Below are 115,343 nucleotides of genomic sequence, written 5' to 3'. Positions count from 1 at the left end.
AAGGTGTCGTTGATCCGATCCTGCCAGCCCGGCCCATCTTCCTGGAAATGGTCCAGCACGGCCCTATCGATCCTAATCGAGACAAGCTCTCTGACATTTGGAGCAGCCGCCGTTTCGCGAACCGGCACCGCCGGCTTCTTGATCGGCTTGAAGGCGGCTTCGGCGGCTGCCATCGGATTTGTGGGTCGGCGTGGAGGATTTGCCATTTTATGATCCTGACTGGTCATAATGCTTGTCGAGCGGGACTGTGCGAATGCGCAACCATAACCCATGTGCCGCAGGCCACCGAACGATGGGACAAAAAAGAAAAAGGCCGGACGACAGGCCGGCAGGATAGGCAAAGGTGACTTTAGGGGCCGGTCAAAAGCCCGCAGTCCTTTGGGCCTATTCTCGGCCAACCATCTCAGAGAGGGAATCAAGCATGTCGGCAGCACCCTCCAACATTCCATCCATCTGGTCGGAAGCGCATGGTTCAATGCTTCGACTATCAGTCGCAGACTACACTCACAAGGAAACGGATATTCGACTCACTTGCGGATTACCCATTGATCACGCAGCGTCCAATATGTCCGACTCCGCCTCAAGAATTCCCACAGGTAGGGACAGCGATCTCGCGATCCGATCCCGATAGCCCTTATTGTACCTCAGACCCGACTCGATGTTTTGAATTTCCTCAGCGGCTAGCCCGCACGCCACCGCCAGGTCCTCGATCGAATATCCAAGGTGCTCACGATAAGCGCGGATGATGTGGGTCCCCTCTGACATAGCCGTTAAGACTGTCTCGGGAATGCGCGAATCCTTCATAGACACCTCCAAAAAGAACAGGATGCCCGCTACAATCGGGAGATTTCCTCCCGACCTGGCGCTCCCAGCAAATCAAATAAATGAGCGTCGATTCGGCCGGATCGGCCTCGTCATGGAATGGGCCACCTGAAATTGGCAGCCGGATCGGAATATGGCGGCTTGCCTGGTTCTGATCAAGTCCAAGATCCTGCCTGCCCAAATCACTCCCTGCGCGATCCTTCGCGGCTCATCATCGCCAATGGGTCCTTGAACAGGAACTCGAACTCGCCCATGCCGCCGCGACCAGTGGCTTTATGCGGCACAATCCACCGAGCCCGACCACTGCAGCGCTGTTAACCAAATTTTTTAACCCGCCAATGCTATTCGCGAGACTGAAGGGATGAGGTGACCGATGGGTGATTCAAACATAAGCGCGTTTCCGCTGCATCGGCGGCGGAAATTGGTCGAAGGGATCGCCCGGGTCCTGGAATCCAAGAACGGGGAGGACGCGAATGCCTTCTGGCGCAGCACCGCCAAGACAATTCTCGTTCAACTGTCCGAATCAGGAATCGCACCCGAGGTCGCCGAACAGGAAGTTGGAACGCTTCTTCATGTTGTCTTAGCCGACATAGCCACCCGCAGCGCTGCGAAACTTGCACGATAGCATCGGCTCACCAGGAAGGATCGCCGCGTGGAGACACCCTGGGACTCCGCAAGCGTGCCACCACTGCATCCCGTCAAATGCAAGGCTTCTACGCCGAAACAGCACAATGCGCCCAATTGCCGACGCTCAGCGCCAAGACAATGAACGACCTATTTGGGCCGACAGCGGACTAGCAGCTTCAGGCTGCGGTTCTTCAGGAGCGGACATTCAGGAGCGGACATTCAGGTCGGCTCGGGCATAGTCGTGACCTGACCCAATCCTGACCTTCCGGGACCCATTTTCCTTCCAGAAACCGGACATTGGGCCCAACCAGCGCTCGTGACCCGAAGGCGACCTTCATTTCCTAGAAGCGCGTATGACTGCTCTTAGACGGAAAGCCGGCATTTGATGGATGCTGTGCTTGGAGGCGGGTAATGAAGCGTCATAGCACTGTCGGCATGATAGGCGCCGTCGGCTTGCTTCTCGCCGCTGTGTTTGATTGCCTGTTGCCTTCCACTGATGAACGAGTCGACTAGGACCTTTTTTTTGCTGTGACGGCACCGAATTGGTCATTAGATAAGTTGTCATGTCCGACCCACGCATCGACAGGGGCGATGACGGGCGCAATTCCAAAGATGTGGAACTGGTCCGCCGCGCGTTGGCGCGCGACGCGGACGCATTACGAACCATCATGCAGATGCACAACCAGCGCCTCTACCGTATCGCGCGTGGATTGGCCGACGACGACAGCGAAGCCGAGGACATCGTTCAGGAAGCCTATGTCAACGCCTTCGCCCACTTTGCCGAGTTTCGAGGAGAATCGGCATTGTCGACATGGCTCTGCAGGATCGTCGTCAACGAGGCATTAGGACGCTTGCGAAGGAGTCGGCGCGCGACAGCTTTTGCAAAATCCGCGGCACGGGCCAATGCCGAAGTCATACAGTTTGCTCTCGACAAGCATTCCGGGGACGCAGAGCGAACGGTGGCGCAACGACAAATCCTGAGCTTGGTCGAACAGGCAACCGATAGGCTGCCCCCCGCCTACCGCGTTGTTCTTATTGCCCGAGCAATCGAAGGACTCTCTAATGACGAGACAGCGGAACTGCTCGGCGTGCGTCCCGAGACAGTGCGGACGCGGCTCCATCGCGCTCGCCGTCTCCTTCGCCAAGAGCTAGACGAGCAGATTGGCCCCGTGCTGCTCAATGCCTTCCCCTTCAAGGGCCGACGCTGCGAGCGACTAATCGACACCGTTATAGATCGCCTTCGTTTTCCAGCCTGACTGCGTGACGGAAGGTCTTTCTGCGCCTCTCTCTCCCATGCCGGCAGAAGGTCCATGCTCTATCGATCGATCGGTTTTCGCGCCGGACGCGGGAACGTTTTGACGGTTCGGTCATCCAATATTGTCAGCCAGATTCGGTAGCCACGCAATCGGGACGTCGCCGAACGGGTAGACCAACTGGAAAACAATATTCGGGAGGACAAGGCAGTGTCAGCACGGTTCAATCGTATTGGTGTCTCCTTGGTCATTCTGGTCTCCGCGGCTTTGATTCCGGCCGCTGCCCAGACGGGCGCAAAAGGATCGGTCAGCGGAAAGGATTTTGACGCCGCCGCGGCCGAGCAGGCCAAGCGATATCTCAAGGAAGGTCGCGAGACTTTCCGTTTCGATACCTTTGGTAGCGAGGAGTTTTGGGGCGGCAAGCTCAAGCTCCATGAGGCGATCGCCGGGGAGAAACTGGGCGGGGTCGGACCTGGCCTCAGTCCGGAAATGGCTCTCGAACTTGGCCTCAAGGTCGATGTCAATGCAATTCCGAAGGATGTGGCTGCAGCTCTCGACAAAGGTGAGGTCGACCTTACCGATCCTGCAAGCACGCTTCTCCTGCTCAAAGCCAATGCCGTTGTCGGGGTGACCGGGTTCTTCGCCGAGGACGGAAAGACGCTGACTTCGGTCGGCATACAATGTGCCGTGTGCCATTCGACCGTTGACGACGCATATGCGCCAGGCATCGGGCATAGGCTGGACGGCTGGCCGAACCGCGACCTCAATATAGGCGCTGTCGTTGCATTGGCGCCTGACCTCACGGCGTTCACCGAAATGCTGCAGATATCCGAAGCGGAGGTGAAGAAGGCGGTGGAAGCATGGGGCCCTGGCAAATTCGATGCTGAACTGAACCTCGACGGCAAGGCATTCCGGCCGGACGGCAAGACGGCCGCCACGCTCAATCCACCCGCCTTCGGATTGGCCGGCGTGAACAACCATACATGGACCGGAGCCTGGGGCACGGTGAGCTACTGGAACGCCTATGTCGGCAATCTCGAAATGCACGGCAAAGGCGTTTTCTACGATCCGCGCCTGGACGATGCAGAGAAGTATCCGGTCGCAGCGAGAACGAAACAGGGCCACAAGCAGGACGAGGAAGACCGGATCACGGCGAAGCTGCCGGCGCTTCACTTCTATCAGCTTTCGCTGCCGACCCCGAAGCCGCCCGAGGGCGCCTTCGACAGTGCGGCGGCGGAGAAAGGCGAGGCACTTTTCAACGACAAGGCCAAATGCGGCACTTGCCACGTGCCGCCACTATTCACCGAGCCGGGATGGAACCTGCATACGGCCGATGAGATCGGGATCGACGATTTCCAGGCAATGCGATCCCCGGACGAGCGTTACAGGACGGCATCGTTGCGTGCACTTTGGAACACGGAAAAAATCCACAAGGGCGGTTTCTACCACGACGGGCGGTTCGCCACCCTCAATGAAGTCATCAAGCATTATGACGACCATCTGGGCCTTGATCTGACCGATCAGGAAAAGAGTGATCTGATCGAGTACCTCAAGTCGATTTGACCCAGCACTTGACGGCGTCGGCGTTGCGCTCGGCGTATTTGTATTTGCTCTTGAAGGACTCTTCCCTATCGCCATCACCGAGGCCAAGACGGTTACAGAGGGCAGGCACATCATTCGCGCTGAAATCGGCAGTGGCCGATGCGGCCTCATGACGGAGCTGCTTGATCAGCGCCGACCAATACTGCGGCTTGCTCTCTCGACTCACTCCCTGCCCCCTCGAGAGGATAGTACCCTCTAGCGCTCGTCGCATCCGACGATCTAAATTATTGCTAACCTTAGATCGTCCGCAGTGATTAATGCGAGCGCTTCTTCGAAGACAGTGGTCAATGTTCCAACACGGTTAAACACCCCGACACCGTGTTGCTTTCGCTCGACGAGGCCTTCGCGTTGGGAAAGCTCGTTAACGAGCATCTCTCGGAGCGGAACTGGCCCGCAAGCAGACAGGAGGGCAGTGATTCCAAACGATATGACAACTGTGGACGAACTGTGGGACGTGGGGTTTTCGACAGCGACTGTCGATTGCCATACGGCGTCAGTGTCTGGCAGGAGCCTGCGGCTGCTCAACGGCCGGCATCGTACCTAATCATAATCTTCGAGTATGGTGGATCAGCCGATGCGGGAGGCGAGCACGGGAGGTCGAGTCATGGGTGTCACCTTCAAGGGCGAGAGCGCCGACTATCGCGCCGCGCGCGACAGGCTCTTGCAATCCGAAATCGCGCTGCGCCGGCAGATGGAGGCAGTAGCCGCCGAGCGACGTGCTCAGCCGCCTGGGCCGTTGGTCGAGATGGATTATCAGTTCGAGCGAATCGGCGCGGACGGCAAGCCGCAGAAGGTGAGGCTGTCGGACCTGTTTGCACCAGGCACGACATCGCTGTTGATTTACAACATGATGTTCCCACGCCACGCGCTGGACGATCGGCCGCAGCCCTCGACCGGCCTTTTTGCCGACCTGCCTCGTGAGGAAACGCCATGCCCTTCCTGCACGGGTTTGCTCGACCAGTTGAACGGCGCGGCGCACCATTTCTGTGCCGCCGGCTTCAATTTTGCGGTGGTCACGCAAGCGCCCGTGGAGCGCGCACAGGCTTTTGCAAACCAGCGCGGCTGGAGGAACCTCGACATGCTTTCGGCTGTCGGCACAACGTTCAAGCAGGATTTCAACGCACTGTTTGAGGACGGGCAACTCGCCCCGATGACCCATGTCTTCCAGAAGACGCCAGATGGTATCCGCCATTTCTGGTCGTCCGAAATGATGTACGCCGAGTCCGATCCTGGCCAGGATCCGCGCCAGCAGGGCACGATCGAGCCGCTGTGGAACATGATGGACCTGATGCCCGAGGGCCGGCCGGACTTCGATGAACAGGTGGAATATGCGGGACAGGATGTTGCGAATGAGAGCTGACCCCTCTGCGACTTGCTGATCCGGGACATTTCGTCGGCTCTGTCGCAAACCCGGTGGTAGGGTCATGAACAGCCATGTTCCCGCCGGACACATGGTTCGTCTCCATGCCGCCCTCCGCAGCCGTAGCGCTCGACGCGAGCCTGCGAATTGTAGCGTCTCACCAGAAAGCGCTACTAAGGATTCGGTTTGAGAATTGCTGGTTGGCGGTGCCCGATGAAGTGCACCTTGGCAAAGGGCACACTGGGCGCCATTTCCCGACATTGCATTGATGCTTCGGCTGCAACCAATTCATGAAGCCTCTCCCTACGAGGCGAAGGCGGCCGGGGCAGGACCGCCTGCAAGGGGCTTCTCCGCTGACTTGCAGGATTGGCAGCATAGGTTCGCCTCATTGCGATTCCTTGGCCGCGAAATGCCTGCGCAGCTCTTCGACGAGGACGCGGGCATTCTCCGAATAGTCGATCGGGACGTCCACCAGATGGACGCCGCCTCCCTTGAAGGCTTCCTCCAGCGTTGGAACCAGCTCCTCCGCTGCGCCGACGCGGGAACCGCTGGCCCCGTACGACTCGGCGTAGCGGACGAAGTCGGGATTGCCGAATGTGAGCCCGAAGTCCGGAAATCCGTCGACCGCCTGCTTCCAGCGGATCATGCCGTAGGCGGAATCGTTGAGGATCATCACGACAAGGTTAAGCCTCAAGCGAACGGCTGTCTCGAGTTCCTGGGAGTTCATCATGAAGCCGCCGTCACCGCATACCGCCATCACGCGGCGCTCGGGATAGAGGAGCGACGCCATGATCGCCGACGGCAATCCCGCCCCCATGGTCGCGAGCGCGTTGTCGAGCAGCAGCGTGTTCGCATGATGGGTGCGGTAGTTGCGGGCGAACCAGATCTTGTACATGCCGTTGTCCAGGCAAACGATGCCGTCCTCGGGCATGACCGTTCTGACGTCGTGTACGATGCGCTGCGGCTTGATCGGGAAACGATCCTCCAGGCTGCGCTCGTTGATCCGCGACAGAATCGTCTGACGAAGCTCGATGATCTTCGTGTCGGGGCTGAGCCGACCCTCGAGCCGATCGGCGAGCACGGCCGCGGTCGTGCCGATGTCGCCAACCACTTCGGCGTCGGGGTGGAACACCTGTTCGACTGTCGCGGACGTAAACCCGATATGGATAACTTTCGGGCCGCCCTCGTCGCGCATCAGAAATGGCGGCTTTTCAACCGTGTCGTGTCCGATGGCGATGATCAGGTCCGAAATTTCGATCGCATCATGGACATAATCGCGCTCGGAAAGTGCTGCCGTTCCGACATAGAGGTTTGAACCGCCGTCGACCGCCCCCTTGCCCATCTGCGTATTGAAGAACGGGATGCGCATCCGCCGCACGAAGTCCGACAGCGAACCAACCAGCCGGGGGCGATTTCCGGCCGCGCCGATCATGATCAGCGGACGCTTGGCCGCCAGTATCATCTGCGCCGCACGATCAATCGCGTCGGGATGAGCGATGGGACGTTCAAGCGGATGCACCGGAATGAGTGAAACCAACGGGATCTGCTCGGCCGCGACATCCTCGGGGAGCTCCAGGTGAACTGGCCCTGGACGCTCTTGCGCAGCAACCCTGAAAGCATCGCGCACCACGGTCGGAATGCTGTGCGGGCTGACAATTTGCCGCGTCATCTTGGTCAGCGGCCGCATTGATCCGATCACGTCGACGATCTGAAAACGGGCCTGCTTGGCTGTAAGTATTGGCTTCTGCCCGGTGATCATGATCATCGGCATCGCGCCCAGATGGGCATAGGCCGCGGCGGTCGAGAAATTGAGCGCGCCGGGTCCAAGCGTCGAAATGCAAACGCCGGGCCGCCCGGTCAGCCGTCCATGCGTGGCCGCCATGAAGCCGGCCGCCTGCTCATGCCGCGTTGTGATCAATTCGATCCGCGAGGTGCGCAACGACTCCAGGACGTCGAGATTTTCCTCGCCGGGGACACCGAAGATCCGATCCACTCCCTCATTCTCGAGGGCGGCAACGAGGAGGTCAGAGCCCTTTTTCAAATTTCGGCATCCTTGTGGTTGAAGCGGGACCCAAATGAACGGATCGATCCTAAGCGAAACTGACAATGCTTTGGACCTACTCTATCTCAACGGGGCGGGTATTGTGACCGGAGCGAAGGGGCACTCGCGGATTGTTGTTCAACTTTGTCGAAGGTAGGTTAGCCCGATGAACGACCGCATCCATGATCGGTGGCCGGACATACCGTATGGTCCTTGGCGCGGTACCTGCTCCGCGCTGCATCTTTGTTCCCAGATCATAGGGAAATATCGGCTTGCGCGCACGCCCTGGGTGAACCATTCGTGGCACGCGACCCTCTATCCTAATGCTCGCGGCTTCACGACCGGGCTCGTGCCTGATGGAGCTGGCGGGATCGAGCTCAGCCTCGACCTGGTTGACCATCAGGTGGTCGGAGCGGCCACCGACGGACGCACTGCCCGATTTCCGCTCGAGCCGATGTCGGTCGCTTCCTTCCATGCTCACGCATTAGACCTCGTTCGCAGCCTCGGCGGGACGGCGGAGCTGAACGGCATGCCGAATGAAATCCCGAACGCGATTCCGTTCGCAGAGGACCGGGCCGAGCGGCCCTACGATGCCGATGCCGTCGCGCGCTTTTTCAAGGCAAGCATAGCGGTGACAGCCGTACTCCAGACCTTCCGCACCGCTTATCTCGGCAAGGTCAGCCCGGTGCACCTGTTCTGGGGGAGCTTCGATCTCGCAGTGACGCGCTTTTCCGGGCGGCGAGCGCCCCTGCACCCGGGTGGCATTCCCGCCCTGCCCGACGAGGTCACCCGCGAAGCCTACAGTCATGAGGTTTCGTCGGCTGGCTTTTGGCCGGGCGGTGGAGCGGTCGACTTTCCCGCCTTCTATTCCTATGCCTATCCGGCACCGGCTGGCTTCGCCGCGGCAAAGATCCTTCCCGACGCCGCATACTACGAAGCGAGCCTTGGAGAATTCCTGCTGCCTTATGACGCGGTGCGCGGAGCAGCCGATCCGGAAGCGATCCTCATGGGTTTTCTCGAGAGCACCTATCGCGCCGCTGCCGACCTCGCGGAATGGGATGCCGCCGCTCTCGAATGCGCAATCGGACAACCTCGCCGACCACGGCGCCTGTAAGTGCCTTCTCGCCCAACGTTCGTAACGGATTGACCTCGAAAGCGACACTGGCTGAGAGCTGTACGTGCACTTACAGCCGCAGAACTAAACAGCTGGCGATCGTCAAACGAGCGAATTGCGCGGATATCGTTGAAGAAGTCGGCTCGTAGTCGCGATTCACATCAATGCGTTCGAAGGTTTGGCGCGCCAGAGAAGATGAGGAAACTGGATAGTCAGGGTCCGAGCTATGAAGTGGGAAGCCTGTTCCCGCTGCCAAGACGAAGCGACTCGCAATCGCACGGTGGTGGCGGTCGCACGCCGGCGTGCCAGGCGACTTTCCGCGCGCACGCGAGCTGTCAGAGGATCCCCCACGCCCGGTAACGTCCCCTGCCCGTGATCTCGCGCAGGCCGAGTTCGGCGACGAGATTAAGCGCGCCGCGTGTACTTAACTTCAGCTCCTTTTCGATCATCGCCGTGGAGACGAGCGGCCGGGCGAGCACCAGCTCGACCAGTTGCGGCAGCTTCGAATGCCCCCGCCGGCCGCGCAGGCGCCGAGCCATCTGCTCCCGGGCGAGCACCAGCCGGTCGTGTTCCTTCAGCCCGGCGACGGCCGCTTCAGTGACGCCCTCCAGAAACCCGATCAGCCGCGCCGTCCTGTCGCGGGCGCGCCGCCTTTCGCGCGGAATGGCGCGCAGCCCGGTGTTGAGACAGACGAGGTGTGCGCTCGTTTTTCGGACCTGCCTGAGCATGGCGCCGACGAGCAGGTGTCCGAGCCAGGGCAGATGCTGCAGCGGTTCTTTTGTTTCCCACGCATCCCATAGCAGGGCGGCGCTCAGCACGGGCGGCTGGCCAGTGGTCCGGTTCAACATAGCCCGCCAGTCCGACAGCCGTTCCTCCTCGTCCCAGTCGGGATCGTAGACGAGCGGATTTTTTTCGTCCGTCGGGACCTGTTGCGGTCGCGAAACCGGCGCGGCGGCGAGCCCGTCGAGCACGTTGCGCGTGCGATCGAGCAGCGCATCGATGGCAGCAAATTCGGCGCCGAGGCCATCGTTCAGATCGTCGTTGGCCGACTCGCCCGCCTCTTCATCACCGGCGCCCTCCGCTGCCGTCGCATGACGCTCCGGTGGCAAAGCGTTCTGGGCGCTAGCGCCACGCCCGCGCAATTGGCTTAGGCCGTTCGGGCTCAGCGCCCAGTCCGGCCTGTTGGCAACAATCAGCCGCCGTGCCCGCAGCACCGCATGGGCACGGGTGAGCTCGTGGGTCGGCGTGCGGATGTCCATGTGGGTGTCGTGTAGGACCAGATCCTCGACATGGACAAGCTCGCCCTCGAGCCACAGCGCGGCGGCGGCGTCGTAGAAATGCGTGCGCGCGACAAAACCTTCGCGCACCGGACTTCTGGCCAGCCGCTCATCGAGGCGCGCCAAAGAATCCTCTGCGGTGACGAGCGGTCCCGCGAGGTCGCGCCACGGGATTGCATTGGTACGGTCAAGGTCAAAAAGAGTCATCGGGCGTCGTTCCGGCCTTCGCTCTGGCGCTGCCAATTGAAATTCTTAGGCAAAAATCGGCGCACCCGCTTGCGGCCCGTCTCCAGCCTCTCTTGATGCAAACTGGTGACGTCGTAAGCCATTGATATCGCTTTAGCCGATTCGACTTGCTGAAGCTATCTTGCACTTTGCTTCATTCACACCGGGTCTTCCTTGGGACAACCCTCACTATCGATAATTACCTCTTATCGATACTTAGATAATACCATCCGCAAATTCTAATACTATTGGGTTTTGTTCCTGCTGAGCCCATCAAAAACAAGAGTGCGTTTTCGATCATCGCCTCAGAGGCGCTTTTTTTGCGGGATACGCCCAAATGGAGTCCAGTTGGGTCCTCACCCGCCGCAACGAAGTAGGTAGCGCGGACGTGGGGAAAGGCGGTAGCGTTCTACTGACTCGAGCCCGACCGTTTCTTAGGTCGCGCCTACCGTTTTGCACGCCCTCCCCTGCACGGCCGTGACGGAAGGTTGAACCCGTCGGGCGGCTTGCTAGGTTCCAGACTTAGGTGGTAACCCGGCATGAACACGGCACTGCTTTTGATGGCTCAGTATGGTGGTCAGGCCATCATCCCGATCGATGACGTCTGCCGAGACTATTTCTCCCACCTGACGCCGCAGAAATTGATTCAGCATTGGCATCCTCGGCTATGGCCATATCGGCAAGATGCTTGCCCTTCGCGCCAGAGCTTTTGGCGCATTGCGCCTGTTGAATACCCATCCTTGTCAAGCCGGATTGGGTTCCATAAGCGCGTCAGTCGAACCCCAAGGCTGCCCCAACAGCGGGCTGGATTGGCCGATCCGCGGGGCGGTGAAACGCAGTGCAGGGCGCCGTGATTTTCCCGATCCGTCATTGCTGCGACGAACTTTGCGCCTAGAGTAGTGGCACATGCCGCAGCATGGAGAGTTCTCATGCGCCGCCTCTTCCGCTTTATCGCACTCGCCGCCAGCCTTGCCGCCTTCCCGGCCGACGCGCAGGAACGTCAGGTCTACAGTCTCCCGCAGGGCGCGCATCCCCATGACGTCGCGCCCGCGCCCGACGGAGACATCTGGTACACGGCCCAGCAACAGGGGGCACTGGGTATTCTCGATCCCGAGACCGGCAAGGTTCGCCAAGTACCGCTTGGCGAAGGATCCAGCCCTCACGGTGTCATCCAGGGTCCGGACGGTGACGCGTGGATAACCGATGGCGGGCTCAACGCGATCGTGCGCTTCGACTCGACAACCGAGGAAATCAAGGTGTGGGCGCTTCCGCAGGACGTCGGCTACGCCAATCTCAATACTGCCGCGTTCGACGGCGACGGCCTCCTCTGGTTCACCGGGCAGAGCGGAATCTACGGAAGGCTCGACCCTGCGACGGGCGACATGAAAATTTTCCACGCTCCAGAGGGCCGCGGCCCCTACGGGATTACTGCGACCCCCAACGGAGACGTCTACTTCGTGTCGCTCGCCGGCAGCTATCTGGCAAGCATCGACCGCAAGAGCGGTGAAGCTCGAGTGATCGAGCCTCCGACCCCGGACCAGGGGGCGCGCCGCGTGTGGTCGGACAGCCGGGGACGGCTTTGGATTTCGGAATGGAACGCGGGACAGGTATCGGTCTACGACCCCCATGACGGCGGCTGGAACGCTTGGCGTTTGCCCGGCGACCTTCCTCGCACCTATGCGGTCTATGTGGACGAGCGCGACATTGTCTGGCTCTCCGATTTCGGAGGGAATGCCGTGCACGCGTTCGATCCGCAGACAGACAAGTTTACGACGTACCCCAAGTCCACGGAAAACGCTGATGTCCGCCAGATCAATGGCCGCCGCGGAGAGGTTTGGCTGCCAGAATCTGGGGCCGACCGGCTGGTCGTGATCCGCACCGCCTCCGCCAAGTGAGGCGGTCCCAGCCGCGGCTTCATTAGCGCCAGCATGGCGAAGTTCGGTCTCCCCGTCCTTCCTCCGCGCTGCTAGCGCCGCGCTCCGTGCAGGATCGACGCGGATCCGCATCCGCGGATCGGCGCCGCCCCTTTTGCGGCGGCTCATTCCGTCAACGCTGTGCGCTTCATTGCTATGACCGTAAAGGCGCTTTCGAGCACGCAGAGCGGCTTGGATAGGCTCTTGAGGTGAAAATGGCGAAATGGTTCGAGTCGACCGGCGACAGCTATTTCTCGCATATCAACCGCCAGAGCATCGAGGCCGTCATTCGGGAGGCGAAGGGTGATCAGGCCGCGCTTGCCGTCAAGGCGGCGGGCAAGAAGTTCGACGATCATTTGCATCGAGTTGTGGCTCATCTGGGGATCACGACCTGCACGGCCCCCACTCCGGTAACAACAGGCTGCAAAATTGGAACAGTCGTTTGGCCCTCTCCATAGCCCTTCAGATGCGTCTTTGATCATTGCCTGAGGAACGCGCCCGTGTAGGTCTGGCCAGCAAGCCTAACGGTTCCGGCGAGGGCTCCGTCGGACAGCATAACAAAACTGACCTCCGCGCCATTCGGTAGGCGCTCAAGCTTCAACGTAGTCCCCACAATTCTTCCAGCGCCGGCGGCCTCCCCCGGATAGTTGTCGCCCAGATTTCCCCACGCATAGGTGACCGTCACCTTCCCATCGGAAGAAATCGTCTGAACAGCAAGTTTGGCGTCATACATCCCATCCAGTCGTCCGGCCCATAGACCCGAAAAAGCAGCGTACTTTGTTGGAACGCCCTTGCCAGGGGGAGTGACCGCCACGGTTTGATGCATGATTGCTGAGCCGGAAGGAACCAAGGCAGGTTGGGGAGGAATGGCACTAGGTTCTAACGCAGGTTCGAGAGTGGCCGGTTGCGACGTTTCAGGAGCCGATTGGCACGCGGCTAGGGCAAGTGCCGCGAAGCCAAGCATTGCGTTGCACATTCGGTGTGCCATCTTCTGGTGCCCCGGCCATCTTTGAATCTAGCGCAGGCCGACCTTATCGCGCGTTTTCACAAGCTGTGTCTACGCAAGGTAAGTCATACGACAGCGGGTCGTCGAAGAACCCGCAGCGGTCGTGAGTGAATGCCTCTATTCGTCGCCCAAGTAGCGGCCTGGAGCGCCATTCGCCCGGCATCCGCTGGTTCATTAGGAGTTGAGCGGGAGGATCAGCAGTTGACCTTCCAGATCACATAGTGAGGCCGTTGCGACTGTATTCCTGAACCTTCGACAAACGAGTACACGCCGGTCGAACGGACTCACCAAGCTGCTGAATGAACGCTCTAGATGCATTCGACAGGCGTTTGACCGACGAAAGCTTAAGCCCCCCAAGATGCCGCGGCCTATTTCAAGTGCTGCGAGGCGAGTATGATCGACGCGTTGGTGCCAGGCTTCTGAATGATAATCACGACGATGGTAGTCATTCTCGACGATACAAGAGTTGCTGCCACTTATTCGGACAGGAGCTACCGGTTCGATTGAACCGGTAGCGGTGAACGGAAGGGGCACAACACCCTTCGGCCGCGATTTCGCCAATAGCAATACCGCAGAAACGTGCCACCTTGGCGGAGGATCTGCGCCCTCCGAAGGCAGAAGTTACAGGTTCAAATCCTGTCGGGTGCAGCATTGCACAGTTCGCTTGCCGACAACTATTCCTGCTGGAATTGACAGGGCCAATCTTCAGGCCTCGTCAAGCCAGAAGGCAACTCGGTCCGGGCGTCTCCGCAAGCCATGTTGAGCTGCCACTGGGACAGACCCGCCGAATTGGAAAGATCGACGCCCTCGATACGGGTCAGAAAGAAAAAGGCGCGGTCAAAGTCTATCGGCGCGGTGAACGTCGCTCCTCGGAAGTCCGCCCGTGCGAGATTGGCAAACGAGAAGCGGCTGCCGCTGATATCGGCGTCATGGAACTGCGCACGCCCCAATTCTGCCTTTGTGAAATCAACATTGGTCAGATTGGCGCCCTGGAAATTCGAGCGCTGTATTTCCGCGCTCGCAAACACAGCGCCCTGCGCGTCCATACGGCTGAAGTCGGTCCTGTAGGCCTCGATTCTGTCGAACCGGGCGCCTTTGGCGGTCGAGTCGGCCAGGGAAGCACGCACAAGCGTTGCCTTCTCAAGATTTGCCGCAAGGAGATTGCTGTTCCTGAGGTCGGTCGAAGTGAAATCAACACCGAACAGGTTCGCCCCGCTCAGGTCCTGTCCTTCTAGGATGAGAAGCTTCTTGTCACACTCGTGCCAATTGACGCCAGGCGTCGCGGCTGCGTGGCAATTGTGAGCAGCAGTGGCGTTCTGCCAAGCAAACACAGTGCAAACCGCTAGAACCAAGCCGGATGCGCCGTAAGCTCTGGTTCGCCTCAAAGTCATTGTTGCTGGACCTCTGCTACTCGCCGACACTCAACCTTACCACATCTGCTGACACTCGAGCCACGGTGACCACCGCCGTCACAGTTAGCGCATTTCTCATATTCAAGCTTTGATGTTGATCAACCGATCAACCCGCGCGTAGGGCGCGATTTGCGAGCGCCTCCCCATATCATCGGCGGTCCAGCAGAGATTCATTTGTCACCGGCCAGGCGCATCATTCCGTAGGTATGCTTGACTAAGCCGAGGAGAGCGGTCGTTCAGGCTGGCGAAGTCGCGTGCCAAGATTGGCCTCCGCTCTGGACGTTTGTCTCGCTAATTGGGAGCCTGCTCGGGTGCTGACCGCCACCGCCGGCGTCCGCTGCCGACAAGCGTGAATCCGCTTGGTTCCGCACCGATCGGTACTTCCCGACGGCGAGGTTGACCCGGCACGGGGTGCTCGTCGCATATCCTGATTCCGCTGTCGCATGAACCCCACGACTTCGCTTAGCGAAGCCGAAGTTGATCTCTGCCATCTACAAGGTCGAAGCATCAACCCCGCATATTTGTGTCGTAAGCTGACGTGCCGCGAATACGCCTTTTTCGGTTGGCGGGCTTTATGGCGGACGCGCAACCTATTCTTGTATTTTTATCAACGTAAACAATGTCGTATGGCGGAGAGGGAGGGATTCGAACTCCGCGCTTGGAAAAGCGTCCCTCGGCGGTATCCCTCTACCGACTCGAACCGCGACCGTTTCTTAGGTCGCGCCTACCGTTTTGCACGCCCTCCCCTGCCCGGCCGTGGCGGAAGGTTGAACCAGTTGGGCGACTGCTAGGTTCCAGACTGGAGGTAAGGTCGGCTCGCTAAAAGCACGGCAGGTGGCATGCGGCACATGCGCGACAACGGCGGCGGAGGGTTTGAGAGGGCCGGAGCCCCGAAAGCTTTCGGCAGTTCGAACGATATAGTCGAACGGCCGAAATCGGGGCGCAAAGCTGCCATTCGGCACAAAGATAACAAATAGCATCGGCGATCGGCTGAAGCCGCTCCTTGTCAGTCTGCTGGCGAACCGCGTAACCGGGACAGATTTCCGGGCGAAGGGGTTTGCAGGCGAGCGCGTTCGTGATTCACCCTATGCGTGACGCTACCACCGACTGATTCGTTTGAAGGCTGTCGCTCGCGGAACTCCGCGGGTTGGTTACTGCGCTGATCGGCGAAGTGCGCGGTCCAAACATGGTTCGAAGTGGTCGATCGCAGGGCCGCGTCGCACGGTGCAGAAGGCCATGCATCGTTGATTATGCGCAAACTGCTATCGCGCGCCTAGTCGGAACTCGCGCATCGAACAGTACATCACGTCTTCCGTCCCCAGCGCACCGGCGGCCTCCCCGCTCGCAATCCAAATAGACGTCTTTCAGCTGTTTGATTGGCATGTCAGCGTGAGCGAACGCGAGGTCCTGAGCGTCAGAAGCCGACAATGAAGCCGGACTGATTGCGATCAGCACGGTGCCGAGCGTCACAGGCGCGAGGGACTTAACAACTGACATGATCATTTTGAGATCCTCCCCAGCTCCCGTCGGTCAACATTCAGTCCTTGGGGTCGCAGGTGTAGTGCCGTTCGAAGGTCCCGTCCGCGCGCCGCTGCTTGTCGAAGCCGCGATGTAAGGCTCGATCGCGCGCTCGTGGACCAGCCAAAGGGGATCTCGGCCGAGGCGTAGCCACTGCCGGCGGCCAACCGTTTCGGGATCGAGGCCGAAGCGATCCTGGTGCGCTCGATCGTCGTGCCGGCCGCGCCTGCCTCCGCATGACGGATGGCGCGGCTTCGCAAATCGCACATGATTTCGTCACGTGAGATGCCGATGTCGCCAAGAACGTCATCGGGTAAACGGCTCAACTGGTCCGTTGCCGACAAGAGAGCTTTTCGCTCGGCGCGGAGGCGTAACCACCTGCGAAATGGACCAATGGCGGCAGCATGAATTATAACCATGATCAGATCGTCCCTTCATTGATCTGAATTGACCGGTACGGAACGGCGCGAACGGCACTCCGGGCGAGAGCGTCAGCCGTCCGCGAGGCAAATTAGGCGTAGTGGTCGATGGATTGGTTTTGCCGCGGCGTGCCCATACGGCGGGCGGTGGCTGGCCCCGGGCCACGCATGTAATAAAGCTCCGGGCGGTAGCGCGGCGCGACGAATTTGCGAAACCCCGCAGCAAGTTTTGTGACGGGAGCCAAGAATTTCATGACTGTTCCCTTTCCCTTCGCCGGCTTGCACACGAGCCGGCGGGCCTGACGTGCAACAAGGATATGACAGTCGAACCAGGCTCGGCTGTGGGAATTCCCACACCGGGGAAAACATTGGCGAAATCCGCTCCCAGTTTGCATCCCGGAAAGCGGGGCCTGCGGCCATCAAATTTCCTTGGATAGGGAGTAAGGTGAAGTACACTTGATTGAACAAGAGACCGTTGTGACAGGCTCTCTGGCCTTCATCTCAAGACTTTGCGATGCCGACCTCGCCGCGCTGACCAAACGGTGGCACGAGCGCAGCTATCGACACAACGAGCTAATCATTTCCCACGGCGACACTGGTCGCGATGTCTTCTTCCTGCTGGAAGGACGGGCTCGCGTGACACTGGTTTCAGCGGACGGCAGGGAGATAGCGTATCGCGATGTCGAACCGGGTGACATTTTCGGGGAGCTCGGAGGCATTGACGGGATTGCACGCTCTGCCAGCGTAGTCGCGCTGGAGGCAACCCGCGCTGCACGGCTGTCCGGCACAGCATTCCGGGATATCGTGATGACCCACCCGACTTTTGCCTGGATGCTGCTTGAGCATCTGTCTGCCCAGCTCCGGCGCATGACCGAGCGGGTATTCGAATACAGCACTCTGGTCGTGCGAAAACGGCTGATCGTCGAGCTCCTGCATCGGGCGGAGAAAGCCGCACTCGTGGACGGCGAGGTGTCCATAAGCCCGGCACCGACGCATTCCGAGCTGGCGGCAACGATGAGCACGCACAGGGAAGCGGTCTCGCGCGAAATGAGCGACCTCGCCAAGAGAGGCCTGATCGAAAAGCGCGGCAGCAGGTTATTGCTGCATGACGTCTCGGCACTACGGGCGCTGGTCGACAAGAAGGAATAGCGAAGGCTGTCGCTGCGGCGGGGGGCACCGCACGTTTCATACTCCTCGGCCGCAAGTGATTATTCCTTCCGGCAAACCGGGCAACCTAGCGTGCCAGCGCGCGGATCGGACTTTGATCGCTTCACCCCTTGCAAGAATCATGACTCGGCTTCTTGATGCGGGCACGGAACGTTATCCCCAGCCTGCTTGCAGACTTACAAGGGCGGATCGAAGGGTGAAGCCGCATGACGTTAAATACCAAATCTTCGTCAGCTCGACCTACGCCGATTTGGTGGACGAAAGACGGTCGGTCATCGAGTCCGTCTTAACCTCGGGCATATTCCTGTGGGGATGGAGGCATTCCAAGCCAGCGACGACACTCAATGGGATTACATTAAGCGGCGCATCGATGACAGCGACTACTACGTACTCATCGTAGCAGAGTGGTACGGCTCAGAGTTGAAGGGTAAGAGCTACACCCAGATGGAGTACGAGTACGCCGTCGCCCAAGGCGTGTCTACCGTGGCGTTTTTGCTCGAAGGCGGTGCTCGCAAGACGTGGGCCGCGGAAAAGGTCGAGTTCGAGAAAAAGGCCAAACTCGAGAGATTCCGAAAGCTGTATGAAAAGAAGCTCGTCAAATATTGGCGCAACAAGGACGATTTGGCGGGTAAGGTTGCGATGGCTATTAGACGTTATGACCGTGGTCTGAGCGGCGGCCCGCCCTTAGTCTTTGCAGCTGTTAAGCAAACGGGGGTTGCTCGGGAGTGCCGAGCCGAGCCCCAAGCGAAGAAAGGACGAGCCATGGAGCAAGATAACGTTTTTTACGTCGGTGTCGATGTGTCGAAAGCCAAGCATGCTGTTGCGATTGCCGAGGGCGGACGCGGTGGAGAGGTCCGGTATTTCGGCGAGGCGTTCCCCGCGCGTCGTCACCGGAACGTCGTAGCCGTGAAGCCGAACCGTGACGGTCCCGTCATCATGAACAAGCGTCACCTCGCCAGTCATCGTGATCGTGTCGCCTTCGGACAGTTTCGCCATCGGCATCGCCCTCGCAAAGGCCGCCGCTGAACTGGACGTGGAAAGCGCCATCATCGACGGTGAGATCGTCGTATTGAACGAGACTGGCCTGTCTGACTTCGGAGCCTTGCGGAAAGCCATCACCCGACGCCAGCACGACCTCTATTCGTCGCCTTCGATCTTCTGCATCTCAATGGTCACGACCTGCGCGACATGGCGCTGGAGGACCGCCGCGAGATCCTTGCCGAGATGATCCCGGACGGTGGCCGTATCCAATTCAGCCAGGCGCTTCCCGGCGAGGCTAAGGCGATCTTCCCACCTGATAGACCAGGCGGGGCTCGAAGGCATGGTGTCGAGGCGCAAGCACAGCAAATACCGGAGCGGCAATTGCGACTGGCTGATGGATTGACCCACGACCTCACCACCGATTTGGCAAGCTTTCCGGGGCTCGTTCTCGAAACGATTGCCATGATCCACCCTGAGCTTTCCAAGCTCAGAGCTCCGGGGGTTCGAGTCCATGTTATGAGCGCTTTACAAAAAATCTAATAGAATCAATTGCTTAAATTCATGTTTTGGTGGGCCCGGAGGATACATGGAAAGAACTAGAAATCAGATACTTAGATAGCAGTGGGACTATTGAACTTCCAAATCTTTTCTAATGTCTCTCGATGTTTTTGTCCCACCTACTAATGCCACTGGGCGCTGTTCGCCCGAACGTCTTACCCCAAGGACAATGTTGCACAAAACTAACGATGGACGGGTCGGCCTCGAAGGGCTGGTTTTTCCCGTCCGCCATGGATCCATCGAAGCCGGTGAGCGCTGGAACTCTCTACAGCTTTATGTGGCGGCAGCGCGATCGCGGTGTGATCCTTGTCGTGACCAACCGGGACCTTCGCCGGACCTGGAAGACGCTGGCCGGCCAGACTGGCATCTCCAAAGAGATTCGTGACCGCATCCAGAACCATACACTCCAGGATGTCAGCTCCAAGAACTATGACCGCTGGAACTATATGCCGGAAAAACGCGCAGCCATGAAGAAATGGAACGCCTTCGTCGTGAAGCTGCTGAACAAAAAGACCATCAAACACGCGGCCTGAGGCTTGTTGGCTAGCAGCATCATATCACGGACATGCAACTACCGACATTCGCTGGTGGTGGATTTGACAACGTCGGCCGCATAGTAGTGGCCAATGTGGCGGGCGCGAACGGAGTTGTCTTTCACCAATATCAGCTAATTAGCGGTTGGTTTGCCCAGTCATATGCTTCGTATGTTCTCGCATTGGTGGCGAACCTGGTAAGAGCTCCGAACCCCCTCTGATTCCTAATCTGTAGGTCACCTGTCGGGATCACCACGTTTTCAAAGGCTTAGCGAGAAATCCGCCGTACTTTCTTGAGACATTTTGAAAAAGTTAGTACGGCGAATTTCGTAGACCTTCAAACTTTTGACGCGCATACCTGAGGAACAAACGGCTGAGTTCACCGCGAAGCGGAGCGCTACGATGCCCGATTGAAAGTGGTCATCGGGTGTTCCCAGCCACCCTCGCCTGTTTTTCGACGAACTGGCGATCCAACGGTCTTTTTGGAGAACACCAGTCCTGCAACCCTGCCGTCCATGGCAGCTATCGCGCTGATCGCCCGCCCGCTTCGCTGATCGCCTCGAGCTAGCACAACGGAATTGCGATCTCGTTGCTACTCTGCTCACTCTTGCGCGATCATGGGGCGGCTGTACCGCCGCGGATCATTGCTGACTATGCGTTCTTGCAGGGCTATCCGCACACGACCCCGTCTTGCTCTGACCCACTTTCGATCATGTGGCCGTCCGGATCGCGAATTACTCCCACGCTTTTCCGACCTCCGGCTTGCTCGAGAGGCGTCGCTGTCCGGCACCGACGCTGATGAGCGTGTGAAGCAAGCGGACTCATTACTAATCGCTGCACACAGGCTGGTTCATAATTGACTTGAAATCGCGGCGGGTAGGCTCAGGTGAAAGGTTGCGCCGTTCCCGTGGGAACCGATCGCCCACATGCGCCCACCATGCGACTCGATGATTGAACGGGCGACGCGAAGGCCCATGCCCGTTCCGTCTGGTTTCGTTGTAAAGAACGGGTCGAATATCTGTTCCGCGAGTTCCTGCGGGAACCCTGGGCCGGTATCGCTGACAGAAATAAGAATATCGTTTTCGACTCGCTGCGACTTGACGACGACCTCTCGTATTCCTTCGACGTTCTTCATCGCTTCGATGCTGTTGACGATCAGGTTCACCGCGACCTGCTGCAATTGCACGCGATCTCCAGCGATCTGAGGAAGATCGGTCGCCAGCTCCGTTCGTACCGATACGTTGTATCGCGCTGCCTGGTCGCGCAAGAGGGCCACGGTTCCTCGATTGATCTCATTTACATCGAGAACCTCCCGATCCAGGTTGCCCCTTTCGAACTGTGAGCGTATCCGTCTCAGAATGTCGGCGGCACGTTGTGCATCTCTTACGATTCTGGTGACAGCCGTGCGCAGTTGGTCGAGATCGGGTTGGTCGTGATCGAGTCCTCGCAGGCAGACGTTGGCATTGGTGAGGGCACCGGTGATCGGTTGACTGACTTCATGCGCAAGGGATGCTGCCATCTCTCCCATGGTTGTCACCCGATTAATGCGAGCAAAATCGCTCTGCGCTTGGCGCAAGGCTTCTTCGGCCCGCTTCAGGTCGTCGATGTCGGTTGTCGTACCGACGAATCTGAGGAGTTTCCCCTCGGAATCGCGCAAGACCACGGCTTGTTGGAGATGCCAACGATATGTCCCGTCCCGAGCGCGGAGAGACCGGGTTTCCATTGCGAAATCCTGCCCCGAATGTACCCCATCCCAAAAGCTCTTGACCGCCATCTCCCGATCATCGGGGTGGATCGCAGTCATCCAGGCCTCGGGATGCGACCGGACGAAGTCAAGGGTCTGACCCGCAAATTCGAGCCAGACTTGGTTCACGAAATCCGGCGTCCCATCGGGCTTGAGCGTCCAAGCGGATACCGGAAGCCGCTGGAGCAATCCAACCTGGAGCTGCAGGTCGTCATACGCTTGTTGCAGCCCTGTCCACATCTGGTTGAATGCCCCGACGAGAACGTCAAGCTCGTCGCTTGGCCGAGGCGGACGCCGCTCGAGTCGAAGCGGTGCCCGCGAACCGCGAAGATCGTACCCCCTGAGCGACGTTCCTATCGCTGTGAGGTGACGTGTGATCAGCCGGTGGACAGTAAGGAGGATGAAAAAGGAAACCATGAACGTCTTTATCGCCTGACTGACCATGATTGTCGCCGCGGTGTTGAGAAGCTGGCGATAGATCTCGTCGTACGTGGCTTCGATCACGAGAATGCCAAGCAACTGCTTGGCGTCGCGTTTGGAATAATAAATTCTGAGTTCGTGCCGCTCGGGTGGATTGGCCTGGTGGGAGCCGGCGGTTATGACGAGGGGGGCAGCTTGATCGGTGGCCTCACGCAGTTCGACGTAGCGGATATTAGGCAAGCGAAGAATCCCCTCGACCTGCAATTGAAGCTGGCGCCCGTCCATCTCCCAGAGCCCTTCGCTAAGACTTTGCCGATAGCTGCTGTCAATCTCGGACATCTTTTGATCTATTGCTTGGACGTCGCTGCGATAGTCGAGGTAAAGCTGCGCCAATGTCAGAAGCAGCGTGATCACCGAGCTGAAGAAGAAGACGCGGACAAGCAGGCGCCCCCCTATGCCGCGGAGAAGGTCTGGCAACAAGCGCCAGGCAGACGCGCTGCGCCTCAGCTTCGGCGATTCGCGATCGGATTTGCCGCCCTCCGTGCTCGCGAATGTCGATTCAGATTGCAAAACTCATCCTTGCGGCGACAAGCTCGCACAATTCATGTTAGTAGGACTGCTAGGCTCGGCTCGCGCGAGATGGAAACCTGTACCATCGCATAGATCGCGTTCCTACACTATCGTGCGAATGTGGAATGCAAGGGATGCCCGCAAATGGCGACATCGGCCGGCTTCAGGCGCTTGCTATGCGGGACTATCGTTGTTGCCTGGGCGCTCAGCGGACGACCGTTGTTGGCGGACCCGCTGCGGCTCGTCAACGATGATTATTTGACTCTTTACGAGAATGACAAGATGTCGGGATTAGGGGTCGAAGTCCTCAGGCAGGTCTTTGCCGGCCTGGGACGGGAAGTCTCCTTCGAGCGCTTCCCCACGAAGCGTGCTTGGATGATGGTGGTCCGCGGCGAGCGCGACGGAATGGTCGCCACATTTCGAACCATCGAGGGAAAGCGGTTCTGCTCCTACTCTGACGAGCCGTTAATCCAAGATAGGTGGGTGTTGTTCGTGCGCACGGCCGACATCGGGAAGCTGAAGTTCTCGTCTTTCGACGATCTGATTGGACACGACGTCGCTATCCGGGAAGCAGTCCCTGAGGTATCGGAACAAGTGTCGCCCGAGTTGTGGAGCTTCTTGGGCCAGCATCACAACATGGTCGCAACCAACGGCACCCCCGTCGGCCTCCGCATGCTGGCAGCCGGCCGCGTCGATTATGCGGTCGCGAGCCTCACCTACGGGATGAGTGAGATCACGAAGATGGGATTATCCGGAAAGATCGAGCCGCTATTGTCCCGCAGCGTGAAAGAAGAAGGTGTTTATGTCTGCTTCACCAAGGCGCGCGTTTCGCCCGCTTTGGTCGACGCCTTTTCGCGCGCCTTGAAGCAATTCAAGCAGACCGAGGCGTTTCAGGCGATCTACCGAAAATATTTCCCGTAACGTCCTCCCGCCCGATTTTCCGCGATAAGCGACTCAGCATCTTAGCCGAGGCCGAGGCCTGGCTCGAGGAGAAGGCCTGCCGGCTCTATCCCGAAAGCGCCTTCGCGTAGGAAGAGCCGACTCGTGGGCTTTATTGTGCTCTAGGTTGACGTGGCAATCCATGTGCGCCAATTCGCGGGTTCCCGAGGATCTCAAGGCTCCGCGGAAGAAAGTCGCCAGTCGACCCCTCAACCGTGGCTGCGCTCGGAGCCACTGCCCGAAACGCGCTCCGCCGCCTCTTTGATCTCGGGCTTGATCGCCCTCCCCCTCTTTTACAGTGAAAAGCGGATCGTTGCGGACCGTGCGTCCTTCTAGGGCTAACCGTAAACGACAGCCGGCTTACTCTGACCCACTTCGATGATGTAGCCGTCTGGATCGCGAATGTAGCAGCGAGTCTCGCCGTACTTTTCCATCGGCTCCGTGATGAATTCAGCGCCACGGGCTTGCCAGCGTTCATAGCAGCCGTGGATGTCAGCAACGCGGATATTCATGAAGCTGCTGAGTGAATCGGGATCGGGGGGAACACCGAGCGTCACCGACGGTTTGTCAGGTGTGGGACCACCCCCGATGTTGACGATGAGCCACGTGTTGGCGATCTGGACGTATCCCGGCGCGCCACTGCTATCGCCCAGGCTCAGGATGCGGCCTCCGAAGACCGTCTCATAGAATCGTGCCGAGCGTTCGATGTCGGCGACTGTCAGAAAATGCGCGATGGTAAAGCCATGCTGCGGGGGCATTGCATAGATTTCATCCTCAACTCGTACTTGGGGCATCCGCGACTCCTATTGAGAGAGTTGTCGAAGTCTTCGCGGGCCGCCATGGCGCGCGCCGACAGGTTTTAATGTGGCTTCGCTGACACGGGTTTTAAGTTGGCCTTTGGTATCGATCCGTCTCTGAGCCGGCGCGGGCGACGCCTATGCAGCCCGCTCACCTGACATTCAAGACGAACAGTGGCCGGGTCCTTATGGCCGTCATAGTGGCCGGGAACTGCTCGAACGCGGTCATGTCATGCTCCCTGTTCGAACTGACGATCGAGAAAGTCGCGGACCAATGTCGCGATTTCGTCGAGTTTTTCATCGAGCGCAAAGTGTCCGGCGTCGAGAATGTGGATCTCGGCGTCTGGCACGTCGCGGGCATAGGCATACGCGCCAGCGACGGTGAAGGACGGATCGTAGCGTCCCCAGGCCACCAGCATCGGCGGCCGATGCACGCGCAGCCACGCCTGCCAGACTGGATAGGCAGCGACATTGCTTTGATAGTCGTAGAACAGGTCGGACTGGATGCGGCCCTGTCCCGGACGCGAGAGCATCGCGGCCTCGTCGGTCCAGCTGTCCGGATTGTATCGTTCAGGCCTGGGGCTGCAGCCGAGATGGCGCTGCCGCGCGCTCTCGATTGAGGTAAAAGTGGTCATCACTTTTTCCTCGTGCGCGGCCCGGTCCAGCCAGAAGGCCTTGCGCGCATCCCACAATGATCCGAGGCCTTCTTCATGCGACACGGCATTCTGGATGATAATCGCCCGCACGCGTTCGGGATGGCGGATCGCCAGCCGCATCCCGATGGGGCCGCCATAATCCTGCTGGAGGAGGACGTAGCGCTGAAGGCCCAGCGCCTCAACAAATCCCTCGATTACCTCGGCGAGATGGTCGAAGGTGTAAGCGAAACTGTCCGGCGAGGGCGCATCGCTATGGCCGAAACCAGGATAGTCGGGCGCAACCAGATGATAGCGGTCGGCCAGCAGCGGCAGCAGCGTATCGTACATGCGCGATGACGACGGGAACCCGTGGAGCAGCAGCAGGGTCGGCGCATCGCGCGGGCCTGCTTCACGGTAAAATAATCCCAACCCATCCACCTCGACTGTGCGATACGTCAAGGTCGCCGACGTCGAAGACGAAACCATGTGAGCTGAAGCTCCAGTATGCTTTTCGGGGAGACGCAATGGGGCTCAAACCCCCTTTGCAGCCAGCAGCTTGCGGTATTCGGCGACGGGCATCCCGCCCCAACCCCAATTCTCCATCTCCACTTCCTCAAACACCACCCAGGTCCAGTCCAGCGGCTTCCCAAGGACGTCGAGCAGCACCTCGCTCACGCCCTTGTAAATGGCTGCTTTCTGCTCCGCTGTAACATGGTCCACACCGGGCTCGGTGCCCTCGCGCGTGAGCTGGACGGTAACAATAGGCATGAAGGTCTCTCCCTTGAACGGTGAATCAGTGGCCAGCGCTCTGGCCGCCGTCGACATGAAGCGTTTCCCCCGTCACGAAAGAGGCATCCTCCAGGTAGAGGACCGCGCCGACGATGTCGGAAATCTCGCCCAGGCGGCCCAGCGGATGCAAGGCCGCCAGCGCCTCGTACGTCTCCGGCGCATGCATCGGTGTCCTGATGACGCCCGGCGACACGGCGTTCACCCGGATTCCGCTGCGGGCATATTCGATCGCCAGACTACGGGTCGCGGCGTCAACCCCGCCCTTTGTCAGCGAAGCGAGCACCGATGGCACCTTCGAACTGGCCTGCTTCACCAAGCTGGTGGTGACGTTGACGACATGGCCGCTGCCCTGACGTTCCATTGCGGCGATCACGGCCTGGGTGGCGAAGAAGAAACCGGTCAGGTTGGTCGCGACCGCGCGGGCGTAATCCTCTGCCGAATATTGCGTGAAACCGCTAGCAAGGAAGACGCCGGCGTTGTTTATCAGCGTGTCGACCCGTCCGAAACGCTGCAATGTTTCCTCGACTACGCTCGGCCCTGTGGCGGGGTTGCCGATATCGCCTGCGATCGCGAGCAAGTCCGATCTGTCGGAAGGTTTGATAGAGCGAGAGGTGACGACGACGCGGTAATTCCGGCCGAGATAGGCCTCAACCAGCGCTGCGCCAATGCCTTGCGACCCGCCGGTGATGACAGCCACTTTTTGTTCAGTTTCCATGACAGACCTCGATGATTTTGGGCGCCACCGACCCAGCCGCGCCGCGCCTATTCCGGATTTGAAGATGTGGACAATCAAGGCTCGCAACCATCGTCCAATGGTGTCGCATATACTTTGGTATCGGCGGTTATAACGTGCCCTATCCCCACATTGTTGGTAATCGAGTGGCGCCTCCACAGTGCCGACCAATATGTGACGGAGATTGTTGATCATTCATCCGCACGGGCTTTGCCCGCCAATACTCAGGGCGCCAATCCACACGGCGTATCTCCGTCTTAAGTATTGCCGACACCTTGGCGCAATAGAATGTTTCGGCGGGGTCTGCTGTGGTCTTTGCAGAACATCGCGAACGGCGCTCTCGTGGCGGGGCGGCGTTACCGGAGGATCTGGCCATGCTAACAGGATGTGCGAATCCATCAACCGCATCGTGCCAGCCGCTGGCATCGCATCTAGTCGAAGAGATCAGCCACCGGGTGATCAACGAATATAGCGAAGCGATAGCGATCCTGTCGCTGGCCGCGTCCCGGGGAGAGGTGAAGGCTGCGCCGGCGTTGAGGCGCGCAGCGGACCGTCTGCAGGCGATGGCGGAGGCGCATCGATCCCTTCTCGTACCGATCGCTGAGGAAGACATCGACCTGGGTCATCATGTCGGGAAGTTGTGTTCCAGCCTGTCGCGCGCGTCCCTCGGCGAGCGGGGCATTCAGCTGACCGTTGCGACGGATGAGATCCAGCTCGACGCCGCGCGATGCTGGCGTGTCGGTCTGATCGTCTCCGAACTGGTCCGGAACGCGTCACGCCATGGCCTGAAGGATCACCAGGGTTCCATCCGTGTCACACTGAGCAAGGGTGGCAGCAGCGTCTCGTGCGTCGTCCGCGACGACGGGTGCGCGGGCTCTGATCTGCCCGAGGGATCTGGAGGGCGGTTGATACGTGCGCTGACCGCAGAACTTGGCGGCACGGTGGAATGGAGATTTACCCAGCGCGGATCGGTTGCGGGTGTGTGTTTCCCGCTGATCACGCCTTAGCTTCAGCACGCGAAAGCTTCTGCACCCAAAACTGCCAGCAACGCGGTCTGCGCTCCTATCAGAACGCGCGCGGTACCAATGAGGTTGAGCCAACTTCGGGCAGGAAAGCCGATGCGAATCAATGCCACCCGACCAGCGGTCAGCATCCTGCCCCCGTGCGACCGACTTGCACCCCAACTGGAGGACGTCGCATCAGAACCGAATGCGCGATCCTTACCGGCGGTTGTTCCGGGCGTGCAGAATCTCGTCCGCCGCCTTGCCCGCTTTTTCGCTCAGGCGCGGCAAATCTCGTAGAGAAACCAGCTGCGCCGTTCGCTTTCGTCGATCCATCCTTCGATCAGGCTCGCGGTGGCAAAATCCGAATAGCTATCGCACAGCTCATGGACGCGACGCAGCTCGGCCACCAACTGCTTGTTGTCGCCGTGAAGCTCGGCGAGCATGTCCTGCGGATCAACATAGTCGGCATTGTTGTCGAGGATGCGCTGGCGTCCCGCGATATCGGAGATCGAACGGATCGTGGTGCCGCCGATCTTGCGCGCGCGCTCGGCGATCACGTCGGTCATCGCGAAGATTTGGTCGCCATGCTCGTCGAGCAAGAGGTGATAGTCCCGGAAATTCGGACCACTCATGTGCCAGTGAAAATTCTTGGTCTTAAGATACAAGGTGAAGACGTCAGCGAGCAGGCCGGCGAGGCCGGCAGCGATGTCGCGGGTCGCGTCGGAACCAAGATCTGTCGGAGTGCGCAGGAAGCGATCCGAACCGGCTGTCTTGCTTAACTGTTGCGTCATGATCCCAGGTCCCTCTACAGGCGGCGCACCGGCGTCTTTTCGATACGTCAGAATACGAAATGCCGTGTTCTGATCCAATCAGACGAAGGTATAGGCGCGCTCGCAGGGACGCGATTGCATCTTAGTGAGGCCTTCACGAGCGAATTGACGCAAGCCGGATTTGACCGCAATCACCGTCAAACCATGCGCCTGAAAACTTACCGCATTGGGATGGCGGCGCTCAACCTGCCACCGACACCAAGGTGCTATGGACCGTGTCGGGCAGTACGGGCATCGTGTATCGATGGCTGAACCGACATCCAAGTGACCGAAGTCCCTGTCGCCGACGGCGCTCGGCCGCCGGGTCGAGGCCGGAGGCGCGGCAGCATCGTCTCGCCAGGTGAAACCTTCGTGATCAAGCTGGAAACTTGCCTTGCCCGGAATTTACCCGACGTGTCTGTCCTTCTGGGCTGGCGGACTGGTTGGGGAGCGGCGGCCGTCGGCTCTCTTCATTTGGTACAGCATCGCACATGAACGCAAGGATCTCGGTAAGACTGATCAAATGGACAATCAGGCCACCGTTCAGCCGATTACCGTGGCCATCGAGGCCAGCAGTCTGCATGACCATGTGGCGACGATAAAACGAGCGCTGGTGGGATCGCCGGTCCGCAAATGGTTGGTCTGGACCTCGGTCGGTATCATGGCCGTCATCATCGCGACCTCGATCGGCCAGGTTCTGCTCAACCGCTGGAATCAGCCTTTCTACGATGCGCTCGCGCGCCGCGACATGGCGGCCTTCCTGCACCAGCTTCTTGTCTTTGCGGCCATTGCTGGCGGGCTGCTGGTGCTCAATGTCGGCCAGACCTGGCTCAACCAGATGGTCCGGCTGAAGCTGCGCGAAGCGCTGACGCTCGACCTGATCGACCAGTGGATGCGCCCCGCGCGCGCCTTTCGGCTGGCCAATGCCGGCGCCATCGGCGTCAATCCCGACCAGCGCATGCAGCAGGACGCCGCGCATCTGTCCGATCTGTCGACCGACCTCGGCGTCGGGCTGCTGCAATCCTTCATCCTGCTGGTGTCCTTCGTCGGCGTGCTGTGGCAACTCTCGTCGGGCTTCGTGTTCCACATCAATGGCTGGTCGCTAGCGATACCGGGCTACATGGTGTGGGCGGCGTTCATCTATGCCGGCATCGCCTCCTGGCTGAGCTGGCTGGTCGGGCGACCGCTGATCCGCCTCAACAGCGATCGCTACACGCGTGAAGCCGAGCTGCGCTCCTCGATGGTGCGCGTCAACGAGAATGTCGATGCCATGGCGGTCTACCATGGTGAAGCCGATGCCAAACGGCGGCTCGAACTCGACCTTGGCACGGTGCTGGGCGCGATGCGGCGCATCTATACCGCCCAGATCAGCCTGTCCTGGGTCACGGATACCTATGGCTGGATCACCGTCGTGGCGCCCATACTGGTTGCTTCGCCGGTCTATTTCTCAGGCGATATCAGCTTTGGCGGACTGATGATGGCGGTGGGCGCCTTCAACCAGGTTCACTCGTCCTTGCGCTGGTTCATCAACAACATCGGCAGCATCGCCGATTGGCGCGCCACGCTTATGCGCGTCGCCGACTTCCGGATCGCGCTCGATGAAACCGATGTGCTGCATGGCACGGAAAGGCGCATCGCCTTCGGCGAAAACGTCAATGGCAGCCTGACTTTCGAGAAGCTCGAAGTGGCCTCCCCGGAGGGCTGCACCAGGCTCGCCGACCAGCATGTCGAAATCCATCCCGGCGAGCGCGTCATGATCACTGGCGAGCCGGGTGCCGGCAAGACGCTGTTCTTCCGCGCCATTGCCGGGCTTTGGCCTTGGGGCAGCGGAAAGATCGGCCTGCCGGCTGGAGAAACACTCATCTTCGTGCCGCGCGTCCCGTATTTGCCGGCCGGCACATTGCGCGAGGTGCTCAATCACGCGAACGGGCATGCGCCCGCAAGTGATACCGATATTGCGGCGGTGCTGGCCGAGGTCGGGCTTGAACGGCTGTCGTCGTCACTCGACCGCGTCGGGCGCTGGGACCATGAATTGGGCGATGACGAACAGCGCTTGCTGGGCGTGGCCAGGCTTGCCTTGCGGCAGCCGAAATGGGTGATCATCGACGAAGCGATGGATGCGTTCGATGGCTCGTCGCTCAAGGGGGTGCTGTCGCTGCTGGAAAAGCATCTGAAGGGTGCCACGATCATCAACATCGGGCGCGGCCAGCACAACAATCAGTTCTTTCCGCGCGCGTTGACGATCGTCAAGGATTCCGGCGCACCGGCGCTGAAACCTGCTCGCGTCAGGGCCGGCGCCATCGATCCGCCGCCGGCTGCTGTCCGCCGCAAGCAATAGACCGATATTCAGAATCGCGCCGGGCGTCGCCATCGTCTGTTCGGTTCGTCACCGCCCCTTACATCCCTATGTTGCGCGACGACCACGCAGTTCGCCTGAGGCAGCGCTTATCCCGGGGGAGGGTCTGTTAGACCAGAAGTTTGCGCGCGATTGGGGGCGGCACGGCCTCTGTTTAGACGGGTCGGCAGCCCGTTTGATCACCGAGCGGTCGGCCCTGCCCTGCCAGACCGACACCATGGTCTTGGCGATACGTTCGTCCAATCGCGGGCCAGAAGCCAATGCCTCATCTTCGAGGCATCGAGCATATAAACATCGAAGGAGCTTCCAGTGGACGCCAAGACAACTACCTCGCAGATTCGCCTGACACGCCGGACGCCCACCTATTGGCGAGTCACGTTCGACAATGCCCCGCTCAATGTTATGGGTCCACAGATGGTGCAAGAATTCACACATCTGATTGACGCCATTGAGGCTGACGAAGACGTTCGGGTCGTGGTGTTCGACAGTAGCGTCGACGGATACTTCCTCAACCATTCAGACTTCAAGGCGCGGATCGAGGATATGCTCGCGCTGCCACCCGGGCCGACGGGCCTGCCGCCCTGGCCGGATTTTCTTGTGCGGCTGACGCGCGCGCCGGTGGCCTCGATCGCCCTCATCCGAGGTCGCGCTACGGGTAACGGGAGCGAGATCACCCTTGCCTGCGATATGGCTTTCGTTAGCAAGGAAAAGGCCATCATTTCCCAGTGGGAGGTTGGCGTGGGTATGGTCGCCGGCGGCGGACCGATGGCCCGCCTGCCTCACCTGATCGGTCGCAATCGCGCCATGGAGGTCCTGCTGACCTCCGAGGACATCCGTGGAGAACAGGCCGAGGCGTATGGCTACGTGAACAAGGCCCTGCCCGACGTAGATCTCGACGCGTACGTTGATGCGCTCGCCACTCGGATTTCCAGGTTCGACAAGTGGGCGATCGCGCAGACCAAGCGCCTGGTCAATACCAGCCTTACGCCGGATGTCGAGCTAGGCGCCGGCTGGGAAGCCTGCATAGCTTCGCTGAGCCGACCCGCCGCCCAGGAGGGAATCAAAGCGCTGACCGCCAAGGGCTTCCAGGCACCGGGAGATGTCGAGAATCGACTGGCTTTCCATTTGGGCGAATTGCCACCGCGGTAGACCGCTGTCGATGTAGATGGCACCCCCTCAAAGAAGGAACAATCCCATGGATCTGCTCACGAAAGCGAAGACACTGGCCGAACGTGTGGAGGCAGAGGCGACAAAGGCCGACGTCCCTGTCGCAGTATGCATCATCGACGTTCACGGCAATCTGGTGCTCCAACACCGGATGAACGGCGCGCCTGTCTTTGCGCTCGAGATTTCCGAGCGCAAGGCGTATACCTCGGCCCTCGTGCGCCTGCGCACGGCTGACATCCTGCCGCTCGTACAGCCGGGGCAATCGCTGTATGCGTTGCCCACGGTCGGCGGCGGGCGCTTTTGCCCCATGGGTGGAGGTATTCCTCTGGTCGACGAAGACGGCAAGGTGTATGCGGGTGTCGGCGTCAGCGGCGGCACCGCAGAAGAGGATGTTGCCATCGTCGAGGCTGCTGTCCGCTAACCACGCTTCGGGCAAATTCGCCAGAGCCTCGGCCAAGGGCGACCGGATCATCTTCGAGCCCGACGGAATATCGGTTTTGCGAAAGACAGCAGCCCCGAAGCTTTCCACGACGGCGGCACCGCGCTGCTGGTGTATGAAGGCGCCCTGTCATCCAACGAAATCCGCGTCGGTGCCGTCTGATGGCCAACGTCACGATCGACGAGATCCGCAAGGCACATGGTCCGCTCAAGGTGCTTCATGGCGTCTCGGTCGACATTCACGGCGGCGAGTTCGTGGTGCTCGTCAGCTCGTCCGGCTGCGGAAAATCGACGCTGCTGCGGATGATCTCTGGGTTTGAAAACATCACCGGCGGGACGATCGGCATCGGTGGGCGGGTCGTCAACGACCTGCCGCCCAAGCAGCGCGACATCTCCATGGTGTTCCAGAACTATGCGCTCTATCCGCATATGACGGTGGCCGAGAACATGGCGTTCTCACTGACGCTGGTCGGTGCCCCGAAAGACGAGAAGCAGAAGCGGGTTGCCGAAGCCGCTGAGATACTTGGGCTGGCGCCGCTTCTCTATCGCTATCCGCGCCAGCCTTCAGGCGGCCAGCGCCAGCGCGTGGCCATTGGTCGATCGATCGTGCGCAAACTGCAGGTCTTCCTGTTCGACGAACCGCTCTCCAATCTCGACGCAAAGCTGCGCGTGGCCATGCGCGCCGAAATCAAGACCCTGCACCGCAGGCTGGCCACGGCCATTGTCTACGTGACCCACGACCAGGTCGAAGCCGTGACCATGGCCGATCGGATTGTGGTTATGAACGGCGGCCGTATCGAACAGAGGTCGGCCGGCCGCTCGACCTCTATGACGACCCACAGAGCATGTTCGTTGCCGAATTCATCGGCTCGCCGTCGATGCACCTGCTGAAAGGCCGCTTCGACGGCGCGACCGGCCGGTCTGTCTTCAAGACCAATGACGGCATCGTGCTGCCGCTACCCGGCAGCGTTTCCAGGTCTTCCGGCACGGAAGGGTTCTAGGGGATCAGGCCGGAATATTTCACCATCTCTCCGGCAGGTTCCGGTATCCCGGCCCGGATCGTGGTCGTCGAGCCGCTCGGTCCCGAAACGCAGGTAACCGTGACCGTAGGCACACGGACTGTGGTGACGATGTTTCACGACCGGATCAGCGTACAGCCTGACTAGACCATCTGGCTGCAGCCACAGGCCGACCGCGTCTGCCTGTTCGACACCGCCGGACGACATTTAGCGTAGAGCCCGTCGATACCGTCAAGAAATTTGGGCCCTGTCCAGCGAACCTCTGTATGCATCCAAGAGGGTGGCTCCACCGCATCGATGTGCAGCCGGCTACTGCCTCTCTTTCCCGTCTAGAGGAGCCGGCAATAACGAGCCGGTCGTGGCCAGAATGATGGTTCTCGCGGCTAGCCACATGATGAGCAGGTTTGCGGCCGCAAAAATTGGGAGAGCCAAGACGCCAGCCAAGCCCGTGTCGCCTCGGACGGCCAGTTTTTCAATCGTTGTCGCCAATGCCGTGGCGCCGAAGCTGACGCTCCATAGACCGGCGGAAAAACGGCGAACGATCCGTGGAAGCACGCCGCCAAGGACAACTGCCTGCAGGATTGCGTAACCGATGAGACAGTGAACAAAAACGTCTCCGGAGGTGCCCGACGGGTTAACATAGGCTAGCGAGCAAACCGCCGGAGGAGCGAGCTGGACCCCAAGGGTCGGCCGGATCTGGTCTCTGAGCGGCTCACCAAAATAGAGCCGATAGAACAAGACGGAATCGATTGTAAGCCACGAGAAGAGCCCGGCACCCAAAGCCAGTTGGGCCCACTCAGAATGCCCGAATGTCGACAGCCCAATGCTAAGGACGAACGACGCCGCGGCGACAGGCAGGTACAAGGCCGGCGTCGCGTCCGATAGAGCGATTGTCGCTTTCCAGATCATTTGCGAGTGCCAAAGCCCAAATCCAACCGCGAGCACCCCACCGATGCATAGGAGGATGGTGGCCGCTGTCGCGCTGAACGGCAGCACGCTCACCGCGGTTAGCATAATCCCGACACCCGCCAGACCAGGAAAGCAATTCTGAACGGGATCCGCGAGTTCGGCTCGCACGGCCAATGGTGCTAACCACAACTTCAAAGCGTAAAGGGTCAAAAGAGCTGCCCATATGCACATGGCCAATATCACGACCGCTACAGCAATTCCTTGCGGAGCTGCCCACAGTTGATGCGCAACCTGCCACATGACGGCAAAAGAACTTGTCCCGAGGCCGATGGCAAAGAACGAGGCCGGAAACCGGGCTATTAGAGATCGCTCTGTCGGCAGATGGATCACGGGCTGACGCTCTAATGCCACCATTCCTCCGGGACGCAGTCCACTCACTTGCGCGACGCCGTCAGATTCGGACCACTCTTTCATAATTGCACCTCACGAATCTGCCCGAAATCGCAGAGCCTTCCAACCAACGTCTAACGGATATGGGCGACTGATCGCACGCCCTATGCCCATCGAGCCCCTAACGCATCGCGGGCAATTTCAACGTCACGACTGTGCCTGACCCAAGGATGCTTTCAAGATCGATGCTCCCTCCCGATTCTTCAACGAAGCGTTTCACCATCGGCAATCCAACGCCGCCTAGGCCGTCGCCTTTCGTCGTGAAGAAGAGATCAAATGCCCGGACCATCGTCTCGCTGGTCATTCCAATTCCATGGTCTTCAACACGAAGATCCACCTGGTTGGAATTTTCCGATACAGAGGCGTGAACTGAGATCAAACCGCCGTCAGGCATGGCATCGCGCGCATTAAACAGAAGGTTGAGGACTGCATTTTGCAAGCCAACCCGATCGCACCTCACCAAAGGAAGGTCGGAGCCGACGCAAACCTCGAGATGGATGTTCTCATTCCAGGCGCTTCGAACCAGAGAATGGACGTCGGCCAAGCAAATGGCCACGTTTGCGTGCGCAATCACGCCTTCGATCTCTCTAGCTGTCCTGATGGTTTGCCTGACAAGGCAACCAGCTCTTTCCAGAGCGGTTTTGGCACCAGCAATTACGGTCCCGCTCCCGGAGCCGTTGCGATATTCGGGTCTCGACCCAGGTGGTTCAACGCGGACGAGGCGACCTGAATGAGATTCCCCAGGTCATGAACGATGCCGGCGGTCGACATCTGCAAGGCCAGACGATCCTGGGGAAAATTCCTCCCGGCGGCAAATACACTTTCATCTATTTCTGTACCCGACATTCCATTCCTCCGTTTGCTCGGTCGACAGTTCTCGCGTTACGAAGTACACACACCGTCGCGCCCGTCGTGGTTGAGGGCAGTCTAACTGGATGCCAGAAGCACTCTTCTCAAGGTCGGGTTCAAAGAACTCCCGCGCACAGTCCGGCGCCGATAGCCACGCAGATCGCGCCAGCAATGCGATTGACCGGACCTGGCGCCACGCGTTGCAAAGTGAGCCCCAAACCGATGCCGACCGCATGCAAGATGGCCGTTGCGAGCAAAAACCCCGCGACGTATTCCAGCCCATTCACGTTATGGACGACCTCGGCTCCGTGAGCATGTCCATGCAGCAGCGCAAAAACACCAACGATCGCGGCGCCGACCCATACCGGCGGATTGACCACCAATGCCAGCATAAGCCCCAGCATGACGACTGAGGCCAGAATGCCGGCCTCAACAAAGGGTAAGGCAATCTGCGCCAGGCCAAGCGAGCCGCCGACCAACATGATTGCGACGAAGGTCAATGGCCACACCCAGAGAGCGCGACCCCCTTTGACAGCTGCCCATAGGCCGACTGCCGTCATGGCGGCGATATGATCGAGCCCGCTTAACGGGTGTGCGACGCCGGCTGCAAAGGAGACGGCCAAACCGATGCTCGGATGCGCCGAGGCCGGCACCACGAAGGCTAAGGTTAGAACTATCCAAGTCGAGATCAATCTCATCGTAGTCTCCTTCGGTTCAACAGATATAAAGTCGTAACGCGTCTGCTTGCAGAAAGGGGCACGTCGGCATCACAAGGAATAGCTGCCCTTAATCGTGAGCATCGTGGGGGGGGCCTAAATAAGGGAACTCAGCAAGCAGGTCGCCATGCGCCCCAACCCCGTCCCCCGCCAACTTGCCGTTCGTAAGGATGGCCATAAAAGCATCCGCGGCGTCGTCTGTAAGTGTCCTGCCATTTTCCGGAAAGGACGCAGGCCGTCTCGGGTCATAGGGCATGATATCTGGCAGCAATGTCCTTGCCACCCGCTCGGCTTCATCCGGCCGATATCCACCCGTGTGCTCAAGCGCGTGTGCGAATGTTGCGACAAACCGGGCGTCATCTGCAGGTTCCCCGGCGAGATAAGCCTCTTGCTCCTCACCGGGCAGGAATACGGCCTGCTGAGGGCGCGCACCCCGTTCGACCTGCACCCAGCCCTCACTTTGCTTGTGCAGTGTGCGTGCCCACAGGCCAACCGGTTTGGTCCCCAACGCGGAGTTGGGCACTTCCAGAACGATGCTGCAGACGTCTTTGTCAGAAAAGAAATCAGTACCGGTGAAATGCAGATCATTCACGGCACCCAAGGTGTCAAAGAAAAATGCTTCGCTTCGCCACCCTGCAAAAAAACGGTAGTCGCCGGCCTCGGTCACCTGCGCACCCCGGCCTGTCGACACTGGAGCCTCCAGAAAGACAAGCTCTCCACCGTCGTCTGTCCCAGCGGCCAGTGCACCCTCAACCCGGCGTACCGTGGCGATCTGCATCGCTCCTGGTAACGACGAAACGCGTACACGGTACGCAATGTCTGCGACCGCATCACCATTTGTGTCGATCTTGATCTCGTAGAGGCCGTCAGTCGAGAACGGTTCGTTAGTGGTGGGCTCCGGATCGATTACAGTAGAGGACGGATGCACATTCATGATCAGGATCGACTTTTCCACGTCCCCCGGCTTCGGAAAGGCATAGAGATCGGTGAGATCCAAACGCGCATCTGCCTGCGGGAACCCGAAGTTAGGACCTGAATAATGATGTGACATCGTCATATGCTCCTCAGCGGAAAATTGATTGACCCGGTCCAAACCCGGCGTGATGGGCGCTTGCATCGTCCAAAATCAGACGCACCGATGCCGATCAACAGCGTCCAACTAATTAAGTACTGACAGCGGTCAGAGCCGGAATATATTAAACGATGGTATTCCCGATACTTTGGTGTCGATCGCATCGATGCCTCGACGTGCTAGTTTCCACCGGTAAGCGCTGACGCTGAGCATCCCTCGGTGACGGCTCGCTGAGTGGAACTGGCTGGCAGTGGCTGGCCGAAAGGACGCAGTGATGGCTCGCTTGCTGTCGGTCAATGTGGGCTTGCCGCGTGGCATTCCATGGCAAGGGAAGACCGTCGACACCGCGGTCTGGAAAGCGCCAGTTCAAGGCCCACGCCAGGTCCGCCGGCTCAACGTCGATGGCGACAGGCAGGGAGACGTGGCGGGGCACGGCGGCGAGCAACGGGCGGTTTTGGTCTATCAGATGGATTCCTATCGCTTTTGGCGAAGCGAGCTAGACCGCAACGACTTTACCTACGGACAGTTTGGGGAAAATTTCACGGTCGATGGGCTGCCGGATCATGAGGTCTGTATCGGCGATCGTTACCGGATCGGGAGCGCCCTGTTCGAAGTGACGCAACCGCGCGTCACTTGCTACCGGGTCGGTATTCGCATGAACGAGCCGCAAATGGCAGCGCTGCTGGTTGCGCGTGGGAGGCCCGGCTTCTATCTGCGCGTCCTGGAAGAAGGCCAGGTCGAGGCTGGAGATGAGATAGTCCAGGTTGGGATGGGCCCCGAGCACATGACAGTGTCAGAGGTCAATGCACTGCTATACTTGCCCGGTCACCCTCGCAGCCAGCTGGAACGGGCGCTGCGAATCCCGGCTCTGAGCCCTGGCTGGCGGGGATCGTTCCAAGCGCTACTTTTGCAGAACGAAAGTGGCGGTGCGACAACCGGAAATGCCGGGCTTGATCCCGCGTCCGGGCCGCCTCCTGCGTGGACAGGATTTCGCCCGCAGCGTGTGGTGCACAAGATCCGCGAGAGCAGCAGCGTAATGTCATTGGTGCTAGAGCCCACGGATGACTCTCGCCTCGCCCCAGCTCTTCCAGGCCAGTTTGTCGTGCTGCGCCTGCGGCTAGCGCCCGATGCGCCGGCGCTGATGCGCAGTTATTCTTTGTCGAGTGAACCTGGTGACCGCTACTACCGAATAAGCGTAAAGCGGGAACCACATGGTGTGGCGAGTGCCTACATTGACGACCGGGTCAAGATCGGCGACGTGTTGGACGTTAGCGCACCACGCGGTAGCTTCGTTCTTCGGCCCAACGATGCGCCAGTCGTCCTCCTGAGTGCTGGGGTGGGCGCAACTCCCGTCATTGCAATGCTCCACGCACTGGCGGCCAACGGCTCGACACGGGAAGTCTGGTGGCTTCACGGAGCCCGATGTGGCCGTGATCATCCTTTTGCCCAAGAGGCTCGGAACCTGCTCAAAGCCCTGGCCCACAGTCACAGCCATATAAGCTACAGTTCGCCTGATCACGAGGATAGGCTAGGTATCGATTTCGATACTGATGGACATTTGGACATCGGGGTGCTTCGAGAACTGGATGTGCCGCGCCACGCTGACTTCTATATCTGCGGGCCATCGGGGTTTATGGGCGACCTGAGCGCAGGGCTTGCAGCCTGGGGTGTCGCCGCAGACCGAATCCACACAGAACTGTTCGGTCCAGGTCCCTCTAATACCCCCGGCATTGCCACCACTCCAAGCCGCCCGCCGCATCTACCCGCCGAACCTTCGAGTACGGGACCTCTCGTTTCGTTCGCGAGAAGTGGCTTAACCGTCCATTGGGGCTCTGCGTTCCAGAGCCTGCTTGAACTTGCTGAAGCGTGCGACGTCCCGACGCGATGGTCGTGCCGCACGGGTGTCTGTCACACTTGCGAGACCGGGCTTGTGGCTGGAACGGTCGCCTACCGGCCCGATCCAATCGATCCGCCCGCGACCGGCAACACATTGATCTGCTGCTCCCAGCCTAGGGGTGACGTCGTTCTTGATCTCTGATGTGGCGAAATATGACGTCTCACTCGATTTCAGCGCGGCAATTACGTGGCCGCGGCGACCTCCATCACTGCGTCGGCGAAAGCCTGCGGCGCTTCCTGAGGTAGGTTGTGCCCTATGCCGCCGGTGATCAGACGATGGGAGTATCTCCCCGAGAACATCTTCGCATAGGCGCTGGCTTCCGGATGGGGAGCACCATTGGCATCACCCTCCAGCGTGATCGTGGGGACGGTGATGACCGGCGCCTGCGCAAGCCGCTTCTCCAGGTCCTCATACCCAGGCTCGCCTTCGGCCAGACCGAGACGCCAGCGGTAATTGTGGATCACGATCGCGACATGATCAGGATTGTCAAAGGCGGCCGCGCTACGCTCGAAAGTAGCATCGTCGAAATTCCAGCGCGGCGAAGCGAGACGCCAGATTAACTTCGCGAAGTCACGCGTGTATTTCTCATAGCCGGCGCGACCACGATCGGTCGCAAAATAGTACTGGTACCACCATTGCAATTCCGCGCTTGGCGGCAACGGCTGCCGGCCTGCCTGCTGATTGCCAATTAGGTAACCGCTCACTGAAACCATGGCCTTGCAACGCTGTGGCCAGAGTGCAGCGACTATGTTGGCTGTTCGGGCGCCCCAGTCGCAGCCAGCGATTGTCGCCTGTTCGATCTTCAGAGCATCCATCAGTGCAATAACGTCCGCGGCGACCGCCGACTGCTGCCCGTTGCGCATCGACTTGTCGGCAAGAAGGCGAGTCGTGCCGTAGCCGCGCAGATACGGCACGATCACGCGGTAGCCCTTCGAGGCCAGGAGGGGCGCAACGTCGGCATAAGTGTGTATGTCGTAGGGCCAGCCATGCAGCAGGATGACGGCCTCGCCAGTGGCAGGGCCGGTCTCGGCGTATCCGATAGTGAGCAATCCGGCGTCAATCTGCTTCAACGAATCGAATGACTGGCGACCCGCTTTGCCCACAAGGTTTCTTCCCTGAGTGTTCACAGACGGACCCGCCTGCGCCAGCTTGTCCGTTCCCAACTCAAAGGCGGAGATAGCCACCAGCGCGGTGCCGAGTAAGCGGCGGCGATCGTGATCAATCTGTTGTGACGCACAGGCCATTTTTCGTCTCCTCGACTGTGATCCGTTGGTTCTTTGCTAGATTTCAAAGGTGCCGCGCGGAAACCCAAATGCGCGGCCGGGTGGAGGGGCGACCCGGCCGCGCTACTGGGCGGAGGCGATGGGGGAGAATCGCCTCACTCGCCTCAGATTGAACGGCGCAACGGCCTGAACGCTTCTCTGAGCTCGGCACAAAAGATTTGAGGCTCCTCCCACGCCGCGAAATGGCCACCCCTATCCACTTCATTCCAGTGAATGAGATTCCCGAAGCTTTTCTCGCCCCAACTCCGCGGTGCGCGGTAAATCTCAGCCGGGTACACTGTGACCGCTACGGGAACTTTCGGGATGTCGAAGGCATCGAAGGGCCCACCGCCAGCTTGCGCACCCTCCCAATACGACCGCGACGATGATGTCCCCGTATTGGTGAACCAGTAGAAAGAGATGGCATCGAGCATCTCGTCATACGTAAAAACTGTCTCGGGCTGTCCGTCGCTATCGGTCCATTCCGCGAACTTGTCGTAGAAATACGCGGCCATGGCGACCGGTGAATCGGAGAGCGCATAACCGATCGTTTGCGGGCTCTGATTCATCATCGCCGCATAACCAAAACCGTCGCGGTAGAAGTGCAGTAGCCGATCGTATGCAGCCTTCTCGCTGTCCGAAAGTTCCACGGGCGCCGGGTCGAAATTGCGGAGGTGCCGGAGAATGCTGGGAGGTACAGTCCCGGGCATATTGATATGAATTCCAAGAAGGCCTTTCGGAGCCTGAACCGCCAGCAGCTCCGAGATGATCGCGCCCCAGTCGCCTCCCTGACAGACGTAATGCGTATATTCCAGCCTGATCATCAACTCATGGAACGCGTTAGCCATCCGTGCCGGGCCCCATCCGGTCGTCGCCGGCCTCCCCGAGAACCCGTAGCCGGGCATTGTTGGAAGGACGAGGTGGAAGGCATCTTCCGCCCGCCCCCCATGCGCCGTCGGATTAGTCAGCGGGTCGATCACCTTCAAAAGCTCAATGAGTGAACCCGGCCAACCATGCGTCATGAGCAACGGCATCGCCCCGTCATGCCGCGAGCGAATATGCGCGAATTGAATATCCAACCCGTCGACGCTGGTGATGAACTGCGGCAGCTTGTTTAGTTTCGTCTCGACCTTGCGCCAGTTGTACCGGGTACCCCAGTACTCAACGAGCGGCTGGAGCTTGGCGAGTTGAACACCTTGGGAGCGATCGTTGACGGTCTCCCTATCCGGCCATCGTACGGCTTTGATGCGCGTGCGGAGATCTGCAAGCGCCCATGTCGGAACATGGATATGGAAAGGACGGATAGATTCATCTCCGGCCCCGGCGCGCAGCGCCTCAGGCCCCAAACTGACGACCCCAACGGAGGCCGCCGCAACAATGGCATGGCGCCGTATTGGCGATAGCGATATTGCTGACATTGCTTCCTCCTCGATCAACCTCATCTATCCGGATACGATTTTGAGGATCTACATCCGAACCGCATAAATCTATTACACGAAGGTATCGGCAATACTTTCTGGTTGGCGAGTAGAAGGCGGTCGGGGCTGGTCATGAACATTTCCACTGCGGACTGCACCACCCCCGTACGCACCCGATAGCGATACCGCCGCTCAGGTCGGCAACGGCTTGCCGGCCTGCTCGGCTACCATGTACTCGGCGTACCAGTCGGGCCAGTTCTCATCGCGTTGTCCGCCTGTCCACTTCTCGTGCTCGCCATGCGCGGCCGCGGCGCGCCGGAGTGCAGCTGCAAGCTCGCTCAACGAGGTGAATGTCGTGTCGCCGGCCTCCAGGCGTCCCGGCAGCCGCGCAGTGATTTCCTGCAACAACCACCCGTTGCCGTCCGGGTCCTTGAACGAGGCGAACGAGGAGTAACTGCGCCCCTCTGGATCCTTGCCGCTGATTGCCGGCTGTCCAGGACCAGCACGGTGGAACACTTCGCTGGCGTCGGCCCCGCGCGCCACAAGCTGGGCGCGCGCTGCTTCGATATCGGACACAATGAGATAAAGTCCCTGTGCCGAGCCGGGCGCAGCTGACGTCAGGCCGGTGCCGAAGTGGATCGAGCTCGGTGACCCAGGAGGCGTGAATTGTACGACCCGAAACGTGTCGCCGACGGGGAAGTCGGCGTCGAGCCGCCAACCCAGGCCGCCGTAGAAACGCTTGGCGCGATCGACGTCCGAAACGGGGATAACCACGGCCTCGAGCTTCAGGTCGATCATCGGCGTTCTCGCAGTTTCGCTACGCACTACATCATCTCTCATGTCGAGCTCCTTAGTTTGACGGCAGGGCATGCCCAGGTACATGTGCGTGAGCAGTGCCACGCGACCGCGTCAATTACTCGATGCTATCGTCGGATGACTTTCCATTGATCACTGCGACGGCTTCGGCTTTTATCGACATGCGGGGCGCCACCTCTGTGGAGCCGTCCCGACGCCATGCTTCAACCGTGCCCGGAAGCGCGCCGATGATCCCGACAATCGCCGTCGCGGCGAGCAACTCACGTTGTGTGGCCGTTAGTGATCTTGCTGGCATCACGCTGCGCGCTCCATTCGTACGAACGGACCATCCAGTTTCGGTGGAGATTAGTCTATTGCACGTTGGTATCGGCAGGGTTGGCAGTGTTCCCTGCGCATCGCCGACCAGCGATTGGAAAGCTGAGTCAGATCGGTCGATCGGACCGAATTACTCCTCGGCATTCGGCAACCGCAATACTTCGGATCGGCATTTCCCACCGAGGGGCCGCACCCGCCGATTTTGTCTCACTGATCGATGCCAGTGGCGTGGCTTTTGCCGGCGCACTGGACGCGATGGAAAAAACATTCGGCCCTTCTACACCGATGCCAGCATGAAAACGCTTAAACCGATGTCTGAATTCAAGGTAGCGTTCATGGCAATGCCGCAGACCAAGCGCGAGATGATGATGCGAGAATGTCAGGACGCTACCATGAGCAAACCCTACGCCGAGTTCTGCGCTGACACCTCCCAGTGGCTCTCCGCTAGCGTGCCTCCGGAGAGGGATCAGGCCGCGTGGTCATCACAAAATCGCACCCGCGGCGGCGAACGCAATCCACAACCCAAATAGCGGCACCAGGATCCACCGTGCTTGGCTCACACTGTTCTCTGTCGCGCACTCTGTTGGTTCCGATTTTGCTGTGGCGTCGCGCAAGATCTTCTGCCATTGGCTCAAACTTGGCAGAATCGTAGGAAAACTGTCCCGCCCGGTATCTGTGTGTCCCGAATATTTTGCCATTATGCCGCGCAAATCCTCCGACCCTGCAATGTCGGTGACATGACTTCCTCCCAAGTGCCCGCAATGGGCGGTTCGCGGCCCGGTCAGGCTCGCGGTGGGGAGAATTTCCCGCCGGTCGGTCAAGAAATCGGTGGCATCCAATCGCCTGCTCCTTGTCGATCTTGCCCTATCAGGTAGAGCCCAGATCGACCCGCAGTAGCGGCAAATCTATTGTACGATAGTCTCGGCAATACTTTGGGCCACTCGACGACGAGGCAGGTCGGCAGATCAGAACGATCATTGAAACGCTGGCGGCTTTGGGGCCCAAGGTTAACCCGCCGGTGAAGAGGCCAAGCCATCTGACGTCAAGCCAGAGCACATTTTGGGCCATACGAAAGACACCCATAAGGAGGCGACAGAGGTGAGATTTCTCGCGCCGCACCCGCCCCGACACACTCAAGACCATACCAGGGCGATTGCTCGAAGGCGTGGCTGGTGGCGAGGGCCGCAGGGTAATTCTAATACCATGGTATCCGCGACACTTAAGGATAATAACCAATCTTCGAATTATCGACAAATGTCCCTGCAGACACCAGTCAAACCAGGAGGTTTGTTATGTTTCTCTTCCGCTCGAATCTTTTGGCGGCAGCGGCGAAGGTCGGTTCTGTCGCGATCACCATCGGACTCGGGTCGGCGCCTAACCAGAGCGCCCGCGCCGAGACCTTGCCAGGACAGCCTGGCGCCCCTTACCAGAGTATGCCATCGCTGGCGCCGATAGGTACGCGCGTTGACCACTATCTTCCGATTCCCAAGGAAGACGTAACCCCGGCCATCGACCCGAAGAAGGGATACCGGAGCCAACAGTTGGGCCGTGGCCTCTACATGGTCACCGACAACGGCTACCAGTCGATGTTCCTGGTGTACGAAACCGGTGTCGTCGTGGTCGACGCACCTCCGGGATACTCGGCCCACATACGCCAGGCTATCGCCGAGGTCACCGACAGACCGATCACACATGTCGTCTACAGCCATGCGCACGTAGATCATATTGGCGGCGTAATCGACCTCGGCGGTCATCCAATCATCATCGCCCAAGAAGAGACCCTACGGCTGCTCGAACGGGCCAAGGATCCGAGGCGCCCTGTGCCTACGGTCACGTTCAAGGATCACTACACCCTGAAGGTCGGCAGTCAGGTTCTCGACCTGAGCTATCCCGGCAGCAGCCCCCATGAGCCAGGAAACATCTTCATCTATGCTCCCGAGCAGAAGGTCCTGATGGTGGTCGACGTGATCTTCCCTGGCTGGATGCCCTGGCGTCGCTTTGCGCTTGCCAAGGACATCCCCGGTTACTTCGACCAGGTGGCGTACATCGACACATTGCCGTTCGAAACGCTCGTCGGAGGCCATGTCAATCGCGTGGGCACTCATTCCGATGTACGTACGCAGCTCGAATTCATGAATGACCTGAAGACAGCTGCCGCTGCTGCCCTCAAATCAACGCCCCCAGGCGAGGAAATGGAAGCCGAGGACAAGCCCAACCTCTGGGCCGTCTACGACAACTACATCGACCGCGTCGTTGTGAAATGCGTCAATGCCGTCACGCCCAAGTGGCAGTCCCGACTGGCCGGTTATGACGTGTTCATCTGGGACCAGTGCTACGCGATGGAGCAGAGCCTTCGTATCGACTGAAAGCCTGGTAACCCGAGAGTTCAGACGGGATCGTCGTTATGCGACGGTCCCGCTCAGAGGCGGCGCGAAGTGTGGTCCAAAGGGTCTTCTGGGAGCAGTCGACCAACCCTGCGCCTAGCCGGCAACCCTCAGACATGGCCAAACAATTCGCAAGATTGACTACCCCCGCATGTTGGAGATTGGATCGTTGAGATGCTCCGAGTTGAAGGCTTTGAAGGACCCACGCAATCGGCGTTGAGGAGCGAGGAGGAATTGCAACCGGCGGCGTCTCCCGTGTTCGGCCTGGTGGCTTCGCCAAAATCAACGGAAGCACCAATAAGCTGGGGTCGAAAGACCGCTATTCTAGTGGTGGCGACTGTAACGATGTCGCTGTCGGCAGCCTGGGCCTGGGAATGGTATTTCCACGGTCGTTCCGAAGAGACTACCGACAACGCTTATGTCCGCGGCGATATAACGAGTATCGCGCCCAAGCTCTCCGGCTATGTGGTGGAAGTTGCAGTTGGCGACAACGCCGACGTTAGCAAAGGGAGCTTTCTGTTTCGCATCGACGACAGTGATTACCGGGCGAAACTCGACGAAGCCATTGCCACTCTGTCCACCCGACAGGCCGAGATCGCAAACATTGAAGCAACGCAGAAACTGCAAGATGCCTTGATCGAACAAGCGGTGGCACAGCAGCGCTCGGTCTCAGCGGATTTGCTGTTGGCGAGAGCCAATCTTGACCGCTACACCGCTCTCCGAAAGAGTGGGACGGCCAGCGAACAGAAACTCCAGGATGCGCAGACCGCGTTCGCAAGAGCCGAGGCGGGGGACAAAGCCGAGGCGGCCAATACTCTGGCGCAGAGGCTGAAGCTTGGGGTGTTAGACGCCCAACTCGCCGGTGCCCAAGCAGCGATGGCTCTGGCGAAAGCATCTGTCAGCCTGGCCAGGATGGATCTCGCCAATACCGTCATCCAGTCGCCGATCGACGGCGTCATCGGAAACCGGCAAGTTCGCGTCGGACGCTACGTCACGCCTGGCACCCCGGCGATGGACGTTGTTCCGGTCAAGGATATATGGGTCGTCGCCAATTTCAAGGAGACCCAGCTTGGTCGAATGGAGGTTGGACAGCCTGTTCAGGTGGTCATCGACGAGTACCCTGACGTTCATATCGATGGTGTCGTCGACAGCTTCGCCCCGGGTAGCGGGGCTGCCTTCAGCGTGCTGCCACCGGACAATGCGACGGGTAACTTCATCCGCGTCGTCCAGCGCGTTCCAGTCAAGATAAGACTTACACACAATCCGTTGCCTGGTCGGCTGGTTCCTGGACTTTCAGCCCGCATTGCCGTCCGGGTGGGCAGGGAAACCGATCCCGCGACCACCACTTCGAACCCGGTCGGCGACCTTGCGGAAAATCGGCCCGGTACGGCACAATGAGCCGTCAGATCGAACTGCGACCGTTACTGACGAAGCCCGAGGTACTCGGCGCCGCATTGGTCTTGACCGGAGTTGTACTGACCGCCGTCATGGATTCGATCGCCAGCACGGCGCTCTCTATTGGGCGCCTGGATATGCTGGGCGACATACATGCCACGACTGACGAATTTGCGACTTTCGACATCGCATTTCTCGCGGCCAAGCTGACCGGCTTTTTGGTCGCGCCGCTGCTTGTTGCAGCGCTAAAGCCTACGTCCTGTTTGCGCGCCGGCACGGTCGCGCTTCTGTTGGCGTCTGCCGCAATGATCTCTTCCGTCGATATTGCCTGGATTGACGTCTGCCGCATCGTTCAGGGTTTTGCCGGCGCGACCGTGCTCGTGGCAGGCCAGACGCTGCTGTTCCTTCGTTTCCCGAGCCGTCAGCAACCGATTGTGCAAGCTCTCTTGGCCCTCGGCTCCGTCATGGCCCCAACGACAGTGACACCAGCGCTCCAAGGTTGGCTTGTCGACCACTTGTCGTGGGACTGGATATTCCTGAGCAACGTGCCGGTGGGCATCGTCGCCCTCGTCATGCTCGCGGCGGACCGCGGACAAACGGTCCGCCACAGAATCCGCATCCCCTACATCCAGATCGCGCTGGCTGGAATCGCCGCAGCCTCTTTGACCTACGTGTCGCAGCAAGGCAGCAGGTTCAATTGGTTCGACGGGCACATCATCCTTCTCACCCTGACCGGCCTGCTGGCGGTCATCCTCCTGCTGCTATGGGAGTTCCGATTTGCATCGGATCGTCTGATACTTCCCGCGTCGCCTTTGGGTAATCCCGACTATTGCTTCGCTCTTGTTGCCAGCCTGGTAGCCGGATTTGCCCTGTCCGGCAGCGCCTTTCTTATCCCGGCCTTCGCCCTGAACGTCCTAAACTTCACCGCGACGGATGCTGGAACTCTTCTTCTGCCGAGTGGAGCGATGTTGGGGTGTTCGCTGCTGATTGCGGGAATCGGCATAAAAAAAAGCGGAATAAATCCGTTTGCTCTGGCTCCTGTCGGTATCGTGTTTTTCGCCTCGTCAATGTGGCTCATGTCGGGTTCGACAAGCGACAGCGGAGCTGTGGATTTGGAGTTTCCACTGCTCTTGCGCGGCTTTGGGCTGGGTTTCCTGTTCGTGAGCTTGACGCTGGTTGCGTTCATGCGACTTCCTGCCAAAGCGCTGCCCTTCGGCATCGGTCTTTTCGATCTTGGCAAGCAGGTTGGTGGTCTGGCTGGCACGGCTCTCCTGCAGACTTATCTCGATCGACAACTTGCCTATAATCGGACGGTACTGGCATCGCACCTGGATGTTGGCGATGTTGTCCTCGAAGAGCGCCTGAAGGCAGTGGCGGGCCAACTTGGAACTAGGGGGCTCGACAGTGTTGCTGCTGGTAAAGGCGCACTGTTGGTTCTGCGGCAGGCCGTGGACAGGCAGGCCGTCACCATTTCCTTCAACGAGGCCTTCTTGGCGATTGTGCTGTTGTTCTTGTTCGCGGCGCCTTGCCTTATCCTCTCCAGGAGGTTGCTTGGCCTTCGATCCTCAGTCCGGGTAGGTGTATCGAGGGTCTGATGCATGTCGCGCAAAAGCGCGCAGCGGTTTTGTAATGACGACATGTATAAAAACATGAACCTAAAGCGCGTCGCCTGAATCCGTTCAAGCGCGACGGCTTAGGCCGCTATCGCTGCCAAGCGTCGGGTCAATAGCTCCTACGCCTCGAGGAGGTTTCGCACTTAGAAGTGGCCTGTGAGACCGCCTTGGTGCCGTTCACGGCACGCTCCAGGCTGCCGGCCGATCGGCCAAATCCACGAAAGCGAATTCAATGTCCGGTTTCGTGGTCGGAGTAATCCCGATTGCGGTCCACCGGCGACGACGAACGGCAGGGCGCCTCGAGGCCAGAAAAGGTCCGTTTTTGCCGAGTTATGCTCCCGCTCGAGAACGCGCTCCGCGACCAACATCACCCAGTCCGCAAAGGAGCTATTCATCTTAGCGAAGACGTCAAGGGATCCAGATCTGCTCAAAGACCCCTACGGGTTATGACATCCTATCGTCGACGGGTGGCGAAGGTTAAATCCACCGAGTGCTCAAGCCTCACCCCGCGGCGTTCCCATTGCTGCTTGGGCCTCCTGAGCCTTGGCCGGCCCGCGGAGCACGTTGGCAACCAGAACGGCAACAATCGTGCCGGTCACCGGTCCCAAAACATAGACCCACCAAGTGGACAGATCGCCCCGGGCCAGGTCGGGCCCGAAGGCGCGGGCGGGATTCATCGCGCCTCCTTCGTAGGGGCCGCCCAACGTCCCGAGCGACATCACGTAGGCACCCACCGCAATGGGGATGAACTGGCCATTAAGCTTTGGGCCATTTGCCATCGAAAGCACCATCAAAACCATGCCGAATGTAAGGATGGCCTCGAAGAAAACCGCCTGCATGGCCTGCCCAGCTTGCGGGACGGTGGCTGCCAGGTTGCCTTCGATGCCAAAGAACGAGCGGGCAAGAAATGACCCGGCTGCGGCGGCGAGTAACTGCACAACGACATAGGCCGCGCACATCGGCCAACCCATGTCGCCGCGCAATGCAAAGGCAAATGTCATGACAGGATTGAAGTGCGAACTGATATCGCCGAGGAAATAGATGGCCACGACCAGCCAAAGCGCGGAAATCGCCGATAGGATGAATGCAGCGATGATGGGCTCAACCTTTATTCCGCCGTACAGTACGAGGATGGCCGCGCCGGCCGACAATACAAAGGTCAATCCTGCCGTACCGATGAACTCGGACAGCAGGCGCCGAAATCGATGCTCGGGACTTTTCCAGTTGGCGTTGAATCGAGGCTGGCCAATCTGCAACGCGAGTGCCGCCTCGCCGAACACGACAGGGGGGATGCTCATGGGTCCTCCTAGAAATCCTGGGTTGAAGTGATGACCGCCTCTGCCGAGGCCGGCAGCGGATCCAAATCCCCGCGTCGGACGAACTGACGCGCTCCTAGGCGCAGGTTGCGACGAAAGGTTTGACCATTTTCTCCGGGTCAACCACGCGGTCGAACACCGCATCGGAAACAATGCCGAGCTTCAGCGCGGCCGCCTTGAGCGTGACATCGTTGTCCATCGCATAGTGCGCGATCTTCGAAGCCTTGTCATAGCCGACAACAGGCGAGAGGGCGGTCACGAGCATCAGGGACTCGCTCACATATTGGGCGATCTTCTCCTTGTTGGGCTGCGTGCCCTCGACCAGGAACTTGCGGAAATTCGTGCAGCTGTCCGTCATGATCGTGATCGAATGGATGATGTTGTGGATGATCAGGGGCTTATAGACGTTCATCTCGAGATAGCCGCTCGCCCCGCCAAATCCGACCGCGACGTCATTGGCCATCACTTGCACAGCCACCATGGTTAGCGCTTCGGCCTGGGTGGGATTCACCTTGCCGGGCATGATGGACGAGCCCGGCTCGTTCGCCGGTATTATGAGTTCGGCGAAGCCGGCCCGTGGCCCGCACGACATGAGGCGGACGTCGTTACCGATCTTGTACAGGGAAATTGCCAGCGTGCGCATCGTGCCAGAAAACTGCACAAGCGCATCGTGCGCGCCCTGAACGGCGAACTTGTTCGGCGCCGTTACAAAGGGAAGCTCGGTCAGCCTGGCGATTTCGGCCGCGGCGGCTTCTGCGAAACCTGGCGCCGAATTGATCCCGGTGCCCACCGCCGTACCGCCAAGGGCGAGGCGATAGACGCCATCCAGCGAAGCCTCGAGGCGATCCAGATCGTCGGCGAGCATTTCGGCATATCCCGACCATTCCTGGCCCAAGGTCAGCGGCGTCGCATCCTGCATGTGGGTGCGGCCGATCTTGACGATGTCCTTCCATTCCTCCGATTTGGAAAGAAGAGCTTCGTAGAGCTGCTTGACCGCCGGCATCAGTCGCTGTTTGGCATTGATCGACGTAGCGATGTACATCGCGGAAGGGAATGAATCGTTCGACGACTGCGCCATGTTGACATGGTCGTTCGGATGTACCGGTGTCTTACTGCCAAGGACCGTCCCGACCAACTGGCAGCACCGGTTGGAAATCACTTCATTGACATTCATATTGAACTGGGTGCCGCTGCCCGTCATCCAGACATGCAGGGGAAACATGTCTTGATGTCGCCCGGCAAGGATCTCGTCACATGTCTGGACGATCAGTCGATGGACCTGATCGTCGAGTCGCCCACCTGTGTGGTTTGCATTGGCAGCGCCTTTCTTCAGGACGGCATAAGCCGCGATCATCTCGCGTGGGATCAAATCCTTCCCTATGGAAAAATGATCAAGAGACCTTTGCGTCTGGGCTCCCCAGAGCCTATCGACTGGGACATCTACCTCGCCCAGACTATCGGTCTCCTTGCGCATTTGCATCATGATCAGTCCTTCCACAACGCCTCAAGTCGCTCCATCGAATTCCACGCTTCGCAAACTACTCCTGATACTTGGCGGTATATTGCTCCAGGTTCTTCTCGACGTCCCCAGGCTGCTGCAGCCCTTCATCGACAAGGACCTTCACACGTGCCTGAGCCGCAGGTCGTTGTACAGAAGTGATGAATGCGTCCCAGCCCGGCTGCATTTCGGAGTCCGGGGGCAAACTAGCCTGGTTGATCAGGTTCTTGGTGTCGGCAATCGCCTGCCCATCGAACGAAGCAATGCGCGTCGCTAAGGCGTCGACAAAACCGTCCAATTCTGAATCGGGCAGCGCCCGGTTCACATAACCGTAGCGCTCGGCAAGTTCGCCATCAAAGCCCTCGGCACCGATCAACATCTCCATAGCGCGGCCGCGGCCGACCAGCCGAGGCAGTCGCGCCATAGGGCCGCCCCCGGGGACGAAGCCGGCGCCAACTTCAAACTGCGACACGACCGCCTTCTCCCGACTTGCAAAGCGCATGTCTGCCGCTAGCGCAAGCTCGCTGCCGATGCCACTCGCCCGTCCACGAATTGAACCAATCGTCACTGCCCTCAGGCGGCTGAGGCGCACCATGATGTCGGGCACGGGATGCATGCCCGTTGGCCCCGGCTTCATACCGCTGGAGTCCTTAAGGGGACTCAAAAGGTCGTAATGAGCGATGAAATAGTCTGGCACCGCGCTGTCAAACACTACAACCTTGACCCTCGGATCGGCTTCGATCTGGCCAACAATTTTTGCAAGCTCGCGCACTTCGGACGGGCCAACTATATTGAGCGGCGGATTGTTGAAAGTGACTTCCCAGTAGGCCTCACTCTTACGTGTCAGGCGGATCTTCGCCGTCTTCGTACTCGGTGTCGCTGCAAGCGGCGTGCTAGCATCACTGGATTGCTTTGAATTCTGCCCGAACACACTAGAGCAGTAGAGCGCCGCAACAATGGAAAACAGCATCACTGATTTTTTAAGTCTAGAATTGTCCATAACTATTTTTACCTCATTGATCGCCAAGGCCTACAGCTTTGCAAGAGATTAAGCTTCAACACCGATACATAATTAGTAATCGCCCGGTTATTACCGCGGAGATTTCGCTTTGATGCGAGCGATGAGTTCTTGGCCATCGACGAAGGCTTCGAGGAAGTCATTCCATTCGTCAGCGGTGCGGCGCGCATGGGCAAGCATTTGCTCCAGCTCTTCCATTCCGTCGCGGGTAAGCGAAGTTATTGCCTCGTCCTGTCCGGTGTAGACGCTGATGATGCTGCCGTAGCTCAGGTTGTCATCGTTGCTGACGATCGCCTGAAGGAGTTCGGCATCTTCATCGAGCAATTTGGCGACGTAGTCGATGCTGAACACATGGGTCACCGTTGCCATCAGGCAGCCTCGGCGGAGATGGCGGTGATAGGTGACCAATTCCAGGGAAGCAGCTCGTCGAGGCGATTGATCTTGTGATCGTGAATGCGGTCGAGCACGTCTGCGAGATATGCCTGCGGATCGATGCCGTTCATCTTGGCCGTCTCGATGATTGTCATGGCGCGAGCCAAGGTCTCCGCGCCGGTGTCGGCGCCAGCAAATAGCCAGTTTTTTCTTCCGATTCCAATCGGGCGCAGGGCTCGCTCGGCGGCATTGTTGTCCATGGCGACGCGGCCGTCTTCGAGGAACAGGCAGAATGATGGCCAGCGGCTCAGGCCATAACGGAAGGCTTTTGCCAAATCGCTCTTGCCTGGAATGCGGGTCAGTTGCGTTTCGATCCAGACACGGAATGCTCCGATCTTTGGTTTGCTATGCTTCTGACGTGCGGCAAGGCGGGCATCGGCAGGCTGACCCGCAATGCCGTGCTCGATGTCATAAAGCGCACCGATACGGTCGAGAGCCTCGCGTGCGATCTCGGATTTGTTCGAGGTCCAGATATCATGGAAGTCGCGTCGCCAATGCGCCCAGCATGCCGCTTCTCGGAAGCGGGATGTTCCATCGGCTCCAGGCTCATAAAGCTTGCCATAGCCTTTGTAGCCGTCAGCTTGGAGAATGCCGCTTGTCTGCCTGAGGTGGCGGAGGACGTGGTCTTCCTTCCAGTCCGGAGCAAAGTAGTAGACCGCGCCAGGCGGAGCGCCGCCCGCCCACGGGCGTTGATCGCGGACATATGTCCAGATCCTGCCTTTCTTTACGCCTTTCCCCAGCCCTTTGTCCTGCATGGAGCGATCCAGCACCCGGATCGGGGTATCGTCAGCATGGAGAAGGTCGCTGGCCATGATCACGGTTCCGATCCGCTCGATCAGGGGCTGAAGCACCTGCATTGCGCGACCGCACCAATCGACCAGCGTACTGTCGGGGATGTCGGCACCCATGCGGGCGAAGATTTCGTTCAGGCGATACAATGGCAGGTGATCGTCGAACTTCGAGACCAGGATGTAAGCCAGAAGGCCGGCGCCAGCCATGCTGCCTGGTATCGGGCGGCTGGGCGCGGGCAACTGCACCATCTTTTCGCAGCAGCGACAGGATTTCTTGAACCGGGCGATCTCGATGACCTTCATCTGGGCGGCGATCAGGTCGAGGATTTCGCTTGTGTCTTCGCCCACAAGACGCAGTTCACCGCCACAGGCGGGGCAGCAGGCGCCGGGATCGAGCTCCCTGCGCTCGCGAACTGCCTTGTGCGATACGCGCGGACGACGGCGCGTGATCCTTTCGGGCGCGTTCGTCATGGGCGCGACAGACGCTGCCTCGTCGGCCTCATTGATTGGCCCGGCATTGCTCTCCGCCGCGGCGATCAAAAGATCCTCCAGGGCCAGTTCCAGCTGCTGGATTTCCCGCTCGATCTTTTCCGAAGACTTGCCGAAGACCTGTTTCTTCAGCCGGGCAATGCGCAGCCGCAAGGCCTGGATCAACTGGTCATGCGCCTGCAACGTCGCCGACATCTTCGCATTTTCCGCCTGCAAGGCGGCGATCATCGCCTTCAGAAAGGCAGGATCGTCTGGAAGATTTTCGGCAACATTCGACATGCACCTGACTACCATAAGTCAGGGCGAGTAGCCATAAAAACCATTAGATTCAGAGAGATAAATCATCCGACACGCGCCGGCGGCGCACCCCAGTTGGGGCGTCGCCAGTCAATTCCTTCCCATAACATCGCCATTTGCGCTGACGTCAGCCTGGCCGTCCCGCCGGCCGCCGACGGCCACGGAAAGCGACCCTTCTGCAAGACCTTGTAATAAAGACAGAACCCCTGGCCATCAAAATAAAGAAGCTTCAAACGGTCGCCACGCCTTCCCCGAAAGGCGAAGACCGCGCCTCCCGTCGGCTTCTGGCGCAACACATCCTGCGTCAGTGCAGCCAAACCCTCGATCCCTTTGCGCATGTCCGTGAACCCACAGGCAAGGTACACCCGAACCCCAGTTCCCGGTCCGATCATGCTGCCTCAACCGCATGGATAAGCCGGGTCAGAGTGGCAAGATCGATCTCTCTGTCAAAGCGCAGGTTCCGCCCACAGCATAGTTGCAACTCAACCAGCGACGCTGACAATCTGTCAGTGCCTTTGCCCATACGGGGTTCGCTCTGCCCCACGGGCATGTCCACGGGAAGGAACATGGGACCCCCCGACGGCAACAGGAGCCCCTTCCTCCTCAGCTCTCGCCGCCAGGTGTAAATCTGCTGCCGCGTCACATCATGCCGCTCGGCAACCTCAGTCACCGTCGCCCCCTCAATTCCAACCGACATGACGATGTCGAGTTTCTTCTTATCACCCCAGCGACGACGTCGTTCAGCACCAAGAATCTCGACACGCATCGCAAACCTCGCACAAGACACGTCGCAAACGACGTCGTTAAACACGTGTCATAGGCCATCACGACGATGTCAGGCAGGCGGTGACAATCGGGCGGTTACCATAATTAACAGTGCCAAACGCCATCTCTCTCGAAAATGTTCACAAGCACAGCACCTTCTCGCCAGCACTCCTGCCAAGAATTCCACGTTCACTTCGAAACTATGGTTATAGGTGCAGGAACATCGTCGCTAAGGCGATAGGACGATGGTGTCGCCAATACCTTCGGATTGATGAGGCTTCTCACCGCGCGACGGCGATTGAACGATAGTTCGGGCGCGCAGAGAAGCCTCTACTCGGCGATGCCGAGTCGGGACGCCATGTTCACAAGCTCGGGCAGCGAGCGGGCCTGCATCTTCCGCATAGCCTGGCCACGATGTGCCTTGACTGTGATTTCGCTGATGCCAAGCTCAAAGCCGACCTGCTTGTTCAAGAGACCAGAGACGACCAGTGTCATAACCTCTTGCTCGCGTCGGCTGAGCGATACATAACGATCCCTAAGGGCGTGCAACTCAGAGTCCAGAGCAAGTGCGGTCTTACTTCTTTCGAGTGCCAGCTTAATCGCACCCAAAAGTTCCTCGTCGTTGAATGGTTTGGTGAGAAACTCGACAGCCCCAGCCTTCATCGCTTTAACCGTCATCGGTACGTCGCCATAGCCGGTTATGAAGATGATGGGCATGTCGGTACGGTCGACAGATATGAGCTTCTGCAGGTCGAGCCCACTCAGATCAGGAAGATTCACGTCGAGGATCAGACAGTTCGCAACCAGCGAACGTGACCGCTCGAGGAATGCCTTTGCTGAGGCGAACGTCTCTGGTCGCCAGCCCACAGAGCAGATGAGTAGTTCCAACGATTCGCGTACTGAAACGTCGTCGTCGACAATGAATACGACAGGTGTTTCGTCCGACATGGATGACGATCTCGCCGCACCGTCTCGTTGAACCGATAGATAAGAGTACATCGCAAATTATCCTCCTGAGATGGCATTAACAATCCACCAGGTTCAAGGATCACGGAGCGCCGAACTAAGCGCGTCCTGAAGAACCTGATCGCTGAACGGCTTGAACAGACACTCCACTGCACCCTGTTCGATGAGACGCTGGCGGATCGTGCTATCCCTTTGCGCGGTGATATAGATGATCGGAATCATCTTTCTGCGACGTGCCAGCTCCACTTGCAGCTCGGGTCCCGTCATGCCAGGCATGGCAACATCGAGAATGAGGCACTTGGTCTTATCGACGGCATCAGACGCGAGGAACTCCTTCCCTGAAGAGAATGCCTTCACGCTAAAGCCGAACTCCTGCAGCAAATCTGGTAGGGACTCACGTACGGATTGATCGTCATCGACCACCGACACGAGTGCATGCGTAAGCTTCATCTAACCCCCACTGATCTTTGAGCGTCGCCGACCTCGGACACCCGCGCTTAGAGCCACGTCCCCTGCCGACGACTGGCACTTGGAATACTCGGGTACGGAAAACGTAAACGTAGCCCCCGGGCCATCATTCGCTGCCGCCCACAGGCGCCCGCAATGGTTATCGATAATGGAGCGGCTGACGGACAAACCTATCCCCATGCCTTCATTCTTGGTTGTGTAGAAAGCCTCGAAGACCCGCTCCGGACCATCGGCGCCGAACCCCGTACCTGCATCTTCTACCGAGAGACGCACAGAATCCCCTCCGTCGGGTTCAGTTCTAATCACCAACCGCTTGGGCCGATCTTCGATGCCGCTCATCGCATCCGCAGCATTTCGCAGCAGATTCAGAATCACTTGCTGAAGTTGGACTCGGTCGCCGGCGACGAGCGGAAGCCCCTCAGGGAATTGGGGGGTTAGAACCACGCGACTTCTCTGAAGGTCACCCGCCGACAATGCTATTACCTCGCGTGCAGCCTCGTTCAAATCTACCGGCTCGATCATAGGGGCTTGCTTGCTGAAGAGCGCACGCAATCGCGCGATCACATCGGCGGCAAGGTTGCCGTCGCGTATCGTGCGATGTGCGGTCTCGCGTGCCCCATCAACATTTGGCGGATCGGCCGCCAACATCCGAAGGCAGGTACTGGCGTTGGTAATAATGCCCGACAGCGGCTGATTGACTTCATGTGCTATCGAGGCGGTCAACGCTGCGAGGCTCGTAACCCTGCTGACATGTGCGAGTTCAGACCGAGCCTTGCCAAGGGCTTCCTCCGCTTGCCGGCGCTCTGTGACGTCCTGAACTGCCGTAAGACATTCCATCCGGCCATCCTGATGACGGATGACCCTGCCGAAAGTGCGTAGATACTTGACCCTGTTGTCCGACATCCGTAGCCGGATCTCGTAACCCAGATAGCTCTGACCGCTGCGAACCCGAGCCATTTGCGCAGTCAGTGATGGAATGTCGTCCGCGTGGATTCGCCCACTGATCTGCTCGAGCGTCACAGGGGCATTCGGGTCAAATTCAAAGATACGATAAAGTTCCTCGGAAAATGCGATCTCGTCTGTGTCCACGCGCCACGAGAAGGCACCAGTTGAACTCAGACGTTGAGCTTCCGAGAGCAAAGTTTCGGTCCGCTTAAGCGCTGCTTCGATCAGGGAACGCTCGATAGCGATGCTGGCGATCTGCGTGGCGTGCGCAATGAGATTCTGGTGGTGCGGCGATGGGGTCGCTGGCTTTCGTTGAACGATGCAGAAAGTGGCCAACACCCGCCCTTCCCTGGAACAAACCGGCGTGCTCCAGACCGATCTGTATCCGTGCTGCAGAACATGGGACCGAACAGGCGAGGTATACCAGCGCGGATCGGATTCGATGTCCACCGCTACCACCTGTATCTTTTGAAAAGCCGCTATGCCACATGGCAAAAGCTCGCCACTGACGGGCATCCCCGCAATCGGGTCGCTGTAGGCAGAAGGTAGAGAAGGAGCCACAGCATATTCAAATGTCGAGCTGCTCCAATTGATCAGATGAACATCACATAAGCAATCAGGCGCGGCCCCTTCAATAAATTCGCACAACGCGCTTAGAACATCGCGAAGCAAACTACCCGACGCGATCATCTCCAGCAGTTGCTTTTCGCCCGCGAGGAAAGCTTCCGCCTGCTTCCGACCCTCAATATCATGGCTCATGCCGTACCAGCGGATCACTCTACCGGCTTCGTCGTGGAGCGGCACGCGACGGGCGATGTGCCAGCGATACGTACCATCGACCGCTCGCACTCGGTACTCATGTTCGAACGGTTCTCCTGTCGTGACACATGCGCGCCATATGCTCTCTTCAAGTTCGATGTCATCTGGGTGGATTGCGCCCCTCCAACTACCATTCGTCACATCCTCAGCAGAGAGGCCCGTGAACTCGCGCCCCCGCTTGTTGATAGAAATTCGCGAGCCATCCGCGCCATAGGTCGCAACCAGCGCCGGTATGCCGTCGACAGTCCGTTGTAGCTCGCCCTCAGCTTCGACCGCCTTGTCCTCAGCCCGCTTCCGCTCATCGATGTCAGTGTTCGCCCCATACCATTTGACGATGTTGCCCGATTCATCCCGCAACGGGTTAGCGCGGATAAGAAACCACCGATAACTTCCATCAAATCGGCGCAATCTCGCATCGGTCTCCCCGGCTTTACCCGAGGCTATGATTGTCTGCCATATGGTGATCAGCCCATCCAGGTCGTCAGCATGGACCGCAGCCGTCCAGCCCCAGCCCCTCGCCTGCTCAATGGAGAGCCCGGTGTACTCTAGGTAGGGCTGGCTTAGAAACTCAATGGGCCCGTCTGGCCGAGCTGACCACGCCATCGCAGGAATGGTATCGATGATGAGTTTGAAATTGTGCTGGCTTGTCACGAGGGTTTCTTCGCTTTTGCACAGTGCTTCTTCTGATCTGCGGCGCTCACGTCAAAGGCCTCACCGTCGCCGTTGAAGAAAACACAGGCATGACCCACTTAGCCGAGTTAACATCCAGCGAAGGAAGCGGATGCGCCGGTTTTCTTCATGGCCGTTGTCGCCTAACAGAACGGGTCCACGTTCTGGCAGACCATGCCCCCGGACAACACGAACGTCTATTATGCCTTGGTGTTGATTTTGGTGACGGAGATCGAAATGCGCGATGGGAAAAAGCCAACTCAAACGCTTCAAGGCAATGACAGGCAATGTCTGCGACCCGCGATGGCATTCACCATCAAGGGAGCAAACCCTGAACAAGCCGGCGGCCGACGCCGAATGCCTTTGCCTTGGCAAGCGGCGGATTCTGCTAGGGCTCAGCAACCTCGGCCTTAGCCTAGCGACCGATATTCGATGCTGGAGTAACCATTATTCCATGGTATCGGCGACACCATCGCATAATGGATTTTGATACCTCTCCCGGCTTTTTATGGTCCGTCCGGCCAAAATGGTTCTCAACCTCCGGGACACTCAGTGAGGCTTTCAGATGCGCTCCGACATCATTCCAGGATCGATTTTTCCGGATTATGAGCTACCGGATCATGGCGCCGTGCGGCGAAGGCTTTCCGAATTGCAGGGAGAAGACCCCATGGTCCTGGTTCTGGGCAGAGGTGGGTATTGTCCTAGGGACCGACGGCAGGCTGAAGGGCTTGTTCAGCTCTATCACGAAATGGAAGTGGGTTATTGCCGGCTCGTCACCATCACCACGGATAATCTCCTAGAGACAAACGAGTATCGATTGAGCGCTGGCGCTCATTGGCCTTTTCTTTCCGACCCGCGACGCGTGATCCAGAAGGACCTCGACATCGCCGAGTACACGGATCCCGCGCACAACCCCATGATCCCTCACGTTATCGTCATGGAACCCGGCCTTATCGTTTCCAAGGTCTACAATGGGTATTGGTTTTTCGGGCGACCCACCGTGGAGGAACTGCGGCAGGATATGCGAGCGGTGACCATGAAATGCCGACCGGATTGGGACATCACCAGGCCGGAACTCAAGGCTGCGTGGCAGACGGGTCGTAAGGAGCTTTTCTATCCTTATGGAAAGACGCGCGCTCAAACACTTCGCGAAAAGGAATGAATTCAAGATTGTCGGTGCGCGAGAGAGGGGTGGCAAGGTGACGAGCTTTAGTCGCTGTGCGAGGTTTGGGCCTTAGGGGGTTAAGAAGATTTGATATGGAAGACCGGGAGATACGAGCGGCCCTGGATCGCCACTGGGCCGCCTCCGATGCGAACGATCTCGAGGCGGAACATCAGATTTATCGGGAGGACGCGGTGCTCGACTATCCGCAATCGGGCGAGCGCATTCGCGGACGGCGAAGCATTCAGTCGTCCCGCGCCGCGCAGCCGAACAAGAAACGCTTCACGGTGCGGCGCATCATCGGCACGGGCGACCTCTGGGTCACGGAATTTGTCCTGACCTATGACGGGCGGCCGTCCTACACCGTGAGCATCATGGAGTTCCTCGATGGCAAGGTGGCCCGCGAGACCCAGTATTTCGGCGATCCGTTCGAGCCAGGGCCTTCGCGTGCGGAATGGGTCGAGCGGATTCCTTGAACCCTGGCCGCCATAAGGATGGTCATCCGCCGCCCACTCGCCCGCCCGGAGCTGCCGAACGATACTGCCGCCCTCGCCGGCTATCTCATTGGCAAGTTGGTGGTTCGCGAGTTGCCGGAAGGCGTCGCCAGCGGTCGCATCGTCGAGACCGAGGCCTATGTCGTCGGCGACGCCGCCGGGCACGGCTATCGCGGGATGACGCCGCGCACCCGCTCGCTGTTCCTCAAGCGTGGGCACGCCTATGTCTATCTCGCCTACGGCATCTCCTACATGCTCAACGTCTCCAGCGAGACGACGGGCACCGGCACCGGCGTCCTGATCAGGGCGCTCGAGCCGCTCGAAAGCATCGAGATCATGCGGGCAAATCGAGGCATCGAGCGCTTGCGCGACCTGGCGCGAGGACCGGGAAGGCTCGCCTCGCTCGACGGGCTCGATCTTTGCCGGAAAGGCCCTGTGGCTCGGACATGGTGAGGACGACGAGCCCGGCGAAATCGGGCAGAGCACCAGGATCGGCATTTCGCCGGATGCGGACCGACTCCTACGGTTCTATGTCAGGCAGAGTCCGTTCGTCAGCGGTCCGGGATCGCAACCCGTCAGCGGAGAACAGCGTTGAGCGCATCAAGCAACGCAGTATCCGTGAACGGTTTTAGGAGACATTCGATTGTCCCACTCCGACGCAGACGCCCACAGACCTGTTCATCTCCATGGGCTGTAATGAAAACGATCGGAATCTGCCGACCCTGTTGCGTCAGCTCGCGTTGAAGCTCGATCCCGGACATACCAGGCATTGCGATGTCAAGGACCAAGCATTTGGCTTGATCGATCAGTTTCGAAGCCAGGAATTCTTCTGCCGAGGAGAATGCCTCGGCTTCATGGCCGAACATGCTGATTAGGTCCGGAAGCGACTCGCGAATGGACTCATCATCGTCGATTACAGCGATGTATGCTCGTCGTATCATTATGCATTTCCAGTACTATCCGGGAAACTTTGGCGGGGCATGATCAAAATTGTTGGCCGATACCCCATAATCAGGGAGGAGCGGAGAAAGCAGGCCTTAGGGCCTGGGCCGTCGTTACGCTCGGCCCAAACGCGGCCCTGGTGATTCTCGATTATGGTCTTGCTGACGGAAAGACCGATGCCCCATTTCATTGCTTTTGGTCGTATAGAATTGCCCAAAGAGTTCCTCGGGCCTTAGGGGATCAAATCTGCTGAGGTAGCGCTGAAGCCACTTGTTCTCAGAAAGGAGAACCTCGAGCTTCATGGTCAGCTTACAGTTCGCGGCGAGAGCGCTTTGCGGAGCGCGCTCAAGCAGCATAGGCTGCGCCAGCGTAGCCACCTAACTCCCCTCCAAGCCCGCAGGATTTGATGCCGCACCAATGGACGCTGCCCGCTCCCATTCCGAAAATCCATAGCACCTTGGTATCGGTCTAAGGGTTTTTTCTGTTAACGTCGGTCGTTGGGCGGAGGCAAGGCCCCGATTTTCGGCGGAGATTTCAAAAATAAAGCGTCCGCGCATGACGATCATCGACGATGACATCATGAAGGAGAAGCGGCAGCCCGCCTACGGGGGGCGGGTCGGCGCGCAGACCCGCCCTGAGCTGAGGGCGCGGGCAGGTCTGCACTGGCAGGGGTCAGGCGCTACGCAACGACCCGAACGCGGCCCGAAGCTCGTTGGTGAAAACCTGCGGCTGTTCCCAGGCTGCGAAGTGACCTCCCTTCGGGAGACGGTTGTAGTAGATCAGCTTGGGATAGGCCTTCTCGGTCCAGCTCCGCGGCGCCATGTAGATCTCGTCCGGGAACGCACTCACGGCGGCGGGGAGCGGCACGCCTTTCGGCGCGAAGAAGGCCAGCTTGCTTTCCCAGTAGAGGCGCGCCGACGAGACCGCGGTGTTGGTCAGCCAGTAGAGCGCGATGTTGTCGACGACGTCTTCCTTGGACAGACCTTCGGACTTTCCGTCGAAGACGCGGGCAATCAGGTCGTAACTGCGCGCATCGTGATCGAGCATCCAGGCTGCCAGCCCGATAGGTGAATCGGCCAGCGCGTACAGCGTCTGCGGCCGGTTCGCCATCTCCTGGGCGTAGGCAAGCCCATGCTTCCAAAAGAAGTCGAGCTGATCCCAGGCATAGCGTTCGTCGGCCGACAAGCCGGACGGCGCTGGGCCGCCCGCCGCGAGCGCACTCGAGACTTCATCCGGCAAGGTGGCCGGCATGTTCGTGTGGATGCCGACAAGACCCGGCGGCGTCTGCAGGGCCATCTGCTCGGTGACGGCATTCCCCCAATCGCCGCCCTGCGCCACATACCGCGTGTACCCAAGGCGGGTCATCAGCTCGCCCCAGGCCCGCGCGATCCGGATCGGATCCCACCCCGGCACCGTCGGCTTGCCCGAGAAGCCGTGCCCCGGCAGTGAGGGGATAACCACGTCGAAGGCGTCGGTGGCGCTGCCCCCGTGGGCCGTCGGATCGGTCAGGGGACCGATGATCTTCAACTGCTCGATGATCGAGCCGGGCCACCCATGGGTGACAATGACCGGCAGCGCGTTCGCGTGCTTCGAGCGGACGTGGATGAAGTGGATGTCCAGCCCGTCAATTTCGGTAACGAACTGCGGCAGCCCGTTCAGGTAGGCCTCGCATTTGCGCCAGTCGTATTCGCTCTCCCAATAGTGCGCTAGTGCCTGCATCGTCGCGAGCCGAACGCCTTGGGTGGTGTCGTTCACCGTCTCGCGCTCGGGCCAGCGCGTGACTTTGAGACGCTGCTTGAGGTCAACGAGATCCGCGTCCGCAACGTGGATACGGAACGGGCGGATGGCGGCAGATCCGCCACTCGTCGAAATCGCCCCGGCGACACCCGCCGAGGTAATCATTGCAATAGCCCCTGCGGCGGATGCCGCGAGAACTTCCCGGCGGGTGGAGATTGAAGATAATGGTGACATCTGTACCTCCTCATAATTTGGTCAAAGCTGCTCGCCTCGAGACAGCATCAACCCATGAGGCCAGTAAGTGCCGGTCGGCTCTATTGGACGTTGGTATCGCCGATACCTTGGTATGCTCCCGCGTCAAGCGCATCTCACCGCAACCCCGAGGCTCCGCCACGTGACCTCTGGGCTGATGCCTGAGGCGCTTGCGGCAGCACAGCGCCAAGGGCGGGCGCACCCACGCCGTCCTCGTCGGTACAAACGTATCGGCGATACCTGGGTCCAATGGATTTTGTGGGGCAGTGCGGGTCTGATTGCGGTGAATCCATACTTCGGCGGTGACGTCGATCTTCCGAAAGGGAATCGCCATGGGCAAACTTATCAGAGCAGCGGCGCGGACTGAGGCCATGAGCGTGGCCACCTTGACGTGGGCGCGGACCTGTAACATCAGGTCGACCGTCGTGCTGGTCCACGGCGCCTTTGCCGAGTCCGCCGGTTGCAACGGGGTCCTGACCCGCGACGGCTATCCAGTGGCCGCCAACCCTGTGCGCAGCGTAGGCAGCTACGCGGCCTGCGGGGCGAGCGTCGTCCACGGCGCGGAAGTCTGCGAAGCTGATCAAGGGCGCCAAGGCTACAAGCCTGGCGCGCCTCACGGCATCACAGCCACGCATCAGGATCAGATCAACGCCGACCTGCTCGCCTTCATCTCAAATCACGATCGCGCGTCGTCAGCAATTCCGTGGAGGAGCCAATGACCATCTTTGGTAACCTTTCGCGGACCTTGAACCGCGTGTCAGGCGGCGCGCGAGGCCAAACGTTGTGCGCTCGCATAGCCGAGCGGTCGCCTGAATGCTGGTTCTCTCAGCTTCTGTCATGGATAGTAGAGCCGAACCATTGCGCCATCGAGCTGGCGCGCTGGCATAGGCGCGGAACATACGCGGCGACACGGCTACCGTACGGATAGCCACGGCCGCCAACGACAGCATAGCGAGCCTATGCCGATACTTGTCAGGCTGGGGTAACGCACCAGTCGTGATCGACCCGGGGAACCGGTTATCCCTTGAGGAAAGGGGCTTTTCTGGAGTTCTTGGGGGCCTCTGGCTGTAATCTGAGCGTTAGGCATTACACATTCGGCTGAGGTCTCCGAGGTACAATATTGAAGCGCATTTGAACCGTTAGTACGCGAGGCATCTTCTTCGGCGTGTCGAAGGGCCTTATTGCCGGTCTTTCGGGGAGAGCAGTGATCCGGTATAATTCCGCGGCGATGACGGCTTGTATGAGCCTGTTTGCGGACGCTGATTTCAGCCGCCATTTGACTTGAATGCAGAAAGCGCGTGCCTGGGGCCTCTCTTGCAAATCTACAGCCATTCGTTTTGGCGGCCGACGATCGGACTCGACCCCCTCCACCCTCCCCGGGACTTGGCTGTGTAGAACGCTCAAACATTTTCTAAACCGCCTGCCTGCTACGCCGAACCCGCAATCCGCAACACAACGTTGAGCATCTGAACGGCTCTATCGAACGCTGACGCCTCGTAAGCAGTCAGGAGAGCCGCCACCCTAGCTGGAGGCAAAGTCCGGATTACTTTGACCTACTTCGATAAGATAACCATCCGAATCTCGGATATAGCACCGAGTTTCTCCATATTTGTCCTTCGGCTCAGTGATAAAATCAGCTCCGCGGCTGCGCCAAAGATTATAACACTCTTGAATATCTGCAACGCGGATGTTCATGAAGCTACTAACCGAATCCGGGCTCGCCGGTATGCCCAGTGTCACCGAGGGCTTGTCCGGAGTAGGACCGCCTCCGACGTTGAGGATGAGCCAGGTGTTGGCCATCTGAACATACCCAGGGGCGCCTTGCGCATCGCCTCTGCTCAGGATGCGACACCCAAACACCCTCTCATAGAATCGAAGCGATCGTTCAATGTCAGCCACGGTTAAAAAATGCGCAACGCTAAACCCGTCCTGCGGCGGCATCCGATAGCTTTCCCCTTCGACCTGCACATCGTTCATAGGTACCTCCAACGCAAAGCCCCGTTGCGTTTTAAATGGATCCGCGAGGCCGGAGATAAATCGGACCTTAGTATCGGTCATGGTTCGGCTTGATAGTGCTGCGAGGGGGAAGCCCTATCTGTTCGTTGCGCACCGTCCTTCAATGCCGCCGCGCATTTCTGGTCGCCATGGTCGGCGAGGTTTTTTGGTCACTCTGGGCAGGTTGGGGTCGACACAACATCCCCTCAGGACCGTCAAATCCAGTCGGCGGTTGCATATTTGATGAAAATCCCTGTCCTCATGTTTTGATGGTGGGTTAACCTCGCACGGTGCGGAGCCGGCGGCTCGCGTCCCGGTCATGGATCGCGCTGTTGAAGCCAAACCACATAGACACCAAGGTATAGACGACACCTTCGTTCAATAGATTTGTCGTCAGCGCGCGGCTCTGATGAAGTCAGTTTTTTGAGAAAGGCCAGGCCATGCGAACCTTCATCAAGACCGCCGCAATCGTTGGGGCGTTCAACCTAGCTATCAGTGCGGCAATCGCGAGCGAACCGAAGCCCACCATCGTCTTGGTCCACGGCGCCTTTGCAGAGTCAGCCAGCTGGAACGGCGTGGTCGCGGATTTGATCCGGGACGGGTTCCCGGTGATCGCCGCGGCCAATCCTTTGCGAAGCGTCGGTGGCGATGCGGCCCACGTCGCAAGCGTCGTTGGTTCGGTCAAGGGGGCGGTCATTCTTGTCGGCCATTCATACGCCGGAGCGGTGATCTCGGCGTTGTCGGAATCTAATGTGAAGGCACTGGTCTACGTCTCAGCCTTCGAGCCGGACGTTGGCGAGAGCAGCCTGGAACTAACCAATAAATTCCCGGGAAGTACACTCGGCTCCGCCCTCGCGCCCCCAGTCAATCTGCCAAACGGCGAGCAAGACCTATACATCCAGCAGGAGAAATTTCCGGCCCAGTTTGCCGCCGATCTGCCCGAGGCCGACGCGCGGCTGATGGGTGCCGCCCAGCGTCCTGTGAATCAGGCCGCCCTGACCGACCTAGCGGTTCGGGCGGCGTGGAAAACGATCCCGTCCTGGTCAATTTACGGCGCCGCAGACCGCAACATCCCGCCCGCTGCTATGGCTTTCATGGCCAGCCGCGCCCATGCGCGGGAGGTCGTGGTCGTCCCGGGCGCTTCGCACCTGGTAATGGTCTCCCATCCCCATGAGGTGGCCGCGCTGATCGAGGATGCGGCGAGCGCCAAATAGGGATATGTGATTTTCCGCGGGATGAGGGCCTGCTCTTCGCCCAGGGCCTATTAAAGTAGGACCTCCCTTTGAATGTTGGTCGACGGCATTTGAATAGCCTCGACCGACCGGGTGCGTATGCTGCATGTTGCCACGCTCGGCATGACGAACCGGATCCGCGAGCGAATTTGTGCGCCGGCGTCAAGCGATCACGAGGACTTGTGTCGACTGCAAAGATGATGCCGCGGCTTTCGAGCCTTCACGGGCATTGCAGGAGGGTTTGAGCTTCGCATCGCACATCAATTGATGGCACGACGATAGCCCGATCGGATGCCTGCCGCTCCATGATTCTGCATGAGGGAGAGTATTTCAGCGACAATCTGGTATCGAGAACGAGAATGTCGCCCCGGGACCGTCATTGGCTTGCGCCCAAAGGCGACCGTTGTGCCTCTCGACGATCGATCGGCTGACGGACAGTCCGATTCCCATGCCTTCGCTCTTCGTAGTATAGAACGCCTCGAAAAGCCGTTCCGTGCCCTCCGTCCCGAAACCGATGCCAGCATCGCGTACAGAAAAGCGAACCTGGCCATCGGCATCGCGGCTTGTGCAGACGGATAGCAGCCGTGGACGATCGTCGACGACGCTCATAGCGTCCGAGGCGTTGCGCAGAAGGTTCATGATCACCTGCTGCAGTTGCACGCGATCGCCGGCGACCGGCGGTAGGTCGTCAGCCAGTTCGGCACGGAGCATCACGCGGTTGCGCTGCAAATCGCTCGACGACAGTGCAATGACTTCTCGCGCGGCCTCGTTGAGATCGACCGGCTCATTGGTCACCTCGCGCTTGCTGAAGAGCGCACGTAATCGCGCGATCACATCCGTGGCACGATTACTGTCACGTATCGCACGTCGCACTGTCTCTCGGGCGACTTCGATATTGGGTGGATCGCTTGCGAGCATGCGAAGGCAGGTGCTGGCATTGGTGAGTATGCCCGCGAGCGGCTGGTTGACTTCGTGAGCTATCGAGGCTGTCAATGCGCCCAGGCTCATTACGCGAGTGACCTGGGCAAGCTCCGATCGCAGCTTCTCCACCGCTTCCTCAGAGCGCCGGCGTTGCGTAATGTCGAGCACTGCCCCGATATACTCGACCTGATCTTCACGATCGCGAGCACGGTGGGCTATCAAACGTAGGTACTTGATGGAGCCGTCAGGCAGCACGATTCGAGGCTGGTATTCGAAATCGCTCTCACCGCGCTTGGCCCGCGCCACCATATCCTGCAACTGCGGCTCATCTTCAGGATGGATCCGGCTGGCAATCCGATCGAGCGTTACGCTAGTCCCCTGCTTGAACTCGAAGATCCGGTAGAGTTGTTCGGACCAGACGATGTCGCCACTCACCACACGCCAGGAAAGGTTCCCCATTCGAGCCAGATCCTGGCCTTCTGCCAGGAATGCCTCGCTGCGCCGCAACCTTTCTTCCATCTGCTTTCGCTCGGTTATGTCGCGTGTGATTCCCAGTTGCGCGACTGATCGGTCTCCGTTGCGCAAGGGAGCCGCATGGGTCTCCATGTGACGGCGAACGCCCAGCGCATTGATCAGGTCGAACTCGATGAAGCCTTTTTGCCCGGCGCAGATACTGTGGTGGAATGCCCTATACTTTTCGCGGTGCTCGGGAGCGACAAAGTCAAAGAAGTTCTGGCCGACCAGCGCGTCGGCCGACGAAACGCCAGTCATGACCGCGCCGGCGGAATTTACACGCAGCACGGTGCCCTCGCGTGCAATCACTTTCACGGATTCGGGCGTCGTTTCGACGATTGCGCGGAAGCTTTCCTCACTGTGCTTCCGGTCCTCAATGTCAGTATTGACACCATACCATTTGACAATGTTCCCACTGTCGTCGTGCAACGGACTTACGCGGAAGAGGAACCATCGATACTCGCCATCAAAGCGGCGAAGCCGCGCTTCGGCCTCGCCCGACAATCCCGAGGCGAGCACAGACTTCCAGATTGCGCTAAGCCCAGCCAGGTCGTCAGGGTGGACAGCTGACGACCAACCCCAGCCTTGAGCTTTTTCTCCCGACACTCCAATGTAGTCGAGATAATGCTTACTCAAAAACTCGGCCGCACCGTCCGGTCGCGCGGACCATGCCAAGGCCGGGATAGTATCGATGGTGAGCCGCAGATTGCGCTCGCTTGCGGCCAGCGCGTCTTCGGCCCGCTTCCTTTGATCGATATCCATGAGCAAATGGAGCCAACGTAGGATGTTACCTGGCTGGTCCGGCAAAGGCATGCCGAGGACGTTGTTCCAGCGGTACACCCCGTCGGCTCGGCGAAGCCGGCTCTCCATGTTGTATGCGCTCCTTGACCGGTGCGCCTCCAATTGGACAGCAATCGATTGTTCGACATCATCTGGATGGACGACTTCGGAGGCTTTCCATTCCTTCAGTTCGTTCAATGTCTTGCCAAAAAATTCCAGAGCAGGTCGATTGACGCCCTCGACTTCGCCGGTGGCCGTCGTCACCGCCGTGGGTACGGAGATGCTGTCGATAATCAACTGCAGGTCGAGGTCGCGTCGCCGCAGCTTTTGCTCTGCGCGCCGAACATCCTCGACGTCGGTCGCTACCCCCAACCATTTGACGAGTCGTCCGGCCTTGTCCTGCAACGGGTTGAATTGCATAAGAAACCTGCGATATCTCCCGTCCCAGCGCCGCAAGCGCGCTTCCATCTCACCTGGCTTCACGGATTTCAGGATCACTTGCCACTCTTCAAGCAGTTGCGGCAGATCACTCGGCTCGGCCGCAGCCTGCCATTCCCAGACACCGCTTTGGCCCATTTGAAAGCCCGTGTACTCCCACCAGAGTCGATTGATGAAATCGGCAGATCCGTCCAGCAATGTTGTCCACGCCATGACCGGAAACGCATTCAATATCTCGCTCTGATCAATCTCCATTGCTGCAGTCCTCTTGAAACTGCCACGACAATCCGCAAGCCGTTCTTGCGGTTGCCTTCTGCCGCGGCAACGCCCACCGCGCCTGTAGCCAAATGCTATCGGCAGGCTCGATCGGACGCCTCTTTGGCTTTGTTCGTGCAACCCTCTCTGTTCGGTTGATCTCGCCAGGGGTGGTACGTGAGAGCATTCGCATCGTCGAACCCGTCTTGTGGCCTAAACGTCAGTTCGCCGATGACCGCACCTGACAGTCCGATCACCATTTCCAGGCACCACGGTGCGACGGCTTTGGTTGGCTGGAGTCCAAAAGTAGTTTCTTTATGAACAGCCCAAGAAAGCACGATCAAACCCTCGGCACGATGCCAGCCGGTCCGAGCCATCTCCTGGAGCCGGTTCCTTTGGCCGCGGTCTCGTGCCAGGCCGCGGTTCGAGATCATAGGGCTTTCGGGTTGTCATCTTGGTCCAGGGCGAGCGATCGTGGTTCTGGTCTATCCTGACTAAGCCGTAGTCGTTATCGTGAGCGATGAAGGGCTCTCATTTGGTGACTAAAATGACGATTTCATCGGCCGTGCTCTATTGGCCGCTAGGACTCGATGGTTCTCTTTTAGTCGACTGGAATAAGCTATCGTTTAGGAGGAGGGCATGCGTCTCTTCCGACGCGTTCTGAATTCACCGTGCCAAAGCACCGATCACATGGACAAATGTCCATGTAAAGCTGACGTCGATGACGCCAATTGCCCGATTACTGATGCCTAGGCTCGTCCGAAACCAAGTTCAGCGCACCCGCCATTCGGCTGAGTTCGGGAAGCGACTGCGCCCTCATTTTCCGCATCAGATTTGTCCGATGTACCTTGACGGTGGATTCGGAGATCCCGAGATCGCTGGCAATCTGCTTGTTCAGGCGGCCGGCAACGACTTCGACCAAGATCTCACGCTCCCGGGAACTAAGTGAGTCGAAACGCTCGCGAAGCGCACGCAGCATCTTGTCGCGATCCTTGTGGGCCCGATCGCGAGCAAGGCCGGCCTCAACGGCATCAAGTAGATCCTGATCGCGGAAAGGCTTGGTGAGAAATTCCAGCGCACCGCCCTTCATCGCTTGCACGCTCATCGGTACGTCAGCATGCGCCGTCATAAAGATGATGGGCAGTTGTCGATTGGCTGCAATTAGCTCTCGCTGAAACTCGAGACCACTCTGCCCCGGCAGCCTCACATCCAGAACCAGGCATGTGGGGCCGTCCGTGGAATCAGCCTTGAGAAATTCGGAAACGGACGAAAATTGCCGTGTCTCTAAGCCGACCGTGCGCAACAGGCGCGCAACCGAGTCACGAAACTCGGGATCGTCATCAATGATCAGGACCCTGGGATTTGCGTCACCCATCCGGTACTTGCCTTTAAGCTGAGCGCATCTTCCGACGAGATCAGCTTCATCCTACAGGCAGTCGCCGAAATCGAACAGCACCTGTCATCTAAGCGAACAGCTGAGCGACCTAAGCCATCGCTTAGGGATCGCGGCATTGCATCGCAAGGAACTGCGGTTGACACTGTAACGGTGTATGCAGGCGCGAGATCGAGGGGCGCCGTCGAAGCGAGGCTAAGGTGCCTGATCCCTTCATATCAAAGCCATCGCTGATATCGATTGTTGACGACGATCAGCCGTTTCGCGACTCGATGCGAAGACTGGTCACACTATTGGGCTACAATGTAGAGGCCTTTCCATCAGCTGCCGATTTTTTGGCCTCTCGTGTCTTGGCTGAGACCGCTTGCCTGGTCGCCGACATTCACATGCCCGGCATGACTGGCATTGAGCTCCATCGACATCTAGTCAAGGTGAGGTGCGCCCTCCCAACCATCTTGGTGACGGCATACCCCGATGAAGCCGCGAAAAAACAGGCGATGAAAGACGGCGTGGTTTGTTACCTTGGCAAGCCTGTGGACGATGGCGAGCTTGAGCACTGCCTTAGCTTGGCCTTAAGCGCCAAGCCACTTGGAGAACATTCATGAGTCGTCCGGCGGGGGCGGCAGAGTAAACTGAAATAGGGCGCCGAAAGGCTTGTTCGGCTCCGCCCATAGCTGGCCACCGTGGGTTTTGATGATGGATTGGCAGATAGACAGCCCCATCCCGACTCCGCTGTCCTTGGTGGTGTAGAAGGGTTCGAACATACGCTCAAGATTTTGCGGACTAATGCCTGGCCCGGTGTCCGCGACTTTGACCAGCACCACTTCGTCAGCTTCGCCTTGTTCAACCTTGATCGTTAGCGCATTTACTCGTTCGTTCCCCGAACCCATCGCGTCCACAGCGTTGAGAACCAAGTTTACTATTACCTGTTGCAGCTGAACGCGATCACCTTGAACAGGAACCCGTCCTTCCGGCAAGTGAGCAGTGACCGCAATTTTGTTTTTCGCAAATGCGCTGTGTACCATGACAAGTGCCTCGCGGACCGCTTCATTGAGATCGAAGGGTTCCTTACGCGGAGGCGCTTTTTTGATGTGATCGCGTACACGGCCGACGATGTCCCGAGCCCGATCGGCGTCCCTGACGACACAGCCGATTGCCTCCCTGGCTTCATCCAGATTTGGCGGATCCATCTCCAGAAAACGCATCCCCGCGCGCGCGTTGTTGCGCGCCGTGGCAATGGGATGCAGGATTTCGTGAGATAGCGAAGCAGCCAGCTCTCCCATTGTGCTCACGCGATTGATGTGAGCGAAATCCGACTGCATCTGCTGCAATCGGACCAACGCTTGCGTGCGATCCTCGACATCGGTCAGCAAAACGTACCAGCGGGTAATGCGCTCCGATGCGTCGCGGACTGGAATGCCGCGGATGTCGAACCACCTGAATTCGCCATCGAATCGTCGCAAGCGCGCCTCGATCGAATAGGGAACGCCCGAAGCGATAGACTTGTTGAAAATCTCTAGAAGGCGCGACATGTCGTCATGATGTACAATTCCGCCCAGGCCCGAGCTTCTCAGTTCATCCAAATGCCGGCCACAATAATTGACGATTTGGCGATTTACGGCTTCGACTTCACCGTTGGGCGCCAAGATCGCAACGAGGCCGGGTATCCCATCAATTGCAGAGCGTAAGTTTCGTTCACTTTCACGGAGTGCCTCTTCGGCGCGCTTGCGTTCCGTCAGATCGAGTACGAAGGCGACGCCTCCGTTACGGCCTTCTTCAAATCGAGTGCCGCCAAGCAACACAGGCGTTCGACCACCATCCTTACGAAAAAACTCTTTCTCGAACGCTTGAAACGTACCGTTTGCACTCAGCTCTGCCATGGCACGTTCATCCCGTTCGCGCCACTCGGCCGGGGTCAGGTCCTTCCAACGCAACCGGCCGGACACGACATCCTTACGCTCGTAATGAAGGATACGCAGGAAAGCCTCGTTGGCTTCAACGATGGTGTCTTCGTCACTCCAAATGCAGATGCCCAGAATGTTGGCGTCAACGAGGCGCCGGATCTTTCCTTCTCGATCCGCCAGATCGCGATAAAGTCGCGTATTCTCGAGCAAAATTGCAGCTTGCGACGCAAGCATCTTCAGGACGGTGACACGGTCCGGCGTGAACACATCTCGGATCAAATTGTTTTCAAGATAGAGAACGGCGATCAGCTTACCCTGGTTGACCAACGGGAGACAGAGGATGGAATGAACATGGCCTTGAACGATGTGAACATCGCCAGAAAATGGGTTTCGGGCCGCAGCATCGCCGAGGATCACGGTCTCTCCGGTTCGCATTGCGTAGCGAATTAGCGTCTCTGGCATCTGGGCCGTGCCGGGCGCCCGCTGTTCTGGTACTCGCACGACGACGAGCTCACCTCGCGCGGTCGCTTCTGCGTCTATCCGCAATTCTCCATTCTCGGGAGAAATCAGAAGCCCCCGCTCGGCGCCTGCGTGCTCAATAGCCGATCGCATGAGCCTGTCGATTAGCGTTTCCAGTACCATCTCGCCCGATAGCGCTTGCGAGACTCGGACTATCGTCGCGAGATCGAGATGCTCGACCGGCGTCGTGATCGTGGAGGTCGGACTGGGGATCGGGTGCTCAGGCCTGAGCCCAGGATGCAGCCGATCGAGTTGCCTCACCTTTCCATCGGCTCCCCAGCGGAGATAACTGTCACGGGCATTTCGAAAATACGCGCTCGCAATCGTTTCGAAGCCGCGGGCAGCCCAGAATCGCGCGGCCAACTCGTTAGCCAGGCCTTCGTTGTGTACAAAGCCTTGCTCGCGGGCCAAACGAATTGCCCGCTCGTAAAGCTGCATCGCGTCGTTTTCTCGTCCTTCAAGCCTGGCTAGTTCAGCGCCCAGGAGTGCCGCGCGATTGGCGAAATTCTCGGGCCCGCTCTCGGCCCAGTCAGCGATCCGGTCGTGATGAGAGCGCAATTCCTGGAGAGCATGATGCCGGCCATCCGGAATAGCGGCTTCGGGATATCCAGCCCAGGCGAGCGCCGTGTAGAAATGGTATTCAGGCAGCTCTTGCTGGGACGGTAGGGTCCAAAGAAGCGATTCCGATTTCGATGCGGCCTCCAGCGCGCCAACATAGTCGTCGGCGTGGACCTTGGCCTGCAGTTTTCGAATCCAATATCGCGAGGCCGCGATAGCCAGGCGAGCATCACCTTCAAGACGCTGCTCGAAAGATCCTTCGCGGAATTCATCATCCTCGAACGAATTCAGATCAGTTGTTTGTCCTCGGAGCGCCCGGATCAACCTGACTTGCGCTACGATGACGTCGCCGATCTGCCCGAAGCCCACGCTTTGCACAAAAGCGAGAGCGCTGTTGGCCTCGTTCTCGACCTCCTCAAGTGGGTGTCCCGTTGCCAAAAGATTTGTAACCAGGTCGACCCGCGCGAAGGACGCAATGGTCAGATCGCCGACAGCCCGAGCGGACTCGAAGGCGCGTTGGAACAGTTCCTGACAGGTAGCCAGGGGCTGTATCCAGTGCGCGGTGAAAAGTGTAAATCCATAGTAGGCGATACCCCTGCTGCGATGGAATCCGCGCTTCTCGACCAATTCCAGGGCAATTTTACCCACCCGGTATCCGGCCTGAGCTTGGTCCGGATACGGACTTGGCACACTGCCTAAGACTGCGTACGCAAGACACGAGCCTTCGGTGTTTCCGTATTCAAGGCTGAGAGCAGCCATATGGATGATGATGAGGTGAAAAAGATTCACGTCGGTGAACTGCGCCGCTCCAATCACCGCCGTTAGCACGTTCATCGTCGCCTGCTGGTTCGGATCGCTCATCGCTGGCAGATCAAGCAGCGACTCGATCGATAACGTCTCGATCTGCCGCCACAATCGACCGCATTCCTTCCTGACATCTTCTGCTGTCGGGTGCAGCCGCCATCGGGGCTGATGCCGACGCAGATAGGCGTGACCCACGGCGACGGCATCGTCGCTTCGATCCATCACCATGTAAAGGTTGACGCGTAGAGAGACGACAGCGCCGGCATCGATGGGGTTTTGAGCGCGCTTCGACAGCGCTGAGAGGCGCCGTTCCGCTTCCGCCAGTCGCCCAACCAGATACTGGCACTCCCCCAATTGGAGCTCGATTTCGAAGGTGAGCCTGCGGTTCCGTGCCCATGCTGCTTTCCCAAGCAGGGAACGGCCGGCCGAGAGATAGTTCATCGCCGCCATTGAGGCGCCTGCCGCTTTTGCCCTTTTCCCGGCCATCAGGTTTAGTTCAGCGACTTGTTCTCGTTCCGGCTCGGTCGTGATCAGTCTCGCGGCTCGATCAAACTGGTTGACTATGTTGAAGATCGCCTCGCCTCTCTCTTCCGGTGGGATACCGGATGCGAGCAGTCGACCGATTGTCAAATGTGCTTTGGCTCGCGACCTTCTCGGGATCATCGCATAAGCGGCTTCCTGCACGCGGTCGTGAGCGAACCTGTAACTGCGGTCAAGGCGGTAGATCAGCTGATCGCGCAGCGCCTCCCAGAGGACGCCATGCATCTGTTCCTCGGGCATCTCCAGAATCATCGAGAGCGTCGCCATGTCGGCAAGGTTACCGAGGCATGCCAGCTGTCGTAACGCGTTCTGCGTGTCGGGTGGTAATCGCGCCAGCTTCGGGGCGAGAAACTCCACGACATTGTCCGTATATTGCTTTGCGCTGATACTGGTAAGGTCCCAGGTCCACTGCCCCTGCTCGTGATCGAAGATTAGGAGGCCTTCGTCGGCCAATACGTGCAGGAACTGGACCGCAAAGAAAGGATTGCCGTTCGTCTTCGCATGAACCAGTTGGGCCAGGGAGGACGCCCGCTCGACTTCGCAATGGAACGAGGCAGCAACAAGTTCCCCCAGATCCGGCACCGTCAGCGGGTTGAGCTTGATTTCCTCAATCCTGCCGAGGGGACGCATCATGTCCAACTTGCGCATGAGGGGGTGTGCCGCCGTGACTTCATTGTCGCGGTACGCACCGATGAGAAGGAGATTGTGCAGGTCGGACCGGCCCAACATATCCTCAAGGAAGTCGAGAGTTGCGGCGTCGAGCCACTGCAAATCATCGAAGAAGAGGGCCAGGGGATGCTCAGGCCGCGCAAATACGCCAATGAACTGCCGAAGCGCCAGATGAAAACGCCGTTGCGTGTCCTGAGGCGGCAGCTCAACCGCCGGAGGCGGCGCTCCGATAATGAGCTTCATTTCGGGAACGAGGTCGACAATCAGTGCAGCGTTTTGGCCCAATGCTTCCCGCAACGCGTCGCGCCAGGGAGCAAGTTCGACTTCGCTTTTGCCGAGTAGCGGCCGGATCAGGCTTTCGAAGGCTTGTGCAAGCGTTGAGTAGGGGACGTCGAGTTTGTATTGATCGAATTTGCCGGAGGCAAAAAGCCCCCGCGGAGGAACGAGTACCGGCTGAAGCTCGTTGACAAGCGAGGATTTGCCGATGCCGGAATAGCCGGAAACCAGCACCAATTCGGGCGGCCCACCTTTGACAGTCCGGTCGAACGCGGCAAGCAAAATCCCGATGTCTCTCTGCCGACCGTACAGTTTTTCCGGAATCAAAAGGCGATCCGGCGTGTCGTGTTTGCCAAGCGAAAAGTCGTCAATCCGGCGCTGCGCCCTCCATTCCTGCGCGCAGCGGCGAAGGTCGCTTTCTAGGCCTGAGGCGGTCTGGTAGCGGTCTTCAGCCGTCTTCGCGAGCAACTTCATTACCAAGGCCGAAACGATGTCCGGGATATCGCCCAACCGTTCAGCAGGCGCGACGGGCCATCTGGCGAGGTGGCAGTGTACCCATTCCATTGGGTCTTCGGCCGTGAACGGCAAAGTTCCGGCGAGCATTTGATAGAAGGTAATGCCGAGAGCGTAGAGGTCACTGCGGGAGTCGATCGACCGGTTCATTCGCCCGGTCTGTTCTGGCGCCATATAGGCGAACGTACCGGCGATCGTGTCAGCAGGGTGGACTGGCTGGCGCTCCCGCGTTAACGGCGATGCGATACCGAAACCGGTCAGCCGCACTTGATCAGTCGCAGCGTTAACCAGGATATTCGCGGGTTTGATGTCTTTGTGGACGAGCCCGCGGCGATGGAGCCTCTCAACAGCCTTCGCAATTCCGATGGCCATGCGCAGAAAGCGACCTATTTCCATAGGCCCCGTGATAAACTGGTCGAGCGGCTCACTGCTCTCATCGTCGAGTACCAGGGTGGTTCGACCACCGTCGCGCACGAAATCCAGAGGTCGCACCGCCCATACCTCGTCGAGCTTATCCCGAAGGTCATATTCATGCATGAGGCGATCGACGCTTGCGCGTGACGGGCGCCTCGCGGCAAGCTCGACCATGAGGACAGCACGGTGTTGACCATTGTCGGTTGTTCGCCAGCCGCGACGGAATATGCGCTCGCCGTCCTCCCACAAAATTTGAGAGTTGTTGCCTGAATAGTCTTGGCCGATCGGTGGCGGCTCCATTCGTCAGACTCCGGGCCACACTAGATCGGCCGCGGGCACCTTCCATTGAGCTGCCTGAGGCACGCCGATGCGGCATCTGATAAGCAACAATCTGACGCGTTTAGCGACGCTTTGCTAGCCCGGCAGCGCAGAAGGTGGCTGACGCCGACTTGGCCTTTGGCCAACCTCAGCAGGATGGGTCGATCCAACTCTTTTCGGAGTTCGAATCTGACGTGGTGGCTGACCTGGCCAAGCCGCGAATCTCACTCACGGCATCGAAGACTGGCGCCCGGCTTTTTGATTGGGCGCCGGATTACCTATTGCTAGATGCGTCGACGCAATGAGCATGCGCGCTTCTTACCGAATCCGGGCCGCCTTGCATCGGGAGACGGGAGAGAGGGCGGGCCGCAAGCGGCAAAGCTGTATCTCCTGGCGCCAGCAGCTTCGTCGTTGAAGGGGGCGAGGCCGTCGAGCGCGCCCGGGGCGGCGCGAGCCCGGAAGGCGGCGCCGGCGTCGCTGGGCGTGTCGGCGGTGGCGAGCGCCCAGGCCGGGACGGCCGGCGATGCGGTGGGGCAGGCGGTCGCGGGATCGAGGCGAATCATACTTCGAGGGTAAACCGCCCTGCGCTTTTCGCCATGATTTTCACGCCAAAACGCGCAGCCTGTCGAGCGGATAAAATGAACGATAATGCAACAGTATCAAGTCATTTAAGCATGCCAGCCCCGCCCATCGTAGCGGGCAGTGATCTCTATTGGCTCTACTGACGCAGTGTCTGCTTTTGGTGCGGGTTCTGGATCGACTCTATAGCTGAATGTAGGCGCAAAAGCGGTCATCACGCGGTGGCCGACCCAGGCCGGCTTCGAGCCATAGTTCCGGCTCGGCAGAAGTCACAGCGCATTCTCCCGAGGTCGCGGCGACCATCCCATTCGTAGGCCGTTACCGCCTTTTGCCGCACACACCGCCAACGGCCTTCCAGCCTTGAAACGCCTGGACTATATGTGGCTGCAAGAACCTGACTGACGAACACGAGGACAACGGAACATAAGGGCAGGCATAATCTCCCCTCCCCCTCTTATGGATCAAGTATCGTAAACTGAGAGCGGGAACATAGCGTATCTGAATTGGCCCACTTCAAAGCGAAGATGGCCATAACTAATTGATATTGAACAGTTTTGGTGGGCCCGGAGGGTATTCAGAAAGCCATAAAAATCAATTGGTAAGAGATCAGTGGGACTTCAGAGCATTCAAATCTTTTCCAATGTTTTTCAATGTTGTTGTCCCACTCAGAAGTGCCTCAGTCCACCAAGCCGACGCACTGAACGCCTCACTCCGAAGGGAGGTTTGCGCAAGGCGAAAGGAAGATCGCGTCGGTGTGCAGCCTTCCTGAGAAAGGTCGCGGTAGCGCCAACTGCTGACGCTCAGCGCGAAGACATCAATGTCCTGTTATGGGGCCGTCAGAGGACCGGCCGCTTGTCGCGCCAAGAAGCGATAGCAGACATGCAACTAGGTGGTACAAAATCTCTAGCGTGACCCTTTCGAGACATTTGCGTGCGGCATTTGCGTCTCGAAAGCGGTTCTTTAGTGCTACCAGCACCAACGACCGTCGGCGGTCGTTCAGAACACGGGTTACCGTCTCTAAACCGTATATTGGACCGGGCAGCCGCCGGAAATTGATCGAATGGAGGTGATCGCATGTCAGGAGGCGTTCAAAAACGACCTACGACCGCGATCTTCATCGCGGCCGTTTTCATGGTGTCATTCCCGGCTATGCTGACAAGTTCTTTATGATCGGCAGCTTGCGGATCGTCTTGCCCGTCGCCGCCCGTAGCGCGTTGGCGACGGCCGGGCCGATCGGCGGCACACCCGGCTCGCCAACGCCCGTGGGCGGCTCGTCGGACGGCACAATGTGCACCTCGACGCGCGGCATCTGCTCGATCCTGAGCGGCATATAGGTGTCGTAGTTCTCTTGGTCTACGACACCGCCCGTCAGGGTCAGCTCCTCCTGGAGGATCGCGCCTAGCCCGAAGCCGATACCGCCCTCCATCTGAGCGCGGATCTGGTCAGGATTTATCGCGGTGCCGCAATCTACCGCGCAGACGACGCGGTCGACTTTGAAATCATTTCCATCGTTGAAGGTGATCTCGACCACCTCGGCGACATAAGTCGAGAGGCTTTCATGCAGGGCCACGCCGCGGAAACGGCCTTCCGGCAGAGGCTTGTCCCAGCCTGCCTTCTCAGCAGCCAATTTCAGCACGCCGGCATGCCGTGGATGGTGACCGAGCATCGACATGCGGAAGTCGACCGGATCACGGTTCGCAGCGGCGGCGAGCTCATCGATCAGGGTTTCCATTGCGTAAGCGGTGTGGGTGGAGCCTACCGAACGCCACCACAGCACTGGGATGTTCACGTCCGTGGTGGTCAGCTCGACCTTCAGGTTCGGGATCGCATAGGGCAGGTTGGTGGCGCCCTCTACGGAGGTCGGATCGATGCCGTTCTCGATCATCGCCGCAAAGGGCGAACCGCCCGCGATCGATTGGCCCACGATGTGGTCATGGAGAGCGACGACATTGCCTTCCTTGTCGAGCCCCGCCTCGACTGCGTGCACATAGGCCGGCCGGTACCGCCCACCCCGCATGTCGTTCTCGCGGGTCCACTGCACCTTCACTGGCTTGCCGGGTCCCAGTGCACGCGCTGTGGAAACAGCTTCGATAATGAGATCTGCGTCCGAGACCGCTCGGCGGCCGAAGCTGCCGCCGGTCTTCATCACGTGCAGCCTCACCTTGTCCGGCGTGGTGCCGCCTACTTGAGCGGCAGCCGCCTGATAAAGGTCGGGCATCTGGTGTCCGCCCCAGACGTCGATGGTGCCGTCTTCGTTGATTCGGGCGGCCGCGTTGAGTGGCTCGATCGAAGCATGGACAAGATAGGGGAATTCGTAGTGCCCTTGGATGACTTTCTCAGCACTGGCCAACGCTGCGGGAGTGTTACCGTCGTCGCGCGCGGTGGCCGCGCCCGGATCGTCTGCTGCCTTAGTGTATTCGGCCATGATCTCGGCCGTGCCGCGCCTTTCGGCCTTCTCTTCGTTCCAGGTCACCTCCACGAGATCGCGGCCCTTGAGCGCCGTCCACATGTCCCTGCCGACCACGGCAATGCCGCGCGGCGTCTGGACGACATCGACAATGCCGTCGAGTGCCTTGGCCTTGGAGGCGTCGAAGCTCTCGATCTCAGCGCCGAACTTCGGCGGATGGATCATAACGGCCGTATTGAGTCCATCCATCTTGAGGTCGATCGTGTAGGTCTGCGCGCCATTGGTCTTGCCGGCGGAATCGTAGCGCTTGAGGCTGTCCGATCCGATCTGGGCCCACTTGTCGCGCGGCTTTAGCGGCACGTCGTCGGGAACCGGCATTCCCGCTGCGGCTTCAGCCAGGTCACCGAAGCGCGCCTGCATCCCTGAGGCGTGCGACACGACCCCGGAAGCGACTGTGATCTCGCCGGCTGGCACGTCCCACCGCTGCGCCGCGGCCGCCACCAGCATGGCCCGTGCGGCAGCACCCGCCTTGCGATAGCGCTCCCACGACGAGCTCATCGACGTGGAGCCACCGGTTCCCTGCGCGGCCCCGCCCCAGGCGAGATTGCCGTAGAGCGCGGTATTGCCATATCCGCCGACCACGTGGACCTGCGCCCAGGCGCCGTCGAGCTCTTCCATAACCAGGGTGGCGATGCCGAAATAGGAGCCTTGTCCCATCTCGAACTGCGACGAGTGGATGACGATTCGGTTCTCCGGTGTGATCTCGACATAGGTCTGGAAGGGGTTCGCCTGGACCGCTGCAGGCGTCGTTTGTGCGTTGGCGGGCGCGGCCATCATTAGCCGGTAGCCCACGGCGAGGCCCGCGGTGGTGACGGCCGTGCCGAGGAGGAACTGGCGGCGCGTGGGCCCCACGGCATTATGCTTCGGGAGAAACTGCAACATGCCTCAAGTCTCCAGCCGGTTGGCGGTCTCGTGGATGGCCGCGCGGATGCGATGATAGGTGGCGCAGCGGCAGAGATTGCCGCTCATCGCCGAATCAATATCATCGTCCGTCGGCTTCGGCGTCTCTGTCAGGAGGGCCACGGCCGACATGATCTGGCCAGACTGGCAATAGCCGCATTGAGGTACGTCGAACTCGGCCCACACGGCCTGGACCGTTTCGCCGATCTTGCCAGACACGCCCTCAATGGTGGTGATCGAGGCTCCTTCGATGTCGCCGACTGCGGTCTGGCACGAGCGCGTCGGCATGCCGTTAACGTGAACCGTGCAAGCGCCGCACTGGGCAAGGCCGCAACCGAATTTCGTTCCTGTGAGTCCGATGCCGTCACGGATCGCCCAGAGCAGCGGCATCTCTGGATCGACGTCGAGTGTTCGCGCCTCGCCATTGAGGGTAAATGCGACCATGGCTTGCTCTCCTTGTCCTGAGCTGGCTATCTCGTTGCCCCTCCGCCCGGCTAGAAACCGGACTCTTCTTGCTGAGGCATAGCGACCACAGACTAGGATCGCGCAGCTCGAGCAACAAGCCGCTAGCTGGCAATCGCGAGATCGTGAAGTGGCTCGTGTCGAAAGGCTGGAGGCAACTGAATGTCATTTTTGGGCCGACCGGCCGGTCAGTTTCCGGCTCGATGACCTGGTTGGCAGTCATTCCGCTTCTAACCCTAAACACCAGACATGAACTGTAGCAGCATCATAAAAGACGACATCAAGCGGCGATTTTTCGTTGCGCTGCACCGCTAGCTCGTTCGCGTGGTTCATGATCCGCTGGTTATCCGCGGATGCTGGTTCACCATAGATGCCAACACAGAGCTTGCGAAACTTGCCACGCGCTATGCGGTTAAGGATGTGGTCGTCATTCGTAGCGAGCGAATGGCCGAAAATGAAGAAGCAATGGCTGGCGGTCTTCACATTCGCGGTGAACTGCTTGAAGCCTTGGTACAGGTGGGCATTGTGACGGATCTTCGCCTTCTTCTGGGCGCTGGTGGGCTGATGAAGGGCGGCTTAGGGTCATGATTTCCGGTTCATCGCGCTGCAATGACCGATGAGTCACAGACGCCGCATTTCGCGCTAGACCGCAGCTGCGGTATTCTCGATCATACGCTCACCCATCCTATTCGCACCTCGTTGCCCCCGTTCGCCGCACCTATCGATCGGAGGCTTCCAGCCTCGCGATAGCCGCGCTATGCGGCTGCACACAACCTGACGACGAACAGGAGCAAGATTGGACATACAAGCCAGCACAAGATCGCCCTCCCCCTGTCCTTGCTCGTTTTCATGCGAAAATAATCAACTGAGTGCTGCGGGGATAGCGAGGCCGATTTGGCCCACTTCAGAGCGAAGTCGGCCATAAGCCATTGACATTAAACATTTTGGTGGGCGCGGGGTGCTTGGAAAGTCAGAAATATCAAAGGCTTATTCGACAGTGGGACTGTGTTGCGTTGCTACGCTCACCGGTCTTTTCCGTTTGATTTGTCCCACCCTGATGCCGATTGCGGTCATTCGCCGCTGCCTTGGTCAATTCCCGATTCCACAAGCATCCGGTCCTGGGTGGGCAGACGGCCTTCCTAGTGGCAATTAGCCAGCGACACGTTGACCTTTCTCGTCATGCGCGGGTGAAATCTGCGTTCGACCATATACGTCGTCGAAGCGAACGATATCATCCTCGCCGAGATAATCGCCGCTCTGCACTTCAATGATCACCAGGTCAATTCTGCCTAGGTTCTCCAGCCGATGCTTATGGCCGCAGGGGATGTAGGCTGATTCGTTTGTCGCCAGGAACAACTCCTGCTCGCCATTGACGATTTTCGCGGAGCCGCTGACCACGACCCAGTGCTCCGAACGATGATAGTGCATCTGCAGGCTCAGCCGCCGACCGGGCTTCACCTCGATGCGTTTGATCTTGAAGCGCTCGCCTTCCTCAAGAACCGTGTAGGTACCCCACGGCCGGTGTACCGTGCTATGGACCAGGTGAGCTTCATGTCCTGAAGCCTTGAGGCCCTCGAACAGCTTCTTGACGTCCTGAACGCGGTCGCGGGATGCGACAAGCAAAGCGTCCGGGGAATCGACGATCACCAGATCGCTGACACCGACCGTGCCGATGACGCGCTTGTCGGAGCTCACATAGCTGCCGGTCGTGTCGACCATATGCACATCGCCGCGTATCCTGTTCCCGCTTTCGTCGGGGGCGATCAAATCGGCCATTGCGTTCCAGGATCCGATGTCGTTCCAATCCATGTCGCAGGCAACCACGGCAAGTTTGTTCGTCTTCTCCATGACAGCGTGGTCGAGCGAGATTCGCGGGGCGGAGCCGAAATGCTCAGGCGCGAGTTCGATTTTGGCAAAGCCTTCGCCTTGACTGAAGCGCCCGTTCTCGTAGCTGTCGGAGACGGCCTGGATCACCGCGGGGCAATGCGATGCCATCTCGTCGAGCATGGTTTGTGCGCTAAAGCAGAAAATGCCGGCGTTCCAGAAGAAGCGCTTGGACGCGACATAGGCTTTGGCTGTGTCCAGATCCGGTTTTTCAACGAAACGGACGACTTTCTCACCATCCGCTTCGATATAGCCGAATGCCGTGTCCGGTCTGGTTGGGGCGATGCCCAATGTGGCGATCCGCCCGAGCTTCGCATGTTCGATGGCCCGGCACATGACGTCTAAAAATGCAGGCAGGTTGCCAACCATGTGATCGGCTGGGAAGACGCATAGAATCGCGTCAGGGCCTTGCGTTGCCTTGGCATGGATGGCGGCTGCCGCAACGGCTGCGGCCGTATCCCGGCCTTCAGGCTCGAGCAGAAAGGTGCGTGGCAGGACCACGGAATCTAGTTCGTCGAACTCGTCCTTGGTAAGGAAGAGGTGTTCCCCAGATGTCACGGCGACGAGTTCCACTACGCCCTTTATCGAACCGACGCGCAGCACAGTGTGCTGAATGAGAGAATGTCCATCTGCTACTTTAAGGAAAGGTTTGGGGTGCGATTGCCTCGAAGCGGGCCATAGCCGCGATCCGGCTCCACCGCTGATGATGACGGGAACCACTTTCATTAAACAACCTCGATTTCGTCTCTGGACGTCATTGCCCGCGCCCTTAGCGTCAGCGTCACGACCGCCGTCGCTCTAGGATGGTCTTGCGGCGCTCCGAGTAACAGCGAAGTTCTGGCGCGTTGCCGGACGGCCGCAGATGAATGATCTCGTCATTCTGTATTCGTGCCCTAAGGCCGTTGGTTTCATCAACGTCGGCAACAGTCCCGAATGGAGCCAAGAACTGCTGCAGTGTGTCCGGATCCTCGAGCCTGCGGATCAAGCTGAGCAGCTGCGGGACATTTAGCGTATGCCATGGCCCGCCTCTCGTGAATTGCGGTCGATGTCTCTATGCCTGTTCGTTGCATCTGCCGAATTGCCCCGGTAGCGGGCCCTAATCAAGATGAGAGATTCTTTGGCTGCCTTCTATCAAAATCAAACGACTTGGGTCCTTCAGATCGAACTCAATTACCCGCGGTACGAAAAGGCGTGCATATCGTGTAAAGGCGCTCGTCGGAGGAAACCGAATAACGGTATCGCAGCGCCCGAGAAGATACATCTCAACGAGGGCGGAAATTGCGCCGTCCATCCCAAGTGCTGCAGTGTGCAAGGGGCCGTCTTGATCGGATCGGAAATGCTTGGGGACGGTGAGAAGATCGGGAAACCTGGCCGACAGGTGATCCAGGATTTGCGCGCTGTCCGTGCACAAGAACAGCCGCACAGGCTTGGGGTGCGGTAACGCTTTAGCCTTATCAACCGCAGTGCACACTTGTTGAACGGCGAACTCCGGATCGGCCCAGTAGGGCGCATGGTCCATGATGTCTTCACCGTTACCATGTCGAACATGAACCCCGATGATGCTGTGCCCCTCAAAACATTCTTGGTAAATGGCATCTATGCGTGTTTGAATTTCAGACCGAGGCTTGACACTCTGGAAGACCTGCCGCTCGGCATCCTCATCGCAGCGCCACATTAAGCAAGCGTCACACACTACTGTGTTCGCTTCGACATCGTGTTCGGCCTGAAAGAGCTCGCCCAACTCGTCGCGCTCTTGGAAAATCTGCTCATCTGGGCGGTAAAGGCAGTCGATCGCTGGCCTATTCCACCACTCCGGGAAGAATGGACCCGGGAAGGAAAAGTCGTTGATCCGGTCGTCGCAAATAGCCGGTACGCCAGCGATGTCATTGATCGGTTGGAAGAACACCGGAAAGGCATTTGTGAAGGGTTGGTCGAGATAGCAGGACCCGCGCCAGTCGACGGCTAGCGTTCGTCCCGACCGCTGAGCGTAGCGCCAAGCGGCCGCCAGCGACCACAGACAATCACCGAAGCCCGTACGCCTCTGAGAGACGACGAACCTGCGCTTTACCAATCCACTGACCTGCATTTTCGGAAATCTCGTTTCAGAGACGAGGTTGCATCTGGCTTGGGATCTCTTAATCGATACTAGTCGACCGTTACGCCGGGCGATTTGGTAGAGGCTGCGCGTGGGGCAGAAGAGCTCCCTCAGCACTGCCTATCCTTATCTTCTGTGACGCTCGCAAATCTTGACGCCGGGTACACTCGCTTCCGGTTTAAATTCAGCGTTCTCTAATGCGCCCGGCGACATGTGTAAAATTGATTGCGTGAATGTGGCCCATCCATGTGATGGATACTAAGGCGTTCCTTGACCATGAGCCTCTGCTGACGTGGGGCCGCGCTTAGCTAAGCGAAACAGCCGGTCGAGGCAGTCCACAAAGTCCCTTTTTCAGTCCAATTCTTAACTGCCTCAACGTAACATGTCATTTGCGGGCGTTTCCTGAAGGACGGATGTGCAGGACCCGCCAGCCGTCGAATGTCAGGCGCAGGCCATCCACGTCATTTATGGCCATCATGGCGTCGGTCCCACCGAAAGATGCGACACGGCGCCCTCTGACGCTTTCAAGTGCGCCAACATGGCGCAACTCCTGCCGGATAGCTTTCGAGCCGGCTGGACTGAGCGACTGGCACGCGATGCTGTGCGACGATGGCCGGGAGAGGAATTTTGGCGTCTGCAGCCATGTGGAGGATCGTTCCGACGGTTCTGCGGGTTCTCGGTGTCAGAGCCGACACCTGTGCGAACCCGCTCTCGTCCGTTTTCGACAGGCCCTTGAGGTTCATGACCCTGTTGTTCGCCGAGATCACCCGCCAGTTCAGCGATCCAGGTGAAGATCGGCACGCCGGTCGATGCGGCGATCATCGCCTCGGCCAGCGAAGATGATGAAGAGGGCCATTGGGTCAAGTACAAGCGCCGACCAGCGTTTCATTGCTTCAAAGCCCATTTCGGTGCCTACGCCGAGACGGCCCTTGTCGAGGAGATCGCCGTCACGGCGCCCACACCGAGGACGGCAACGCCGTTCCTGATGCTCTGCCCGACAATCCCGGCGAAGTGTTTGCCGACAGCGCCTACCGAGGCAATCATCTCGGCGACGCGGTGCGCGCCAAGGGTGGAAGGCCGCGCATCGTCGCAACCGCTATGTGGGGGCGCGACGAGGCCGAAAGCTCGACGCCTGGAACCAACCGATCCTTAGAATTTGTACTCGGATCGAGAAGATCTTCGGCACCTGTAGCCGGATGCGATGGCGAGGGCTGGCAAAGGCGGCCGTTCAAATTCGCCGCACTGCGATCGCCTACAGTATGAAACACAGTTTGATGGTCGCCTCGTCCCGCCCATCGTTGAAGCCCAGCTACCGTTTTCGGGCTAGCGCGCCCGAAATTCCTTGGAGGTCAATACGTAATGCCCTACCCGGCTTTTCGCCGCCGTCTCAGATGTGCGGTTCGCCCAAAGCCCCCGACTGCCACGAACTTTGTCTTCGCGCGGAGCGAAACCTCGCGCCCACGACTTTGTGCCGCCGATGTGCCGCGCTGCCTGTCAAACAATCCATTTTATGGATGCACCTCATCCAAACAATCGATTTCACTGATCAAAACAATTTCCATTAGAAGACGCTGAAGCAGGCAAAGATTACTTGGTCAGCGCAAAAGAGGGATGGTGGAGTTCTAGTGTGGCTTGGACCCACATGCTCGCCATTTTATCTGGGAACGGCTACGTGCCCTGCTGGCGCAGGGCAATACGATTCTACTGGCCACCAACTTCGTGGAAGAAGCGGAGCGGCTATGCAACCGACTGTGCGTGCTTGAGAACGGATGTAGAATCCCAGAAGGGCGTCCTAACTCGCTGATTGATGAGCAAATCGGGTGCGACGTGATTGAAATCTATGTCGCTCACCCCGCGAGCTGAGTTCGGCACTCAGGCCGCATGTGCGACTTAGGCAGGTTAGCGGCGAGACTCTGTTTTGCTATGCCTCGAAGCCGGAGCAGGTGTGCTCGCTGGCTGACACTGTCAATGACGAGCTCCGCGCCGCATCTGTCGAAATCCTACCATAGGGTATGAGGCGGGCCGCCGGTGTGGCGAGCCAGATTCGAAACTTCAACTACCATAGAGCAGGAAGAAAATGGGCGAGAACAGGAAAGTTGCTCTGGTTACGGGCATAACGGGACAGGATGGTGCCTATCTCACGCGTCTTCTGCTGGAAAAAGGCTACGTCGTTCATGGGATTAAGCGACGTTCCTCTTCCTTCAACACGGGTCGCATCGAAGACATCTACCAAGACCCGCACGATCCCGATCCGCGCCTAATTTTGCATTACGGTGACCTCACTGATGCGACTAATCTCATCCGAGTAGTTCAGGAATCCCAGCCAGACGAGATTTACAACTTGGCCGCTCAGAGCCATGTCCAGGTGTCGTTCGAAACGCCGGAATACACAGCAAACGCCGACGGTATCGGAACATTGCGACTTCTTGAGGCGATCCGCCTCCTCGGTCTGAAGGACAAGACCCGCTTCTATCAGGCCTCGACTTCAGAGCTCTACGGCCTCGTGCAATCCGTACCGCAGAACGAAACAACGCCCTTTTATCCGCGCAGCCCTTACGCCGCCGCCAAGCTCTACGCCTACTGGATCGTGGTCAACTATCGCGAGGCCTATGGTATCCATGCTTCCAACGGCATTCTCTTCAATCATGAAAGCCCACTGCGCGGCGAAACTTTTGTGACGCGCAAGATCACCCGCGCCGCCGCTGCTATCTACCTCGGCAAGCAGGACAAGCTTTATCTCGGCAATCTCGATGCTCAACGCGATTGGGGCCATGCGCGTGAGTACGTGCGTGGTATGTGGATGATGATGCAGCAGGATCAACCGGATGATTACGTGCTGGCGACGGGCAAGACGACCCCTGTCCGCCAATTCGTCGAATGGGTTTTCGAAGATGTCGGCGTCGAGCTCGAATGGCGTGGTGAGGGAGTCGACGAAAAGGGCTATGATGTCGAGACCGGCAGATGCCTAGTCCAGGTAGACCCACGCTACTTCCGCCCCACGGAAGTCGATCTTCTCCTGGGCGATGCCACAAAGGCGAAGGAGAAGCTCGGCTGGGTGCATGAGACATCCGTGCGCGAGCTCGCCGCGGAAATGGTGCGGGAAGACCTAAAGGTCATGCAGACATCGGTAATCATGAAGGAAGCATAATGTACGATCTGAAGGGAAAAGCCGTGTGGGTCGCGGGCCACAAGCATGGTGGGCAGCGCTGTTGTAGGCCGCCTCGCGTCTGAAGACTGCAAAGTTATGGCCGCCCTGACGTTTCCCCCAAATTTTATCCAGTCGATTACCGGATAGCTATCTGCCTTCACCTACCTCGGCCTAGTGCAGAATCTTGGCCGAATGAACTCGGCGCTCTTGCTGCACACCAATGGTCCGTCCGCGCGAAGTGCGATCATACCGCCGCAGCTTACCTTCAAATCCGGCACTGGCGAGGATCTAGATCCAAGCCGACGGCGCCGGGCATCAAATAGAAAGCCGCCGACCGAAGCCAGCGGGCTTGATTGGGATGGCCCGCGCGGACGGTCAAGGCTGCGCCGGCCGACCATGGCGGAGGGACCACCTTGGTCAACGGCACGGCCCGATGACGCCGTGCCGATGTACCACAACATGCGGCGAGATAGAGCCTTCCGGCGTCGCGGAAAAAAAGCCCGCCGGTTTTGAGCCAGCGGGCAAGTTCTGGAGTGGCTGAGATCAACCCAGCATCAGTCAACGACCGGCGGAACGGTTGGTTGCAGTGGATGCCAGCTAGCCGCAGCATGCTGTGAATCGTAGCAAAGTGAAAAACAAAACTCTGGACTTCCAGGTCGGACTCGCCCCAATATTTGTTTGGGGGATTCACATGAAAATTGGAGCACTCATCGCAAGTGCAGCCCTGTGCGTCAGCAGCTGCTCTACGAGCGCTGTCGTGTCGGACAGCGATCTCACGGCAATGAATACCGTTGCGCTATGTCACGTTCTCGCCAGCAGCACGGACGAACAGTATCGTAGCAGGGTAGCGGCCCTTCTAGTGCGCAGGGGCGCAACAGCAGAGAAGTGCACCAGGCTTGTGCAAACCGACAATGCTGTCGCGACAGGCATAGCAATCGCGGCTGTCGGCGGCGCAGCTGTGGGTGTCGCTGCCAACAACGGCTATGGAGGCGGAACATATTACCGGCCACCGCCACCACAAACCTATGGCGTCGCGTGGGACCAATTCTATGGCCAGAACTACAGCGTTATCTGGCGCTGCCGCGACCGGTCCACCGGGCGGTTCCTTGACGATTACTATTGCGCCGGCCTGCCCATGGTCGACAGCGCATGGCCGGGCTGGTCGGCGTAGCGGATGAGCAGGCCATACCGCAAATATCGATCCAATCGGTGGCAGAGACCCACCGGTGCCAAGCTGTGGCGGCGCCAACTTGCGAGCGTGCCGGCAATGCTCGGTCTTACGGCAGCGGCGGTGGCCGCCTTCCTGGCGCCGTCGGGCGCGCAACGTAGCGACGATGCATCAAAGGCCAGCCCACGAAGGGCGGCGCCCGCCTCGCTTACCGGTGTCGCTTCCGTCATTGACGGCGATACGATCGAAATCCACGGCCAGCGCGTCCGCTTCAACGGCATCGACGCGCCAGAGAGCCGGCAGCTGTGCCGCGATGCGAATGGCGCCGAGTATCCTTGCGGCCGGCGATCGGCCGAAGCGCTGGACGCTTTCCTGGCCGCGTCGAGGCCGCTCGAATGCACATTCGTGACGTGGGACCGCTACCACCGCTTTGTCGGCGATTGTCGGCGCGCCGACGGCGCGGGCGTGGCCGCCTGGATGGTCAAGCACGGCCAGGCGCTGGATTGGCCTCACTACAGCCAGGGCGCCTATGGGGGGCAGCAGGCGCAAGCCCAAGCCTCAAAGATCGGCCTGTGGGCCGGGACGTTTCAGGCACCCTGGGAATGGCGCGCTGCGCACGCCGACGGCGCGGCGCCGTCGAGTCGCCCGCTGGGCATCATCAGCCGTAAGCTGGTCGCGCAGAGCGGCTATTCTTGCGAGCCGCGGAGAACGTGCAAGCAGATCGGTTCCTGCGACGAAGCCAACTGGTACCTGCAAAACTGCTCATGGGGCGGAAAACTCGATCGCGACAAGGATGGGATCCCATGCGAAACACTCTGCTAGCAAGATCGCTGCGGCAGCGATTGGCCTTACGACAGGCGTAGCTCTAGGTGTCCATGGCGTTTTCTGCGAGCGAATCCGTAACTGCCATGGATTTGACGCTCGCCAGTGCGCCCTTTCTCATGGTGGCAATTGCTGAGCTCACCAAAATACCGATAGCCACCCTGCTTTTTAGTGCGTCCTGGTTCTGGAAGCCCATGATCTTGGTCTTCCTCCTCGTTCTGGCAGGCATAACCTTTGAGACGGTGTTTATGGGAATGGAGCGAGCGGGTGCTCTGCGCCAACTGCGTTACGAGGAACTCGTAAACAAAATCGACGCGCTGGACCCAGGAGGCTATGAAGCTGGCCTCGGCCGACGAACTTGGCCGAAAATCCGATCAGGTCGAACAGGCGCGTTCCGAAATTGAGCAGCTTGCGTCTCTTGCGGAAAAATCCCGGGCGACCTTTCAGTCGCAGATTGCCGAGGTCAATGCTGAATTGGAGGGAACGACCGCCCTTACTCCAGAAGCGTCGCGCGTTCGCGACCAAGTGGAGGAAAAAAGCGCGGTTCGATTGGCGTTGATTCAGCAGCGCGACGGCGAAGCAAAGGAAGCCGTTGATCAGTTCGAGCGTCAACGCGACAGCTTTGTTGAACGTATCAAGATGGCGCGCGATTCCGGCGATAGCGACTCGGCACGCCGGCTAGAATCAGAAGTGGCGAAACTTGCTAATCCACGCACTAAAATTATAGCCAAGTTCGACACTCAGATAGAGCCGCTCGACCAAGAGGTCGCCGCCCTGCGTGCAGGTTTCGATGTTTGCGGGCAAGCAGCCCTCCTATGACTGCCGACCAGAGGCAAAAACTTATGGATAGACGCTCGACGTTGGAACAGACGCGCGACAGTGATGCCGGGGCTTGGCAGCGCCGATTGGATGACGCTGGCAAACGGCTCGCAGAAGCGCAGGCCGCTGAGGCCAACAAGGCACACATCTCGGCCCAAAACCAGGTCAGACAAGACCTGATTGCCAAGGAACTCAGCGGTTTGGAGAAGGAGCGGATCCCCATGGCGCGAACAGATCAGGTCCGCCGTATTGCCTCCCGCTGGTACGGCAGCAAACCTGAACTGGAGACTGAGGCCCAGGCCTGAATAATCTCTGTGATTTGGTTCGGCTCGCTCGCGCTCATCGCCGCGCTCGCGGGACCAATTACGGCAATGGTCGCTCTAGCGCTCCAGCGCATTGCCGCCCGAGAAGAGGACAATTCAGAGAGCAAGACTTCCAGGCTGCTCCGCAGAATGCTTCTGAGTTGGCGTTGGCGCCGAATTCGAACGATTAAGGTACCAGTCGAAGTTATGGTCGAGAAAGAGGTTGAGAAGCGGGTTGAGGTGCCTGTGGAAAAGGTGGTCAAAGAGATCCTCTATGTTCCGCTCTTCACGGACGACCCCGAAGTTCTTCGAAAAGCCCTGGACCAAGATTTGCCGCCTGAGGTCGCTGATCTCGTGACGGTATCAATGAAGGACCGCAAAAGTGCTCGTCAGGCATAACACCACGCTGCTTGAACAAGCCGTCGATCTCGCCGTCAAGAGGTCGGCAATTCCGACCCTGCAAGCTCAAGCCGCGGCTCAAGAGAAAACAGCTCGAGCGACCGCCATTCGCCGAATGGCGACAGGCGGGGCCATTGCAGTGGCGGCAGTCGGGATTGGGCTGGGCATCAAGCTTGGTCTCTGGGATAAAACCTTGCCGGAGCCAGTGGCTTTGCCGACCATAGAGCAGCCAAGCGATCTCACCTCCCCAACAGATGAGCCGCCTATTCCTGTTCCAACTCCAAAGCCAACTCAGGAGCAGGCGCCCCAAGGCGTCGCGTGCCTCTTCAACATCCTTGATCTGCTGGATCAGCAACTCGATGCGATCTAGCTCGCGGCTGATCTGCGCTAATGAACGCTGGCGGCAGTGGACGCCCATCTGCGGTAATGAGCGCGTCGAGGCATTTGCGTCGATCGCCTTTCAACGGTTCGTATCCGGACACACCTTGGCTGAACAAAAGGCCCTTTCTCCTGTTGACGTGCCTGATCCGCTCGTTCGTCAGCGCCTTCCGCTCCCGCACCAACCGGCGACGGTCTTCCTCCTCCGGCGTTGGCACTCGCAACATCGCGCAAACCCGAGGCTCCGCCGCGGTTGTAGGCCAACAACGCTCGAACCAGTGCTTCCCCATCAATCCTGTCGGTCTTGGCCCGCCGGCGGCGACGCGATGTGGCAATGGATGCCGGGTCCACGACATAACTCTCGATGCCTTCGCGTTCGAGGACCCGATGTATCCAGAATCGATCCAGACCAGCTTCCTGGATTGATATGACCCGGAAACGCCGCCCTGTCCGCACTTCCGCCTTTCGTTGCAGCTCTGCGAAGTGATCGAGCAAACCCGGAATGTCGCCCCCCGGCACGAGGTGTCTCGACATTCTCTCGCCCCCACCTGGCGAAAGCGAAGTCACGAGCCATTTTGAACGAGACAGTTCTAACGAGACAAATATTGCGGCAAGATCGACGCGGATAGCGGCCGTGGTGTTGGCTTGCATGCTGACCTCCAGGTGATGTTTGGCGGCTTCACTCTGGCAGAGCGCTGGTCGCCTTCCATCCCCATAGGATCTTCACGAGAGCGGACTGGCAGCACACAGTATGATGATGCTCAGAGGCGGCCGTTCCGCTGTTGGCCCGTGAGCTGACGTCAAAATTCCTTGGGCATGTCCGATAGTGTGAAAACCGTATTTCACACTGACGACATACACATCGAGGGAATTTGCGACATCTACGCACCCTACACCTGCACCCGGATCTCTTCGGCTCTCGGTGGACTTGAGTAACTTGGCCGACGATTTGGCGAGTTTGGCGAATTTCTCGTCAAGCTCGCCGACCTTTTCGAGGTGATTCTTCTTTGTCACCGCGCGGTCATCCAGACTTAGCTTGCCGCCAATACCCTCATCGCACTAATTGCTATAGGACCGTCAACTGCCTTGGCGCGAATCGTAGCAATCAGATACGGTGCTAAATAGTTCGTCGTGAGGGCGACGGGGGTAAATACTTGGAACACGAAGCTGTACGCCAGATACATTATATCCAGCAGGCTCTATCCCAAAACAAGAGAGCGGTCGGCTTCTTCATTGGAGCCGGATGTCCGCTATCGATCCGGTTGGCCGACGGCTCGGCCTTGATCCCTGACGTCGCCGGCCTAACCAAAGTGATTAGCGAGACCTTCGCCGTCGGGGCGCACAAGGAAGCATGGAAGAAGTTGCTCACGGCCGTGATCGAGGACGATGGCGGAGCCAATAATATTGAATATATCTTAAGCTACATCCGGCAACTGGCCGCCGTTGCTGGTCCTAGTACAGTCAGAGGGCTCGACCGAACAACGCTCGATCAGCTGGATGCCGAGATTTGCGCCGTCATCAGTGAGCAAGTGGATAAGGCCCTGCCGGATCGCAGTTCTGCGTATCACGACTTGGCGATCTGGGCCCGATCGATCCGACGCGCCAAACCGGTTCAGATATTTACTACCAACTACGATCTCTTGGTCGAACAAGCGCTCGAAGAGTCCGCCACACCTTATTTCGATGGCTTCGTCGGAACTCGGAAGGCGTTTTTTGACCTTGGGGCCGTAGAAGATGAAAACCTGCTTCCAGCTCGCTGGGCGCGCTTATGGAAAATACACGGCTCGCTCAATTGGCGCTTGACGGGTGATGGCAAGAGAGTCGTGCGGTCAGACAACCGCGACACGAGCACCTCGTATCTGATCTATCCGTCGCATCTTAAATACGATCAGAGCCGGAAGATGCCCTATCTGGCAATGCTCGACCGATTGAAGGCCTTCATCCTTCAGCCGAATGCAATCCTGTTCATGTCGGGCTATTCGTTTAGCGATGAGCACATTAATGACGTCATCTGCAGGTCTCTGGAAGCCAATCCGACCGCCCAGGTCTTCGGCCTTATATACGGTGATCCCGCTGATGTTCGTTACAAGAAGGCTCGCGAGTGCGGACTTCAGCTGCCGAACCTGAGCATCTTGGGCGATCATTCGGCTATAATCGGGCGAATTGAAGGGCTCTGGAAGGCCCTCGCTGATGACGTTTCCTCTTCTATACCACCGGGCATAGTCATCAAAGCGGCCGACGGAAAGACAAAAGTCGGCGTAGGTAATTTCGCTCATTTCGGCTTTTTGATCCGTTATCTCACCGGTGAGGTGACCGAAGATGACGCCGTCTGAATCGGCCCTCGCGACGGTCATTGGCACGGTTCAGGACGTCAGTGGAACGACTGTGAGCGTTACGCTCGGTTCCGGGCAGCATTCGGGGCTGACCTTTGTCAGGGGCCAAGGCTACCGCATCGGCCAGATCGGCAGCTTCGTCAAGATCCCGGTCGGCTATACAGAATTATTCGGAATCGTCAGTCAGGTGGGAGCCAGTGCTGTCCCTGCCTCCAGGGTCGGAGAGCAGGCAGAAAGTCATCGGTGGATGACGGTGCAGCTGATCGGGGAAGGTCATAAGTCCGAGAGCTTCCAGCGGGGCATCTCCCAGTACCCCACCATCGACGACGAGGTTCACCTCGTCTCCGAGACCGATCTTCAGGCGATCTACGGCCGCGTGGGCGCGCTCAACAACTACGTAAGAGTAGGACACATTACGGGAAGCGAGTCGATCGACGCCCTTGTCGACATCAATAAACTGGTCACGCGCCACTCGGCAATCGTCGGAACCACGGGATCGGGCAAGTCGACGACCGTCGCAGGCATCTTATCCGCGCTGTCGGATCCAGGCCGGTTTCCATCATCAAGGATCGTTGTTCTCGATCTTCTGGAGAATACCCAAAAGCGCTGGGGGATCGGGCGAACATTTTTCGAATCAATCCAAACGCCAAGGCCGCCAACGAGCTTCCGCTCCGCATCCCCTATTGGGCTCTGAATTTCGATGAAATGCTCCGCCTGACCTTTGGGGCTCTACCGGCAGACGGCAAGGCGCGGAACGTCATCCTAGAACGCGTGATCGCAGCCAAAGGCGCGTTCCTGCGCACCTACCCACTTGCCGGGATTGACGAAGCCAGTGTCGGCGGAGACAGCCCTGTTCCCTTCTCTCTGAACAAACTCTGGTATGACCTGTATTGCGCCGAGTTCGGAACTTACAATCCCGCGCTCGGCAATCCATCTGATCCGAGCTCGTGGATGTATGAGAAGGATGGCGCGGGCAACGATATGGTGGGCGACGCGATGAAGGGCGTCGCTCCTCGCTTCCGCAGGGTCAAGGATATCAAGGGGGACGATGAGAAGATCCGCTATCTTCCGGACCCTCTCAATCTCGCCAGCGCGCTTGAAAATTTAGGGTCCAAGCTCCGGGTGTCACGGTTCGACTTTCTTCTGAAGGCGGGTGATTGGCATCCTGCCCTGGACGGAAAGGTCGAAAAAGACCTAATGGAGTTGATGAAGCAATGGATTGGGAGCGCTCGCAACACCAGCATCATCGACCTGTCCGGCGTGCCGTCATCCATGACCAACGACATCATCGGGGTCGTGCTGCGCGTCCTCTACGATGCACTGTTCTGGGCTCGAAACCTCTCCGAGGGAGGGCGAGAACGTCCGTTGCTGATAGTCATGGAAGAGGCTCACAACTATCTCAACGGCGCTAACGACGGCCTGGCGGCGAGCATCGTGCAGCGGATAGTCAAGGAAGGGCGAAAATACGGCATCGGTGCAATGATTGTCAGCCAGCGCCCCGCCGAAATCGATCCGACCATCCTCTCTCAGTGCGGAACTTTTTTCGCGCTACGGCTGAGCAACGCGACCGATCGCTCACACGTGACCGGCACGCTCTCGGACAATCTTGAGGGTCTGACGAACATGTTGCCTATCTTGCGGACGGGAGAAGCCATAGTGCTAGGCGAAGCCGTCAACATGCCGATGCGAGCAACTATCCAGGCCCCGCCCAAGGACCGCAGGCCCGACAGCCAGGATCCACTGGTCTGCGACGTCCAGATGCCAGAGGATTCCCAATCGCCGGGCGGATGGAATATTCACCTCAACGCGGACGCATCATACGACGATTTCGTTCGTGTCTGGCGGCAACAGAATCCTTCCCTCACAAACTCCAACGAGGCCTAGATCATGGCATTCCGAGACTTTGCACCATTCACTTCCTCCAGCATCCAGGCATTGCGATACGATGAGGGGACGCAGGTTCTGCAGGTTCTGTTCAATAATGGAGGCGTGTACGAATATTACGGTGTGCCGGCACGTATGGCTGAGGAGTTCGAACGGTCCGAGTCAAAAGGCGTCTTTCTAGCCGCGAACTTGAAGGGACACTACCGCTACAGCCGCGTCTGAACCCTGGAGGCCCCAACCGCATGGCAACCGTCTCGCTCGACCAGAAACGACGCCGGGTCGAAATCTCGTCCTTTGAGCTAGCAAACGAGGTGGTGTTCGCCTTCTTCAACCGGTTGCCTGCAGCCGATCGTGATGAAAAGCTGCATCGAGCGCTCTACATCGGTGTCCTTGCTCTGATGGAGGACCGGCTGTCTTCGTTCCTCTCTCAAACTGCAAACAGTCTCGGCACCGAACTGGAAAGCCTGAAGCTGATCTTCGATATGAAGCAAGAGCTTTTCTACAAAAGCGCCGCCAAGGGTGCGCACGCTGAGATTGAGATCGCGGACTTCCTCAACGACCTCATCAAATCACGCCGGTTTGAAGACACCGTGCATCTAACCGGAAGCAGCACAGGACTGCTTCCGCGGAACAAGACGGGGGATATCCTGTGCGAGATAGCGGGGCGTCCGGGCGCGCGCATCGCTATCGAGTGCAAGTTCGACAAGGGTATTCGGCTCGGCGACATCCGATCCAAGGACGTCTTCTCCAAGTCTTTCGACACCGCCTGGAGCCAACTTCTGGAGACCCAAGCCAACCGCGACGGACAGGCCGGCATCATCGTTCTGGACGCTACTTTGGCTGACAATTCGGTGCTCGCCGAAGTCAACGACCTGAAGTTCATTCCCGGTGTCGGTTTTGTGGTGATTGTGGATTCAGCCCGCGGCGACTACCGCAACTTGGCGATCGCCTATGCGTTGGCGCGGGACCTTGTTCTGCGACCCAAGAGCGATGACATCGATTTGGAAATACTCGCCCTCATCGTTAGCCGGACTGCGAAGGATCTTTCTGACGCGGCAGCCATCCGCTCGCTTGTCCTTTCCAATATCGAGACTGCCAAAGCGATTCTGGCGCGGCTAGAAAAGAGCATTTCCCTGATGGAATTCAACGGCCGGTATCTGGCGAAATTCATGAAGGACGGAACCCTGTCGAAACAGGATCTAATCAGCTTCTACTCCGGAGAGGAGGTTAGGGAGCGCTATCGTGTGGTAGAACAGGAAATCAGAGCCCTGGGCACTTAAGCAGCGTAGAGAGACTAGAGCGCTTGACGCCGCCCGTTTTAATGGCGGGTGACAGATTGCGTTCTTCGGATGGGAGAGTGCCGGTGTCCAGCAGGTTACGTGTGTTCATTAGTAGCACGATGAATGATCTCGGCGATGCGCGTCGGGCCGTGTCTGCACGGCTCAGCTCTCTCAACCTTGAACCCGTCAATGCCGAAAACATGCATCCCGATGGTAGCGCCAGTTGGGACGTCATCCGCGCAGAGATTGAGGCATCTCACCTCTTCGTCTTGCTGAGTGGAGACAGCTACGGTTGGATCCCGCCGACCGGCCCTGGAGGCGGCGAAGGACGATCGGTAACGCATATGGAGGCTCTGTACGCCAAAACGATCGGGCTGCCGATTCTTCCCTTCTTCAAGAAGATCCCGTACGGATCGTCCAACACCACGGTGGAGGCAATAGCGCGCGACTCGTTTCGCCGGGAGGTCGGAGATTGGGAGGCTGGCCGTTTCAGGCAAGAGTTCGAGTGGATTGATGAACTCGAGCGCAAGGTAGGAGACGCTTTGCTTGATCTTTTCCACCGCTCGGTCTTGAAGGAGATGGCCGAGAAGCGGCTCACTGGCATCCGGACACTTACGGGGGCCTCTGGACGGAAATTCGACAGGATGCCGATTCCTACCGGCTTCGTCGGTCTCGACCCGGTGCTCTTAGCTGGCGCAGGCATATCGGTGTCTGCTGGACTGCCGACGGCTAACGTGATGATTGAACTCTTCGGCGCGCGTTTGTCGCTTGGCATCGACGGGGACCGTATCCTCGCGAGGCACCGCTTCGCGGACGTCGCTTCTGCCGTTGAGCGCCGGTTCGGCCGAGCGGAGCTGGAAAGGACTGTGGTTCAAGCATTCGATATGGTGCAAGGTGTGGCGCCGACGCTTGGCCATCTGGCGGCGGTCTCAAGCTTCCGCCACATCGTCACCACTAATTACGACGACCTGTTCGAGCGGGCCAGCGTCGCACGAGGCGTGCCCTACACAGTCCGATCATCGAACGGTGAGGTTCGTGGGGACGGAGAGCAACTCACCATATTTCAGGTCGATGGGTCCGTCGGTAGCCCCTCTTCATTGATTGTCACCGAAGAGGACGCAGCCCACGCTCGCCTCGACAGTCTATACTGGAGTAGCATCGCCCAAGTGATCGGGAATCGACCAGTGATTGTTGTTGGCCACTCACTCCGGGATGAAAATGCGAGACGCGTGTTGGTAGAGCGCGGTAGTGGAGCCGGGCTCTACGTGTCAATCGCCAGTGATCCGATGGACGAAATCCTGCGCGATCGGTTCGGACTTGCGGAATGTGTCGGCACTGCGGACGACTTCCTGCAATCCTACGAGTACGCCCATAGGCAGGCGGAGAGCGGAGCCCTCACCCTGTAGCAATCGTTGCGTCGGCGAGCTACGATCTATACGACCATCCAAAGGCCACGCTAGAAAAACTCGGACGGGTTGGACTGCAAGCGGCCCAAAACAAAGCCCTCACTGTCTGGCGCTGTCTTTGGATCAATTCCATAGTAGAAGTGTTCCCCAAGAGCCTCCTATGGATAATTCGATCTACTAAATTGAGTCGTTCCTTAGAGAAGACCGTCTCAGTGTGAAAGTCCCATTTCACACTCTCGGACGATTCGAAGGAATTGTAGCGTCTGCTTTTAGGAGCCTGCATAACAGTCCGCAACGACCGACAACGGGCGCAGAGCCGGCATTGGTTCGGGGCAGATCAGCTCGTCTTTTGTGCCCTGTGTTTCGGCTTGCCGCCGGCAAGTTGCTTCAATGCATTTGCCCGCCTAGAAAGGTGCCCCCTCGGACTCACTGGTCGCTGTCACTTATTCGGACCCTGAAATTGGCTGCCGCCGCGATTTCTCTGACTTGTCGACGACAGGGAGCCCTTCCTTTCTGGCCTTGGCAAACGCTCGATCGCTCTCCAGGAACTCCGCCAGCATGAACGGGATGAGTTCCGCTACCGATTCGGACTCGCCATAGGTCTGACGATAAAGCGCCGCATAGTCCTTCAGTGCTTGGTTCAGGTCTGCACTTACGCTTATGGTGATCTTCGAAGGTGTCCGATCCGGAAGTTTGCCGAGTTTCAGATTGGTCATGATGACTCCAGTCAATTCGGGTACGGTCGCAGCACAAGATCCTTGTGCACGATGACGCGCAGTGGCCAACCAGGGCGGACGGTGATCGTGGGCTGAATATTGAGGTTCTTCTCGGTGATGCGCTGGCCAGCTTGACTGACGTTCTGCTGAGCGGATTCGCGGATTGCTTTGACCAGGTCGCTTTCGTCTTGCCCGAGGCTCAGCTCGGTGCCGACCCCCAGCAACGTGGCCAGCGCAACGCCTTTCATCAGCTGCCAGGTGTGGAAATCCACCTTGTCCTCAAGCCCGGCATAGCCGGCGGTGTCCGTCGCCGGCAGATTGTCGATTTCGATCGAAGAGCCGTCGGGCAGCAGTATCCGTTGCCAGACCAGCAGCGCGCGCCTTTGTCCAAAGGCAACAACGCTGTCATAGGTGCCAATCAGGCGAGAGCCTTGCGGAATGAGCAAGGTGCTGCCGGTGACTGTGTCGTGCACATTCTCGGTGACCTGTGCGACGACGAGGCCGGGCAAGTCGGAATTGATGCCAGTGATCAGGCTCGCTGCGATGACGCTGCCGGCCATCAGCTGATACGGCGAAGCCGGCGTCTGCAGTGCATGCAGATTGTAGATTCCACTTGTGTTCCGCTGGCTGACAAAATCGAGCTTGCGCTGTTGATTGTTTTGGTCGCCCTCGGCCGGTGCAACGGAAGCTGAATCGCGTGCGGCATCGGATTGTGGAGCCGTTCCATCAAAGGGTGGACGCCCGCCCTGCCCGTTGCCGGCGGCATCCGCTTGCCGGGGTCGATTTTCGATCCGGAAGAAGATTTGCGATTCGCGCGCCTCGATCGCCTGCTGTGCAAGGCGCTGCTCCTCCGCCGAAACCTCCTGGCCCGGCGCGATGCCCAGCTGGCGTTGGTGCTCAAGGATGGGGCGGCCGAGGTCGCCGGGCAGCGGTGGTCCAAGCACCGGAGGCTTGGGCTTGATCCCGGAATAGTCCTTAGGCAGCCTTTCAATTGCCTCCGCGGTTGGCTTCCGCTCAGTGTTGTAAAGCTCTTCAGCCTGCTCTTTGATGCGCAGTGCCGGTCCCTGCAGCGCCATCATGGTGATGCCTAGAACGGTGCCGGAACCAACAGCTGCAATGGCGACAATAATGCCGCGCTTGAAGCGCACAGCGCGGCGGGGCGGGGCCCGCAGCTGGAGCTGTTCTGGATCGAGTTTCGGTGAAGGATCGGAGCGGGAAGTATCCGTCATGGGCCGTCCCTCACCTGCTGGAACGCGAAAAGAGCAATATCCGCCGCGGCGCTTGCCTGCCGTCGGTCCTCGTGATGCGCACCACCTGTTGCTGCTTGGCGCCGAGGCGCAGTTCGGCCGCGGCGAAGAGGCGATCGACAATGTAATAGTTGCCGCGTATGCGGTAGTTGACGAGCTGGTTGTCCCCGTCAGCACCGACGATGAAGAGCGGCGGGGCCTCGCCCTGATCGATGCGGCGCGGAAACTCGATGTAGACCTTGCTGCCATCATCGAACGCGCGCGTCGGCCTCCAGGGCGGCATGTCGCCGGTAATCGAATAGCGGAAGCGAATATTTTCGAGAGCCACATTCGACGCCACTGGCATAGCAGCCTCGGCCTGCGCATCGCGCCGGCGTAGCGCGATAATCTGGTCCTCGCTGTAGGTCCAGGAGATTGCCGCCATGGCGGTCTTATCCGTGCTTTGAAGCTGCAAGTGATAGCTTCGCCGGTCCGTGGTGATCACCAGATTGGTGGCAAGTCCTGGCGCGAAGGGCTTCACCAGCACATGGGTGCGCTGGTCATCGCCGGAGCCACTGACGGTGTCGCCAATTACCCAGCGCACTGTATCGCCGGCCGACACGGATTGGAGTTTCTCGCCTGACTGCAGAGCGATATCGCTGACGCGCTCCGGTGCGGCATAGAGCTGGTAGAGCGCGCCTTCGGCAAAGGGGTAAACCTGCACCGCATTCACATAGCCATATTTGGTGGGTTGCTGCGTCGCCGCCTTGTTGGCATCGGCGACACGTTCTTCAGGCGAGCGCCTGTCTTCAGCAGCCTTGCCCGGCTCGGGCTGCAACTGGCCGGGCAGCGGTAGCGGTTTCGGCACTTCCACGACTTTGACGGGCTTCTCCGGCGCCTTCTCGATTGCCGCCGGTTGGAACTTGGCAGCATCATAGGAAATCTGAGGTGGCGGCACCGGCTTCGAGGCACAGGCGGAGATGACCGCAGCCGACGTCGACAGGACCAGCGCAGTGCGGAGCGACGAGAGTCTATTTTTCATTGGCGGGCTCCTTTGGGGGAACGGAAGTCTGCGCGGCACTGTCGAGCTCGCGCGACCAGTCGATGGCATTGATGAAGACGCCGAGCGGGTTTTTGCGCAGCTGATCGGTATTGTTCGGCGGCCGGATCACAATGGTGAGGATCCCGGTCCAACGCGTTGTGCTGGCGAGGCTGCCGCGCTCAAAGACCTGCTCGGTCCATTTGACTTGAAAGGAGCTGTCGGACGCTCGAACCACGCTCGTCACCTGCACCGAGACGCTGCGCGTGCCGATCTTGCCGAACGGGTCGTTGGCCTTAGCGTACTCGTTGAGAAAGAGGGCTCCGCGGTCGGTGGCAAAGTCGTAGGCCGAGAGCCAATTCTGCCGCACCAGCACCGCATCGGTGGAAACAGAGCGGACATTCTGGATGAAGCGGCCGAGATGCCAGGCGATCTGGGCATCGGTGGGCTCGTAGTCCCGGATTGCTGGAGCGACGGCGCGCGCCTCGCCGAAACGATCAACCTCGACGACATAGGGCACGACGCGGCCCTGCATCGACTGCCACAAGAGTCCACCAGAGAGCCCGGTGGCCAGAGCGAGGCAGCCAAAGGCCATCAGGCGCCAGTTCCTTGCCTGCACGCGCGCAGTGCCGATGCGCTCGTCCCAAAGTTGGGCGGCCTTCTGGTATGGTGTGACGGGGTGGGGCGTCTTCCCGTAACGCTGAACAGGTCGCTTGAAGAGCATCTAGTCTTCCTTATCGTTGAGAGAGGGGTTGGCGCCGCTTCCACCCCGATCGCCATCGCGGACGGCCTGCGTGGCGGCGTGGCGATGGGCGCGCGCGGTCTGTTCGGAACGCAAGCGCCTCGCCCACGCCGGCGCGGCATTGGCACCTGACGCGGCAGGGTTTCCGGTCATTGATGCGGTCGGCGTGCCGCCCGTCGCGGTCCAGGCGGCATCGCGGCCGGCATCGGCGCTGCGCCGGAATGGTTCTGTTGCAGGTCGCATTCCCCGAATCGCGGCGCCGCCAGCTGCGCCGGCAACGCCCTGCAGTCCAGCAGCTACGCCGGAGAGGCCGGACTCGGGCGATGTTGCACGCCTCATCTGCCAAGCTGTGGAAGCAGCCGATCCCATGGCCGTGCCGGCTCGAAGGGCGGCGAGACCGCCGCCGGTTGCCATGCGCGCGCCGGCAAGCGCCGCACCTCCGGCAACGAGCGTTGATCCGGCGGCCGCCGCGGTGGTTCCGAGTGCGGCTCCCGCGCCAAGCTGCGGCGCGCCGGAAACAAGACCCGAGGCAATTCCCGGTCCGAAAATGCCGAGCCCAAGCAGCGCCAACGCGCCCAGTACCTGTGACATGGCCGCGGCCAAGTCCGGCTCCTTGCCTTGCAGCGCGGAAGCGAACTCGCCGAAGAGCGTGGAGCCGATGCCGACGATGACAGCAAGCACCATCACCTTAATGCCCGACGAGATCACATTGCCGAGCACGCGCTCGGCCAGAAACGCCGAGCGGTTCCAGAGCGCGAAGGGCACCAGAACAAAACCGGCCAATGTGGTGAGTTTGAACTCCAGGATAGTGATGAAGAGCTGAATTGAAAGAATGAAGAAGGCGATGAGGACCAGAAACCAGGCGAGAAGCAGCACGAAGATGGTCAGCGCGTTGCCAAAGATCTCGGGGAAGCCGACTAGCTGGCTCGCTTGATTGAGCAGCGGCCAGGCGCCCTCGAAGCCGGCCGCGGCAATGCGGCCTGGCCGCAGGAGACTGTCGGCGGACAGATTGCCGGCCGATGCGTTGATGCCGAGCCCGGCAAAGGAATGGTAGATGATGTCGGCGAGGTTCTTAAAATTGTTCAGGATGAAGGCGAAGGCGCCGACATAGAGCACTTTTCGGACAAGCCGGCCAAGAACATTGGGCTCGCCGCCGAACGCCCAGACCAGGCCTGCCAGCGTGATGTCGATGCCGATCAAGATGGTGGTGAGAAAGGCGACGTCGCCCGAAAGCAGACCGAACCCGCTATCAATATAGCGGGTAAAAGTCTCCATGAAGCGATCAATGACGCCGAGGTCGTTCATGTCGCCGCCTTCCTCGTTGTCTTGAAGAACTGCTGATCAGTTGCCGGGATAGGCCGTTCCGGTACCCAGGAAACGCTTCGTCGTCTCGCGGGCGGCTTCCTCGGACTGCGCCTTGCGGGCAGCATCTTCGGCTTCAGCCCGGAACTGGGTCGCGAGCAGCGTCTGGATCTGAATCTGCTGCTTGGTCGAAAGCGCGATCAGCTGATTGGTGGCCTGGCTTGCCTCAAGGGCACCTGCCGCGCCCTGACTGCGGTTGACGAGATCGGTAAGCAGGTCGCCGTCGGCCCGCACGTTCTCCACGATCTGCGACTGCGCGCTCATGGTTTGGCGGAACGCCTGCATGGCGTTTTGCCAGCGCTCGCGCGCGGCGCTCGCCACATCGCTGACCTTGATTGTGGCGTCGTAGCTTTCCGGATATTGCACACGCCACTGGTTCTGAAGCTTGTCGAGATCGAAGCTCAGGCCGCTGGCCTGGGTCATCAGGCCGTCGATCCGTTGGAGCGAACCTGTGAGCTGGCCGACGGAAGAAAAATCCAGGCGCTGAAGGTTGCGCGCCATGTTCTGCAGCATCGTCGCCTGGTTCTGAAGCGACTGGATCTGGTTGTTTATCTGCTCCAGGGAACGTGCCGCTGTCAGCACGTTCTGCGCATAATTCGACGGATCGAACACGATTAGGGCGTGGGCCGGCTGGACGTAGTCGGCCATCGGTTTTGCGATTAGGGAAACGGTGATCAGGCTGGTGAGAAGGCGGCGCCGCATCATGACGATTGCTCCTTGTCTGGTTGAGGGAATTGCTGGAGAAGCTCGGCAGCCCAATCGAGGCCGCGCGCACTCAGGAACCGGGAGGCAAAGCTGTCCTGCCCGTGCTCTGACAGGACGCTGTCGATCAAAGCTTGCGTGGCCGGATCAGAGGCCCCGCAGAGCGCAAGAGCGATCGGGCCGAGCCCGAGCTCGAAGAGGCGGTTGCCGCGGCGCGACTGCAGATAATACTGGCGCTTCGGTGTGGCACGGGCGACCAATTCGATCTGCCGCTCGTTCAGGCCGAAGCGCTCATAGGCTGCCCGCGCCTGCGGTTCCACGGCACGGTCATTGGGAAGAAAAATGCGCTGTGGGCAGCTCTCGATGATCGCCGGCGCGATCGACGAGCCAGCGATGTCTGCAAGTGACTGCGTGGCGAAAATGACGGAGACGTTCTTCTTTCGCAGCACCTTCAGCCATTCACGGATGCGGGCGGCAAAGAGAGGGTTGTCGAGATAGACCCACGCCTCGTCGAGCATCAGCAGCGTCGGCCGTCCGTCGAACCGCTCCTCGAGACGATGGAACAGATAGGTGAGCACCGGGAGCACAGCGCCTTGGCTGTGCATCAGCTCTTCGGTCTCGAAACACTGCACATCCGACAAAGCCAGCCGATCTTCATCGGCATCGAGCAGACGCCCGAACGGGCCGTCGAGCGTGTACGGCATCAACGCGGATTTCAGCGCATTGGACTGAAGCAGGACCGACAATCCAGTGAGCGTGCGTTCCTGCGCCGGCGCGGTGGCAAGGCTGGTCAGGGCCGACCAGATCGCCTCCTTCACCTCCGGCGTTACGGTGACATTCTCATGGGCGATGAGGCCGGCGATCCATTCGGCTGCCCAGCTGCGGACAGCCTGGTCATTGATATTACGCAGCGGTTGGAAGGCAAGCGCACCGTCCGCACCAAGCCCATGGTGCTCTCCACCCATGGCGAGTGTCGCCGCGCGGGCCGAGTTGCCCTTGTCGAAGACATAAACCTGTGCGCCGGCATAGCGGCGGAACTGCAGAGCGACGAGGGCAAGCAGAACCGACTTGCCGGCACCGGTCGGACCAACGATCAGCATGTGACCGACATCGTCGACATGGGTGGAAAGCCGAAACGGGGTGGACCCGCTGGTCTCGGCAACAAGAAGCGACGGTGCTTCGATCCGGGTGACTTTCGCGAGATGCTCGTTTGTCGCCGGACCGGCCCAAACCGACGATAGCGGCATGAGATGGGCAAGGTTCAATGTATGAATGAGCGGCTGGCGAACGTTGGCATAGACATGGCCGGGCAATGAGCCGAGCCACGCCTCGACCGCATTGATGCTTTCACGGATTGTGGTGAAGCCGAGTCCGTTGACGATGCGCTCAACCGCGCGAAGGTTCTCCGCGGCGGCTTGGCGATCCTGGTCCCATACCGTCACCGTTGTGGTGAGATAGCCGAAGCCGACGTGATCGCCGCCCAATGCCTGAAGGGCGGCATCCGCATCGAGCGCCTTGTTGTCGGCGTCACTATCGACGAGAGGGGCGGGTTCGTTGGTCACGACCTCGCGCAGGATGGCTGCGACCGATTTGCGCTTGGCAAACCACTGACGGCGCAACCGGGTCAGTGTCTTTGTGGCTTCCGTCTTGTCGAGCGGGATGAAGCGCGTCATCCAGCGGTAGGCGAAATCCTGATGGTTGAGCGCGTCGAGGATCCCTGGCCGGGTGACGTTCGGGAAACCAAGGATGGTGAGGTTGCACAGATGCTGCTCACCCAGCATCGGCTCCAGGCCGCCGGTAAGCGGCGCGTCAACCAGAACACCGTCGAGATACATTGGCGTTTCCGGCATGGCGACCGGATGGCGGTAGGTCGAGATTGTGCCGTGCAGATAGGTTAGCGTCTCGGCATCATCGAGGGCGCGCACTTCCGGCATGAAGCCGGACAGCAAATCCAGGACGCGGTCGGTCTCGTCGCGAAACCACGCCAGCTCCTGGCGCCAGTCTCTAGCCCCTCCCGAGTGATGCGAGTCGACCAGTGCGCTTTCCGCCCGCGCCTGGCCATCTGGCGCCGGCATGAAGACCAAGGTCAGATGATAGCGACTCTCGAAGTGCGCGACCTTGCCCTCGAAGGCCGCGCGCCGTTCTTCATCGACCAGCCATGAGGCAGCATCGGGAAAAGCCGAGCTCGGATAGCCCAGCGCTTCAACGCGCTCGGCCTCGAAAAACAACCCCCATCCGGAGCCCAACCTTCGTAGCGCATTGTTGGCTCGTGCGCAGATGCCGACCAACTCGGCTTCGGTCGCGCTTTCAAGGTCGGGGCCACGGAACCGGAAGGTTCGCTGGAAGCTACCGTCTTTATTGAGCACGATGCCGGGCGCGACCAAAGCGGCCCAGGGCAGATGATCGGCAAGCCGATCGGCTTTGCCGCGATACTCCGAAAGGTTCAGCATGCAAGCCACCCCTTCAGGCGAAGATGACGGACAAGCACGCTGGCGAAGTCCGGATCGCGGCGAGCGGCGAAGACCGCGAGGGTGTGGCCGGCGATCCAGAGCGCCAGTCCGGCGATCCACTGCTGCAGGCCAAGGCCTATTGCCGCGGCCACCGTGCCGTTGAGGATCGCCACCGCTCGCGGCGCGCCGCCCAGCAGGATCGGCTCAGTCAATGCCCTGTGAACGGGGACTTCGAAATCCTCGATATGCTGCTCTCCGGTGGCCATCAGACGAGTGCCCCGCCGCCGAAGGAGAAGAAGGAGAGAAAGAAGCTCGATGCCGCGAAGGCGATCGACAGGCCGAAGACAATCTGGATCAGCCGGCGAAAACCGCCTGCCGTGTCACCGAAAGCAAGGGTCAGGCCGGTGGTGATGATGATGATCACCGCGACGATCTTGGCGACCGGTCCCTGCACCGACTCAAGGATCTGCTGCAGCGGCTGTTCCCAAGGCATGCCGGAGCCCGCTGCGTGGGCCGGGACGGTGAGAAGAAACGCGAGCGCGGTGGACGAAAGGAAGCGAAGCTTCTTGCGCATGAGGTGACCTTTCAAAACTGCTGGAGTTGCGGAAGCGTGAGCGGGGTGACGGCGTAATCACCGCTGCTGTCGAGACCGGTGACCTCAGCGATCGCGTCAATGCGGCGCGAGGATCCGCGCCCAGCGATGAAGACGATCAGATCTACCGCATCAGCGATGAGGCGGCGGGGAACGGTGACGACGGCTTCCTGGGCGAGCTGCTCGATACGGTAGAGAGCGGAGCGCGCCGAATTGGCGTGAACCGTCGCGATGCCGCCGGGATGCCCGGTGTTCCATGCCTTCAGCATGTCCAGGGCTTCCGCGCCCCTGACTTCGCCCACGATGATGCGGTCGGGTCTGAGCCGCAGGGTCGAGCGCACGAGATCGGCGAGCGTGACCGACCCCCGCCTCGTCCTCAAGGCAACGCAATCCTTCGCCGCGCATTGCAGTTCGCGCGTGTCCTCGATCAGGATCACCCGCTCGTCGCAATCGGCGACTTGTGCCAGCAGCGCGTTGGCAAGTGTTGTCTTGCCCGACGACGTGCCGCCGGCGACCAGGATGTTGCGCCGCTCGCGGACCGCCGTCTTCAGCGCATCGGCCTGCAGCGGCAGCATGACCCGGTCGGCGACATAGTCGGCCAATGTGTAGAGTTTCGCCGCAGGCGTTCGGATGGCGAAGCATGGCCCCAGCACGACAGGCGGCAGCAGACCCTCGAAGCGCTCGCCCGATGGCAATTCGGCGCTGACAATCGGATTGTCAGCATGCGCCTCGGCGCGCACGTGGGAGGCGACCAGGCGGATGATGCGTTCGGCCTCAGAAGGATGCATGTGCACGCCGGTATCGACCCGGCCTTCACCCAACCGGTCGAGCCGCAGCGCACCGTCGGGATTGACCATCACCTCAATGACGGTCGGATCGGCAAGGGCTTCAGTGATCGCCGGACCCATGGCGGTGCGCAGCATGGCGCGGCGGCGATGGTCGGCTTCCGGATGAGAACTCATCCTTCCCCTCCCCTGCGATCGTCGGTGCCAAGGGACCGTTTCCCGGAAGCGATTTGGCGGCCGACCTGTTCGACGAATTTGTCGAAGCGCTCCTGGGCAATCCCTTGCGTGGCCCTGTCCGGCACCGGCGTGTGAGCATGAAGCGTGATCGAAAAGCGGATGAAGAGCGCCAGGCTCTCCAGGATCATCTCGACATCGCGCCTGACATGTCCGAGGTCGCGGGAAAGACGGTCGAGCCTCTTGCCGTAGCGCTGGTCGAGTTCATTCTCCCCACGCCGCTCGATAAAGGCCTCGACCGCGTGCGCCACAATGGCCGATTTGGTGGTCGATGGATTGCGGCTGAGGTTCTCCAGCTTCTCGCTCAACTCGGGTTCAAGCAAAAACTGGTGACGAATGCGGTGGGGCTTCATGCTGCTCGTTCCTCTGACCGGCGCTGATGCACCGGCGACGGGAACGAGCATCGTCGAGATCCTCGAAATCGCTTACGGCCGTTATCTACGCTGAGATGCGCCCGCGTATGGCGCGCCGTTCAGAAGCCGGGCACGATGTCCTTGTCGTCGCCCATTCCCTCATTGAGGCCGTACGCACGTGCTGCGGTGGAAATCCGATCCATGACGCGCTTGTCGGCGAGCGTCTCGCAGTCATCGTCTGCGGGCGTGAACAGATCGCCATGATCAGGCTCCTGGGCGACGAGGGTCCGTTCTTCGGGCAGGCCCGGATGGCGCTGCTGCTGGACACCTCCGTCTTCGATTGCCGCGCCGGCACTGTCGTCGTCGCCAGCAAGACGCCGATCCACGCCGCGCACCTGTCCGCTCCAATCGTCCGGGCGCGACGTGGGCCGATCCGCGTAGGCACCGTCGCGCAGCACCGGCGAAGGCAGCACTCGCTCCGTGAAATTCGGATCCTGGTAATAACGCAACTTCTTGGCGCGAATCGGCGGCAATCCCGAAACCAGGATTAGTTCGTCAGCCTGCGGCAACTGCATCACCTCACCCGGCGTCAGCAGGGGACGAGCGGTCTCTTGGCGGCTTACCATGACGTGGGACAACCAGGGCGCCAACCGATGGCCGGCATAGTTACGCATCGATCTGAGTTCCGTCGCGGTACCGAGCGCGTCCGAGATGCGTTTGGCCGTGCGCTCGTCATTTGAGGAAAAGGCAATCCGCACATGGCAATTGTCGAGAATGGCGTTGTTCTCGCCATAGGCCTTGGAGATTTGGTTCAACGATTGCGCTATCAGATAAGCGCGGATGCCGTAGCCTGCCATGAAGGCGAGCGCAGTCTCGAAGAAGTCGAGCCGACCGAGCGCCGGAAATTCATCCAGCATCATCAGCAGCTGATACTTGCGGCTCTTCTTTGGATCGCCCTCCAGGCGCTCGGTCAGCCGCCGGCCGATTTGATTGAGCACCAATCGCACCAGGGGCTTAGTGCGCGAGATATCCGACGGCGGCACGACCAGATACAGCGACATCGGTCGCTCGGCATCCACAAGGTCGGCAATGCGCCAGTCGCAGGCCGATGTTGCCGCGGCCACCGTTGGATCACGATAGAGCCCGAGAAACGACATGGCGGTCGAGAGAACGCCTGAGCGCTCGTTCTCTGACTTGTTCAGCACCTCACGAGCCGCCGAGGCCACGACCGGATGGACCTGGGGCTTGTCCACCGTGCCGAGGTGGTTGGTGGTCATCATCCGCTGCAGTGTCGCAGCGAATGAGCGTTGCGGGTCCGACAGGAAGGTGGCGACACGGGCGAGTGTCTTTTCCTCTTCGGCGTAGAGCACGTGCAAGATGGCGCCAACTAGGAGTGAATGACTGGTCTTCTCCCAATGGTTCCGCCGCTCCAGCGCGCCTTCCGGATCGACGAGAATGTCGGCGATGTTCTGAACGTCGCGGACCTCATCTGGACCTTTGCGCACTTCCAGCAGCGGGTTGTACCGCGCCGATCTCGGATCGGTCGGATTGAACAAGAGACAGTGCGAGAACTTCGACCTCCAGCCAGAGGTCAGCTGCCAGTTCTCGCCTTTGATGTCGTGAATGACGGCCGAGCCGGTCCAGGAAAGAAGGGTTGGAACAACGAGTCCGACGCCCTTGCCCGAACGTGTCGGCGCAAAGGCCATGACGTGTTCCGGTCCGTCATGGCGCAGATAGCGATAATTCAGTCCACCAAGGAAAACGCCGGCCGGCTGAAACAGCCCCGCCTTCTCGATCTCCAGCTTCATGGCCCATCGTGAGGACCCATAGGTGGTGACCAACCCCCGCTGCCGTGCGCGCCAGAGGGACCCAGCTATCGCGGCGGCACAGCCCAGGAACCCGCTGGCTCCGGCAAGTATGCCAGCCTTGTCGAAGACTTCAGGCGCATAGGCGTCAAATTGGAACCACCATTCGAACAGTTTCCACGGCTGGTAGATCGGCCAGCCGACTGTCACAAACCATGGCGCGCCGAGTGGCGGCTGATAGGAGAGCATGTGGGCGCACCATTGGGTTGCAGTCCACACGCCAAGAATGACAATTGCGAATACGACAGCGATCTGCCCAATCAGCAACTTCGTGGGTGTCAATGGCTTGCTCCGCTCTTCTGGCCAGACGGACCAAACATCGCGCCGAGCGATGAGAATTCGAACGGCCGCTACGTGCGATTAGGTGCGATGACAAGGTTGATAGGCATTGTTCAGCTGCGAACAGCGAAAATCCGCCGCAGCAACCGATCGGCGGTGCCAGGTACGCGGTTTGGTCGCAGAAGATGTTGGGGCTTCAGGCGCGGGCACATTGAAGATGTGCTGACAGACAAACCTTTGGAGCCGACGCGTTTGTGCGAGTAGCGAGCTGAAGGGCTCGGCGAGAAGTCGTCGTTCTCAATCGGGCGACGGGGGATACATCGGCGAAGACGGCATAAGGGAGGATGGGCCAGACCGAGCCGACGGAATGGGCGTAGCCAAGGCCTTGGAGCGCATAGCGCTTGGCCGGGAGGCCGCCGCCCGTCAGACTTACGCGGCGCGTCGTTGAGCGAGGTGGAGACCCGAACGGGCTCGACGAGGGTCCACGGCGGTCACAATGTTGTGGTGGTGATCGCAGTAGACGCGATCCGGCGAAGTTGGCCCAGCACAAAAACGATAACCGCCGGGTACTGACGGGTCTTCGCTCACCGGGAAGCGGCATTGATAGAGGCCTAGCTGAATGAGGGGGACATCTCTCGAAGTTAGTCTGATATTTTCAGGCATGATGGTTTCCTAGTTCGTAGCAATTGCCGGGTGACGGCCGCAGTGCGACCCGTCAGGGGCGAGCTTCTCTCGTTGGGAGGCTATGGATTACCATATGGTGTTGGCAGCACCGTCAATGAAGCCCGACGCCCTGCTTCTGAAGCCAATAGTTTGCGACTTAAGGCCACACCCGCAAACGCATTAGCGATCTACCATCTTGTCCCCGAGGCACCCGCCCGCCGCGGTTGTCGGCGGCGGTGGTGGCACTGGCTTGTGGGGCCCCTAGGCCCACTCGCGGCGCTCGCACTGGATCTCGGTGCGGGTTTCCCTTGTCTCATCGCCCTGTCAGCGCCTTGCAAATGAGCGAAACCAAGCGGTCGCGCGCTCGCTCGTGGAGTGCGCCTTTCGGCCGCCATGCAAGGAAATCATCAACGCTCATCCAATCAGCCGGGTTTGTGTCGGCGTCTGGCTGGCTGAATTCCACATACAGATGCAGTTCGTCCGGCACGAAGACGACCCTCCACAATCCTTTGATGTCATTGGCAAGGTTGTAGGCGAGGACGGTCATGGCGGGGCACTCCTTTCGCCGTGGAGCGTGCCTATCTCACGGGAAAATTCCATCACCAGAAGTTAGTATTGACGCTCGCGCTTTCTCAGAAATCCAACGTCCGCGTGATGCCGAAAGGTGCAGCTAGCTTTTTGTGTATCTCGATTGGGAACACGGGACCGCCGCGAAAGTTCGGTGCACGCAGCGAATCCTCCCCCTCCAGGTATTGCTGCAGATCGGTATCCCGATCGGCCCGCGCTCCCCGCAAGGGCGCGGGCCTCGGCCTGTGGTGCTCATGCCATCTACTTCGATCCGCAAGATGGAATATGATCCTGACAGAAGAATCCTCTCTGTCTGGTTTGTGGCCAGCGTCAAGCGGTACGAGTTTGAGGGGGTACCGCCGGAAACCTTTGCCGCGTTCCGGGCCGCGTTCGCCAAGGGCCGCTACTTCAACGACCACATCCGCAACAATTTCCGCTACCGTCTGGTTGCGAGCGATAGCGACCCGGGATGACCTGACCTGCCGGCGGCTCAATCGTCCTGTCGCTCCAACCGGCGGTTGGTGGACGCGTTGCCGCTGTGGCGCTTAGGGTTGGTTACGGTCCGCGCTCACTTGGCAAGCCCACCCCCCCGCATCCCCCCGCCTGGTGCAAAGCGTTTGATCGGTCCCGCCGTTCTGGCAGTGCGGCGGGACTTTTTTGCGGTCCAGGTGGAGCATCGGCGCGCGGGGAAGGCGCGGTGCACGCAGCACCTTTTCCTCATCCAACGTACGTCGGTGGCGCGCTGAAGGATCTCAACATCGGTCTGCCGCCGGAGCTCAACTAGCTGGACTATTGCTCGACCGGAAGCGGCTCGTGCTGCGGCTCAGCGTGGTGGAAGACCTGTCCAAGATCGCGCGCGTCGAATGTTTGGCCGCAGACTGGGCAGTAGAGCAAGTGCTTCGACTCGTCCTCTACCGGCCCGTCATGCGGCCTGCCCTCATAGCCCGTCGCGATGTTGTCGGTTCTAATCCGGGGCAACGACAAGTGCCTTTCGTCGGTTTGGCGGCCTATATTTCTCCACCAACCGGACCTTGTCACGGTCGACCGTGACCAGCGGCCCGAGTTCGATCGTCACGGTGTCCTCGTCGATGCGCGTGACCTCGCCTTTCAGGTCGATTTGCTGGCCTCGGTTCACCTTGGTGTGGTCGATCATGGAATGTGGGAAGTCGTAACCTGGGAAAGAGACGCTTACGCGGTCCACTGTTATCCGCCTTCGAACCGTGGCAGTAATCGCCACCTGGTCACCAATGCCTATTCCCCGAGCCATGCCATGGATTCTGGTGCGGGCAGCGTCTTCTTCAAGAGGCTTCTAATATACGCCCGACATCCTAAGGCTGACCTATGACCAGAGTTACAAAAGTTGAACTTCATCGGGGAACACTCCTTCAGTCTGCCTGTTCGATTTGCCAGGCGCATCCCGCGCATTCAGACAGGAGAAAGAAGATGAAACGCATCCTTTTGGCTTCGGCCGTGCTGGCAGTGTCGGCAGGGCTTTCCTTTGCCCAGACGACCAGCGGAACTTCGAGCGGAACCTCGACGAGCGGAACCTCGACCACGACAACCATGCCCAGTACGACGGATCAGGGCACCGGCACGACGAGCAGCGGGACCAACATGTCCGGCGATCAGGGCACCGACACGAACACCACCAGCGGCATCACAAATCCGAACTCGGCCAGAGACTGCGCGCCCGGCCAGCAGACTGGCAGCGCTCAGCAGGCTGCGCCAGGTCAGCAGGACACGACAGCCAACACCGCCGCGCCAGGCCAGGTGAAAAAGACCGACGAAGGTTGCTGATTGGCACATCGGCACACCAGCGTGTGGCTGGCCAGTCTCCCCCGACCATCCCCTGAACTCAACTCGGCTGGCGAGCAAGTTCCCGCCAGCTCAACGCTCTGATGCTGAAAATAAGTTGTGTGCGTCAAGTTCTGCAAAATGGCGTGGCATTGCGGTGACGTCGGCGTGTCCGCCGCGCAGCTCCCGTGTTTAGCGGAGC

Annotated in this window: 99 protein-coding genes and 6 pseudogenes (1 of these 105 running past the window's edge); 46 read left to right on the top strand and 59 right to left on the bottom strand. The window is 59.3% G+C overall.

What is annotated here, in order from left to right; genetic code table 11:
• Both NKH70_RS24140 and NKH70_RS24135 read right to left on the bottom strand, forming a co-directional pair.
• Window positions 1-206, bottom strand: the 5' portion of a protein-coding gene (locus NKH70_RS24140; protein ID WP_352721340.1) for a BrnA antitoxin family protein. The gene continues 61 nt to the left of window position 1, outside the view; 206 of the gene's 267 nt are visible here — the first part of the coding sequence; it begins with the start codon at window positions 204-206; its stop codon lies beyond the left edge, outside the window.
• Between the two features lie 343 nt (window positions 207-549).
• Window positions 550-765 (bottom strand): helix-turn-helix domain-containing protein, encoded by a 216-nt coding sequence (locus NKH70_RS24135; protein ID WP_353026207.1) that lies wholly within the window; start codon window positions 763-765, stop codon window positions 550-552.
• A 430-nt stretch (window positions 766-1,195) separates the two neighbouring features.
• Here NKH70_RS24135 and NKH70_RS24130 point away from each other — a divergent pair, with 430 nt between their 5' ends.
• The 4 genes from NKH70_RS24130 to NKH70_RS24115 all read left to right on the top strand — a co-directional run bounded on the left by NKH70_RS24130 (window position 1,196) and on the right by NKH70_RS24115 (window position 5,664).
• Window positions 1,196-1,447: a DUF6074 family protein gene (locus NKH70_RS24130; RefSeq protein ID WP_352917337.1), complete on the top strand. Its 252-nt coding sequence runs from the start codon at window positions 1,196-1,198 to the stop codon at window positions 1,445-1,447.
• A 565-nt stretch (window positions 1,448-2,012) separates the two neighbouring features.
• A complete protein-coding gene (locus NKH70_RS24125; protein WP_352721319.1) occupies window positions 2,013-2,705 on the top strand; it encodes an RNA polymerase sigma factor in 693 nt (230 codons plus the stop codon).
• Window positions 2,706-2,912: 207 nt separating this feature from the next.
• On the top strand, window positions 2,913-4,265 hold the full coding sequence (locus tag NKH70_RS24120) for a hypothetical protein (protein WP_352721321.1): 1,353 nt from the start codon (window positions 2,913-2,915) through the stop codon (window positions 4,263-4,265).
• A gap of 643 nt (window positions 4,266-4,908) precedes the next feature.
• A complete protein-coding gene (locus NKH70_RS24115; protein WP_352721323.1) occupies window positions 4,909-5,664 on the top strand; it encodes a DUF899 family protein in 756 nt (251 codons plus the stop codon).
• 385 nt (window positions 5,665-6,049) lie between these two features.
• Here the strand turns inward: NKH70_RS24115 and NKH70_RS24110 are convergent, their stop codons facing one another.
• Window positions 6,050-7,705 carry an acetolactate synthase large subunit gene (locus NKH70_RS24110; protein ID WP_352721324.1) on the bottom strand — a complete coding sequence of 552 codons (1,656 nt, stop codon included), beginning with the start codon at window positions 7,703-7,705 and terminating at the stop codon, window positions 6,050-6,052.
• A 166-nt stretch (window positions 7,706-7,871) separates the two neighbouring features.
• Here NKH70_RS24110 and NKH70_RS24105 point away from each other — a divergent pair, with 166 nt between their 5' ends.
• On the top strand, window positions 7,872-8,819 hold the full coding sequence (locus NKH70_RS24105) for a DUF5996 family protein (protein WP_352721325.1): 948 nt from the start codon (window positions 7,872-7,874) through the stop codon (window positions 8,817-8,819).
• A gap of 335 nt (window positions 8,820-9,154) precedes the next feature.
• Here the strand turns inward: NKH70_RS24105 and NKH70_RS24100 are convergent, their stop codons facing one another.
• The gene (locus tag NKH70_RS24100; protein ID WP_353026202.1) at window positions 9,155-10,222 is read right to left on the bottom strand and encodes an RHE_PE00001 family protein; all 1,068 of its coding nucleotides are present in this window, start codon (window positions 10,220-10,222) and stop codon (window positions 9,155-9,157) included.
• Window positions 10,223-10,860: 638 nt separating this feature from the next.
• Here NKH70_RS24100 and NKH70_RS24095 point away from each other — a divergent pair.
• The 3 genes and pseudogenes from NKH70_RS24095 to NKH70_RS24085 all read left to right on the top strand — a co-directional run.
• Window positions 10,861-10,971, top strand: a pseudogene (locus NKH70_RS24095) (pyocin activator PrtN family protein); the annotation flags it as partial.
• 279 nt (window positions 10,972-11,250) lie between these two features.
• On the top strand, window positions 11,251-12,216 hold the full coding sequence (locus tag NKH70_RS24090) for a Vgb family protein (protein WP_352721329.1): 966 nt from the start codon (window positions 11,251-11,253) through the stop codon (window positions 12,214-12,216).
• Between the two features lie 233 nt (window positions 12,217-12,449).
• Entirely contained in the window at window positions 12,450-12,692 is a 243-nt protein-coding gene (locus NKH70_RS24085) for a hypothetical protein (RefSeq protein WP_352914149.1), read from the top strand.
• Between the two features lie 20 nt (window positions 12,693-12,712).
• On the opposite strand, the gene NKH70_RS24080 is transcribed toward NKH70_RS24085, so the two are convergent.
• The 3 genes from NKH70_RS24080 to NKH70_RS24070 all read right to left on the bottom strand — a co-directional run bounded on the left by NKH70_RS24080 (window position 12,713) and on the right by NKH70_RS24070 (window position 16,843).
• Window positions 12,713-13,060, bottom strand: coding sequence for a hypothetical protein (locus NKH70_RS24080; RefSeq protein WP_352914147.1), 348 nt, complete (start codon window positions 13,058-13,060; stop codon window positions 12,713-12,715).
• Window positions 13,061-13,914: 854 nt separating this feature from the next.
• Entirely contained in the window at window positions 13,915-14,631 is a 717-nt protein-coding gene (locus NKH70_RS24075; RefSeq protein WP_352689239.1) for a pentapeptide repeat-containing protein, read from the bottom strand.
• A 2,050-nt stretch (window positions 14,632-16,681) separates the two neighbouring features.
• Entirely contained in the window at window positions 16,682-16,843 is a 162-nt protein-coding gene (locus NKH70_RS24070; protein WP_167522729.1) for a hypothetical protein, read from the bottom strand.
• Between the two features lie 223 nt (window positions 16,844-17,066).
• On the opposite strand from NKH70_RS24070, the gene NKH70_RS24065 reads away from it, so the two are divergent.
• The 4 genes and pseudogenes from NKH70_RS24065 to NKH70_RS24050 all read left to right on the top strand — a co-directional run.
• On the top strand, window positions 17,067-17,738 hold the full coding sequence (locus tag NKH70_RS24065; RefSeq protein ID WP_029356805.1) for a Crp/Fnr family transcriptional regulator: 672 nt from the start codon (window positions 17,067-17,069) through the stop codon (window positions 17,736-17,738).
• Window positions 17,695-18,344 (top strand): annotated as a pseudogene (locus NKH70_RS24060) (DUF4062 domain-containing protein); the annotation flags it as partial. The gene NKH70_RS24065 and the pseudogene NKH70_RS24060, both read left to right, overlap by 44 nt.
• Before the next feature lie 600 nt (window positions 18,345-18,944).
• The gene (locus NKH70_RS35845) at window positions 18,945-19,277 is read left to right on the top strand and encodes a hypothetical protein (protein ID WP_502908392.1); all 333 of its coding nucleotides are present in this window, start codon (window positions 18,945-18,947) and stop codon (window positions 19,275-19,277) included.
• 227 nt (window positions 19,278-19,504) lie between these two features.
• Window positions 19,505-19,828: pseudogene (locus tag NKH70_RS24050) on the top strand (site-specific integrase); the annotation flags it as partial.
• Between the two features lie 850 nt (window positions 19,829-20,678).
• Here the strand turns inward: NKH70_RS24050 and NKH70_RS35840 are convergent.
• The gene (locus NKH70_RS35840) at window positions 20,679-22,562 is read right to left on the bottom strand and encodes a sensor histidine kinase (protein ID WP_502908391.1); all 1,884 of its coding nucleotides are present in this window, start codon (window positions 22,560-22,562) and stop codon (window positions 20,679-20,681) included.
• Window positions 22,563-22,706: 144 nt separating this feature from the next.
• On the opposite strand from NKH70_RS35840, the gene NKH70_RS24025 reads away from it, so the two are divergent.
• On the top strand, window positions 22,707-23,483 hold the full coding sequence (locus tag NKH70_RS24025; RefSeq protein ID WP_353016545.1) for a substrate-binding periplasmic protein: 777 nt from the start codon (window positions 22,707-22,709) through the stop codon (window positions 23,481-23,483).
• A gap of 356 nt (window positions 23,484-23,839) precedes the next feature.
• On the opposite strand, the gene NKH70_RS24020 is transcribed toward NKH70_RS24025, so the two are convergent.
• The 4 genes from NKH70_RS24020 to NKH70_RS24005 all read right to left on the bottom strand — a co-directional run bounded on the left by NKH70_RS24020 (window position 23,840) and on the right by NKH70_RS24005 (window position 26,437).
• Complete coding sequence (locus NKH70_RS24020; RefSeq protein WP_353016544.1) at window positions 23,840-24,295, bottom strand: VOC family protein; 456 nt, start codon at window positions 24,293-24,295, stop codon at window positions 23,840-23,842.
• Between the two features lie 233 nt (window positions 24,296-24,528).
• Window positions 24,529-25,371 carry an alpha/beta fold hydrolase gene (locus NKH70_RS24015; RefSeq protein WP_353016581.1) on the bottom strand — a complete coding sequence of 281 codons (843 nt, stop codon included), beginning with the start codon at window positions 25,369-25,371 and terminating at the stop codon, window positions 24,529-24,531.
• Window positions 25,372-25,464: 93 nt separating this feature from the next.
• Complete coding sequence (locus tag NKH70_RS24010; RefSeq protein ID WP_353016579.1) at window positions 25,465-25,701, bottom strand: tautomerase family protein; 237 nt, start codon at window positions 25,699-25,701, stop codon at window positions 25,465-25,467.
• Window positions 25,702-25,726: 25 nt separating this feature from the next.
• Window positions 25,727-26,437 carry an SDR family NAD(P)-dependent oxidoreductase gene (locus tag NKH70_RS24005; RefSeq protein ID WP_353016576.1) on the bottom strand — a complete coding sequence of 237 codons (711 nt, stop codon included), beginning with the start codon at window positions 26,435-26,437 and terminating at the stop codon, window positions 25,727-25,729.
• A gap of 392 nt (window positions 26,438-26,829) precedes the next feature.
• Between NKH70_RS24005 and NKH70_RS24000 the strand changes: the two genes are divergently transcribed.
• Window positions 26,830-27,462, top strand: coding sequence for a sensor histidine kinase (locus NKH70_RS24000; protein ID WP_353016573.1), 633 nt, complete (start codon window positions 26,830-26,832; stop codon window positions 27,460-27,462).
• Between the two features lie 272 nt (window positions 27,463-27,734).
• On the opposite strand, the gene NKH70_RS23995 is transcribed toward NKH70_RS24000, so the two are convergent.
• A complete protein-coding gene (locus tag NKH70_RS23995) occupies window positions 27,735-28,250 on the bottom strand; it encodes a Dps family protein (protein WP_353016570.1) in 516 nt (171 codons plus the stop codon).
• 541 nt (window positions 28,251-28,791) lie between these two features.
• Between NKH70_RS23995 and NKH70_RS23990 the strand changes: the two genes are divergently transcribed.
• The 4 genes and pseudogenes from NKH70_RS23990 (at window position 28,792) to NKH70_RS23975 (ending at window position 33,395) form a co-directional block, all read left to right on the top strand.
• On the top strand, window positions 28,792-30,606 hold the full coding sequence (locus NKH70_RS23990; protein WP_353016541.1) for an ABC transporter ATP-binding protein/permease: 1,815 nt from the start codon (window positions 28,792-28,794) through the stop codon (window positions 30,604-30,606).
• A 327-nt stretch (window positions 30,607-30,933) separates the two neighbouring features.
• On the top strand, window positions 30,934-31,773 hold the full coding sequence (locus tag NKH70_RS23985) for an enoyl-CoA hydratase/isomerase family protein (RefSeq protein ID WP_353016538.1): 840 nt from the start codon (window positions 30,934-30,936) through the stop codon (window positions 31,771-31,773).
• Between the two features lie 46 nt (window positions 31,774-31,819).
• Window positions 31,820-32,212 (top strand): GlcG/HbpS family heme-binding protein, encoded by a 393-nt coding sequence (locus NKH70_RS23980; protein ID WP_353016535.1) that lies wholly within the window; start codon window positions 31,820-31,822, stop codon window positions 32,210-32,212.
• A gap of 179 nt (window positions 32,213-32,391) precedes the next feature.
• Window positions 32,392-33,395 (top strand): annotated as a pseudogene (locus NKH70_RS23975) (ABC transporter ATP-binding protein).
• Window positions 33,396-33,557: 162 nt separating this feature from the next.
• Here NKH70_RS23975 and NKH70_RS23970 read toward each other — a convergent pair.
• The 4 genes from NKH70_RS23970 to NKH70_RS23955 all read right to left on the bottom strand — a co-directional run bounded on the left by NKH70_RS23970 (window position 33,558) and on the right by NKH70_RS23955 (window position 37,289).
• Window positions 33,558-34,631: an SLAC1 family transporter gene (locus NKH70_RS23970; protein ID WP_353016532.1), complete on the bottom strand. Its 1,074-nt coding sequence runs from the start codon at window positions 34,629-34,631 to the stop codon at window positions 33,558-33,560.
• Window positions 34,632-34,728: 97 nt separating this feature from the next.
• Complete coding sequence (locus tag NKH70_RS23965; RefSeq protein ID WP_353026199.1) at window positions 34,729-35,151, bottom strand: sensor histidine kinase; 423 nt, start codon at window positions 35,149-35,151, stop codon at window positions 34,729-34,731.
• 421 nt (window positions 35,152-35,572) lie between these two features.
• Entirely contained in the window at window positions 35,573-36,154 is a 582-nt protein-coding gene (locus tag NKH70_RS23960) for a HupE/UreJ family protein (RefSeq protein WP_353016524.1), read from the bottom strand.
• An 88-nt stretch (window positions 36,155-36,242) separates the two neighbouring features.
• Window positions 36,243-37,289: a DUF4331 family protein gene (locus NKH70_RS23955; RefSeq protein WP_353016523.1), complete on the bottom strand. Its 1,047-nt coding sequence runs from the start codon at window positions 37,287-37,289 to the stop codon at window positions 36,243-36,245.
• A 229-nt stretch (window positions 37,290-37,518) separates the two neighbouring features.
• Here NKH70_RS23955 and NKH70_RS23950 point away from each other — a divergent pair, with 229 nt between their 5' ends.
• The gene (locus NKH70_RS23950; protein WP_353016521.1) at window positions 37,519-39,282 is read left to right on the top strand and encodes an MOSC domain-containing protein; all 1,764 of its coding nucleotides are present in this window, start codon (window positions 37,519-37,521) and stop codon (window positions 39,280-39,282) included.
• A 41-nt stretch (window positions 39,283-39,323) separates the two neighbouring features.
• Here the strand turns inward: NKH70_RS23950 and NKH70_RS23945 are convergent, their stop codons facing one another.
• From NKH70_RS23945 to NKH70_RS23935, 3 genes are all read right to left on the bottom strand, one after another.
• Window positions 39,324-40,385, bottom strand: coding sequence for an alpha/beta fold hydrolase (locus NKH70_RS23945; RefSeq protein WP_353016518.1), 1,062 nt, complete (start codon window positions 40,383-40,385; stop codon window positions 39,324-39,326).
• Window positions 40,386-40,528: 143 nt separating this feature from the next.
• Complete coding sequence (locus NKH70_RS23940; protein WP_502908390.1) at window positions 40,529-41,845, bottom strand: epoxide hydrolase family protein; 1,317 nt, start codon at window positions 41,843-41,845, stop codon at window positions 40,529-40,531.
• A gap of 168 nt (window positions 41,846-42,013) precedes the next feature.
• Window positions 42,014-42,619 (bottom strand): VOC family protein, encoded by a 606-nt coding sequence (locus tag NKH70_RS23935; RefSeq protein ID WP_353016512.1) that lies wholly within the window; start codon window positions 42,617-42,619, stop codon window positions 42,014-42,016.
• A gap of 245 nt (window positions 42,620-42,864) precedes the next feature.
• Between NKH70_RS23935 and NKH70_RS23930 the strand changes: the two genes are divergently transcribed.
• Entirely contained in the window at window positions 42,865-43,482 is a 618-nt protein-coding gene (locus NKH70_RS23930; protein ID WP_353016509.1) for a hypothetical protein, read from the top strand.
• Here the strand turns inward: NKH70_RS23930 and NKH70_RS23925 are convergent.
• Complete coding sequence (locus NKH70_RS23925) at window positions 43,435-43,791, bottom strand: hypothetical protein (RefSeq protein ID WP_353016506.1); 357 nt, start codon at window positions 43,789-43,791, stop codon at window positions 43,435-43,437. The genes NKH70_RS23930 and NKH70_RS23925 overlap by 48 nt on opposite strands.
• A gap of 453 nt (window positions 43,792-44,244) precedes the next feature.
• On the opposite strand from NKH70_RS23925, the gene NKH70_RS23920 reads away from it, so the two are divergent.
• From NKH70_RS23920 to NKH70_RS23910, 3 genes are all read left to right on the top strand, one after another.
• Window positions 44,245-45,318: an MBL fold metallo-hydrolase gene (locus NKH70_RS23920; RefSeq protein ID WP_353026197.1), complete on the top strand. Its 1,074-nt coding sequence runs from the start codon at window positions 44,245-44,247 to the stop codon at window positions 45,316-45,318.
• A 192-nt stretch (window positions 45,319-45,510) separates the two neighbouring features.
• Window positions 45,511-46,734, top strand: a complete 1,224-nt coding sequence (locus NKH70_RS23915) for an HlyD family secretion protein (RefSeq protein ID WP_353016501.1) — start codon at window positions 45,511-45,513, stop codon at window positions 46,732-46,734.
• Window positions 46,731-48,326, top strand: coding sequence for an MFS transporter (locus tag NKH70_RS23910; protein WP_353016498.1), 1,596 nt, complete (start codon window positions 46,731-46,733; stop codon window positions 48,324-48,326). Before NKH70_RS23915 ends, NKH70_RS23910 begins: the two co-directional genes overlap by 4 nt.
• 512 nt (window positions 48,327-48,838) lie before the next feature.
• On the opposite strand, the gene NKH70_RS23905 is transcribed toward NKH70_RS23910, so the two are convergent.
• The 10 genes from NKH70_RS23905 to NKH70_RS23860 form a co-directional block, all read right to left on the bottom strand.
• Entirely contained in the window at window positions 48,839-49,642 is an 804-nt protein-coding gene (locus NKH70_RS23905) for an MIP/aquaporin family protein (protein ID WP_353016496.1), read from the bottom strand.
• 94 nt (window positions 49,643-49,736) lie between these two features.
• Window positions 49,737-51,143 carry a class II fumarate hydratase gene (fumC, locus tag NKH70_RS23900; RefSeq protein ID WP_353016567.1) on the bottom strand — a complete coding sequence of 469 codons (1,407 nt, stop codon included), beginning with the start codon at window positions 51,141-51,143 and terminating at the stop codon, window positions 49,737-49,739.
• Between the two features lie 55 nt (window positions 51,144-51,198).
• Complete coding sequence (locus NKH70_RS23895) at window positions 51,199-52,158, bottom strand: enoyl-CoA hydratase/isomerase family protein (RefSeq protein WP_353026206.1); 960 nt, start codon at window positions 52,156-52,158, stop codon at window positions 51,199-51,201.
• Window positions 52,159-52,248: 90 nt separating this feature from the next.
• The gene (locus NKH70_RS23890) at window positions 52,249-52,545 is read right to left on the bottom strand and encodes a hypothetical protein (protein WP_192257152.1); all 297 of its coding nucleotides are present in this window, start codon (window positions 52,543-52,545) and stop codon (window positions 52,249-52,251) included.
• Window positions 52,545-54,167 carry an IS66 family transposase gene (gene tnpC, locus NKH70_RS23885; protein WP_353016493.1) on the bottom strand — a complete coding sequence of 541 codons (1,623 nt, stop codon included), beginning with the start codon at window positions 54,165-54,167 and terminating at the stop codon, window positions 52,545-52,547. The genes NKH70_RS23890 and tnpC overlap by 1 nt, the downstream gene beginning before the upstream one ends.
• 62 nt (window positions 54,168-54,229) lie before the next feature.
• Window positions 54,230-54,523: an IS66 family insertion sequence element accessory protein TnpB gene (tnpB, locus tag NKH70_RS23880; RefSeq protein ID WP_353016492.1), complete on the bottom strand. Its 294-nt coding sequence runs from the start codon at window positions 54,521-54,523 to the stop codon at window positions 54,230-54,232.
• A gap of 50 nt (window positions 54,524-54,573) precedes the next feature.
• Complete coding sequence (tnpA, locus tag NKH70_RS23875) at window positions 54,574-54,951, bottom strand: IS66-like element accessory protein TnpA (protein WP_353026195.1); 378 nt, start codon at window positions 54,949-54,951, stop codon at window positions 54,574-54,576.
• A 329-nt stretch (window positions 54,952-55,280) separates the two neighbouring features.
• A complete protein-coding gene (locus NKH70_RS23870) occupies window positions 55,281-55,898 on the bottom strand; it encodes a response regulator transcription factor (protein WP_353016488.1) in 618 nt (205 codons plus the stop codon).
• Between the two features lie 93 nt (window positions 55,899-55,991).
• A complete protein-coding gene (locus NKH70_RS23865; RefSeq protein WP_352546984.1) occupies window positions 55,992-56,366 on the bottom strand; it encodes a response regulator in 375 nt (124 codons plus the stop codon).
• Window positions 56,367-58,799: a PAS domain-containing protein gene (locus NKH70_RS23860; protein WP_353026193.1), complete on the bottom strand. Its 2,433-nt coding sequence runs from the start codon at window positions 58,797-58,799 to the stop codon at window positions 56,367-56,369.
• 583 nt (window positions 58,800-59,382) lie between these two features.
• Between NKH70_RS23860 and NKH70_RS23855 the strand changes: the two genes are divergently transcribed.
• From NKH70_RS23855 to NKH70_RS23845, 3 genes are all read left to right on the top strand, one after another.
• Window positions 59,383-59,979, top strand: coding sequence for a redoxin domain-containing protein (locus NKH70_RS23855; RefSeq protein WP_353016483.1), 597 nt, complete (start codon window positions 59,383-59,385; stop codon window positions 59,977-59,979).
• Between the two features lie 95 nt (window positions 59,980-60,074).
• A complete protein-coding gene (locus NKH70_RS23850; RefSeq protein WP_353016481.1) occupies window positions 60,075-60,455 on the top strand; it encodes a nuclear transport factor 2 family protein in 381 nt (126 codons plus the stop codon).
• A gap of 18 nt (window positions 60,456-60,473) precedes the next feature.
• The gene (locus NKH70_RS23845; protein ID WP_353016478.1) at window positions 60,474-60,926 is read left to right on the top strand and encodes a DNA-3-methyladenine glycosylase; all 453 of its coding nucleotides are present in this window, start codon (window positions 60,474-60,476) and stop codon (window positions 60,924-60,926) included.
• Window positions 60,927-61,048: 122 nt separating this feature from the next.
• On the opposite strand, the gene NKH70_RS23840 is transcribed toward NKH70_RS23845, so the two are convergent.
• Window positions 61,049-61,414 carry a response regulator transcription factor gene (locus NKH70_RS23840; protein WP_353016475.1) on the bottom strand — a complete coding sequence of 122 codons (366 nt, stop codon included), beginning with the start codon at window positions 61,412-61,414 and terminating at the stop codon, window positions 61,049-61,051.
• A gap of 673 nt (window positions 61,415-62,087) precedes the next feature.
• Window positions 62,088-63,386 (bottom strand): epoxide hydrolase family protein, encoded by a 1,299-nt coding sequence (locus tag NKH70_RS23835; protein WP_353016472.1) that lies wholly within the window; start codon window positions 63,384-63,386, stop codon window positions 62,088-62,090.
• A 389-nt stretch (window positions 63,387-63,775) separates the two neighbouring features.
• Here NKH70_RS23835 and NKH70_RS35835 point away from each other — a divergent pair, with 389 nt between their 5' ends.
• On the top strand, window positions 63,776-64,123 hold the full coding sequence (locus NKH70_RS35835) for a hypothetical protein (RefSeq protein ID WP_502908393.1): 348 nt from the start codon (window positions 63,776-63,778) through the stop codon (window positions 64,121-64,123).
• A gap of 802 nt (window positions 64,124-64,925) precedes the next feature.
• On the opposite strand, the gene NKH70_RS23825 is transcribed toward NKH70_RS35835, so the two are convergent.
• A complete protein-coding gene (locus NKH70_RS23825; protein WP_353016470.1) occupies window positions 64,926-65,381 on the bottom strand; it encodes a VOC family protein in 456 nt (151 codons plus the stop codon).
• Window positions 65,382-65,839: 458 nt separating this feature from the next.
• Here NKH70_RS23825 and NKH70_RS23820 point away from each other — a divergent pair, with 458 nt between their 5' ends.
• Window positions 65,840-66,613: an alpha/beta fold hydrolase gene (locus NKH70_RS23820; RefSeq protein WP_353026190.1), complete on the top strand. Its 774-nt coding sequence runs from the start codon at window positions 65,840-65,842 to the stop codon at window positions 66,611-66,613.
• A gap of 348 nt (window positions 66,614-66,961) precedes the next feature.
• Here NKH70_RS23820 and NKH70_RS23815 read toward each other — a convergent pair whose 3' ends face one another.
• Together NKH70_RS23815 and NKH70_RS23810 are read right to left on the bottom strand one after the other, a co-directional pair.
• A complete protein-coding gene (locus NKH70_RS23815) occupies window positions 66,962-69,538 on the bottom strand; it encodes a PAS domain-containing sensor histidine kinase (protein ID WP_353016465.1) in 2,577 nt (858 codons plus the stop codon).
• Between the two features lie 739 nt (window positions 69,539-70,277).
• A complete protein-coding gene (locus tag NKH70_RS23810; protein WP_353016463.1) occupies window positions 70,278-70,913 on the bottom strand; it encodes a response regulator transcription factor in 636 nt (211 codons plus the stop codon).
• Window positions 70,914-71,131: 218 nt separating this feature from the next.
• Between NKH70_RS23810 and NKH70_RS23805 the strand changes: the two genes are divergently transcribed.
• The gene (locus tag NKH70_RS23805; RefSeq protein ID WP_353016460.1) at window positions 71,132-71,536 is read left to right on the top strand and encodes a response regulator transcription factor; all 405 of its coding nucleotides are present in this window, start codon (window positions 71,132-71,134) and stop codon (window positions 71,534-71,536) included.
• Here the strand turns inward: NKH70_RS23805 and NKH70_RS23800 are convergent.
• The 7 genes from NKH70_RS23800 to NKH70_RS23770 form a co-directional block, all read right to left on the bottom strand.
• Window positions 71,531-77,428: an AAA family ATPase gene (locus NKH70_RS23800; RefSeq protein ID WP_353026188.1), complete on the bottom strand. Its 5,898-nt coding sequence runs from the start codon at window positions 77,426-77,428 to the stop codon at window positions 71,531-71,533. The genes NKH70_RS23805 and NKH70_RS23800 overlap by 6 nt on opposite strands.
• Window positions 77,429-79,172: 1,744 nt before the next feature.
• Entirely contained in the window at window positions 79,173-81,374 is a 2,202-nt protein-coding gene (locus NKH70_RS23795; protein WP_352700478.1) for a xanthine dehydrogenase family protein molybdopterin-binding subunit, read from the bottom strand.
• Window positions 81,375-81,377: 3 nt separating this feature from the next.
• On the bottom strand, window positions 81,378-81,836 hold the full coding sequence (locus NKH70_RS23790; RefSeq protein WP_352467057.1) for a (2Fe-2S)-binding protein: 459 nt from the start codon (window positions 81,834-81,836) through the stop codon (window positions 81,378-81,380).
• A gap of 237 nt (window positions 81,837-82,073) precedes the next feature.
• Window positions 82,074-82,370: a DUF4917 family protein gene (locus NKH70_RS23785; RefSeq protein ID WP_352700502.1), complete on the bottom strand. Its 297-nt coding sequence runs from the start codon at window positions 82,368-82,370 to the stop codon at window positions 82,074-82,076.
• Window positions 82,371-83,003: 633 nt separating this feature from the next.
• Entirely contained in the window at window positions 83,004-84,464 is a 1,461-nt protein-coding gene (locus NKH70_RS23780; protein ID WP_352700477.1) for a mannose-1-phosphate guanylyltransferase/mannose-6-phosphate isomerase, read from the bottom strand.
• 55 nt (window positions 84,465-84,519) lie between these two features.
• Window positions 84,520-84,681: a hypothetical protein gene (locus tag NKH70_RS23775; protein WP_352479197.1), complete on the bottom strand. Its 162-nt coding sequence runs from the start codon at window positions 84,679-84,681 to the stop codon at window positions 84,520-84,522.
• A gap of 153 nt (window positions 84,682-84,834) precedes the next feature.
• Window positions 84,835-85,824: a nodulation protein NodZ gene (locus NKH70_RS23770; protein ID WP_352700476.1), complete on the bottom strand. Its 990-nt coding sequence runs from the start codon at window positions 85,822-85,824 to the stop codon at window positions 84,835-84,837.
• 796 nt (window positions 85,825-86,620) lie between these two features.
• Here NKH70_RS23770 and NKH70_RS23765 point away from each other — a divergent pair.
• The 5 genes and pseudogenes from NKH70_RS23765 (at window position 86,621) to NKH70_RS23745 (ending at window position 90,971) form a co-directional block, all read left to right on the top strand.
• Window positions 86,621-86,986, top strand: coding sequence for a hypothetical protein (locus NKH70_RS23765; protein WP_023718700.1), 366 nt, complete (start codon window positions 86,621-86,623; stop codon window positions 86,984-86,986).
• Between the two features lie 476 nt (window positions 86,987-87,462).
• Window positions 87,463-87,779: pseudogene (locus tag NKH70_RS23760) on the top strand (nodulation factor ABC transporter ATP-binding protein NodI); the annotation flags it as partial.
• Between the two features lie 131 nt (window positions 87,780-87,910).
• The gene (gmd, locus tag NKH70_RS23755) at window positions 87,911-88,981 is read left to right on the top strand and encodes a GDP-mannose 4,6-dehydratase (RefSeq protein WP_023718702.1); all 1,071 of its coding nucleotides are present in this window, start codon (window positions 87,911-87,913) and stop codon (window positions 88,979-88,981) included.
• Between the two features lie 898 nt (window positions 88,982-89,879).
• Window positions 89,880-90,152 (top strand): hypothetical protein, encoded by a 273-nt coding sequence (locus NKH70_RS23750; RefSeq protein WP_023680062.1) that lies wholly within the window; start codon window positions 89,880-89,882, stop codon window positions 90,150-90,152.
• A gap of 120 nt (window positions 90,153-90,272) precedes the next feature.
• Window positions 90,273-90,971: a thermonuclease family protein gene (locus NKH70_RS23745; protein ID WP_245278576.1), complete on the top strand. Its 699-nt coding sequence runs from the start codon at window positions 90,273-90,275 to the stop codon at window positions 90,969-90,971.
• 43 nt (window positions 90,972-91,014) lie between these two features.
• Here the strand turns inward: NKH70_RS23745 and NKH70_RS23740 are convergent, their stop codons facing one another.
• Window positions 91,015-91,167, bottom strand: coding sequence for a hypothetical protein (locus NKH70_RS23740; protein WP_352700475.1), 153 nt, complete (start codon window positions 91,165-91,167; stop codon window positions 91,015-91,017).
• A gap of 137 nt (window positions 91,168-91,304) precedes the next feature.
• On the opposite strand from NKH70_RS23740, the gene NKH70_RS23735 reads away from it, so the two are divergent.
• Genes NKH70_RS23735 through NKH70_RS23720 form a run of 4 tightly spaced genes read left to right on the top strand, consistent with a single transcriptional unit; the run spans window position 91,305 to window position 92,861 of the window.
• Entirely contained in the window at window positions 91,305-91,790 is a 486-nt protein-coding gene (locus tag NKH70_RS23735; RefSeq protein WP_023718705.1) for a hypothetical protein, read from the top strand.
• Window positions 91,787-92,095, top strand: coding sequence for a hypothetical protein (locus tag NKH70_RS23730; RefSeq protein ID WP_353026185.1), 309 nt, complete (start codon window positions 91,787-91,789; stop codon window positions 92,093-92,095). The genes NKH70_RS23735 and NKH70_RS23730 overlap by 4 nt, the downstream gene beginning before the upstream one ends.
• A gap of 9 nt (window positions 92,096-92,104) precedes the next feature.
• The gene (locus NKH70_RS23725) at window positions 92,105-92,491 is read left to right on the top strand and encodes a hypothetical protein (protein ID WP_353026209.1); all 387 of its coding nucleotides are present in this window, start codon (window positions 92,105-92,107) and stop codon (window positions 92,489-92,491) included.
• Window positions 92,475-92,861 (top strand): hypothetical protein, encoded by a 387-nt coding sequence (locus tag NKH70_RS23720; protein WP_353026208.1) that lies wholly within the window; start codon window positions 92,475-92,477, stop codon window positions 92,859-92,861. The genes NKH70_RS23725 and NKH70_RS23720 overlap by 17 nt, the downstream gene beginning before the upstream one ends.
• On the opposite strand, the pseudogene NKH70_RS23715 reads toward NKH70_RS23720, so the two are convergent.
• A pseudogene (locus NKH70_RS23715) lies at window positions 92,811-93,520 on the bottom strand (IS110 family transposase); the annotation flags it as partial. The gene NKH70_RS23720 and the pseudogene NKH70_RS23715 overlap by 51 nt on opposite strands.
• A gap of 503 nt (window positions 93,521-94,023) precedes the next feature.
• On the opposite strand from NKH70_RS23715, the gene NKH70_RS23710 reads away from it, so the two are divergent.
• From NKH70_RS23710 to NKH70_RS23685, 6 genes are all read left to right on the top strand, one after another.
• The gene (locus NKH70_RS23710) at window positions 94,024-95,202 is read left to right on the top strand and encodes an SIR2 family NAD-dependent protein deacylase (RefSeq protein WP_352700474.1); all 1,179 of its coding nucleotides are present in this window, start codon (window positions 94,024-94,026) and stop codon (window positions 95,200-95,202) included.
• The gene (locus NKH70_RS23705) at window positions 95,189-95,896 is read left to right on the top strand and encodes a helicase HerA domain-containing protein (protein WP_353026182.1); all 708 of its coding nucleotides are present in this window, start codon (window positions 95,189-95,191) and stop codon (window positions 95,894-95,896) included. The genes NKH70_RS23710 and NKH70_RS23705 overlap by 14 nt, the downstream gene beginning before the upstream one ends.
• Window positions 95,809-97,086 (top strand): ATP-binding protein, encoded by a 1,278-nt coding sequence (locus tag NKH70_RS23700; protein ID WP_353026205.1) that lies wholly within the window; start codon window positions 95,809-95,811, stop codon window positions 97,084-97,086. Before NKH70_RS23705 ends, NKH70_RS23700 begins: the two co-directional genes overlap by 88 nt.
• Window positions 97,087-97,089: 3 nt before the next feature.
• Window positions 97,090-97,308, top strand: coding sequence for a KTSC domain-containing protein (locus tag NKH70_RS23695; protein ID WP_023718711.1), 219 nt, complete (start codon window positions 97,090-97,092; stop codon window positions 97,306-97,308).
• 20 nt (window positions 97,309-97,328) lie between these two features.
• Window positions 97,329-98,366 carry a hypothetical protein gene (locus NKH70_RS23690; protein WP_023718712.1) on the top strand — a complete coding sequence of 346 codons (1,038 nt, stop codon included), beginning with the start codon at window positions 97,329-97,331 and terminating at the stop codon, window positions 98,364-98,366.
• A gap of 83 nt (window positions 98,367-98,449) precedes the next feature.
• Entirely contained in the window at window positions 98,450-99,772 is a 1,323-nt protein-coding gene (locus NKH70_RS23685; RefSeq protein ID WP_352835261.1) for a DUF4062 domain-containing protein, read from the top strand.
• A gap of 443 nt (window positions 99,773-100,215) precedes the next feature.
• On the opposite strand, the gene NKH70_RS23680 is transcribed toward NKH70_RS23685, so the two are convergent.
• From NKH70_RS23680 to NKH70_RS23615, 13 genes are all read right to left on the bottom strand, one after another.
• The gene (locus NKH70_RS23680; RefSeq protein WP_023718715.1) at window positions 100,216-100,488 is read right to left on the bottom strand and encodes a DUF2274 domain-containing protein; all 273 of its coding nucleotides are present in this window, start codon (window positions 100,486-100,488) and stop codon (window positions 100,216-100,218) included.
• 11 nt (window positions 100,489-100,499) lie between these two features.
• Window positions 100,500-101,717: a TraB/TrbI/VirB10 family type IV secretion system protein gene (locus tag NKH70_RS23675; protein ID WP_352700473.1), complete on the bottom strand. Its 1,218-nt coding sequence runs from the start codon at window positions 101,715-101,717 to the stop codon at window positions 100,500-100,502.
• A 10-nt stretch (window positions 101,718-101,727) separates the two neighbouring features.
• Window positions 101,728-102,756, bottom strand: a complete 1,029-nt coding sequence (trbG, locus tag NKH70_RS23670) for a P-type conjugative transfer protein TrbG (RefSeq protein WP_352700472.1) — start codon at window positions 102,754-102,756, stop codon at window positions 101,728-101,730.
• A complete protein-coding gene (gene trbF / locus NKH70_RS23665) occupies window positions 102,746-103,477 on the bottom strand; it encodes a conjugal transfer protein TrbF (protein WP_352700471.1) in 732 nt (243 codons plus the stop codon). The genes trbG and trbF overlap by 11 nt, the downstream gene beginning before the upstream one ends.
• Window positions 103,478-104,800, bottom strand: coding sequence for a P-type conjugative transfer protein TrbL (gene trbL / locus NKH70_RS23660; protein ID WP_352835258.1), 1,323 nt, complete (start codon window positions 104,798-104,800; stop codon window positions 103,478-103,480). It lies immediately after the preceding gene.
• A 36-nt stretch (window positions 104,801-104,836) separates the two neighbouring features.
• Entirely contained in the window at window positions 104,837-105,562 is a 726-nt protein-coding gene (trbJ, locus tag NKH70_RS23655; RefSeq protein WP_023718720.1) for a P-type conjugative transfer protein TrbJ, read from the bottom strand.
• On the bottom strand, window positions 105,559-108,009 hold the full coding sequence (gene trbE, locus NKH70_RS23650; protein ID WP_352700469.1) for a conjugal transfer protein TrbE: 2,451 nt from the start codon (window positions 108,007-108,009) through the stop codon (window positions 105,559-105,561). Before trbE ends, trbJ begins: the two co-directional genes overlap by 4 nt.
• Complete coding sequence (locus NKH70_RS23645) at window positions 108,003-108,275, bottom strand: VirB3 family type IV secretion system protein (RefSeq protein WP_352700468.1); 273 nt, start codon at window positions 108,273-108,275, stop codon at window positions 108,003-108,005. Before NKH70_RS23645 ends, trbE begins: the two co-directional genes overlap by 7 nt.
• The gene (locus NKH70_RS23640) at window positions 108,275-108,583 is read right to left on the bottom strand and encodes a TrbC/VirB2 family type IV secretion system protein (protein WP_352528997.1); all 309 of its coding nucleotides are present in this window, start codon (window positions 108,581-108,583) and stop codon (window positions 108,275-108,277) included. Before NKH70_RS23640 ends, NKH70_RS23645 begins: the two co-directional genes overlap by 1 nt.
• A gap of 11 nt (window positions 108,584-108,594) precedes the next feature.
• Window positions 108,595-109,563, bottom strand: coding sequence for a P-type conjugative transfer ATPase TrbB (gene trbB / locus NKH70_RS23635; protein ID WP_352700467.1), 969 nt, complete (start codon window positions 109,561-109,563; stop codon window positions 108,595-108,597).
• Window positions 109,560-109,973, bottom strand: coding sequence for a CopG family transcriptional regulator (locus tag NKH70_RS23630; protein WP_352700466.1), 414 nt, complete (start codon window positions 109,971-109,973; stop codon window positions 109,560-109,562). The genes trbB and NKH70_RS23630 overlap by 4 nt, the downstream gene beginning before the upstream one ends.
• Before the next feature lie 119 nt (window positions 109,974-110,092).
• Window positions 110,093-112,120, bottom strand: coding sequence for a conjugal transfer protein TraG (locus NKH70_RS23625; protein WP_352700465.1), 2,028 nt, complete (start codon window positions 112,118-112,120; stop codon window positions 110,093-110,095).
• Between the two features lie 973 nt (window positions 112,121-113,093).
• Window positions 113,094-113,327: a hypothetical protein gene (locus tag NKH70_RS23615; protein ID WP_352700464.1), complete on the bottom strand. Its 234-nt coding sequence runs from the start codon at window positions 113,325-113,327 to the stop codon at window positions 113,094-113,096.
• Window positions 113,328-113,601: 274 nt separating this feature from the next.
• Here NKH70_RS23615 and NKH70_RS23610 point away from each other — a divergent pair, with 274 nt between their 5' ends.
• On the top strand, window positions 113,602-113,820 hold the full coding sequence (locus tag NKH70_RS23610) for a KTSC domain-containing protein (RefSeq protein ID WP_352662409.1): 219 nt from the start codon (window positions 113,602-113,604) through the stop codon (window positions 113,818-113,820).
• Between the two features lie 491 nt (window positions 113,821-114,311).
• Here NKH70_RS23610 and NKH70_RS23605 read toward each other — a convergent pair whose 3' ends face one another.
• Window positions 114,312-114,548 carry a hypothetical protein gene (locus NKH70_RS23605; protein WP_353026177.1) on the bottom strand — a complete coding sequence of 79 codons (237 nt, stop codon included), beginning with the start codon at window positions 114,546-114,548 and terminating at the stop codon, window positions 114,312-114,314.
• 242 nt (window positions 114,549-114,790) lie between these two features.
• On the opposite strand from NKH70_RS23605, the gene NKH70_RS23600 reads away from it, so the two are divergent.
• Window positions 114,791-115,144 carry a hypothetical protein gene (locus NKH70_RS23600; protein WP_352662254.1) on the top strand — a complete coding sequence of 118 codons (354 nt, stop codon included), beginning with the start codon at window positions 114,791-114,793 and terminating at the stop codon, window positions 115,142-115,144.
• The last annotated feature ends 199 nt before the right edge of the window (window positions 115,145-115,343 follow it).

The organism is Mesorhizobium sp. M0991 (genome assembly GCF_040318915.1).
Lineage (GTDB): Bacteria > Pseudomonadota > Alphaproteobacteria > Rhizobiales > Rhizobiaceae > Mesorhizobium.
Note: the sequence above shows the minus strand (reverse complement) of the source record. Positions and strands in the feature narration are given on the sequence as shown.

Coding starts and splice junctions, on each gene's coding strand:
- NKH70_RS23610 (WP_352662409.1), top strand. CDS start 113,602: ATGCCATCTACTTCGATCCGCAAGATGGAATATGATCCTGACAGAAGA.
- NKH70_RS24125 (WP_352721319.1), top strand. CDS start 2,013: ATGTCCGACCCACGCATCGACAGGGGCGATGACGGGCGCAATTCCAAA.
- NKH70_RS23615 (WP_352700464.1), bottom strand. CDS start 113,327: ATGACCGTCCTCGCCTACAACCTTGCCAATGACATCAAAGGATTGTGG.
- NKH70_RS23910 (WP_353016498.1), top strand. CDS start 46,731: ATGAGCCGTCAGATCGAACTGCGACCGTTACTGACGAAGCCCGAGGTA.
- NKH70_RS23780 (WP_352700477.1), bottom strand. CDS start 84,464: ATGAAAGTGGTTCCCGTCATCATCAGCGGTGGAGCCGGATCGCGGCTA.
- NKH70_RS23970 (WP_353016532.1), bottom strand. CDS start 34,631: ATGAAAGAGTGGTCCGAATCTGACGGCGTCGCGCAAGTGAGTGGACTG.
- trbL (WP_352835258.1), bottom strand. CDS start 104,800: ATGAACGACCTCGGCGTCATTGATCGCTTCATGGAGACTTTTACCCGC.
- NKH70_RS24070 (WP_167522729.1), bottom strand. CDS start 16,843: ATGAAATTCTTGGCTCCCGTCACAAAACTTGCTGCGGGGTTTCGCAAA.
- NKH70_RS23815 (WP_353016465.1), bottom strand. CDS start 69,538: ATGGAGATTGATCAGAGCGAGATATTGAATGCGTTTCCGGTCATGGCG.
- NKH70_RS23935 (WP_353016512.1), bottom strand. CDS start 42,619: ATGATCGACCTGAAGCTCGAGGCCGTGGTTATCCCCGTTTCGGACGTC.
- NKH70_RS23905 (WP_353016496.1), bottom strand. CDS start 49,642: ATGAGCATCCCCCCTGTCGTGTTCGGCGAGGCGGCACTCGCGTTGCAG.
- NKH70_RS23870 (WP_353016488.1), bottom strand. CDS start 55,898: ATGTCGGACGAAACACCTGTCGTATTCATTGTCGACGACGACGTTTCA.
- NKH70_RS23680 (WP_023718715.1), bottom strand. CDS start 100,488: ATGACCAATCTGAAACTCGGCAAACTTCCGGATCGGACACCTTCGAAG.
- trbJ (WP_023718720.1), bottom strand. CDS start 105,562: ATGATGCGGCGCCGCCTTCTCACCAGCCTGATCACCGTTTCCCTAATC.
- NKH70_RS24105 (WP_352721325.1), top strand. CDS start 7,872: ATGAACGACCGCATCCATGATCGGTGGCCGGACATACCGTATGGTCCT.
- NKH70_RS23960 (WP_353016524.1), bottom strand. CDS start 36,154: ATGAGATTGATCTCGACTTGGATAGTTCTAACCTTAGCCTTCGTGGTG.
- NKH70_RS24080 (WP_352914147.1), bottom strand. CDS start 13,060: ATGCATCAAACCGTGGCGGTCACTCCCCCTGGCAAGGGCGTTCCAACA.
- NKH70_RS23770 (WP_352700476.1), bottom strand. CDS start 85,824: ATGCAGGTCAGTGGATTGGTAAAGCGCAGGTTCGTCGTCTCTCAGAGG.
- NKH70_RS24085 (WP_352914149.1), top strand. CDS start 12,450: ATGGCGAAATGGTTCGAGTCGACCGGCGACAGCTATTTCTCGCATATC.
- trbB (WP_352700467.1), bottom strand. CDS start 109,563: ATGAGTTCTCATCCGGAAGCCGACCATCGCCGCCGCGCCATGCTGCGC.
- NKH70_RS23895 (WP_353026206.1), bottom strand. CDS start 52,158: ATGGACAATTCTAGACTTAAAAAATCAGTGATGCTGTTTTCCATTGTT.
- NKH70_RS23690 (WP_023718712.1), top strand. CDS start 97,329: ATGGCAACCGTCTCGCTCGACCAGAAACGACGCCGGGTCGAAATCTCG.
- NKH70_RS23945 (WP_353016518.1), bottom strand. CDS start 40,385: ATGGCCTGTGCGTCACAACAGATTGATCACGATCGCCGCCGCTTACTC.
- NKH70_RS23840 (WP_353016475.1), bottom strand. CDS start 61,414: ATGATACGACGAGCATACATCGCTGTAATCGACGATGATGAGTCCATT.
- NKH70_RS23990 (WP_353016541.1), top strand. CDS start 28,792: ATGGACAATCAGGCCACCGTTCAGCCGATTACCGTGGCCATCGAGGCC.
- trbE (WP_352700469.1), bottom strand. CDS start 108,009: ATGCTGAACCTTTCGGAGTATCGCGGCAAAGCCGATCGGCTTGCCGAT.
- NKH70_RS24010 (WP_353016579.1), bottom strand. CDS start 25,701: ATGCCTATTGTTACCGTCCAGCTCACGCGCGAGGGCACCGAGCCCGGT.
- NKH70_RS24005 (WP_353016576.1), bottom strand. CDS start 26,437: ATGGAAACTGAACAAAAAGTGGCTGTCATCACCGGCGGGTCGCAAGGC.
- tnpA (WP_353026195.1), bottom strand. CDS start 54,951: ATGCGTGTCGAGATTCTTGGTGCTGAACGACGTCGTCGCTGGGGTGAT.
- NKH70_RS23825 (WP_353016470.1), bottom strand. CDS start 65,381: ATGAACGATGTGCAGGTCGAAGGGGAAAGCTATCGGATGCCGCCGCAG.
- NKH70_RS24115 (WP_352721323.1), top strand. CDS start 4,909: ATGGGTGTCACCTTCAAGGGCGAGAGCGCCGACTATCGCGCCGCGCGC.
- NKH70_RS35845 (WP_502908392.1), top strand. CDS start 18,945: ATGGCGCTGGAGGACCGCCGCGAGATCCTTGCCGAGATGATCCCGGAC.
- NKH70_RS23800 (WP_353026188.1), bottom strand. CDS start 77,428: ATGGAGCCGCCACCGATCGGCCAAGACTATTCAGGCAACAACTCTCAA.
- NKH70_RS23865 (WP_352546984.1), bottom strand. CDS start 56,366: ATGAAGCTTACGCATGCACTCGTGTCGGTGGTCGATGACGATCAATCC.
- NKH70_RS23645 (WP_352700468.1), bottom strand. CDS start 108,275: ATGGCCACCGGAGAGCAGCATATCGAGGATTTCGAAGTCCCCGTTCAC.
- NKH70_RS23890 (WP_192257152.1), bottom strand. CDS start 52,545: ATGGCAACGGTGACCCATGTGTTCAGCATCGACTACGTCGCCAAATTG.
- NKH70_RS23730 (WP_353026185.1), top strand. CDS start 91,787: ATGACTGCCGACCAGAGGCAAAAACTTATGGATAGACGCTCGACGTTG.
- fumC (WP_353016567.1), bottom strand. CDS start 51,143: ATGATGCAAATGCGCAAGGAGACCGATAGTCTGGGCGAGGTAGATGTC.
- NKH70_RS23740 (WP_352700475.1), bottom strand. CDS start 91,167: ATGGGCTTCCAGAACCAGGACGCACTAAAAAGCAGGGTGGCTATCGGT.
- NKH70_RS23940 (WP_502908390.1), bottom strand. CDS start 41,845: ATGAGGTTGATCGAGGAGGAAGCAATGTCAGCAATATCGCTATCGCCA.
- NKH70_RS23640 (WP_352528997.1), bottom strand. CDS start 108,583: ATGCGCAAGAAGCTTCGCTTCCTTTCGTCCACCGCGCTCGCGTTTCTT.
- tnpB (WP_353016492.1), bottom strand. CDS start 54,523: ATGCGCAAAGGGATCGAGGGTTTGGCTGCACTGACGCAGGATGTGTTG.
- NKH70_RS24075 (WP_352689239.1), bottom strand. CDS start 14,631: ATGACTTTGAGGCGAACCAGAGCTTACGGCGCATCCGGCTTGGTTCTA.
- NKH70_RS23950 (WP_353016521.1), top strand. CDS start 37,519: ATGGCTCGCTTGCTGTCGGTCAATGTGGGCTTGCCGCGTGGCATTCCA.
- trbG (WP_352700472.1), bottom strand. CDS start 102,756: ATGAAAAATAGACTCTCGTCGCTCCGCACTGCGCTGGTCCTGTCGACG.
- tnpC (WP_353016493.1), bottom strand. CDS start 54,167: ATGTCGAATGTTGCCGAAAATCTTCCAGACGATCCTGCCTTTCTGAAG.
- NKH70_RS23735 (WP_023718705.1), top strand. CDS start 91,305: ATGAAGCTGGCCTCGGCCGACGAACTTGGCCGAAAATCCGATCAGGTC.
- NKH70_RS23795 (WP_352700478.1), bottom strand. CDS start 81,374: ATGTTGCAGTTTCTCCCGAAGCATAATGCCGTGGGGCCCACGCGCCGC.
- NKH70_RS23845 (WP_353016478.1), top strand. CDS start 60,474: ATGGTCATCCGCCGCCCACTCGCCCGCCCGGAGCTGCCGAACGATACT.
- NKH70_RS23790 (WP_352467057.1), bottom strand. CDS start 81,836: ATGGTCGCATTTACCCTCAATGGCGAGGCGCGAACACTCGACGTCGAT.
- gmd (WP_023718702.1), top strand. CDS start 87,911: ATGGGCGAGAACAGGAAAGTTGCTCTGGTTACGGGCATAACGGGACAG.
- NKH70_RS24090 (WP_352721329.1), top strand. CDS start 11,251: ATGCGCCGCCTCTTCCGCTTTATCGCACTCGCCGCCAGCCTTGCCGCC.
- NKH70_RS23920 (WP_353026197.1), top strand. CDS start 44,245: ATGTTTCTCTTCCGCTCGAATCTTTTGGCGGCAGCGGCGAAGGTCGGT.
- NKH70_RS23955 (WP_353016523.1), bottom strand. CDS start 37,289: ATGCAAGCGCCCATCACGCCGGGTTTGGACCGGGTCAATCAATTTTCC.
- NKH70_RS23675 (WP_352700473.1), bottom strand. CDS start 101,717: ATGACGGATACTTCCCGCTCCGATCCTTCACCGAAACTCGATCCAGAA.
- NKH70_RS23600 (WP_352662254.1), top strand. CDS start 114,791: ATGAAACGCATCCTTTTGGCTTCGGCCGTGCTGGCAGTGTCGGCAGGG.
- NKH70_RS23835 (WP_353016472.1), bottom strand. CDS start 63,386: ATGTCACCATTATCTTCAATCTCCACCCGCCGGGAAGTTCTCGCGGCA.
- NKH70_RS24025 (WP_353016545.1), top strand. CDS start 22,707: ATGGCGACATCGGCCGGCTTCAGGCGCTTGCTATGCGGGACTATCGTT.
- NKH70_RS23820 (WP_353026190.1), top strand. CDS start 65,840: ATGCGAACCTTCATCAAGACCGCCGCAATCGTTGGGGCGTTCAACCTA.
- NKH70_RS23705 (WP_353026182.1), top strand. CDS start 95,189: ATGACGCCGTCTGAATCGGCCCTCGCGACGGTCATTGGCACGGTTCAG.
- NKH70_RS24020 (WP_353016544.1), bottom strand. CDS start 24,295: ATGCCCCAAGTACGAGTTGAGGATGAAATCTATGCAATGCCCCCGCAG.
- NKH70_RS23630 (WP_352700466.1), bottom strand. CDS start 109,973: ATGAAGCCCCACCGCATTCGTCACCAGTTTTTGCTTGAACCCGAGTTG.
- NKH70_RS23695 (WP_023718711.1), top strand. CDS start 97,090: ATGGCATTCCGAGACTTTGCACCATTCACTTCCTCCAGCATCCAGGCA.
- NKH70_RS35835 (WP_502908393.1), top strand. CDS start 63,776: ATGAGCGTGGCCACCTTGACGTGGGCGCGGACCTGTAACATCAGGTCG.
- NKH70_RS23995 (WP_353016570.1), bottom strand. CDS start 28,250: ATGACGCAACAGTTAAGCAAGACAGCCGGTTCGGATCGCTTCCTGCGC.
- NKH70_RS24130 (WP_352917337.1), top strand. CDS start 1,196: ATGGGTGATTCAAACATAAGCGCGTTTCCGCTGCATCGGCGGCGGAAA.
- NKH70_RS23980 (WP_353016535.1), top strand. CDS start 31,820: ATGGATCTGCTCACGAAAGCGAAGACACTGGCCGAACGTGTGGAGGCA.
- NKH70_RS24000 (WP_353016573.1), top strand. CDS start 26,830: ATGCTAACAGGATGTGCGAATCCATCAACCGCATCGTGCCAGCCGCTG.
- NKH70_RS23930 (WP_353016509.1), top strand. CDS start 42,865: ATGATCCCGACAATCGCCGTCGCGGCGAGCAACTCACGTTGTGTGGCC.
- NKH70_RS23810 (WP_353016463.1), bottom strand. CDS start 70,913: ATGGGTGACGCAAATCCCAGGGTCCTGATCATTGATGACGATCCCGAG.
- NKH70_RS23850 (WP_353016481.1), top strand. CDS start 60,075: ATGGAAGACCGGGAGATACGAGCGGCCCTGGATCGCCACTGGGCCGCC.
- NKH70_RS24135 (WP_353026207.1), bottom strand. CDS start 765: ATGTCAGAGGGGACCCACATCATCCGCGCTTATCGTGAGCACCTTGGA.
- NKH70_RS23855 (WP_353016483.1), top strand. CDS start 59,383: ATGCGCTCCGACATCATTCCAGGATCGATTTTTCCGGATTATGAGCTA.
- NKH70_RS23915 (WP_353016501.1), top strand. CDS start 45,511: ATGCTCCGAGTTGAAGGCTTTGAAGGACCCACGCAATCGGCGTTGAGG.
- trbF (WP_352700471.1), bottom strand. CDS start 103,477: ATGCTCTTCAAGCGACCTGTTCAGCGTTACGGGAAGACGCCCCACCCC.